Below are 115343 nucleotides of genomic sequence, written 5' to 3' on the forward strand. Positions count from 1 at the left end.
AAGCCTTCGCACAGAGCGCCCACCAGGGACATCCGGGAAGCACCAGCTTCGATATCATCATCGTGAGGAAACCGCGCGTGATGATACAGATGCACCACCTGATAGGCGTGCCCGCTCCGCAACGAAATCGCTTCAATCAACATCAGGAACAGGTCGTTGGTTTTCCGCTTCAAACCCAGGTTCTGATGCACGAGATCATGTGAAACAGAGCCGTAGGTCAAAAAGCTCATGACCATCAGCGACAGGACAGCCAGGACCCAGTAACCCTGACAGGCGCAGATCCAATAAGCGGCGCAGGCCAGAAACGGAGACGAGAGTGCTCTCCTCCGCTGACAGCCTGTCAGCTGCAGCAGATCGGTCCCCAACTCTGAAATCCGGGGAATCGATTTAGAAATGACGCTCTGATTCATGACGCTTGCCAGCTGAAAGAGACAAAAATGCCACAGCAGCTATCTTAGCATAGATCGTAGTAAAAGAAATCAGAGAACAGGAGATTAACCCGTTTATTAACAGTCGTGAAAACAAAACGACTCTGCCCGGCTCTGTGATTTCCCACAGCCGGGCAGACACTCGTTGGACAATAGAATCAGCGGATGACGCTTACAGACTGGCCTTTTTGATCGGCTTGGCCTGCTTGAGCGTCGTCAGATATTCGACGATGTTAATCAGCTCTTCTTCCGTCAGTACCTTCTGCAGATCAGCCGGCATCAGCGAGACTTTCTGTTGAATCACTTCTTCGACGTCATCCATTTTAAAGGTACGGGCAATGGCTTCGGCATCCTTGATCGTGATGGCGTCGTCGGTTTTATTGACCAGCAGACCATTCACCACGTTACCCGAGACCAGAATCACCGTGTACGCTTCGAAGTTATGACTGATCCCGGCACTGGGGTACAGGATCGATTCAAACAACGCCTCGCGGCTCAGCTTCTTGCCGATCTCGGAGAGATCCGGGCCGACCTCTTTCCCCATGCCATTCACCACGTGGCACTTGGCACAGGTCCCCTTGGTGTTGAACATCACCCGACCATCGACTACATCCCCCTTCATGCCCGCCAGCACATTGATCGGTGGCAAAGGCTTGTTATTCCGGGTGGGAGGTGCGGGGAACAGCTTCGCAGCCCGTTCCTTGACGTCCTTCATGATCGTGGAAGACATGGCAGCAGCAGCCGTCTGTTCCAGCTGGGGATCCACTTTGCCCTTCTCAGCCAGATCCAGTAACGCGTGCGCTCCCGGACGGGATTTCGCAACCGCCCTCACGGCTTCGCGTCGATCGACCAGTGGTTCCTCTGGGTCCTGGATGATTGAGAGCAGAATCTTATTGGCACCATTATGGGCGGCATTTCCCAGCGCCCAGATCAGGTCCAGTTTCTGATTCTGTTCTTTTTCGTTATCCCGCTTGCTGTTCAGCGCTTTTTGAATCAGGGCATTCTGCTTCAGAGTCAGAGCCGCACGAATCGCATCGACGGCGGTCTGTGACTTGCCGGAATGGCTGCCCAGCTTTACCAGTTCGGGATAGTATTCCTTCGCTTTGAACTTTTCGACCAGCTTGATGAACTCGGGAGTCCCCCGGCTGCTGTCGATCACCTGGTTCAATGCCTGCTGATATTTTTTATCGCTGGTGACGACATTCGCTGACATCCGCGATAAAGCTTCCGCGATGATGTAGGTTTCCCGTTTTTGATTCCCGTCTTCCTTGAACAGAGACAGTTCGGCGACGGCTGCGTTCTTTTCTTTACCGGGGATGAAATCCAGAGCACGGAAGTAGCGCGGCAGCGCCGCCTGCTGCGTCTGGGGATCTTCAATGATTTTCACCAGGTACGGAATCGCCAGCGGAATTTTAGATCGCCAGAGCAGATCTCGACCGACCGGGGTATTCCAGTTGTCACCCGCCTGCTTGAGCCAGGCAGTCATGAACTTCTTTTCCTGCCCGTCCATGCCGATCCCGAGTGCTTCCAGATACCAGCGATCTTTACCATTGTACTGATCGACGAGCGTCGCCCAGAGTTCCGGTGCTGCGGGCGATTTACTGTGATGCAGGGCAATCGCACATTCGCGGCGTACCTGGGGTGAGTCATCGTGAGCCAGCTGTTTCACGAAGGGAATCACATCCAGCTTGTAACGACGTGCCACCCGCAATCCGGTGATGCGGATATCGGGATTCTTATCTTTGATCGCCAGAGAAACATAGTCTCCGGCTTTTCCATCAATACCAGCTAACAGCCAGAGGGCGCGAGCGCGGAACCTCTGGTTGTCAGACTGATAGAGTTCTTCCAGTTGTGGCTGTGCTTCTGCCTGCAGTTCGTGCAGCTTGTTCCAGGCAAGATAACGGGTCGCGACATTGGGACTCTTGATGCCGGCAATCGCGCCTTCGATAGTACTCAGATCCAGTTTTTGAAACTGATATTTTGCATCCGGAGGAGCAATGCGGAAGATTCGACCCCGTTCCTGGTCGCCAATCCGGTGTCCGCCGACGCCCGGATCGTACCAGTCTGCGACAAACAGAGAACCATCGGGGGCGATACACACATCGGAGGGACGAAACCATTTGTCCTTTTCACTGGTAATAATATTGGCGATCTCGGCTTCATAACCGGCGCCTTCTTTTTTCACCGGATACGCACGGACCACATTCGGACCGGCGTCAGAATGAATGATTTCATTCCGGTACTTCTCCGGCAGTAGAGCACCTTCATAGACACAGATCCCGGTCGGGGATCCCGCACCGGTCTGCAGCAGGTTGGGAACGACACCCGGATCGCGGAGATGCCAGTGACGTAGAGGAATTTCTTCGTGCATGCCGGTTCGCGGCGTTTTCCAGCGGGCCCCGGTCAGCTGATCGAGATAACCGTAGTTTCCGAATTCCATCACGTAGTTAATGCGGACACCACGGTTACCATCATCGTCATTGTCTGACTGCCAGAGGGTACCGAAGGAATCGACGGTCACTTCGTAGTTATTACGGAAGTTATGGGCGAGTACTTCGAAGTCGCTGCCGTCCAGGTTACAGCGAAAGACCATCCCACCCCAGTAAGGTTTTCCGTTATCCAGCACGGGGCGACCATCGCGTTCCAGAATCGGTTTGCCTGCCGCATCGAAGACCTGCTTCCCTGAGTTCCCGAAGTTCCAGTAGAGCCGACCATCCGGACCGAAGACCGACGCATGCGCCGAGTGATCATGTTCGCCCCCCGCCACTTTGAAGAGCAGCTCTTTTTTATCAGCCTTACCGTCGTTATCTTCGTCAGTAAACAGGAAAACATTCGGAGAGGCAGCCACGATGACCTTATTCCCCAGCACACAGATTCCCTGTGAACCGTTGATGTCATTTCCCTGGTAGAACACTTTCGACTCATCGGCTTTGCCGTCGCCATTCGTATCTTCGAGAATGACAATCCGGTCCCCGGCTTCGCGTGTGGGGATGTTTCGGATCCCGGCACGGTAATTGACGACTTCACAGATCCAGATGCGGCCCTGTGCATCGACGTCCATGCTGGAGGGACTGCTGATGCGGGGTTCGGAGGCAAACAGTGTCGCCTTCAGCCCCGGTGCCACGGTCAAATTGGGCACGGCCTGGTCGGCGTCGTGCTCCGACTGCGCGAACAGTGAGGAACCTGTCAGAGAGGTTGAGAAAAACAGAGCCGGAATAATGGCAAGCCAACGGTAGTTCATGGAGTCAGTTTCCTTATGTTATTTCAGTAGCTGTCTCAAATCGGTGTTCTGTTGCAGAAAAACTCGCCTATTGATTCCACTGAGCGAGCAGGGCTTTGATGCGTGCGGGGTTAAAGTTATCCGGCTGTGGATAATCCTGGTTGGCTTCCAGTTGCTCCAGGGTTACCGGAGCCGAAGCCACCCCATCGGCTGGCACATCCACCTGGGCAGACCAGGCGATGGCATTCAGCACCAGTTTGCGAAAATCATCGTTGCCCCAGTTCCAGTGAAAGTGACCGCCGGTAAAACCAAAACCGCGACCACCGTCCGGACGCTCATAGGCCCAGGCCATGTGCTGAGGCTGTCCGATGGTTTTCCGCACAGCCGGATTACCGCTGTGAGCCCCATCGGGACGTTTGAGTGTTTCTTTGGGAGGCACTGCGGTCAGGATCGGATCGACGTTTTTCATCTCCGGCTGAAACCGCATGTGGTAGTACCATTCATCGTTGATGGAAAATGGTTTGACGCCATTCGCGATCGGATGTGCGGGCAGACTTTTATAGTCGGCGGTCCAGTGCGGATTGACCGACCACCACTCTTCAAAATAACCGCCGATCCAGCGCAGGAAGGCGTCCCCGGATTTCCCCTTGGGAACTTCCACCCCATAGTGAATGTTAACCATCCCCACGCCCTGCTTTGCCAGTTCGTCGAGTTCGTCCAGGTGCTCGTTGTAAGGATGACGGCCACCCCCATCGCAGTAAATGACGATGGAATCAGCGTCATCCAGAATCGAAGCGTCTTTCGGCCAGCCTTCGGTGACCACGGTGGCTTCGATATTCAAACCACTGTTGTTCAATGCCTCAGCCAGCAGCATGCAGCCGGCACGATGTTCGTGTGCCCCGTAACCGTGACTTTTTTTACCGGCGATAAGGACGACTTTTTTTTTAGCGCCATCAGTGGATGACGTCTCCTTAGAGGCCGGCAGTTCTTTGAGTTGAATATCGCGGAACTGAACTTCCATCGGAGGACCGGCGTGCAACTGCAGTGCAATCAGCCCTTTGTCGCGTCGCATGTCGACATCGTTGTCGGTCACGTCGACCGTGGTAATGCCGTTGATCTTGTGAATGAAATGATTACCGCGGGCGATGATGTGATAGTCATTCCAGTCTTCTTTTTTGATGTGCTTCTGAATCTCATCAGTATCACCGACAGAACCGACCACCTTGGGTTTGTGATTCTTGCCGATCACAGTCTTCTCGCCCCGCAGCGCGAGAATGCCGCGAAACTTTTCGCCATAGAGAATTCCCGAATACTTATCGCCGGCTTCCATGTCGGCCTGGTAACCGCCGATCCGCCACTTGTCTGCACCTTTGACGGGGAAGCTGCGATACTGGATTCCTGAATTATGTCCGATGATTTTGTACTGCAGTTTCAGTTCAAAATCGCCAGGCTCGCCTCCACGCCAGATGATGAAGGTATTCCCCTGTGTCGGATTGTCCTTGGTGGTGATTCCCGTGATCGCCCCATCTTTAACAGACCAGAAACGGGGATCGCCGTCCCAGTTCTTCAAAGTCTTGCCATCAAAGATTGGTTGAAACCCTTTGTCCTCCGCCTGCAGCAACTGGGGCGTTGCCAGTATCAGACAAATCAGAGAGCAGAAAAGTGAGGTGTGAATACGAAACAAGCGCTGTGACGTCATTTGTCCCTCCGGGAAGATGATTCGAAGTCGTTATGTGCCGTGGATTGTGATGTTGGCAGGCGCAGCTGAAACAGCCGGTATGAATTTATCTTCCTATCTTAAACAGCCGGGGGGATGGGAAGCTAGCGTGAAAGACCGGAATAGCCAATAGATAAGATTGTTAAGTAATTCGCCCCTGATCAGTAGTGTGAGCGGCGGAATGCCCGACTCACGTTCTGTGCATAAAAAAAGGCGCTGTTGCCAGCGCCTTGACTCTTGTGACTTTGATCCTATTGATCGACTATTGCAGGAAGACTTCTGCTTCTTCGAGGAAGTTCTTCTCGAGTGCCCGCATCTCGCCCACAGCGTCAGCCAGAGCAACGGGAACGATGGAAGTACCCCGCAGAGCCACCATGTAACCGAAGTGATGCTTCAATGCGAGCCAGCCGGCGTGAACGCCGCAACGGGTTCCGAGTACGCGGTCTGCTGCACTGGGAGAACCACCACGCTGCAGGTGACCGAGGGTCACGTGACGGGTTTCGAAACCGGTCCGGTCTTCGATCATCTTGGCAACGGTTTCACCAATGCCGCCCAGCTTGACGTGACCGAAGTCGTCGACTTCACCATCCTGGGTGACCACGCCTTCTTCTTCGTTGAACTGTGCACCTTCGCTGACGATGATGATGCCGTACATCTTGCCGTTAGCGCGACGCTTTTTCAGAACTTCGACCATGCGATCCATTTCGATGGGCACTTCGGGAACCAGCGTGTAATCGGCGGCGGTTGCCAATCCGGAGAACAGCGCGATCCAGCCTGCATGACGGCCCATGGTTTCGACAACCATGATCCGGCGGTGCGATTCGGCTGTGGTCCGCAGACGGTCAACGGCTTCCATCACGATGTTGATGGAAGTGTCAAAACCGAAGGTCACATCGGTGGAGCTCAGGTCGTTGTCGATTGTCTTGGGACAGCCGATCACGGGCAGCTTGTAATCGTTCCACAGTTTGTTCGCGACACCGAGGGTGTCATCACCACCGATGGCGATCAGGCAGTCGAGGCCCAGACGCTCGAAGGTTTCGCGTACTTTAGGAACATCTTCTGCTTCGTTCTTGTAGGGGTTCGTACGGGAAGAACCGAGGATGGTTCCCCCTTTGAAAATGATGTCGTCAGTGTTTTCCGAATTCAGTTCGATGTAGTTGCCTTCGATGGCTCCCCGCCAGCCTTCCAGCAGGCCGTAGACTTCGCCACCAGCATTGCAGATCACGCGGACGGCACCGCGGATTACCGGGTTCAAACCAGGACAGTCACCACCACCAGTTAAAATACCAACTCTCATTATTCTTCCTGTTATCTGTTCGTAAAAGTAAGGCCTCCGGTCAGTGACTGAGGCTCAAAAATGTACCATACCACAACTAGAGATGAGCGAACTTCGGTCTGATCTCCAGATTCGTTCTGACATCAGGGGACTCTCTCTGCGGAACCACGAACGCAGTTTCCACGAGCCTGTCACAATACAGAACCATCCGTGATCATCAACTTCAACCGGCCGGCGATTACCAGGTACGTTCAATGAACGTGGTATCGACTTTACCTTCAATAAAGGCCGAATGATTGAAGATCTTCTTCGCCAGAGGAATTGTCGTTTTAATCCCTTCAATGACGAACTCATCCAGACATCGACGCATACACGCCAGTGACTCCTCGCGTGTCGGCCGATGCACGATCAGCTTGCCAATCAGGGAGTCATAATAAGGGCCGACGGTATAGCCCTCATAGATATGCGAATCAAACCGCACTCCGGGACCTGAGGGAACGCGCAGTTTGGTGATCTTACCCGGCGAACCCCGGAAATCATTGTCGGGGTCTTCGGCATTGATACGCAGTTCAATTGCGGAGCCATTGCAGGGAACGTTCTTCTGCTTCAGTTCCAGTTTTTCGCCTGCCGCAACACGGATCTGCTGCTTGATCAGGTCGAGCCCCGTCACCTCTTCGCTCACGGGATGTTCCACCTGAATACGGGCATTGACTTCGATGAAGTAGAACTGGTTATCCGGCCCTACCAAGAACTCGACCGTACCGGCATTGGTATAACCGGCTTCTTCGATCAGGCGGCAGGCCGCTTTACAGATTTCTTCGCGAACCGACTGAGGCAGGTTCGGAGCCGGGCTCTCTTCCACCAGCTTCTGGTGACGACGCTGCAGACTGCAGTCCCGCTCCCAGAGGTGGAGTACGGTGCCATGATTGTCCGCGAGGATCTGGACTTCCACGTGCCGTGGATTCTCGATGTATTTCTCAATGTAAACGCCGGAATTTTTGAATGCGGCTTCCGCTTCGGCAGCGGCTGCTTTCAGACCGGCTTTCAGCGAAATGTCATTCCGGGCGACTCGCATCCCTTTACCACCACCGCCGGCGGTAGCCTTGATCAGTACGGGATAACCGATCTCCTGGGCCACCCGCAGGGCTTCGGCTTCGTCGGTAACCAGACCTTCGGTACCCGGCGAAACAGGTACGTTGGCATTTTTGGCAATTTCACGTGCCGAGACTTTATCGCCCAGCTGTGCCATTGCTTCGTGGGGAGGTCCGATGAATTCGATGTTACAGCTCCGACAGACTTCCGCAAAATGCGCGTTTTCTGCCAGGAACCCGTAGCCGGGGTGAATCGCCTGCACGTTACCGATTTCAGCAGCACTGATAATCCGGTTGATCATCAGGTAACTGTCGGTCGCTGCAGCAGGTCCGATACAGTAGGCTTCGTCAGCCAGTGAGAGGTAGTGAGCACCACGATCTGCTTCACTGAAGACCGCGACTGTCTCAATGCCCATTTCACGACAGGCACGAATCACTCGCAGTGCGATTTCTCCTCGGTTGGCAACCAGTATTCTCTGAAACATATGTTTTGACTTGGTAAAAGGATCCTACATCTGACATTCCGATCGCGACCGGCGACCATGGTACGACAACGGGTCTCAGCCCTGGCTGATTCTGAACAGGGGCTGGCCGAATTCGACCGCTTCACCATCTTTGACCAGAACCTCGCTGATGGTACCATTGAGCTCGGCGGGAATCTGATTGAAGACCTTCATCGCCTCGACAATGCAGACAATCGTATCAGCGCTGACTTTGGATCCTACACTGACGAACGGTGGATCATCGGGACTGGGTGAGGAATAAAAGGTCCCCACGGTCGGGCTCTTGATGGCAGGCCCCGAATCAGCAGCAGGAGTTGCTTCCTGAGGTGCCGGCGCCGGAGCGGCAGGAGCCGCTGCAACGGGTTGCGGAACCGCTTGAGGAACAGCATGCGTTGCGGGAACCATGGAAATGGTTTCCTGGGGACCGCGACGCAGCTTCCAGGTTTCTTCGCCCCGCTTCAGATTGACTTCCGTCAATCCGTGCTTTTCCATCATTTCAAACAGTGTCTGAAGTTTTTCCAAATCGAAAGGCTCGCCTTTCGGCACCTCGTTCTTTGCCATTGACCTACCTTATTTCATATTCTCAAGCTGCACGTGCTTTGCCTGCTGTAATGAGGGCATTCAACGCTCACTGCTGCCAGTGGTGCGTTCCGGTTTCTTGAAGAATCAAATTGATGCCGGGAAAGGATCGCATTCACTGATTGCGCGCACTATCTACCCTGTCTGACTTGTGTTGGGAGAGATTCTAAGCCAAAACCCCCGAGAATACCAAGCGCAACCGGGAAGTTTCTGCAATAAAATCAGGCAGAGCCCCAACATCCATAACCCTTTTAAATAAGAGACTTACGTCAGTTTTTCTTACTTATTACGATCAGAGAACTTCTGACGCCACTCGAAAATGGAGCGCAGGCCTGCCTGCCCATGTACATTGTAATAGGCTTCTCGCGAAATTAAACCAGCGCCGACTCATAATCCTTGGGAACGCTGGTCAAGACCTCATGTCCGCTCCGGGTCACCAGCACATCATCTTCAATGCGGACGCCCCCCCAGCCCGGCAGATAGATGCCCGGTTCCACCGTAACAATCATCCCCGGCTTGAGTTCGGTCTCGACATTGCCCCCCAGTCGAGGGCCTTCGTGAATGTCCAGGCCAATACCGTGGCCCAGGCTGTGGGTAAACTGTTTGCCGAAGCCGGCCTTGTTGATGACTTTCCGTGCGACCTGGTCGACGTCTTTGCAGAGAGCCCCGGGCTTAATGGCTTTAATCGCGGCCAGCTGCGCCTGCAGTACCGTATTGTAGACCTTCTTCAGTTTCGAGGGAGCCCGATCACGGATGATCATCCGAGTCAGGTCGCTGCGATACCCTTTCTGGGTCATCGCCCCCCAGTCCACCAGCATAAACGGGGATTCGCCAATCAGCTTTTCCGTGGGGATCGCATGCGGCAGAGCTGATCGCTCTCCTACAGCCACGATCGGATCGAAGGCCGCCTGTCGCGCACCAAACCGCCGCATCGCGTGTTCCAGTTCGTGCGCTCCCTGCAGTTCGGTCATCTCATTGGTCAACAGTGCACGAAAGACTTCAAAGCCGCGCTGCGCCTGATCGACGGCTTCGCGGATCTCCTGGATCTCGGAGGCATCTTTGACCATCCGCAGTTCTTCCACCACATTCGATACCGGGTTCCACTGAATAGCCGGTGTAATTCCAGTCAACGCATCAAGCAGATCGCAGGTCACGACATGGCTCTCCAGTCCCACTTTGGTGAGATGCGACTTTTTCAGGACCTGCTCCAGGGCCACGATCATCGATTCCGTCGGCTTGCGAATGTGGACATCCAGTCCCGGGCATTCCTCTTCCAGCTGCGTGGTATATCGTCCATCGCTGATCAGGACGGTCTGATCTTTGCCAATCAGCAGATAACTGGAATCACCGCTGAAACCGGTTAAATACGTAACATTCGTTTCACTGGTTACCAGCAAGGCCTCGGCCCCGATCCGTTTGATCTGTGAAATCAGTTTTTTCTGCCTGGCGCCCAGATAGTCTTTACTCATTGTCGTCATTCCCTTCAGCGGCTGTTTGAATCGGGGTCCTGTTATTCCTTATATCTGAGCAGGATCTTATCCCTTTTCAGGAATTTTGCGAAGAAAAAAAACCGAAGTTTTTGTTTGCATTCCTCAAGTGCTATGATTGAAACAACAGAATCAGATCTTCCCACATCCCTTCATTCTGAATGTCCCGCTGCATGAAACAGGAATCAACCGAGCTCATCTTCAAGATACAGGATATGGATTGCGCCGAGGAAGTCACGATCCTCAAGAGGGAACTCTCTCCCCTGGTGGGAGGCGAAGAGCACCTGTTTTTCGATATCCTCAATCGCAGGATGACGGTCACCCTCAATGCGGAACCCGTTACCGGTGAAGCCATCATCTCCGCCGTCCGTCAGACCGGTATGCAGGCAGAACCCTGGGAGCCTGACAAAAAAAAGGCTTCGGACTCCTTCTGGAAGCGTCACGGCAGAACCCTGCTGACCAGCGTGAGTGGCATCATGCTGGTCTCCGCATTCGTAACCCACGTCATCCTGGCGGGCAGCTTCGCTGCGGCCCTCGGCGCAGAAGAAGCCGCAGGAGGCTTCATGCCGTTGCCTGTGCGCATCCAGTATCTGGCAGCCATGCTGAGCGGCATCTGGTTCGTGTTACCCAAAGCCTGGTTTGCCTTAAAGCGTCTGCGTCCCGACATGAACCTGTTGATGTGCGTCGCCGTACTGGGAGCCTTGTTCATCGACGAATGGTTCGAAGCGGCCGCGGTTGCCTTTCTGTTTTCGTTCTCACAACTGCTGGAAGCCTGGAGCGTGGGTCGCGCCCGCAAAGCGGTCGCTGCTCTGATGGACCTGTCCGCGCCCATCGCCCGTGTCCGCGATGCGGAAGGGAATGAAATCACGGTTGCCGCAGAATCTGTTTCGGTCGGCACCGTGTTTCTGATTCGTCCCGGCGAAAAGATTCCGCTGGACGGCACCGTCATCAAGGGGATCAGCGACGTTAACCAGGCGCCGATCACCGGCGAATCGGTGCCCATCGGCAAACAGGCGGACGATGAAATTTACGCCGGCACGATCAACGGCGATGGTCTGCTGGAAGCGAAAAGCACTAAGCCGGCTGAGGACACCGTCCTTGCCCAGATCATTCGCATGGTGGGGGAAGCGCAGTCGAAGCGGTCTCCCTCCGAACTCTGGGTCGAGAAATTCGCCCGGATCTATACTCCCATCGTCATGGTGCTCGCTCTGCTGATGCTGGTGAGCCTGCCTCTGCTGCTGCAGGTCAGCTGGCACAATGCCATGTATCGTGCCCTGGTCCTGCTGGTCATCGCCTGCCCGTGTGCCCTGGTGATCTCGACGCCCGTCAGTATCGTCGCAGCGCTGGCTGCTGCTGCCCGTAACGGCGTACTCATCAAAGGGGGCGCGTTCGTGGAAACGCCTTCCCGGCTCCGCGCCCTGGCTCTGGACAAAACGGGAACACTCACGCAGGGGAAGCCGGTCGTCACGAGAATCGTTCCCCTGAACGGACACACCGAAGCCGAACTGCTCGAACGCGCCGCGGCCCTGGAAGCACACAGCAACCACCCCCTCGCACTGGCCATCCTCGAAGCAGCCACCGAGCGGAACGTCGCGTATCAGCCTGCGGACGACTATCAGATCATCCAGGGCAAAGGGGCTACCGCTACGCTGAACGGCAGAAATTTCTGGCTCGGCTCACATCGTTACCTGGAAGAACGCAAAGAGGAAACAGCCGAAGTGCATCAGCAGCTGGAGGAACTCTCGACCAGCGGACAGACCGTCGTCGTGGTCGGTAACGACACACACGTCTGTGGCTTCATCGCGCTGGCAGACCGCGTGCGCGACACCTCTGCGACCGTCATTCGCGATCTGCACGCCGCGGGGATCGAGCAATTGGTCATGCTGACGGGTGACAACCAGGGCACCGCGCAAGCCGTCGCCCGGGAGATCGGTCTGGATCAGGTACATGCAGAGCTGCTTCCGGCAGACAAGCTCACGGTCATTGAGTCCCTCGTCAATGAATACGAGCATGTCGCCATGGTTGGTGACGGCGTTAACGATGCACCTGCCATGGGACGTTCGAGCCTGGGGATCGCCATGGGCGCCGCGGGCAGTGACGTCGCCATTGAATCAGCTGACATCGCCTTGATGACTGACGACCTGACCCGAATCCCCTGGCTGATTCATCATTCACGCCGCACACTGAAGATCATCCGCCAGAACATCATCTTCGCGTTGAGCATTAAAGTTCTGTTCGTGATCCTGATGGCCGTCAATCACGCCTCCCTCTGGGCTGCGATCGCTGCCGACATGGGAGCTTCCCTGCTCGTCATTTTCAACGGCCTGCGTCTGCTCAAGCTCCCACCTGCCAAACGCAACCAGGCAAGCTAACGCGACGAGGCATCCCGCCTCACCGCGTGTATTCGCTCCGGCTGGTGAAAATCTCGTCCGGGATTTCCTGGCCGGTAATCGCCTTGAAAATCTGATTTAACTGCCGACGATACACTTCATCCACCGACACCACTTCACAGCCCCGGTTCTCCGCCTCACGGATCAACTCTGTCTCCTCGGGCAGATGGCTGATGTCCATCACCGTCATGGTCTCGCGGAGATAAGAGGGATTGAAATTCAACTTGCCGGGTCCCAACTGCAATTCAGGATCGGTTTGAATCACGATGTCACACAGCGTGTCATAGATCGTCGCAAACGGCACATACCGCACGTCAAACGTCTTCGCGATTCCCTGCGCTGCACGATCGTTGGGTGAAGTGACACTCACCACAGCACCGAGTTGCGTCAGGCTGTAGACGATGGCCTTCGTCAGCCCCCCTGTCCCAGTACCAGAATGTTCTTCCGCTGAAAGACAGAACTGTCTCCATCAGTGCCTGCCCCGAGCGTCGTCTCCAGACTCCGGATCGCACTCCGGCGGACGGTATCATAAGCGTGCCAGCCATCCGACTGATTCAGCTGCAGGTCACCATAGCCGGTCTTCTGTGAGGACTCCTCCAGATGTTCGGCCAGGGGCAAAATGAATTCTCCCATCCGCGGACTGACTACCAGCGAACGGATTTTGAGAATCCCCAGCATCTTGTGAACCTGCTTGAAGTCATTGATCACCAGCGGCAGACAGACATAATCCAGCCCCAGTGTTTCAGACGCTTTATTGATGACCTCAACTGTCCGCCGTTCTGTCACCCCCAGCCCTGCGACACCAATGAAACGGGTCTTGGCCGAGATGCGCTGACAGTGGAACACTTCGCTGAGCTCCGCGACCGTCGGCTGTCCCTCGAAAACTTCCATCCCCTTTTCCAGGGCCGCGTATATCCAGGGAGAACCGTATTTCGTGCCCAGCAGAGAAAACGTAATCCCCGCTGCCCCCAGTCCCAGCCCTACGACGGGAATCTCCCGCTTCTGACTGATCGCCGCCAGTAAAGGCCACGCGGTCTGCAGCGTCGGAGTCGGCCAGGTAAACTTGATCACGTCGGCTTTCGCGTCTTCCATTTCGTCGAAAATATCATCGACCTGTGACAGCGGCTTTTTCAGACTCGTGTAAGTGATGACCCGTTTGGTCTTGCCGAAGCGGGGAATCTGTCGCGCTGTTTCCAGGTCCAGCTCAATGTATTCCGGCTCTGCGATGATCGCCTGCTTGAGCAGCTGAACCCGCTCCGCTTCCGTGCCTTTGAACTGCCCCCTTCTTCGGGGTGCCGACAGGAAACCAGAATCGGCACTTCGAACCCTGAGATCAGATCGCCGATATCGGGTGTCTTAATCAACCGGTCCAGGCAGAGTTCTACCAGGTCGCACTGTGCGGCTGCATTCAGGATATCGACCTTGGCAAAGTTACGTGATTCGGGAGTTACAGAAATACAGATCATGCTGTCACTCAACAATCAGGAAGGGAAAGAACATCTGAGCGGTACCAGGCTGACGCTCTTTAATTATGCCAGAACTGGCCCTGATTGAAAGCATCAAACATTGTATGAACTCATTTTCCATCAAGCTGGTCCGCCAACAGATAAACGCCTCCTCGCGTACTGAGACCGAGGAGGCGTATTGATCTGACTTCATTGTCACAGGCCCTCGTCAAAAACGGAACCTGTTCACCCAATCAGCTTACCTTTTTCTGATAGAAGTCGCCGGTGCCAGCGGAGGCTGAGCCTGGGCTGACTTCGCAGGAGCGGGAGGCATGGCCTCGCAGGCACCGCTGTTGCAGTTCCCGCAGAGATCTTCCACCGTCCACTTGTATCCGCATTTATCACACTTGTATTCGTGCTTCTTCAGCACACGTACGGTCTTGACCTTCCCGCACTTCAGGTCGCAGCACTTCTGCCAGGGAAACCGCACGGGAGGAATACAGATGTCTTTGCATTCAAAGAAGTAGCAGTGCTTTTTCTCTTTCAGCGTTTCGACGTACAGCCGACAGGTCTTACAGCCCTGAGAACAACTGTTACAGCTGTTGCAGCTGCCGCACGCACCGTTTGCTTTGTCGCAACAGGGGGCGCCGTTTCCGGCTGAGCTCTGAGTTCCCCCCGACAGGCTGACCGTGACTGCCAGCACAACGATTGCTAAATATTTCATAATTCTCACTTCCTGAGATTTTAAATTTCAAATATTGATAGTCGCTGAGTTTGAACCTGGCTTAGAAGTCCACCATAAACCGGGCACCGAAGATGTCGGATCGACCGCCGGTATAGCCGTTGATCGGACCACGGTCATCAATCTGAGCATGGATGTAGTTGAACTGCACACGTGAGTGAGAGTTCCACAACCAGTTCATACCAAAGGTAAAGTTGGTCTCATCACCACCGGTGATATTTCCGTTCGACAGATCCAGATAGGAATAACGGGCAATCACCTGCCACGCACCCCATCCACCGCCGGTTTCACCGTCACAAGTACGAACCAGGAAGAAGTTCTCCAGCGGCTTGACGCGACCAATGGTTCCGGACTTACGATCGATCGGCTGATATTCGCCAGTCAGGAAGTAACCAGCCTCGACATAAGCACCTTCAAACGTCAGCTGAGATCCCTGTGAACCACGGCCCACATGAGTCACCTGGTATTCGCTGACGACCCCGAAAGATCCGATGTTCAACATCGCTTCGAAGCCCAGTGTGTTGAACCATTCGGCTCCTGCAATCGCACCGGTGTCAATCCAGCGGCTGCTGGTACGGGCTTCAGGACGGGTCCGGAAACGGGCTTCGTTATCATTGGAAGCGGTCGCACTCGGATCGCCATCCGGTTTCGCCCACATGTCGGCAACAGCCAGGTGCAGGTAACCGCGACCACCCGAGGTTTCATCGTACCAGGGAGTACCGGCAAAACGACCGTTGATCGAGTACTGACCCGCGTCACCAATGTAAGCCCCGTCTTTCGAGACATCTTCCAGGTTGAAGATACCGTAACGCCAGTTCCAGGTCTCATCATCCGAAACGCCGTAGGCACAGATACCCAGACGACGTGCATCCTGGTTGAAAGCTTCGATCACCAGCGGACGTTCCATGAACCAGTTGTATCGACTACTGTTAAGGTGGTCCATACCCAGCGGACGTTTCTGGTTACCAATCAACAGTGTCTGAAAGACCGGCAGGTCGTCCCATCCCATGTAAACGTCTTTGAACGCGGGATCACCAGGATCGGCGAAGTCATACTCGAATTTGTAGAGCATGTTGTCTTTGATTTTACCAGACACCCCGATACGCACGCGACGGAACCCAACACGGTTCTGTGGATCGGTCGGGTCGGTCGGGTCATTAAAGGACTCGATCCCCGGAGTGCTGTTAGAGAAGTTCCAGCCATCCAGGTGAATACGACCGAAGACTTTCAATGTGGTCGGCTTCGCAGCATCTTCGGCTTTCTTGGCCTGCTCTGATTCGGAGAACTTTTTCCAGTCCTCTTCCAGAGTCGACAGGCGGCTCTCCAGGGCGTTGTCGCCCGCTTCATCATAGAAGTTGTTGATCAGCAGCTGCTCGGAGTCGTCCAGTCCCCCACTCGCTGCTTCCAGTTGAGGTGGAGGGGCTATCCGCGAAGCCGGCGCGGGCGGCGGTGTCTGCTGCTTTGGCTCCTCTTTCTTCTGCTCCAGTTCCTGGATCCGTTGTTCTGCTGCTTCTAAACGGTCCAGCAGTCGCTCCAGTTGAGCAGAATCGATTCGAGCATCTTCAGCAAAGACACTGGTCGTACGAAACAGTGTCCCCAGTAAGAGCAGGAAACCTGCAGTCTTAATGAATGTGCGCATCTTCATCCCTGATGTTCATGGCCCGGTTTCCTTACCAGGCGGTTTTACTAATTAATCCGTATTTCCACTTGCCTGTAAAAATAACGTGATCCTGTATTCGCTTATCGGCGGATCTTTTTTGAAGCAAATATTAAGAAACGGTTAAGACCCTTCACAATTGGCCGCACCTCAGGAACACTCCGAACAGAACCCCTAACCGGAAGAGTTTAACAGGGTAAAGTGAGGCAATACCTGCACTTATCTTTAGTGGAGACACACATCCCTTTAATAAACCCACTTAAGGAAGCGCTGTTTCGAACCGGCAAATAGTGTCTCAAACCGGGGTAAAACCCTCCGTATCGCAGGATCTGCTCCGAATCGCCTCCCCCAACCCCCGAACCGCGGTGCAGAAGTTCAGAAACTTCCCCAATCAACACGGGACGGCTCTTGTCTTGATTCATAGTAAAAGCTAAATTCAATCGCAATTTATTTGCTATTACAATACTTGAACGCCGATAGAGGATTCCATTCCCGCTAAGTCCGCTTCAAGTTTACGCTCAATGCTGATAGTTCTGATTCCATGAAACCCCTGTCACACCTCAAAAACGACGTGCGGTTGACCTTTCTGCTGCTCACGATTCCCCTGGTCACCTTCCTGGTAGCGCCCGGCTTTTTCACCTCGCGCCCCACCCAGGCCGCGGCTGCCGAACACACTCACCCGCACCCGGAAAAAACAACCAGCACCGCCGCTGAGGAATCCACGACAGAACCGGCTTCCCACAACAGCACCGGCTGGTCATACACGCTGCTCGGCATCTATTGCGCGCTGATTGTCTTCTCGTCTTTACTGGGAGGCTGGCTCCCCTCGTTTGTCAAACTGACACATACCCGCATGGAAACGCTCATCAGTTTTGTCGGCGGACTCATGCTGGGCATCGGCGTCTTTCATCTTCTGCCACACGCGGTCGCCGAGATGGGATCGATTGACCGCGCCGTCTGGTGGATGATGACCGGCATCATCACGCTCTTCTTCCTGCTGAGAACCTTCCACTTTCACCAGCACGGTACCGTGGAACTCGAAGAAGAAGGACACACACATGACCACGACCATGACCACGATCACGACTGCGATCAGCATCACGCGCACGCGCCGGTCCATTCGCACACGCATGCCCACTCGCATCATTTGAGCTGGGTCGGCATCGCCCTGGGCCTGGCCCTGCACACCCTGATCGACGGGCTCGCTCTCGGCGCCAGTATCATAGCCGAGCAGCACCACGAAGTCTTTCTCTCTTTGTTCGGCCTCGGAACTTTTCTGGCGATCGCACTACACAAACCACTAGATGCCGTTTCGATCACATCACTGATGGCTGCGGGTGGCTGGTCCGCCGGCTGGAGAAACGCCGTCAACATCGGCTTCGCGTTGATGTGCCCCCTCGGTGCCCTGCTCTTCTTCCTCGGCGTGCAGCAGTTTTCCGATAACCAGCACATCATCATCGGCTGTGCCCTGGCCTTCGCCGCGGGCGTCTTCATCTGTATCTCGCTGGGTGACCTGCTGCCGGAAATGGAATTCCATTCGCATAACCGCTTCCGACTTTCGTTCGTGCTCCTGCTGGGCATCGCCCTCGCATATGGCATCGGTTTTATCGAACCCGATCACGTCCACAATCACGGCTCGCACGCGGAAGAATCAGACGACGGTCACTCGCATTCGCACGATCACTAACAGCGTTCACTCTTCCTCTTCACACTCGCTGCAGATTCCCTTAAGCAGGATCTCGGTCACTTTACCGACCGCCGCCCACTGCTTGTTTTTGGGCGTCTTGAACTCCACATCGTGCAGACACGAAACACTGCCGCATTCCGTACAGACAAAGTGCGGATGCTCTGCATCTTCCGGCTCATCCGGGTTCCGTAATTCGAACCGCCAGGCATGATCTCCCAGCTCGGTCCGTTTCACCAGACCTGCATCCGCCAGGTCAATCAGGTTGCGATACACGGTCGCTTTATCAAAGCCCATGGGGGTCAGATCTTCTGCAATCTCGGCGTGCGTCAGTGGAGACTTCGCCTTCCGCAAAAACTGGATCACGGTAATCCGGGCCGCCGTACTCCGCAGGCCGCTCTTCCGCACCAGCTGGCGGATTTCCTCAATTTCTTCTGCTTGAGACAGATGTTTCATAAATCAGATCCAGGCACCCCATAGTGCCGATATATGTCAGTTGTGAAGATTCAGACAGTTCTCGGTTCGAAGCGAATATCTTAGCCATTATATACCAGAAATACGAGATTGAGGAACTTATTTGTCGTTTCCCCTGACACGCGCCCCGTAATCGGGTGCTCATTTTCCCCGTATTTACTGCATAAACTCACCTTGATCCGCCCCTCCCGAATCGTATGCTGTTCCCCTCTGGCTCGCGCGCGAGGCAGGTCAGCGTGCACCGGAACACCCGACACCACTGACGCAACAGCACCTGAATCCACACCGCTTTTCACCAGGTTTTCACCGGAGCAAACAGAACTCATGCGAAATGTTCTCCCCCCGATGTTCACGGCAGACCAGGACAGACCCCGGTCACACAAGGACAAAAACCGGGACACACCAGGACAAAATCCGGCCACATCGGGACAAAATTTTGTCTTGACCCCCTCACGCCATTCAGCAAAATTCAACAACAAGAATACACTCCCACAAAAAAATAAACGGCCAGGCGCCAGTCTCCGGTCTTTAACAAAAACTCAGGGTGCCACTGTTGGCTTGCCCAACAGTGCTTGCAGAATTCACTACACCAACAACACAAGACAGAATTCCCGGGTGGTCCCGGATGCAATCCGGGATTGCCGCAGGCAACAGGAGGTCACAGAACAACCGCTCAACCCCAAACCAGCCCACCAACCCTGAGCGGCAAGGCGCTAGCCGCCGGTAAAAAGTTTGACGCTGATCCAAAGTCGGTGCCGAACGCTAATCCGCTCACAACGCAAACCTGCCTGCATTCTACACAGCCGCCCCCCTCACGCGAGATGCACACCGGACACTCACACCAGTCACCACTCGAATAAGCACTCTCCCTTATCAGCCATCAACCGCGCACACAAACATTTCGTGTATTTCGTGGTTCATAAAAATAACAGATCGAGCCCCGCCCCCATTCTCCCCCCATTCTCCCCCTTGACCTTCCCCCAGCGTTCCCCTGTAATAGAATGACACAAGACTTCACGGGTGGGCCCGAATGCAATTCGGGCCGAGCGCAGCGAGCAGGAAACTGACAGTGCGACTCCCGAACCAACCCAAACATCCCCTGATCTGATTGACGGTAAAATAACATGCACCTGCCAACTCCTGTTTCCTGTTTCAATACCTCCCACCAACAAACACTCACCCGCAGCCTGCTCGTCACCATCCTGACCAGCCTGCTGATCACCCCAACCACCGCAGCAGAACGCGACCCAGCCGAGAAACCATTTACCGTCACCGAAAGCTACCAGCAACTCGCCGACGCCATGGAACCGCTGCAGGCCTGGCAGGCCACAAACAAAGCTGAGCACGCAGCCTGGCGGAAACAGTTTCATCCGACCGTCACCCGCATTCTGGGTAAAATGCCCGAGCGCGTCCCCCTGGAAGTCAAGTGGGCCGAAAAGAAAGAGTTCGACACCTTCACCCGCCACAAAGTTTTTGTCCGCACCGAAGCCGCCTATTGGGCCCCCGTCTATTACTTCGTCCCGCACAACTTAAAGAAAAAAGTGCCCGCGATTGTCTGCATGCACGGACACAGCGGCATCATCCCCTACATCGATGAAGGCAAAACCAAAGCCGACAAAGAAAAGACCCGCCAGAGCGAACTCGACTACGCCGTCTACTTCGCGAAGCATGGCTATGTTACCGCCGCCATCGTCATGCGGGGCTGGAACGAAACCGCCGGCGACCAGGATCGCGGCGTCTCACACACCAAACGCAGTTGCCTGCAGATGACCATGAACGCCCTCCTCATCGGCAGTACCCCGCAGGGCCAGCGCAGCTGGGACGCCATGCGCGTCATCGACTTCCTGCAGACCCAGGACGAGGTCGACCCGGACCGCATCGCAGCCGCCGGCCTCTCCGGCGGCGGAGCCACCGCCATGTACCTCCCCGTCCTCGACGAGCGCGTCAAACTCACCATGATCGCTGGCGCCTTCTCAACCTACCGCGCGTCCTACTACGCCATGCCACACTGCCTGTGTCAGTGCATGCCCGAGATGATGCGGTTCGGCGAAATGTCCGACGTCGTCGCCCTGCACGCCCCCCGCCCGGTCCTGCTCATCAACGGCATCGAAGACAAAATCTTCCCCATCGACGCTGCCCGTGAAGGTTATGCCAAACTGCAACAGGTCTACAAAGTCCTCGGAGCAGAAGAAAACATTGACGCCGACTTCTTCCAAGGCGGCCACCGCTGGTCCAACAACAAAAGCCTCGCCTTCCTCAAACAACACTTCGGCGAGTGATCGCCCCAATCAGTGCCCACGGATGGTCCCGGATGCAATCCGGGATTGCCGACAGGCAACAAGAAACTGTCAGAGCAACAGCTCAATTCATCACAAGGAACCCAACCCTTGAGTTGTAGGGGCGAACCCATGTGTTCGCCCGCCTGGCGACATGCCATCCGTATCAACGACCAAAGGGAATCACGGTCCGCCCACCAACCCTGAGCGGCAAGGCGCTAGCCGCCGGTAAACAGAACGACGGGTGGGCTCGGATAAAATCCGAGCCGAGCGCAGCGAGCAGGAGGTCCCAGAGAGATCGCCCCCTGCAGAACAAAGCCCCGATATGCTGAGGTTCGTTTCCCTAAAACAGAACGCGTGCTCCACAACCTCCTGTTGTCTCACGACAACCTCGGATTACATCCGAGGCCACCCAACAATAGAATGAACCACAGCAAATGCTCTCAGAAAATGAGTCGCAGGGCGTAAGCCCCGGTTGAAACGACTTTGGTATAGACCATCCGAAATAAGAAACGCTACCTGGCCGCCGGTAAAAAAGGTCGACGCCGATCCCAGAACCGGTGGCGAACGCCATTCCGCCCACAACTTTTCATGCCTTCCGTGGTTCCACAAAACCCCCATTCAACGGTATTACAGAAAAATACTTAACCACTGCGTGGAAAATCGTTAATCTGTTAAAAAGCAGTTGTTAAGTCATCAGAACTCGGGGATGATAAAAGGAACAGGACCTTTGAGACCTGCCGCTTTTCATGTGGCGCACTTTCATAACTGGCTCCATGTCGGCTTCCTCCTTCCAGGACAATGCACATGTTTTTCTTTGGTACAGTGAAAGAATGGGAGCGTCACGCCCTGTTTTTCCTCGGGAAGTTTTACCGGATGGTTGAGCCCGGTTTATACTTTTACATCCCCTTCGTCACGCGTGTTCTCTACCGGATCGACTTGCGAATTATCACCTACACGGTCCCCATGCAGGTAGGACTGACGAAAGACAACATTCCGGTAGAAGTGGATGCGATCCTCTTCTACCAGGTGATGGATCCCAAGGCGTGCGTTTTGAACGTCGATAACTACCACAAAGCCACACAGCTTAGCGCGCGATCCTCGATCCGGGACATGGTAGGGAAATCCAATCTTGACGAGCTCCTCGCCGAACGGGACAAAATCGGAAAGCGGCTGAAAGAGCACATTGATGGATTCGTTTCCAAATGGGGAGTGACCGTGATTTCTGTAGAAATCAAGGACGTCATTGTTGCCAAAGAGCTGGAAGATGCCATTGCGCGCGAAGCGGCCGCCGAACGCGAAAAACGCGCACGTGTGATCCTGGCTGATGCGGAACAACTGGCTGCCGATGCCATTATCGCTGCATCCAAAAAATACGCAGACAATCCCATTGCCCTTCAACTGCGATCTATGAATATGCTCTATGAAATCTGCCTCGAGGGGAAGTCTTCTGTCGTATTTATTCCTACCGACAAATCAATGGGCGCGATGCCCGCTTTTATGGGAATCACAAGCCTCGAAGAACTCATGAAAAAACGTTTGCAAGAGGACTCCAACGAGTTCGAAGAGACAGATAATGAAGACTAACCAACAGGACTTTTGAACCTGCCTCAATCCAGTTGAGCACTGTTTATACCCCTTTTGATTCACTGCAAACAGATTTTTTTCGTGTTTTTGTGGTTCTTAAATCAGATCACTCGAGTCTCCCGAATCACTCCACCACCCGATACCCCTTCCATCGCGGCACCCAGCACCGCACCTCCCGGCGATACGCCACAAACGCCTCCCCGAACCGCTTCTCCAGGTCCTGCTCTTCCACCGGCCGCACACAAATATTCCACAGCACCATGCCGACTACCACGTACGCCAGAACCAGACCGCTGCCGAAATACAAACCCACGGCGGCCCCCTGCACCAGCCCCGCAATCGCCATCGGGTTCCGTACAAACCGATACGGTCCCGCCACCACCAGCTGCCGCGCCGTATCGAAAGGGACCGGCGTCCCGCGACCATAAATGCCCATCGTCGCCCCGCTGGTCAGCCCCAGGCTCCCCCCCAGCACAAACAGGATCACTCCCAGCACCCGCTGCCCGTCGAACCGAAACGCCGGCCATCCCAGAACACCTTCCAGCCAGATCAGCCCCGCCGGGAGCACCAGCAGAAACAGCGTCCAGAACACGACCGTCTGCAGCACAATCTTCAGCAGCAGCCACCACAGTGGCGTCTCAGCCCGCGTCGGTCGAAATGTGATCTTGAACATCCCCGGCTTTCCCGCAACATCGGCCCGTATGAATCAGACAAACCAGCAGCATCAGTCCCAGACACACCAGCATCAGACAGGTTCCCAGCCAGCCCCCTTGCGTCGTCAGGCTCAGCGACAGACAGTACAGGCTCACATAAGCAATGCCGCCCGTCAGAAAATACAACACCGGCCCCGCCCAGCAGCGCTGCCGCCAGAGACCATACGCCAGCACAAAAGAACCGCCCACAAACACCACCCCGTCCGGCAGCCAGAACGCCAGCAGCACCCGCTCCGACAGTGTCTCCGACAGAAACAGCGCCCGACTCTCCGGCACCGCCAGCAACAGACACCACCACCCCACGCCGCCCAGCCCCTGCAGCAGCGGATAAAGAAACAACCAGCTTTTCCAATCCGATTCTGATTTCATATTGCTAATCCTCGCGGAATACGACACGATTACCAACAGGAAATGTCACAAAGTGTAAGGGAAATCACGAATTTCAATCCACCAGAGAACCATGCAAACCAGACTCAAGCCGCGATATCTGATTCCAGCGACGCTCGTTGTCATCCTCATCTCAACAGTGTGGCACTTTCGAGATGAGCTGACTCTCTACTGGCATACCGCCCCCGAGTTCCACGCCCGGTTTGAGAAAATTGAACGAGGACAAACCAGGTCAGAAGTCGAGGAAATCCTGGGCAAGCCGGCGCATCACTTCGCCTTTGAGGACAGCCTGGAATATTATCTTGGCTGGCCACGCGATCAACACACCACTTATGCAGTGAAGTTTCGCGACGGTCATGTCATCGCCAGTTACGATCGATTTGGTTCATTCTAAACCAGCTGCTACACGAGTCCCGACTCGAAGCATTTTTTCGTGTCTTTTTTGTTTACTCAAAGGGTAACCCCGAATGCAATTCGGGGCGAGCACAGCGAGCTGGAGGTCCCAGCGAAAATGATCAATTCAGTGCAATGACTCCGACATCCCTCAGTAAGTGAGGTACATTCCCCCCTCAACAAAACGCGAACTCCGCAACCTCCTGTTGTCTCACGACAACCTCGGATTACATCCGAGGCCACCCGAATCGTAACAAAACCGTCAAAAATCCTTTTCAGTCACCTAACAAAAATTTTCGTGTTTTTCGTGCCTTTCGTGGTTTATAAAAAAATCCATTACGACCATGGTTCATAAAATTTCGTATCTTTCGTGGTCCACCCACGGTTTCATATTGCCAATCCTTGCGGAAACCGGCACGATTGAGAATAGTAACCTCAGTACTTACAAAAGATCTCCCACCAGAATATAAAGGCCGCCTCACCATGAAACGTCTGCTGTTCCTGCTCAGCCTTACGCTGCTGTTGACTCCCGCTGCCCACGCCCAGCGTCCCAAACCCAATTACGATGAAAGCCAGGTCCCGAAATTCAAACTCCCCGACCCGCTCGTCACCAATAAAGGGAAAAAGGTCGATTCAGCAGAGGAGTGGCAGAACGTTCGCCGCCCCGAAATTCTGGAGCTCTTCGAAAACGAAGTCTACGGCAAAAGCCCTGCAGCCCCTAAAGACATGCTGTTCGAAGTCACCTCTGTCAAGAACGACGCCCTCGGCGGCAAGGCCATCCGTAAGGAAGTCTCGGTCTATTTCTCGGGCAAGAAAGAAGAACCGCGGATGGATCTGTTGATCTATCTCCCCGCGAAAGCCACCAAGCCGGTCCCTGTCTTCATGGGTCTCAACTTTTACGGCAACCACACCATCACCGATGAGACAGACGTCAAACTCAACGACCACTGGATGCGGTCCAACAAAGACAAAGGCATCGTCGACCATAAAGCGACCGAAGCCTCACGGGGCAAGTCATCGTCCCGCTGGCCCATCGAAAAGATTATCGATCGCGGCTACGGACTCGTCGCCATCTACTGCGGCGACATCGACCCCGACTATGACGACGGCTTCAAGAACGGCGTGCACGCCCTCTATAATTCCAAACAGAAACCTGCGCCCGATGAATGGGGCACGATCGCTGCCTGGGCCTGGGGACTCAGCCGCGCCCTGGATTACCTCGAAACCGACAAACAGATCGACGCGAACAAAGTCGCCGTCATGGGACACTCCCGTCTCGGGAAAACCTCCCTCTGGGCCGGCGCACAGGATCCACGGTTCGCCCTCGTCATTTCTAACGACTCCGGTTGTGGCGGTGCCGCCCTCAGCCGTCGTCGCTTCGGCGAAACCCTGCACGTCATCAACAATGCCTTCCCCCACTGGTTCTGTGACAACTTCAACAAGTATATCGACAAGGAAAACGAGCTCCCCGTCGATCAACATATGCTGATCTCACTGATCGCCCCCCGCCCCGTCTACGTCGCCAGTGCCGTCGAAGACCGCTGGGCCGATCCCAAGGGAGAATTCCTCTCGGTCAAATATGCGGAGCCCGTTTACAAACTGCTCGGCACCTCCGGCTTCGGTGCAGACAAGATGCCCGGCATCAACGAACCCGTGCAGAAGCAGATGGGCTATCACATCCGCACCGGCAAACACGATGTGACCGACTTCGACTGGGAACAGTACCTCAACTTCGCCGACCAGCATTTCCGGGGCAGCTGATCCCGGTTCATCCGCCCGCCGATTCCCCGTAGTCTGAACACCAGTCGATAACCAACGATCGACAGTTGGGTTACGGGGACTTTTCTGCGCAGAATGCAGCCTTGAAAGCGGGTTTTCGTCGGGGAAAAAGCAGTTTTCGCGATGCCCGCTTGCCTCTACCTGAACTCCCACGATAAGATGGGAGCGTGTTCACGATTCCTTAATTAAGACCGATCAGACGATTTCAATATGATGAATCAACGTTTCCGGCTCCCTTCCTTTGATGCCTCTTCCCTCCGCAGGTTCGCCCTGATTTTACTCTGTCTCTGCCTGCTCCCGACCACCCTGGTCCGGGCCGACAAAGCCAGTGATGAATTTCAGCTGGCCATCGGCCTCTACAAGCAGAACCGCTGGGAACTGGCGACCGAGACGTTTCAGAAGTACCTCAAGGATTACCCCAACCACGAAAACGTGCCGCTGGCGAAATTCTACCTGGGGCTCACGCTCGTCAATCAGCAGAAGTATAAAGAGGCCCGCGACATTCTGCGGGAGTTCGTGAAGCAGTATCCCCAGAATAAAAATCTCCCCGACGCCCTGTATCGCGTCGCCGAGTGCAGTTACCTGCTCGATGATCTGAAAGCAGCCGAGTCCGAGTTCACCGACTTCCTCAAACGCTACCCCAATCACGCCCTCGAAGAATGGGCCTATGCCTATTTCGGAGATGCACTACTCCGGCAGGGGAAAGCTGACCTGGCGATCAAGAGTTTCCAGCGTTCCCTCGATCGGCACCCGGAAGGCGCCATGTCGCAGGATGCCCAGTTCGGTCTCGCGTCCGCTTACCTGCAGAACAAACAACCCAAAGAAGCAGAGAAACGCTTCCTGCAGATCGCCAGTCAGAAAACCCATTCCCGGGCCAGCGACGCCCAGATGGCACTGGCCACATCACTCTTTGATCGCGGACAATTCCAACAGGCCGCGGATGCCTTTCTGGCACTGCCCACCAAATTCCCCGAAAGTCCCCTGGGCATCACGGCTCGCCTGAATGCCGGCTATGCCTTTTACGATCTGAAACAGTACGACAAGGCCGTGGAACAGTTCGACATCGTCGCCAAAGATCCCGCGCAGGCCGCCAATGCCCTCTACTGGAAAGGGGTCAGCCTCAAGGCCGCCGGTCAGCTCTCGGAAGCCATTACTGCGCTGGAACAGTCCCAGAAAGCCAAACCCTCGTCCGCTCAGCAGCCCTTGATAAACTACCAGCTGGCCGACGCCCTGCTCCGCAGCGGTAAACAGGCTCAGGCCAAAACCCTGTTCCTGGACCTGGTCAAGCAGTCGCCTCAGAGTGAGCTGGCTGACGACAGCCTGCACTTCGCCATCGAAGCCGCCCTGCTCAGCGACCAACTCGAAGAAGCCGCTCAGCTCGCTGCCCGGTTTGAAAAAGAGTATCCCCAGAGTGGACTTCGCCTGCACCAGGAACTGCTCAAAGGACGCATCAGCGATGCCCAGGGCAAGCCCGAAGATCTACAGGCCGCCGTCAAACACTTTCAAAACGTACTCGACCAGAGCAAGCTCGAGAACACACAACTGCTGGCCCGTCTGTACCTCGCGCGGACTTATCAGAAGCTGAAAGAATACCAGAAGTCGATCGACGTTCTGAAGCCGTACCTCGATGACGCGAACACCGACAAAACGACCAGCGAATACGCGGACGCCCTGATCCTGCAGAGCAACAACTTCAACTCGCTGCAGAAATTCCCGGAAGCGGAGTCGCTGGCCAAAACGTATCTCAAGCAGTTCCCCAATGAACCCCGCTACGATCAGATCCTCGCGAACCTGACCATCCTCACTTCCAAAAACGACAAGCCCGCGGAAGTTGATCAGTATCTCGCAGAACTGGAAAAACGCAAACCGAATCTCGACCTCCTGATCCAGACCTATCGACAACTGGCCGAACGCAATTACGAAAACCAGCAGTGGAGCCGTGCGAAGAAGTTCTTCGCTGAAATCGTCGAGCGCGGTGCGACCTCCCCCGAATTCCCGGCCGGCCTGTCGGGCCTCGCCTGGAGTGAGTTTCAGCTGAATGAATTCCCCGCAGCGGCAACGCACTTTGAACAGTTCACCAAAGAGTTCCCCAAGAACCCGCTGGCCGCGGAAGCCTCTTACATGCAGGGACGCAGTCTGGAAAGCGACCAGAAGCTCCAGCCCGCAGTCGACGTCTATCAGCAGACCCTCAAACAGTTCGCCCCCTCGCGTTATGCGATGCTCTCGGGACTGCAGGCCGCTCGCACACTGTTCCAGCTGAAGAAAATCGATGAAGTCAACAAGGCCTACGAAGCCCTGCTGGCCAAGTTCCCCAAGCCCGACAACTTGGATAAGATCCTCGATGAATGGGCACTCATCAATTACGAAGCCGAAATGTTCGACGAGTCAGATGCGATCTTCCGCCGACTCGTCAAAGAGACCCCGGACAGCGAGCTGGCTGACAATGCCCGCCTGAGCCTCGCCGAAAGCGATCTCATTGCCGGCAAACTCGATGCCGCCGCGAAAGAATTCGACGCCCTGCAGGCTTCCGAGAAATCCGATCAGAAGGTACAGGAAGTCTCCCTCTACCGGTTAATCGAAATCAATCTGGAACAGCAGAAATGGAAAGAGGTCGAGAAGTTCAGCCAGGATCTGCTCAAGCGGTTCCCCCAGAATGAATACGCGGCCTTCGCTCGTTTCCACCAGGCGGAAGCCGCCCTGTATCTGAACCAGGTCGAAGCGGCTCAGAAAGAACTGCTGACCCTCACAACCAAAGAACAGACCGAACAGCTGGGCGACCGTCCCTGGTATCCACGGGTCTGGGTGCTGCTCGCTGAGACTTACTTCCGGCAGAAAAAATATGCCGAAGTCCAGAAAACCGTCGACCAGTTCCGCAGCTGGGATCCGGAGAGCCCCTTCCTTTATCAGGCGGAAGAGGTCCTGGGACGCAGCCTGAAGAATCAGGCCAAATTCGACGAAGCCCGCAAAGTCTTCCAGAAAATTATCGACTCGGAAAACAGCCGCCGCACCGAAACCGCGGCCAAGTGCCAGTTCCTGCTCGCTGAAACCCTGATGATCCAGGAGAAATTCAAGGAAGCCCTGCTCGCCTATCTGCAGGTCGATATTCAATATAAATTCCCCGAATGGCAGGCCCCGGCCCTGTTTCAGGCCGGCATGTGCCACGAAGCTTTGAAGGAATGGAAACAGGCGTTGAAAACATATCAGGACTTTTTGAAGCGTTTCCCGGAACACGAACTGGCCGCCCGCGTCAAAGAACGCATCCAGCAGGTCCAGCCCCGGGCCGGCACCTGACGGACACTGTCTGCCTGTTCCCAAAGTTCGTGCATCAGGAAATCCAACCGCGGGAAATCCCAATCCAGACTCGACGCCATATTCCATCTCGCGTAAACTAGAGCACGAACTGAATTCCCCATTCCGGGTAAGTCAGGCTCATCCAATCCCGCGCCTCTCTTCCGGTTGATCCGGCTAAGCTCCGGGCCGGTTTATTAGTCATTACACAGCGATACCCCTGGTTCATGATCAAACTCTTCCACAGTCCACAGGAATTCTCTACTCCCGATCTCGCGGTCCAGAGTCCCTCTCGACGACTGGTCAGTCTGGTCATGACACTCCTGGTAACGCTGGTCCTCTTCGCCCCGTTCGCCTCCGCTCAGGAGCGACTGCCCAAAGTCGTCGAACAGCGGGGCGACAAACTCGTGGAAGCAGCGGATCCCGACGGTCCCCTGCCCGAATCGGTGGCCGCCGTCAAACAACGGCAGGTGATCCCTTCCACGCCCGAAGATATCATCGAAGAGATGGGCTACTTCCTGCTCCCCTTCGTGATCGCTTCCATCATCTCCATGTGGTTCATCATCGAACGCCTGGTGATTCTCCGCTCCGGCCGCGTCATACCCAAACACTTTGTCAGCCGCTTTCTCAAGCTGCTTAGGGACGGCAAACTCAACGCACGCTCCGCCCTGAAACTGTGTGAGGAAAACCCGAGCCCGATTGCTTCGGTCTTCGCGCACGGCGTCCGAAAATGGGGCAAGCCGAGTGTCGAAGTGGAACAGGCCATCATCGACGGCGGCGAACGTCAGCTGTCACAACTTCGGAAACACCTCCGCGTGATCAACGGCGTCGCTACAGTCGCCCCCCTGATGGGTCTGCTGGGAACCGTGATCGGCATGATCCAGGCCTTCAACGAAATCGCCAACAGCAGCGCGATGGGCAAAGCGGAAGAACTCGCCGTCGGCATCGCGATGGCCCTGCTCACCACCGCCTTCGGTCTGGGCATCGCCATCCCCTCGCTGATCATGTACATGTACCTGGCCGGCCGCGTGGATGGACTCGTGATGGAGATGGACCAGAATGCACAGGACCTCGTCCACCTGATTTCCGCCGAAGGGCTCGCCGCCAGTGCCGCCAGCCGCAAAACGACCACAACCACCACCACGACGGCCAAAGCCAAAACGGATAAAGCAGCCAGTAAGTCGTAGGCACGTGCAACAACCCTCGCGACTGCGCGGCAATTCAAAATTAGCCGCAGAACGTTAGCCCCGGTTCTTCCCGTTTGCAAAGACACATTCTACCCAGCAGCACCAACCGCTCCATCCAAGCTTCCAATAGAATGGGTGGGCTCGGATGTAATCCGAGCCGAGCGCAGCGAGCAGGAGGTCTCAGAAAAATCGATCGGTTCAGAGCGAATCCACCAACCTGCATCCCTGAGATGAGGTGCACTCCCCCACAGCAGAACGCGTACACCGCAACCTCCTGTTGTCTCCGACAACCTCGAATTCCATTCGAGGCCACCCGACCTGATGGACGACTAAATACATCCCCCGTTACCCAACGATGATACCCCGTTCGCACCCGCATCGTCTCGATCCTCGCGAACTTCCACTTCTAAGTTGTTCCCCGACCTGTTCCGATTTACAATGAATTCTGATCTCTCCCGTGGGAGAACCGGCATTTCCGCCAGCTGAAACAGCGACTCATTCATTCTCTTGAAACACGACGAGAACCGGTATGGCTGACTCCAAAGAATTCAAGGCAGTCCCCCTCGAAGAAGAACTGTCTCAACTTGAGCGCGATCTCAAGTTCTATCCTTCCACCACTGCTGATCCACAACTGCTGACGGTCGCACAGATCGAAGACTTCAACCGCGACGGCTTCCTCCGTGGCATTCGCATCTTTGACGACCAGGAAGTCATCGCCAACCGCGAATACTTTGATCAGCTGCTGGAGCAGGTCATCGCCGCGGGTGGTAACAGCTACTCGATCAGCACTGCCCACATGAAGTACGGCAAAGTCTACGATCTGCTCACCCATCCCAGGATCGTCGCCCATGTCAAAGATCTGCTCGGCGAAAACGTGATTGCCTGGGGATCGCATTTCTTCTGCAAAATGCCCCATGACGGGAAGGCCGTCTCCTGGCATCAGGACGCCAGTTACTGGCCGCTATCCCCCTCCAAGGCGGTCACGGTCTGGTTGGCCATCGATGACGCCGACCCGGAAAACGCCAACATGCGATTCATCGCCGGCAGTCATCACTACGGACACATGACCTACCGCCCCAGCGGTTCCCACGAAGACAACGTACTCAATCAGACCATCGACAATCCCGAACAGTACGGCGCTCCCGTTGACGATACTCTGAAAGCCGGCGAGATTTCGATTCACTCCGACCTGCTCCTGCACGGTTCCGAAGCCAACCAGTCCGACCGCCGCCGCTGTGGACTCACTCTCCGCTACTGTGCCGCAGATGTCCGCGCCGGGATGGACTGGAACGCCAAAGGTGTGATTGTCGCCGGTTCCGATCCTTCCGGACACTGGCTCAATCCACCTCGGCCGGAAAACGATTAAACTCCCAACCTCCATTTGAGTTTCATGCTCGGGAAGTCATCAGAGATGCAAAAATACTACGCGGAGATCTTCGGTACTTTTATTCTGCTGTTCTGCGGCGCCGGCGCCATTGTCACTAACCAGGTTTCCGAGGGAACCGTGACGCACGTCGGCATCGCCCTGGTCTTCGGCCTGGTTGTCACCGCGATTATTTACGCCATCGGCGAAATCTCCGGCGCACATATTAACCCTGCCGTGACAATCGCCTTCTGGGTCGGCAAACGCTTCCCGGGCAATCAGGTGCTCCCCTACATCATCTGCCAGATCATCGGCGCCCTCGCCGCCTGCCTGCTGCTGAAAATCACGTTCCCGGGCCTGACCAACTACGGCATGACCCTGCCTGCAGGTACGGAGATCCAGTCGCTGATTCTGGAAGCGGTCCTCACCTGGATCCTGATGTTTGTCGTTTTATGCGTGAGTACCGGCGCGAAAGAGACCGGTATTCTCGCCGGTGTCGCCATCGGCGCCGTGATCGCTTTGGAAGCGATGTTCGCCGGCCCCATCTGCGGCGCCTCCATGAATCCGGCCCGTTCCCTGGCTCCGGCCCTGGTCAGCGGTCACCTGGAATCACTCTGGCTCTATCTCATCGGTCCGACCGCCGGCGCCGTCCTTGCGGTGCCTTCGCTCTGGCTGGTCCGCAACAATACACATGAGACCGAAACTGATACTGAATTTGATGCCGAAATCGAACCTGCGGAGGCATCCTGATGGCGCTCGCACCTTGAGATATCTTAAATCGCTCGTTTTGCATTCACAGCAACAGAAGAGGAACAAACCATGGTTCACTGGCAACACGTTCTTGTACTGGGAATCGTCATCTCCGGACTGACCGGCTCCCGGGTCTCTGCTGAAACCGCCGCCCCCAGCGGCGACGCGTCGATCGTCTCCCCGGATGCCAAAGTCGAAACCCTCTGGGTCGACAAAGGCTTCACCGAAGGGGCCTGCGTCGATGTTGACGGGCTGATCTACTTCAGCGATATCAACTTCGCCGGCGGTAAAGGCAAAATCATGACCTTCGATCCCACGACCGGTAAGACCAGCGTCTTCAGTGCGGACAGCGGTCAGAGCAACGGACTGATGATCGACCAGAAAGGACGACTGCTGGCAGCCTGTGGTGCCAACAACGGTAAACAGTGCCTGGCGCGGATCTCCAAAACAGGCAAACCCGTGTGCCTGGTCGACAAATTCGAAGGCAAGAAATTCAACGCACCGAACGACCTGGTAATCCACCCCAAAGGCTGGGTCTATTTCACCGATCCCCGCTACGTCGGATTCGAGCCACTCGAACTCGATCACATGAGCGTCTTCCGCTATGATCCGAAAAAGAAAACCGTCCACCGGGCCACGACCGACATCACCAAACCCAACGGCGTCGTCGTCTCCCCGGATGGCAAAACTCTCTACGTCGCGGAAACCAACAATGGTCTCTCCGGACTCGAGAAAGATCCTCCGAAAAACCCCAAAAAACGGATGACCCTCAACGCCTTCCCGATCAAGGCCGATGGTTCTCTGGGTAAGAAAAAAGTCCTGGTCGACTTCGGTCCACAACAGACCGGCATCGACGGCATGACCGTGGATCAGAAAGGAAACGTCTACGCCGCCTACCGCGCCGAGAATCGGTTCGGCATTCTTGTCTTCTCTCCCGAAGGCAAAGAGCTGGCTTACATCCCCACGCCGGAAATGCCTACCAACTGCACATTCGGCATCGGCAAGGATGCATCTACACTCTACATTACCGCAGGCAGCGGTCTGTATCGCATCCCCTGCAAGATCCCGGGCTTCCACCCTTCACTGCCCCTGGATCAATAAGACCTCAGCGGGGCGGATTGAGTCTCACCAGTCGTGCTAAAGGCACCTGCTTTCGCACGACGGCAATCTCGGTCTGCCACGCAGCTGACTCGCGTGGCTGCAGTTCTTCCGGCAGGTAAGGTTTCCGCTGGAAGTACAACACGTATTCAGAAACGCCCTGACGTTCGGAATCGAAGGGGATCAGCTTGATCCCCTTCCGTTTCACTTCCGGCGTCTCCTGCAACATCTGTATGTAAGCCGGATGCAGAATCGGTGCCAGCTGGAGATACGAATTCTCGGGCACCCGCTCGACCACATCGTGCAGCATCTCAGCGGTGATGGAATCGCCCCAGTACGTTACTTCCATTCCCAGTGCGTTCGCTCCCTGCAGACCGCCGGTCAGCAGGCTGTAATAACTGAGCCAGCAGGGACTGAATGCGAATGCAGCATACGCCTGCGTCAGGATCAGCACTCCCACCGCAGTGCGGGCCACACGCATGGAAAAGCGCTGCTGCAGCCAGTCACAGATCTGTGCTGCCCCCACGCCGATCAGAATCGCCGCCATGGGAAAGACCATCAGAAACAACCGCACGCCGTCGTAGACCGTAATCCCCGGCCAGGAAAACAGCATGAGTGGCCAGAGCAGCGAACCGATCAGCAGCACACCACCGCTGGATCGCTGCTCACGTTCTGCCTCTAAACGGCGTCCCGTCTTCCAGCCACCAATCAACGCCAGTACCAGCAAACCCAGTGGGATCGTCACCAGCAGCATCACCCAGGGATAATGCCAGGGAACATCGCGGTCGGCGTATTTCGTTCCAAAGTAATCGATATAGATCGCAGCCCGGCCCGTGGTTCGTCCCAGGTATTCACTGAGATGCCCGACCGGATCAAACCAGAGCCACGGCCAGCCCGCAAAGAAGACGAGCACTCCCACGCCTCCCCAGCAGAGAAGTGGCTTGATCGCCTTGAGACGCCACTTCCACAGCGCCCAGATGATCACGGGAATCGGAATCAGTACCGCCTGAATCTTGGTCAGCAGCGCCAGTCCGAGCAGAATACCGGTCAGGCAGGCCCGCTTAGCGGTCGGCGGTTCCGTAGTATCCCAGAATCGGATCACCGCAAGCACCGCGGTCACATAGAAGAGTGCCGTCACCGTCTCCAGTGCCGCCAGATGCGCATGTCCGAACACACGGGGCAATGTAATCAACGCGACAGCAGCCACTACGCCCGCGAAATGACCGGATCGCTGAGAGGTAAACCAGCCCACCACGAACACCAGGCAGGCGAAACAGAGTGCCGACGCGTAACGACCATAGGTCACGACGAACGGTCGCTCTCCCTCTCCCGCCAGTCCCGCTACTGTTTCATGGGCGATGCCAATCAGCAGACGCCCCAGCGGCGGATGATCGGGCAGATAGTTCTCATGCTCGAAGATCTCCCGCAGGCTCTCCGGGGCAATGATACCCAACCCATAGACGCGAATCGCACGTACCAGGAACACCCCCTGCCCCACGTTAAACGGTTCGTCGACCGTCATCCCGGGTCCCGGACCGGTGAGCGACAGATCCTGGGCACAGTCCAGGCGGGCCGCCACCAGCAGAAATGCCAGGCAGGCCAGCAGCGCATACCAGGCAGCGGGCTTCAGTTTCTCGCGGGGGGTCAGCGGTGCTTGTGTTGTGGATTGATTCATGGTGACATTACTTCCGGGGCGCAATAAAAAAACCCGACCAAGAGTGTTACCTCTTGGCCGGGTTTAGTCGTTCACGCAAACCAGCAAATCCCTTTGCGATTGTTCTGGTTGGCCAGCGGGCCGTTCTCTCGACACCGTCCATAATATCGAGAACTACACGTCCCTGGCAATCTCACCTTAAGGCATTCCTGCCCGGTCTATTAGGCGATCTGCTTTTTACGTCCAACCAAGGTCCGAATCCGTTCGGCCAGCAATGCAGCGTCAAATGGTTTCCGGAAAGTTTCGTTAAACAGTGTTCTGTCGAAACCGCTGGCGTTGTCTTCATCGCTCAGCAGGGCAATCAGAACAGAGTCGGTGTAGTCTTTGTTGCGTCGCAGGTTTTGTGCGATCATCAGAGCTTCGTTGCGACCCATGGCGAAATCAACGATTACGCAGTCGGGGTGCAGTGATTCTGCCTGGATACCGGCTTCAAAACCGCTCACGGCATATTCAATTTTGAAGTCTTCTGTTGCCATCAGATCGTCAAGGCTGGCTCGAACCTGGGTATCGGCACCGACGAGCAGCAGTTTGCCCATCGCTTCGTCTTCCAGTTCGCCTAATGGCATGCCGTGTTCTTTAAGAAATCGAATAAGGTGCTCACGTGGGATTCGGCGGTCCTGAGAACCGGGGATCCGGTAGCCTCTCAGGCGTCCAGAGTCGAACCACTTACTAACCGTGCGGGGTGCAACCTTACAGATCTTTGCTACTTGGCCAGTAGTGAAGATCGTTTTCATTGCGGGCTCTCCAATCACATGCTTGGCAAATCTCGTCGAAGAAAGGTTACTTTTCTTCTGCTTTAACCCCTACTACAGTTTGCGGCTATCCTGGCCAGTCAGTTCACGTTGTAACCTGTGTAGTCTTGGGTCGGGGTTTGTCTCTGGAGACAGCATCTCCAGAAACTGTTTCAAAATGCCAATCTTTAATTTTAAGGAAATTTGGGATCTGGTACGTAATACTTTTGGGGTCGGACTGAATGACAATCGCAATACCATTCAGATCAGTTCGTCAGACTAGATCCGTCTTGTCCTCTCCCCCCTTACAGACTGTTGATCGGATTGAACCATTCAAACTGGTGTTGACTGGCTCGACGTGGTTTTTACGTCTTTCCGGTTTCAACCGTCTGCCCTAATTGCATCGACGAAACTGCCGTGAGGACTTTAAGTTCTTTGACAAGAGAGAGTGCAGTAGTGACAGAGACACTCGGAATAGCTGGTACGGAAGAATCAGCTGTGAGGGATATTATGCTCTAATGCCCTGTAAAACAGGCACTTAATACGTCCCGGGGAAATGCTTAAGATGTGAACCTTATTTCTGAGGTGACTTGAGTTTTCGTATCAGATTCCGCTGATTTTCCCCGGGGTAAGCCTGCTCCGAGCGGATAACCGTTATGACAACAGCAACCCGTCTCAGGTTCAAAGTATTGGAACTGTCGTCTCTATTACGACGGATATAGCGATCCGTGTTGGTTCTTTTTTTCCTGCGGCCTTATAGCCTGTTCACCGGGGAAGCCGTCCGATTTTTGCCTTTTCGCTTGCCCTGTCCATATCCACCCGTCTAAGATCACATTGAATTCCGGTTGTCTGTCTGTCAAAATTCATCTCTCAGGCAGAGTTTACAACCGCATTCACTGAATCGTTCATCACATTCCCGACAGACCCGTTCTGGTTTCTGAATGTCAGCTGCTTCCAGCGACAGCTGACTCGATATACGATCTGAAATACGACCCTTATGCCGAAGACTCTTCAAGAATACGCTGACTGGTTATCCAACCGGGATGATCTGATCTGGCCCACGGCTCCCGCGCTGGAAACGCCCAAAGCGACGCCCTTTCTCAAACCGCTGAAACGCATCTCCGCGATCACCTTCAGTATCTACGGCACCCTGCTGCACATCACCGACGGCGAACTTCTGTTCGACCATCAACAACAGCTCCGCATGCAGATCGCCCTCGATAAGACAATTAAAGAGTTCAATATGTGGAACAGCATGTCCCGCAAACCGGGGGCCCCCTGGGAATACATGCTCTCCCAATACCGCTCGCTGCTCGAAGACCAGCAACTCGGCGGAAAGGTCGCCAAAGGGGAAAAGCCGGAAATCAACTCCGCCGACCTCTGGAAACTGCTCATCGAACGCCTGCAGAAAAACGAATACACGTTCGACGAATCCTTTTACGGGAACCTTGATGACTTCAGCCTGAAGGTCGCCTACTTCTTCCACTCCAGCCTGCAGGGAATCTCTCCCATGCCCGACGCCCTGGAGTCACTCTGCCAGCTCAGTCAGTACGGCAAGAAAGTCGCTCTGTTTGCGGATGCTCAGCCGTTCACTCTGGTGCAACTCCTGCGGGCATTAGGCACTCAGGGAACACTCCCCCCCCTGTCCGAGCTGTTCACTCAGGAATGTTTCTGTTTCTCTTATCGCGAAACCGTCCGCAAACCCTCGGTGTCCCTCTACGAAAAACTGCTCGATCGATTCGATCAGCAGGGCATCCCCCCTGAGGAAATTCTGCACGTCGGTTCCCGCATCCCCGATGACCTGGCGATCGCCCGGAGTTTCGGCATGAAAACCGCCCTGTTTGCCGGCGATTCACTCAGCATTCACGCCAGCAAAGCAGAAGTCAGAAGCCCCGATACCAAACCTGACAGGTTGATCACCAATTTGAGCCAAATAGCTGAAATCCTCGATTAACATATTCCACCGATTCTGCTAATATTTCTGGCTTATCAGATACCGGGCTCGCATTTCCACCTGGATGAACTAACCCATCTGATACCTAAACCCATAGAATATATACACTTCCTGCACCTGATGGCCCTGAAAGGGAACCAGGGTCGTACCTCAGATATTGACGCCCTTATTGGAGAAGAGAGACCATGCCTCCCAAATTGCTTTACGAAGGAATTGACTTCGATTTTGAAAACCCGATCTACGGAATCGAAGACATCAGAGAAATCAATCCTCAGCGATTTGAAATGGAGCAGCTGACGGGGATTGTCCATGTAGATAATGAAAAGCATGGCATCGTCGGCTTCAAAGATGTCACCGAAGACGAATTCTGGGTTCGTGGCCACATGCCCGACTTCCCCCTGATGCCCGGCGTCATCCTCTGTGAATGTTCCGCTCAGCTGGCCGGCTTCTATGCCCGCAAGTTCAAACTGCTGGGAGGCGACTTCCTCGGCTTCGGCGGTATGAACGATGTTCGCTTCCGCAGCCCCGTTTTCCCCAATCAACGACTGGTGATTATGGCTCAGCTGGCCCGCATCCGTGCCGGCAAACGGGCGGAATTCAACTTCCAGGGACTCGTCGACAACAGCATGGTCTTCAGCGGCCAGATGATCGGCGTCCCCATCGACAAGAATCAGGAAGTCCCCAGCTAAGCGGCCCCTGAAATCGAAACTGAACAAAAAAACGCCCCGGACCAGCGTCTGCCTGATCCGGGGCGTTCTCTATATTACTGCTGCTCTGATTGTCGCCTCAGCGGCTCAATACTTCCTGCATGTTCTTCTTATAGGCTTCCACACCCGGCTGCCCATAGGGATTGATATTGATCAACCGGCCTTCGAGTACCGTCGCCAGCATCAGCATCTGCAGGGTCTGGCCGACCGTATAGGCATCCAGGTTCGGCAGGATCAGATCCGCCGTCGGGCGATGCACGTCGGCATAAGCCTGGTTGGTCCCTTCGATCGCCGCAGAGAGCACATCGGGAACCGTTTTGCCTTTCAACTTATTCAGCTGATCCTGATTTTCCTCTTCAGGTACGACAGGCACGGAGATTGGCTCGCTGTCCGGACGCTCGACAATCACGTTGGTGATCAGCTTGTCACGCACACCTTCCTGGTGCTGCTGTCCCCGGCTGTGCAGGTCGCGGGTGTTGACCACGGTCAGCGGCGTCGCGCCCTTTTCTTCTTTGCCGAGACTTTCGGCCAGCAGCTGATCGTACCACAGTCCCAGCGCTTCCAGACGCTTGCCCCAGGTCGAAAGGATCCGCATCGATACGTTCTTCTCCCGCTCAAACAGGTGACAGGTCGCCGTGTAATCCAGCACCGGGTTGTCCCCCATCGGCTGTGTGTTGAACAGGCGGGTCATATCCGCGGCCCCCTGCAGCAATTCTTTCAAATCAACGCCCAGCACGGCAGCCGGGAACAGCCCGACCGACGTGAAAACCGAAAACCGGCCGCCCACATTGTCGGGAATCGGAAAGACTTCCGGATACCCTTTATGATTGGAGAAGTTCCGCAGCTTTCCTTCCAGCCCGGTGATCGGCACCACCAGTGATCGGCTCTCTTCGGAATCGGCTCCGTAATACTCCTCCAGTGATTCGCGGAACAGGCGGAAGCCGAGAGCGGTTTCCAGCGTTCCCCCGGATTTACTGATGACGGTCATACTCCACCGCTGCAGTACATCCTTGGGATCCAGGCAACTCGTCTTTAACAGTTCCTGCAATGCCGTAATCGAATCGTTATCGACATTGTTCCCTTCAAAATACAGGCGCGGCACGCCTCCTCGTTGATCGCGGGTCAGTTCATTGTGCAGCGGATGGCACAACGCTTCGAACAGCGCCCGCATCCCCATGTAAGAACCGCCGATCCCCAGCACGACAAACCGGTCCGATTGCTCACGCAGTTCCTGTGCTTTCGCTTCGATGCGTCCCAGCAGGCTCCCGCTTCCCTGGGACTCGTATTCGTCCAGCAACTGTTGAGGCAGGTTCTGAAAACCCGCATCCAGAGGCTGCTTGTCCGCAGGGATCGCATCGCTGCCCAGCAGTTCAATGTCTTTCAACATTTCTTCCCGGGCCGCCATCAGGGCCGGCTGCAGTTCTTCATACCACTTCTCATCAATGAGCTTGCGGGCGGCGGAATCGTCGTAGCGAATGAAGTTTGTCATGAGAGATCACGCTTTCGTCAGAGTGAATAAATTGAGAGGGAGATCACTGATCTTCCGCAGGCGGCTCGATACCGAAGTCGCGAATCGAGAGCAGCGCTTTGAAGGGGATGTTGCGCTTCTCAAAGTTGGCAGCGCCCCCCTGCAGACGATCGACAACTCCCAGGGCCTGCACAACTTTGCAACCAAACTCTTCGGCCCGGTCGACGGACAGCAGTGCACTGCCGGCAGTCGTGATGACATCATCCACGATCACCACTTTGTCGCCAGGCTGCACGGGGCCTTCGACATATTTATTGGTGCCGTGCCCCTTGGGCTCTTTGCGGACCATAAACCCGTTCAGCGATCGGCCCTGCTCTGCAGCGACTGCGAGCACACCCGCGACAATCGGATCAGCGCCGATCGACATGCCGCCGATCGCGTCGAATTCGACATCTTCCAGCATTTCCAGCAGGCCGGCACTCACCAGACGCAGACCGTGTGAATGCAGGACCACCTGTTTGCCGTCGAGGTAATAGGTGCTCTTCTTACCTGAAGCCAGCGTGAAATCGCCGAATTTCAACGCCCGCTCCCGAAACAACTCGATCAGCTTTTCGCGATCAAACATGAATGCTCTCTTCTCTACCCTGAATGTGTGATGTGCTCAAATCAGAAGCCGCCACGGTCCGTTCGCATAAACAATGTTTAATAAAAACACCGCGGACTGGCTCAAACACACGTATTCTACAGGGTCGAATTCAACATTCAAACGGACTGCAGGTAAAGAATTCTCAGCTGGTGCGAATCTCTCTGAAATCAGGGGCGAATCACGACTTCCGAGCCAACACCCAGCAGATCGTACACCTCGGCCACATCGTCATTCTGCATCCGCACGCAACCTTTGGACTCCGCTTTGCCGATCGATGTCGGATCGATGGTGCCGTGAATTCCGTAGCTGTCGCCGATATCAATCCAGCGTTCGCCCAGGGGATTGGTCGGATCATCATTGGCAATCACACCATCCGGACCGTAATACGTCGGATCGACCAGCTTGTCCTTTACGACAAATTTGCCAGTCGGCGTCGAATGATCCTTGCCGGTACCAATCGTATAGCGTTTGACGAAGTAACCGTGTGAATGCACCGTGAGTGTGAAGTCGCTCAAATCAACGAACACATGAAAGGGTCCTTTAATGACTTTGAGCTTCTGCCCCGGACGAATCCGCTTGGGATCGATCTGGTTCAGCTTCGCCAGGTATTCCCAGGTGATGCCGTACTGCTGCGCGACTTTCCGCAGTTGATCGCCGGGCTCAATCTCGTAGGGTTTCATGAAATGCGGCTGCGGTGCGAAGTAGATCATCCGCGCCGTCTCTTCAATGCGTGATTTAATGACTGGATAGACCTCGGGCTGATCCCAGTAGATTTTGGACAACCGCTTGTGAGCCTCGATAATTTTCCGTTGTGAAATCAGTTCGTCAATCGCAATCAGATCGGGTACGGCCTGTTTGGCGGACTCAACACCAATCTCTTCTTTAAAGCTGGCATGCTTCGCGGTCTTGATCACCGGATTGCTGGCCCGCTTGATCCCCTCGGGGGGATTCAGCTTCGCGGGTGCGTTGGGCTCAGGCATGGCAGCCGTCGGTTCGGGCAGTGGTTCAACAGGACGAGCGGCCCCTTTGAATTGGGCGGGAGGCTCGGTTTCTTCGAACAGCGGATCGACGGAGGTCTCCGCTTCCACGATCGCCCCATTCAACGTACGCGTGTAAACCCGGGGCATTTCCACTTCGCTTTTGCGGAACAGACGCTGGTTGTCATCCCCGTCTGAGAGTTCCTCCGCAGGCGGCTCCGACTGTGCCAGAATCGTGGCTTCTTCCAGGACGGGCTCTTTGTATGCTTCCAGCGGTACAGTCGTCTTGCCAGACGACTTACCTGCAGTCTCCTGTTCGTGCAGCGCACCTGTGGGAGCACTGCTCACCTGGAACGGCAGCAGATCCATTTTCCAGGCGACCGCCCCCAGAATTCCCAGTCCAGTTACCATGATGAAACGAAAAGGAGTAATCCATCGACCCCGGTTACGACTTCGCATCTTGCCATCATCCTTGATTCACAATACGGATACGCTTCGGTTAAAATCAGAGAGTCGGGACTATAGCAAATCATCCTGATTAAGCCTACGGCGATTCTGTGAAAACCGACTTGCCACCGGGGAGACGTAAGTCATATATTAATAATTGTTTAAGATCCGACCCGCGGCTCACTGTGTTCCGCAGGAATCAGGAAGATTTGACAGAACAACCCTAGGCAACACCCGGCTAATTACATAACATTTGCAAAAACAAACTATACGGCCCGACGCCGGAACCACGGTTTGCGGCGTTGCCAGATTCCCACCAGACGAGGTCAGCATGTCCCTGCTATTGGAAAATGTCAAAAAGAGCTACCGCGAACCGGATGGCTCGACACTCCCCATCCTGGATATCGAACGCTTTGAAGTCAAAGAACAGGAACAGGTGGTTCTCATCGGCGAGAGTGGCTCGGGGAAATCGACACTGCTCAACGTCATTTCCGGCATCACCACCACCGACAGCGGGAAAGTCACCATCGCGGGAACCGAAATCGCCTCCATGCCCGAAGTCGTTCGCGACCGCTTTCGCGCCGAACGCATCGGCTTCGTCTTCCAGACCTTTAATCTGCTCCCCGCCTTCTCAGCTCTGGAAAACGTCCTGCTCGGCATGAGCTTCTCACGAAAAAAAGCGAGCCGCGACCGGGCGAAAGAACTGCTGGCCCTCGTGGGACTCGAGCATCGCCTGAATCACCGCCCCAAACAGATGTCCGTCGGGGAACAGCAAAGGGTCGCCGTCGCGCGGGCCCTGGCCAATCAACCCAAACTGCTGCTGGCCGACGAACCGACGGCGAACGTCGATGTCGGCAATCAGGAAACCATTCTCAAACTGCTCCGCGACGCCTGCACTCAGCACCAGATCGCCATGCTGCTGGTCACCCACTCTCAGGAAGTCGCCAGCCAGTTTGAGCGGGTTGAAACACTGACTGACTTCAACAAGGTCCACGCACAGGCTTGATTCGTTCTATCTTTTCCGTTTCTTATTTTCTTCTCAGCGAACCGACTACAAAGTAGATTCTCATTATGAATACACTGACCATCGCCTGGAAAAGCATCAAACAACGTCGCCTCGCCTCTGCACTGACGGCCCTTAGCGTGGCCCTGGGTGTGACGCTGATGATCTCCGTTCTGGTCATCAACGGCGTCATCGACAAGATGTTCAACCAGACCGCCAGCGGCTACGACCTCATCGTCGGTCCCAAGGGCAGCCCGCTGCAGCTGGTGTTGAATACCGTCTTCCGCGTCGGTGCCCCGATTGAGAATCTCCCCTACCGCTACTATGAAGAACTGAAAAAAGATCCCCGTATCGAAGAAGCCATCCCTTTCGCGATCGGCGATGTCACCGAGGAAGGCGGCTTTCCGATTGTCGGCACCATTCCCCGTTACTTCGCTCTGGAGTACATCCCGGGGCGGCACTTCCGCATCAATAAGGATGGCAAGTTCCTGCCCGGGACCTGGGATGCCGTCATCGGTTCTGCTGTCGCGAAACAGAACAACTGGAAAATGGGAGATGAATTTCAGTTGATTCACGGCTCCGCGGAGAGTGGTCACGTCCACGATGAAAAATTCAAGATTGTCGGTATTCTCGCACCAACGGGCACGCCGAACGACCGTACCGTCTTCGTCAACCTGCGCGGGTTCTACCAGGTTTCCGGTCACGAGAAACCACTGGAAGAAGCACTCCGCCGCGAAGCCGAATTCTTCGGTGAAAAAATCGACGAAGCCGAACTGCAGAAAATCCTCAAGGAAAACGCCGGCCACGATCATCATGATCACAGCGGCCATGACCATGGACACGATCACGGGCACGAAGTTCCCGACGCGCAGAAAGAGGTGACTGCGATTCTGGTCCAGATGAAAGGCGATCGCCTCCGCGGCTTTTCCACTATCAAACTGCAGTCCGAACTCAAGGAAGGCAACAAGGCCCAGGCCGTCAATCCGATTCAGCAAATCAGCTGGCTGATGATCAACATCGTGGGCAACGTACGCACGATGCTCATCATTCTGACGAGCCTGATCATCGTCGTCTCCGGCGTCAGTATTTTTGTCAGCATCTACAACTCGATGGCCGACCGCAAACGGGAGATCGCCATCATGCGGGCCCTGGGTGCCGGCCGCACCGCAGTCTTCACCATCATTCTCAGCGAGTCCGTTCTGCTCTGTCTGGGAGGGGGTATCCTGGGTATCCTGCTCGGACACGGACTGGTCTTCGCCGCCGCCCCGATCATCGAAGCCCGCAGCGGACTGCTGATCAATCCGTTCGCTTTCAGCTCAGTCGAACTGATTCTGCTGCCGGTATTGGTCGTTCTGGCATCATTGGTCGGCTTCATCCCCGCGATGACCGCTTACCGCACCGACGTCGCCAGTACTTTGAGTGATACCTGATCGTCCGCTTGAACCGGTCTCCTTCTCGGTAGTTTTACGAAAAGGGAATGGCAACAAGCGTGCCGTCATAAACCATTTTGGTATAGGCACTTGCGATGCACATTATCCAGAGGGGACCCGCTTTAAGTTAAGATTGATAAAAATTCAACGAAAATCGACACGATCCCGTATATACTATTATAAAGGACTGGTTTCAGGGAGCATTCGGCCTGTAGCTCAGCAAGGGATCTACAGAGTCAGGCTCACTTTACCCGGAACTTCAGAATTTTCTGACCGGTTCTGGATGATTTCAGGGATGTTCTCATCCCCCCTCCCTGATATGATAGTAAAAAATCCAGACCCCGTTCTGAACTTCAGCCAGTTGTTCTGGCCGGGTCACCTGTGATTCTGCGATAATTAACTATATTCCCTGTTTATTTCTGCTGAATTTTGAAAGGCCTTGCAAGATGTCGCAAGTTCTTGATGGCTCCAATCATTCGCTGCAAAATTCCTTCGAAGGTCAGGATGAGTTTTCCTACAAGCCGGTTCCCCCGACTGCTGTCGTGGGCCTGGTACTGGGACTGCTCTCCTTTATCGCCCTGTTCGGGATCATCGGACTGGGTGTGGCCGTGTTCGGTATCGTGGTCTCGCTGATCAGTATGTTCAATATCCGCCGGGCAGGCGGTGAACTGGGCGGCAAAATGGTGGCCCGTGCCGGCCTCATGCTGTCGACCTTCTTCCTGGTCACCGGCGTCAGCTATCAGTCCTTCGTCTATGCACACGAAGTTCCCGAAGGCTACCAGCGAATCAACTTCGCCACCGACATTTCGTCCAAAGAATTCGTCCAGAAAGATGGCGTGACCAGCGTCAATCCCGATGTACTCAAAATGGACAAGCAGAAAGTCTTCGTCAAAGGTTACATGTACCCCACACGCCAGACCGAAGACCTGCAGTCTTTCATTCTGGTTAAAGATAACGGCCAGTGCTGCTTCGGCGGCCAGCCCGACGTGAAAGATATGATCCTGGTCGAAATGCAGGGCAAGAATCGGGCCGACTTCTATTCCGGTCTCGTTTCCGTTGCCGGTGAATTCGTCGCAGAAGCCCCGACCCAGGCCGGTGAATTACGTCCGGTCTACCAGCTGAAGGGGACCCACTTCGAGCAGGCTCGAACTTCCTACAGATAATTGAACAGACAACCACACAGAGACACCCACCTGAAAACACCGGAGACCCAGACCAACGCGTTCATTACATCGTTACGAATTTGAATGGCTCAGGTTGATTCACAGTCTGAGCCATTATCAACTTTATCCAGAAGTTGGTGCAACCACCCGATCATCAGGAGTTTGATCACGTGCAGGCCCACCACAATCCCACCCGATACTCACCAGTCAGTCTGATAATCCTCACCCTCTGCAGCCTCACCTTCTGGGGAGCCGGCTGCAATTCATCAGACCAGACCGAGTACCGTCAGTACAGCGAACAGATCGATGCCAAATCGCCCGAGCAGAAAGACGCCGCTGACAACCAGCCGGAACAGGTCGCCGCAGAGGTTCCAGAGCAGTCGGAGCCGGTAGAACCCGAACCGGAAACCATTACCCAGACCTCCGCAGTCAAATCGGCTGAACCGATGCCGCTGGAGACCGGAACCAAAGCCAAACCGGCCCCCACGGACACCACTGCCGCCGTCGATGCCACCGACGACTTCCTCCCCCTGATCGCGCAGCGTCCCGATCCGAGCCTCCGGGCACTCACTCCGGAAGAAGAAAAACAGCAGTCTGTCAAAATGGAACCGCGGGAAGTCAAGATCCTGGTCAAAAACAAATCCTTCCGACACGTCGCGCCCAACGATGCCCTGCAGGTCAGCTACGATGACATCGACCTGCTCAAAGTCATGAATATGGAACCGGTCACTCCCGAAGCCCCCGAGCTCATGCCTCAGTGGCTGAAGGATCTGAACGGCAAACGAATTCGCATTCGCGGTTTCATGTATCCCCCGTTCCAGCAGACCGGCAATGAGTATTTCCTCCTCGCCCGGGACAACCAGATCTGCTGCTTCGGCAAGAACCCGAAAATCTACGACCTGTTCCCTGTGCTCCTCAAGGACGGCGTCACAACAGACTACATTCTGAACCGCCCCTTCGACGTGGTCGGCGTCTTCCACATCAAGGCTGAAACCATCGACGGAGAGCTGGAGCGGATCTACTTGATTGACGACGCCATCGTCATCGATCAATAATAAATGTTTACGGAAACAAAACGCGTTTTACAAAATTGTTAACTACCGCCACGAGGTCTGGCTCATGAATCGTCTGACAAATTTCTTCCAACATCGCATCCTCAAACAACGCACCGTCATGGGATTGCTCTGCGGGCTGGTCCTGCTGGCCCAGGTACCTGTGGCCCAGGCCTGTCCCTTCTGCTCCGCTCCCTCCCTGACCCTGACCGAACAGCTGTCTCAGTCGGACGTCGCCGTGCTCGTCCAGTGGATCGAAGCCGAGAAAGGAGACCTCGAAAAAGCGGGTAAAACCGTCTTCGAAGTCAAAGAGATCATCCGCCAGTCAGACAAGGACAAGCTCAAAGTCGGCGATAAAATTACCATCAACCGCCATCGCCCCGGCAAGAAAGGCAACCTGTTCATGCTGCTGGGCACCAAAGGCGCAGAAGTCGACTGGGGCGATCCGATCGAAGTCACCGAAACCAGCTACCACTACGTCTCCCAGGCACCACCGCCAGAAGAAAAAACATCCAAGCGTCTGCGTTACTTCCTGAAGTTCCTGGAATTCCCGGACCAGATGATCTCGAACGACGCCTATGCCGAATTCGCCAACGCCCCTTACGAAGATATCGCCACGCTGTCCAAAGACATGCCCCGCGAAAAGATCCGCAAGTGGCTCTCCGATCCCGAAACCCCCGTCACCCGCATCGGTCTCTACGGACTGCTGATGGGACTCTGCGGTCAGGGTGAAGATGTTGAGTTCATGGAAAAGAAAATCAATGAACCCACCAAAGACTTCCGCCTGGGGATCGACGGCGTCATCTCCGGCTACCTGCTGCTCACCGGATCGGACGGACTCGACAAAATCGATGAATCCAAGTTCGTCCCCAAGGATGTCGCCTTCAGTGAAACCTACGCCGCCATGCAGGCTCTGCGTTTCATGTGGACCTACGGCGACGGACGCATCGACAAGGCACGTCTGCGGAAATCCATGCGTCTGCTCCTCGATCGTCCCGAACTGACCGACCTGGTTGTCGCGGACCTCGCTCGCTGGGATGACTGGAGCGTCATGAACCGCCTGATGGAAATGTACGGCGCAGAAGACTACAACATTCCCTCCATCAAACGGGCCATCGTGCGTTACCTGCTCGTCGCCTCCAAAGGGAAAAACAAAAATGGCGGTGGCCCCGATGCCGCCACGACGGAAAAAGCCAAGGAACTACTTGCCAAACTCCGCGAAGAAGATCCCAAGACCGTCAAAAGTGCCGAACGCTTCTTCTTTCTGAAGTAATTCGCACTGAGAAGCTGACGACGTTCCTGCAGTCGCGCTCAACAGCAGGAATTGACCGAGACTAACTGACATTTTTACCAGAAGGAACTGGTATGACTGACCGGAATCGAATCCGACCCTGGCACGGATGGCCTGGGCTGTACTGCTGCCTGCTGATCACAGTACTGACAACGAAACTCGCAGCCTGTCCGTTCTGCCCCGGGGCTTCTGTCCCGTTGACCGAAAAACTCACACACGCCCACACCGCCTGTCTGGTCCGCTGGGTCGAAGGCGATACCGGCACCATCGAGAAGCCGGGACACACGGTCTTCAAAGTATTGAAGGTCATTAAACAGTCGCAGAGTACCCAGTACGAAAAAGGTTCGCTGATCACGGTCAACCACTATCACTTCAGTAAGCCCGGCGGTCCGTTCCTGCTCACCGGCACTCACGGACCCAAGCCCCTCTGGGAAAACCCGACGGCCATCACCCCTGCCAGCTATGCGTACGTCATGCAGGCGCCCTCGCTGCAGAAACCAACCACCGAAAGGCTGCAGTACTTTCTGAAGTTCCTCGAACACCAGGATATGATCATCGCCAACGATGCCTTTGCGGAATTCGCTAACGCCCCCTTTGAAGACATCGTGCCGTTGACTCCACAACTCCCTCGTGAAAAGCTGCACCACTGGCTGAGCAGCAAATCCACGCCCGCCCCCCGCCTCGGCTTATACGGACTCATGCTGGGACTCTGCGGAAATGAAGATGACATCGACTTCATGGAAGATAAAATCAACGTCCAGGCACAAGGGCTCCGCTCAGGCATCGGCGGTTTGATGTCCGGCTACCTGATGCTCACCGGCGGCGAAGGACTCGACCACCTGGAGCGCTCCAAGTTCCAGCAGAAGAACACATCGCCCAACGAACTCTTCGCTGCCCGCGAAGCGGTTTCGTTCATGTGGACGTACGGTAAAGGACGTTATCAGATCCCCCCCGAACGCCTGCGACAGTCCATGCGGATGCTGCTCAATCGCCCGGAACTGGCTGACCTCGTCATTGCCGACCTCGCACGCTGGCAGGACTGGACCGTCATGGATCGACTCGTCTCCCTCTATGATGCCGAAGGGTACGACTACAAAGGTATCCGCCAGGCCATCATCCGCTACCTGTTGGTCGCATCCCGTTATTCCGATCCCTCGGACGGCGGTCCCGACGCAACAACCGCCGCCCGGGCCCGGAAATACCTGACTCTCATCCGCGATCGGGACCCCCAACTCGTCAAACGGGCCGAACGCTTTTATTAAATGCCGACTCTTCGCGGGCCTTCCGTTTTTTCCTTCCGGCTGACTGTCAGCCAACCCCGGGATTCGCTAGAGTAACAGTACGGTTACTCATCCCCGAAACCTGTATTAGAAGAAGAAACGGAAACATGCCTCGCGTCATCTGTACTGCCAAAATGTGTGAATTCGGTCCGCACTTTGAAATCCTGCAGGCAGCAGGTTTCGAGGTGGACACCGTCCCGACTGACGTGGATCTCCGCAAGGAACCCCACCGCGTCGTCGAACAGGTTCAGGGCTATGATGCCATTCTGGCCGGTGCAGAAATCTATTCCCGCGAAGTACTCGCGCAACTGCCCGACCTGAGAATCGTCTCCCGCTACGGAGTCGGCTTCGACGCCGTCGATCTGGCAGCCGCTGATGATCTGGACATCGCAGTCACCATCACTCCGGGAGTGAATCATCACTCGGTCGCCGAACAGGCTTTCGCGCTGCTGATGGGCGTCGCCCGACTCACCCGCTCCCAGGACCAGGCAGTCCGCCGCGGTGAATGGGAACGGGCTCTGACTCCCCGCGTCTGGGGCAGCACCATCGGGATCGTCGGCCTCGGTCGCATCGGTCAGGCAGTCGCAACCCGTGCGATCGGCATGGGCATGCACGTTCTCGCCTACGACCCCTTCGCCAATCAGGAGTTCGTCGACCAGCATGGCATCAAACTGGTCAGCCTCGACGATCTGCTGGCCCAGTCAGACTACGTCACGCTGCACCTCCCCGTCACTCCCGAAACTGTCGACCTGATCAACAAGGACTCGCTGGCCAAAATGAAACAGGGCTCGGTCCTAATCAACACTGCCCGCGGTGGCCTCGTCGACGAAGACGCCCTGATCGAAGCCCTGCAGTCGGGACATCTCCGCGCCGCCGGTCTCGATGTCTTCAAAAAAGAACCTTTGCCTGTTGAAAGTCCCCTGATCAAGTTGGACAATGTACTGTTGAGCTGTCACATCGGCGGACTGGACCAGGAATCGCACCGCGATGCTTACGCGATGGCGGCTCACAACATTGTGAAACTGTATCAGGGCGAGTGGCCGGAAGAGTGTGTGGTCAACCTGAAACAGACCCCCGACTGGAAATGGACCCGCTGATCCCGTCAAGGATCCCAGCGAACTGACTCCGGTCCCTTGAGAAACTGGACGATTGCAACATGACAGCCCCTCATTCCAGTTTTTTGAAGATCAGCCCACGCATCTCCGTGCTGCCCCTGATCCACGGCAGCGGCGACTTCGCGATCGAAGTCCGTCGAGTGATGCTCAACAACGATTTTGACTGCCTCGCCGTTCCGCTGCCCGCCTCGTTTCAGGACGATGTCGAGCGGGCTATCACCTTTCTCCCCAGCATCACTGCGGTCCTGCAGGAAGAGCCCCTATCTCCGGAGCACCACCCTGGGAGCAGGACGAGGACGACGAAGACAACCAGAAGATGTACAGCTACGTGCCCATTGATCCCTGCCAAGGGGTCATCGCCGCACTCCGCATCGCGATGATGGAACACATCGACCGGCACTTCATCGATCTGGAAACGCAGCGTTTCGAGAGTATGTCCGCCGTCCTCCCGGATCCCTATGCCCTGAAGAAGGTACCCCTCGAAAAGTTTTCCGCCGCCGTCCTGCCCGCGCTCAGCAAACTGCCCGCAGGACAGCCCCTCGACCGCTGCACAATGATGGCACACCGCCTGCGGGAACTGGAGAAAAAATACAAATCGATCCTGCTGGTCTGCTCGCTGTCAGACTGGCCCTGGATTCACGATGCCTACATCGATCAACTGCCCCTCGAAGTCGAGGACGAAGAGGTCAACGAGACCTCCATTTATACCGCCGACACCGAAACGCTGCTGTTCATGCTGGGAGAACTCCCTTACATCACGGGACTCTATGAAGCCGCCCGTTCTGAACTGGAAGATGATGAAAACCTCTCGGTCGACGGCATCAAGGAACTCGCACTCACCGCCCGGGACCGTTACAAAGTCGAACTCAAATCCCGGGGTCGCAAGATTACCCCCAAGCTGCTCTCGGTCTATTTTCGCTACGTGCGGAATCTCTCGCTCATCGAACGTCGCATGACTCCCGACCTGTATACGCTGGTCAAAGCCGCTCAACAGGTCGCCGGCGATCAGTACGCAATCCAGATTGCAGAGACCGCCCGCGAATACCCGTTCGTGCACTTACTCCCGTTCGAAACACTCCGTTTCGGCATCGAACAGGCTCAGCTCCCTGACGGCACCACTGTCGAACTCAGCAACCGCCTGCCCGGCAATCCCATATCCTGGCGCAGTTGTCAGCTGGTTCCCCGGCCTCCCAAACCGCAGCAGAACGAATGGGAAATGAAATGGAATCCCTATAAGCAGTGCAGCTGGCCACCCGAAGATGTCGCCATCGAAAAGTTCCGCACCAGCGTCAAAGACCACGCGTTGAACCTGCTCGGCGTCGACCTGGCCCGGACCGAAAAATTCACGACCAGTATGAAAGACGGGCTCGATCTCCGCGAAACCCTCCGTAACTGGCACACGGGTGAGATCCACGTCAAAGTGCTGCCCCCCAGTCGCGGTCGGCTCGATTGCGTGATCATGCTCTTTGACTCTCCGGCGGACCCGCGCGATTATCCCTATCGCCTCACCTGGCATGCAGAGCACCAGGATGAATCGACGCTGGCCTTCTTCGCCACCGACTACCGTCAGGAAATGGTCGGACCGGGAATCGGCGTCTCCACCTACGGAGGCGCGATGTTCCTCTTTCCACCCCGACCGGTGTATGACATCTGGAATGAAGTCAATTTCGATTTCGTCGACACCCTCGAAGAACGACTGCTCGTCGCTGCCTGCCATTACAGCGAAGAATCGCATATCGCCCTGCTCAGCGAATCGCCGCCAGGCATCGGCTGGAAGCGCCTCGCAAAACGCTATCAGAAAAAACTGATCCACGTTCCCCTGGGCCGCTTCAGCCAGGAAACTATCCAGCAGCTCCGTATGTTCCATGTCCTCAACGGGCAGGAAGTTCGCAGTTACGCCGCTCATTACATCCGCAAAGCCTGATGCGTTCCACCGCACTCTGACGGTAAACCGGGACAGTACAAGAGATTGTTAGCTTTTTTAAGAAATAGGCCGCTGCACGGTTTTTACTGTGTTATTTGGCCTGAAAAGCGACTAGAATACGGTTTGTCATACTAACATTCCGCCTTCAGCATACCGCTTTAAGTCTATTCTACGGAGAAAGAGATTATGTCCGATTCCGTCAATCGTCGTACTTTCCTGGGACAGACTGCCGCAGCTGCCACCGCTGCCGGCATCACCGCCCCGGCGATTCTGTCCGCCGCCAACAAAGCCCCCAGTGAGAAAGTTACCATCGGCATCATGGGGATGCAGCGTGGTCTGGCCCTGGCGAAAACCTTTGGTGCCCTGGATGGGGTCGAAATCAAGTACGTCTGTGATACGGATGACACCCGTGCCGGCAAAGCAGCCCAGACCGTGGAAAAAGCCACGAAAAAGAAACCACAGGCCATCGGCGATTTCCGCAAAATCCTCGACGACAAAGACGTGGACGCTCTGATCGTCGCAGCCCCCAACCACTGGCATGCTCCCGGTACCATTCTCGGCTGTTCAGCCGGCAAACACGTCTACGTTGAAAAGCCCTGCTGCCACAACCCCAAAGAAGGGGAAATGATGGTCGAGGCTGCTCGCAAAAACAAACGAGCCGTCCAGATGGGAAGCCAGCGTCGCAGCAGTGAATCCATTCAGGAAGGGATTCAGCAGCTCAAAGAAGGCATCATCGGCGATGTCCATCTGGCCCGCGCCTACTACTGGAGTGCCCGTGGTTCCATCGGCAAAGGGAAACCGGCTGCTGTGCCTCCCGAACTGAACTACGACCTCTGGCAGGGACCAGCGCCCCGTCAGAAGTACGTGGACAACCTGATTCACTACAACTGGCACTGGTTCTGGAAATACGGTAACGGCGAACTGGGGAACAACGGCGTGCATTCGCTCGACCTCTGTCGCTGGGGTCTGGGTGCAGAAATTCCCAACCGCGTGGTTTCCAGCGGTGGTCGTTACTTCTACAACGACGATCAGCAGACTCCCGACACGCATGTCGTCGCTTTTGAATTCGATGGCGGGAAGCAGATCACCTGGCAGGGAACCAGCTGTAACCGTCACAAGAATGATTTCGTGATCTTCTTCGGCAGCAAAGGAAACCTGATCCTCGGTACCTCCGGCGGTTACACGGTTCTGGATGCCAAAGATAAAGAAGTCAAGAAAGTTGACGGCAACCAGGGCATGAGCGAACATGCTCAGAACTTTGTGGATGCCATCCGCAACAATGAGCCGCTGAACCTCAACGCTGAAATCGAAATCGGCAACAAGAGTACCCTGCTCTGCCATCTCGGTAACATCGCCCACCGCACCGGACGTACCCTGCAGTGCGATACTTCCAACGGGCACATCATTGATGATAAAGATGCCATGACCTTCTGGGGACGTGAATACGAACCCGGTTGGGAACCCAAAGTTTAGTCTGATTTAGTCAGATAGTTCATACCCGGGGAGTCGACAACTAGTCGGCTCCCTTTTTTTATGGACGGATTCAAGAAACTGCGTACGTAAAAAAACCTTCGCCCCATTGAGCCGAAGGTTTTTCTATGTCTTAGATCTGAAGCGACTGGCGTTTAAAGCTTGTCTGCCAGTTTTTTCGCGGCAGATTTGATCTGGCTCGGACTCTTCAGGGATCCCAGCTTCTCTGCTTCTTCTGCCAGTTCCGGTTTGCCAGCTTCTTTAAGACTTTCCGGAATGCCATAAAAGGCGCTATTGATTTCACCTGATTGCGCGATATCGTTCAACGTCGATTTCACAGCAGACAGATCATGTGTGGGTGGCGTTTCCTGATTTGCGGGAGAGGTTTCACCCGTCCCCTCGCCTCCGCCACAGCCCGTAAAAAGTAAACTCAGCGCAAGACAGAGTGGCGCCAACTTAGACATGGTGAGTACCTTTCTATAAATGATTAATTTCTGATGACAGGTCACGCCTGATTATACTGAAAAAAAACAGCCCGGCAACAAACATTGCCGGGCTGAGGACTTGTTATCGCAAAGCGATGTCAGAAATCAGACTACTCGTTGATGCTGACAGCGGCACCATCGGCAATCGCGCCCAGTTGCTGCCATTTCTGCAAGTCGATGTTCTCAGATACAAAGTGTACTGAGCCATCGGCCATCAGAGCATGCACACCACCCGTGTGACGACTGCGTGCTGCCTGGGCAGAAGGTGCATCACCACCAGCATGACCACCGTTGCCGGTACTACAGTCATTGTTGGGTGAGTTGGGGGTATTCCAGGTATTAAACCAGCATTCATCCGCCCGCATCCACCGTGAGCCACGGTGTGTATAGAAGGCAGTAGCTCCGGCACAGGAAGTTCCATGAGAGTCCAGATCGGCCTTGCTCGGAAATGTGGAACTGTTTCCTCCCGGAAAATCAGCAGCATCACGACGAACATCGCCGAGAGCAAAGTTTCCGCTGTTGTTCGTTCCTACAATCCGCTCACTCATGGCAACAACATTCGAAGTCCCATCCAGAATATCGGATACACGGGTTACTAGCGAGTAACGAGAGAAACCGAGCTGACTGCCGACACTGACACTCCAGCCCATACACGGTCCTGCGGACATGTAGTAATTCAGGTGTCCTTCACCATAGTTGGTGTACCGTGGATCGGAAGGACAACGGAAAACGCCAATTCCCGCATTGCGGTTGTTGGTATTGGGGGACTCTTCACAAGACTGGCTGAAATCGAACTGATTGTAGATGTTAGCCTGATCCAGGAAGGGCAGCAGCATCGCCTGCTGGCTGAAACCGGTCCAGGTTCGGATAGCCCCACCACTGCCTGCGTGGTACGAAGCCAAGGTCAGCTGTCCAAAACAGCCATGGGTTTCATGGTAATTGTGTAGAGCCAGCCCGAACTGTTTCAGGTTGTTCTTACACTGAGACCGACGGGCGGCCTCACGCGCCTGCTGCACCGCTGGAAGCAGCAAGGCAATTAAAATGGCAATAATCGCGATCACGACGAGCAACTCAATCAGCGTGAATGCGCGTCTTCTCTGGAAGACTCTCATCAACACTCTCCTGCAGAAAATAGAAAAAATGAGCACTTTAAAAAACAATAACTGGCAACATGAGCTATCCAGACGTAAGACAGAGGTCTGGTGTGCCAGGGACATCAAGTCCGGGAGCCCTCAAGGCTCTCCTGGACCCTCTATTCTATATTTTCTTCAATATAAAACAATCTCTTCATACTGATGTATCGACCAAACACTCTGTTTTTGTACGAAGTTTGATTTACTTAACTTATTTAAAATTACTGACTTGCGTACATACCGTTCAGTGTGTACCAGCCTGTTGCTGACAGCGGAGAGTCGAGCCGATACGAGCTATTCTGGACTTTAAGATCCAGTTTAACGCCTCAGGGAGTCGGCTCAAGAATGAGGTTAACCTCGCGCTGATTCACGGTTTTCAGCGTCTGTTGAATCCCTGAAGGCCAGTAAACATTTAAACTGTCAATACTTACGCCCTCAGGCACTCCCCAGTGCACCAGCAGGTCATTAGCAGACAGATAACTGCCTCCCCCCTTAACCTGTCTGACCTGATCGCCGGCTGAAGTATGCAGCACCAGCCGTGCTCCTACCGCGTCTCGATTGCTCTGTATACCAACCAGACGCACAGCAACCCAGGAACCTGCACTCTCTGTCTCATTTTTGAGAATTGCCGGCGGATCATAAAAATTCGAAATCACCACATCGAGTTTTCCGTCTTGATTTAAATCGGAAACTGCCAGGCCCCGGCCGGTGTGTGCCTGACCCAGATACGAGTCGCCTGAGAACTCCCGTTGCAGAAAACGTCCGTCCCGATTTTCCAGGTAAAGTGGCTTCTGCCGAAATGGTGAGTGAGTCGAATAGTACGCCACATGTCCGTTGGCCACCATCACGTCTTCATCCCCATCCAGATCGAAGTCCGCACAGGCGGTCCCGAAACCAACAAACAGGGTCCCGATCGAGGTCACCCCCGTATCGTTGCTCACGTGCAGAAACTGGGCATCACCGTCATTCCGATACAGGGCAAACGCCTCTTTCTCATAATTCGCCACCCACAGATCGGGCAGACCATCCTGGTTATAGTCCATGATGTCCACCCCCATGCTTCCATTCGGCGTGGCCCCATCATCGACGGCGGCACCATTGATAATGCCCACCTCTTCCAACTTCCCTTTCCCGTCATTGAGGTACAGATAATTTTCGACGGTATCGTTACAAACATAGACATCCAGATCCGCATCATTATCCAGATCCGCCAGCAGCACGCCCAGTCCTTTTCCCTCGGGTACCAGCCCCGCTTCCTCTGTCGCATCGTAAAAGGTACCGTCTCCTTTACTGAAAAAAACCCTGTCTTTCATTCCCGTGAAAGAATGAGGCGAGCAGACATCGGGGACGCCTGGAGTCAGCTCACACGGGGGATGATTCTCGAACGACCAGTCCGCGTATTGCGTCAGATAGAGATCCAGCAGACCGTCCCCATTCAAGTCCCCCCAGCCGGCACTCGTACCCATGAAACAGTCTCGTACGCCTGCATCGACAGAGACCTCTTCAAAAGTTCCGTCTCCCAGATTCTTCCAGAGCACCGAACCACCATAGCCGGTCACCAGCAGATCGGGAAAGCCATCGTTGTCATAGTCGCCCACAGCACAGCCGTTGCTGTAAAACGCCGCCAGATCCATTCCCGCTGGAACAGTTCGATCTTCATACTGAAAGTCTCCCCTATGTCTCAGCAGCACGGATGGATAACCCCTGGTGCTCTTGTTTTCAAACGTTCCACCACCGGGAAAGAACAGATCCTGCTCACCGTCGCGATCATAGTCGAAGATTGCGGTACCGCCCCCGATGGTTTCCAGAATCGCCAGTTCCCCCGCTTCACGTCCATTACGATAAGTAAAATCCAGCTTCTGCTCCGGCCAGACATCCTGAAACACGGGTGCCACTCCTTCTTCAGAACTCGACACCTGCGTTCCCTCTTTGGCGTTATTCGGGCTCGACTTGACTGACTCCGTCTCAGACTGACAACCGGTAAAGAGCATCAGTAGAATCAGCGTCAGACAGCAGTATTGAATACTGGTAACTGGTATCCTCAGGCACTTGTCGGGGAACGACTGTCCGTTTTGAAACGGGGTTATAGGCGGCTGGACATTCATGGCTGACTTGCCTTTTCAGGCTCTTCGACAGGCGTCGCCTGCGCTTTGTTTTCATTGTGGTTTACAGGCACGCCCTGATTCTCTTCCTGTTCAGCCAAAGCCTCTGCCTGCGCACGATGCTGTCTGGCCAGCCGTTCGAAGCTGGGACCGCGGGAGACATTCTGCTCATAATAGTGAGCCAGTTCTGCATGGGCCGCACGATGAGTGGGCTTCAACCGGATGACCGAATTAAGCCAGACCACTCCCTGCTCCTCGGAAACATAATTCAGGTATTTCTTACCGACCTGAAATCGTAAGTCCGCATCGCCCGGACTCTCTTCCACGACTTTCAACAGATCTGAGATCTCCGCCAGCACTTCGTTAGTCCGCTTGACTTCTTTCCCGAGTGCCCTGGCTTTCTCTTTCTGTCCCATCCGGCTGTAAACCTGAAGCAACGTATTTTTAATGCGCAGATTTAACGGATCCGCTTCCGCTGCAGGTTCGAGCCAGTTGAGTGCCGCTTCATAGTTCTTGTCAGCCAGTTCCAGGTGAGCCATTTCCAGCTGAGCGGAGGTGCTGGCAGCGACTTTGTGGTCTCCCATCGCCTGAAACTCTTTGCGGAGCTGTTCCACCTCCTCAGACAATACCTCTTTCAGCAGAAATTTCGCTTCCTGATTCTGTCCCAACAGCCTCAGGCAGCGTGCCAGCCCGATCTTGACCGGCCCCGGGTTTGACGTATTCTCCAAAGCCTGCTGGAAGTAGTCTCGGGCTTCCTCGGTTTTTTTAAGTGTCAGGTGGATCCGCCCCAGGCTGTAAGCGGCAGGAGCATATCCGGGGGCCTTATCCAAAGCACGCTGATATTCAGCAATGGCTTCATCCCAGGTGAGATTATGCTCATACATCTTCCCCCGCATAAAATGGGGCAGCGGATCAGCGGGGAAATCTGCTTCCCAGAGCTCCAGAATTTTAAGCGCATCATTGAACTGATAATTCAACAGACAGCTGTTGACGTAGGTCTCACAGATGTCCTGCAGATCCCCCTCAGGAGCCATCAGAACGTCACTGAGATGCATCTGCAGATCAGCATTATCTCCCACCTGTGCTTTCAGCAGCCACTGCTCCTGTTCGAGTGCCGGGGTGAGTCCTGCCAGCTCAAAGTACTTCTGCAGCTCAGCATAAGCAGCTTGAACATCATGCGACTTCCGCAGCGCCCGTGCTTTCAGCAGAATCAGCTCCGGGTTGTCCACAGCATACCGCTCCGCAGAGGCAATCCATTCCAGGGCCCTTTCCGGATCGCGTGCAAGCAGATTTGCTTCCGCCCGCTGCTGACAGAAATCAACCCACAATCCCTGCCCCCAGAAAGGCGCACTGCCCACGATGCCCAGCAGGATCAGACCGACAACCAGCAGACGCTTCTTTCGCGCCGTTGTCTTTGTGTTTGTCTCAGTTGAATCAGTCGCCTGGGAACGCAATCGAGCACCGCATCTATCGCTTCATCAAAAAAATCGAGGCACTGCCGGGCCTCTACTGCCTCCGGGAACGTAATTTTAGACCGCATGCCCCTGCATTTCCTGTCTAAAAGCGGCATTCATCCTTAAAAATGCTAATTCTTCAGCAGGATTTAAGGGCTCTTTACTCTTACGCGAACCGCATCCGCGTCGTTGGATCTCGCGACCGCGATAAATAAACAACTTTAACACCGCCAACACAAAAGATCAGTATTCGCACGTTACAATCAAAGCCAACGTGGCATCCAGCTGGATCTCAGCCTACACTGACTTCTAATCCATACTGAAACGATCGACCTCCCACACGCGAGACTTCCATGAGATTATCCACATTCCTGCTCAGCCTCTTCCTGGTTCCCCTCACGGTCAACGCAGCAGACATCGAACGCATCTGGCTCACCTGCAATAACCATCGCCCCGATCGAATTGTGGTCAACTGGTACAGCGACCAGCCCGGCGACTCCGTGGTACACTTCGGCACCGCCCCTGATTCCCTGCAGACCATCAGTCAACCGGGTAACGCAAGACTGCATCATGTCGAGATCCCGCTGCCTCAGCGCGACACGGTCTACCATTACTCGGTCCAGACCGGAACCCAAAAGTCGTCACTCGCGACATTCAATGCGTTTCCCACCGATGTCCTGCGCATCGCAGTCGCCGCGGACTGGCAGTCACAGCCCGATCTGTCACAGCTGCAAAAAGACGATGTGCATCTGCTGCTCACCGCCGGCGACAACATCCGCAATCTCTGGCAGACCTGCGGCCCCGGGAAACCGGAATGCATTGAGCCCTACCTGCAGCTCATCGGCAAATACCCGCAACTGTTCCGCTCGACTCCCTTCATGCCGGTACTCGGCAATCATGACCGCGAAGCCCATCCCCGTGGTCAACAGCCCCCGGCACACGCCGTCTACGATGTCGAAGCAACCGCGTTCCGCCGCGTCTTCGCGTTACCCGACGAAGAATGGAAGTGGCACTTCGATCTCCCGGACTTCGATCTGCGGTTGATCGCCCTCGACTTCAACCACACGTCCGATTTCGGCACCACCTGGCAGACCTGTCATCCGTTTGGTCATGACTCAGAACAGTATCGCTGGTATGAGCAGCTCACGCAGAGCAATCCCGGTCTCACCGTGACCCTGTATAACGAGCGCAACGCCACCATGCGGGGCAAGCTCAAGGGAGACTGGCACAAGCTCTTTCAACGGGGAACGCTCTGCGTCACCGGCTTCGGCTATTTCGCCGAGCGGGCCGAGGTGGACGGTCTGACCTGTTACAACACCTCACTCAGTGGCACAGGAACAAAGTACCCGGACCCGCATTCAAAATTCCTCGCCGGACAAGACAGCTATCTGCTGCTCACCTGTGACCGCGCAGCAGGAACCATGACGGCTGAGCTGAAAAACCTCAAAGGTGATGTGCTCGACCGTCAAATGTTTTCAGCAGCGAAGTCTCACTAAGCCCGATCAGGCTTCCGTATCTGTCGCTGCCTTCAGCACGCTGACATGGTTTTTATTTGTCGTTCTCTGTCTGATGAGGAAAGTCCCGCTCCGGAATATGGTCAGGGACAGAGAAGTAGGTATCCTGCCGTGGTGCCGGCTGCCGATTCAGTTTATGCCACTGACTGGGATGAAACGCGTGCGGTAACAGATCGCACCCGGTGGCAAACAGAGACAGGCTCGGAAGAATCACGATGAGGAGTGCTTTTGAGAGAACTTTCATTGAGAGAATCCCGTTTCTGATAAAGGAAGTGTCAAAGACAGACGCGCATGCAAATACAGGCGAACGCCCGGTCCGTCTTTGAAAACTGACGTAGTCTTTTGGAAATAGTTTGAGATTTGAGAGATGAGGGGCGGATTCTAGCCCGGAGCTCGCAGTCTGCCAACCCCGTTTTTACAGGCAAAATCTGCCGCTTTCCCGGTCAGACAGAGGCTTTCCGACTGCGGATTTCCTGCAGCTGCGACCGCAGTTGGCTGATCTGCTCCTGCAGCGACTCATTTTCCGGCATAAACCGGCTGCTGGCATAGGTTTGATACCAGTGGGAGATCTCCTGATTCTGAATCCGACGGGAAAACTGCATCAATGTTTCCCCAGGCTCACGAACCAGACGTTTACGGGCCAGTAGACGATCCATCTGAGACAGCAGGCGATGTAACTCCTGAATATGTAACGGATTTTCGCGAGATTCCGCACGCGTTTTCAGCTGACGCAGGACCAGATGCAACCCCCATCGCACCAGGAGCCACAGTGCCACCCCGCCCACCAGCAGCAGTAGAGGCAACTGAGCTTCCGACATCGCCAGGATCCACTGCCCCTGTTGCAGGGCCATCTTGAGCCGGGAGAACTGGCCCATTACCGACTCCCAGTACTGACGCGCCGAACCGGGGGTCTCAAACTCCGGCTGCCCGGCGAACGGCGTCGATTCGACAGTCACCCAGCCCCGATTATCATCCCAGGCTTCCACCCACGCATGCGCATGACGGCTGCGAGCGACCCAGAACTGATCGTAGGCATTCCGTTCGCGAACCACATACCCCGTAATGTAACGACAGGGTACGCCCGCAAGTCTGAGCAACAGAGCCGTCCCCGAAGCGAAGTATTCACAATGGGCCGCCGGCTTCTCTCGCAGGAAGTAGGTCAGCGGGTCTTCTCCATACGGTACGTTAATTCCCAGTTCATACTCATAGTTGTTCTGGAAGTAGGCCTGCACCCGCTGGATCTTCGCCTCAGAAGTTTCACAGCCCGCGAACACGTCTTCCGCCAGTTGCTTGATCGCGGGGTCGATCTCATCCGGCACCTGCAACAACCGCTGCAGCGCTGCATCGTGTTCGGGACGCTGTGGCAGCAGCTGACGGGGATAAAAGACCGAATAAGGAAAGCCACTGGCCATCGTCCGCGAAGTCAGCACTTCCTGGCTGTCGAACTGAATACTGTCAGCGAAGGCATACACGAGCGGTGTATTCAGCGGTGCAAAGATATGACCCGGATCCTGGGACCAGACCTGATACTCAATCCAGTTGGGCGACTTCGCCTGCCCCAGTAGAAACCAGGTCCCATCATCGGGAACACTGGCCTGCACCCCCGCCGGAGGCATCGCGATGATCGGGACATTATGACTCCCCACTTCCGAATGCCATTCCGAATTCAGAAACTGGACGAATGCCCGACCGCGGAAATAGCCCGGCTCATCGGTCGACTTGACCCGTAACCGGATCTGATCGGCTCCCTGGTCAAAGTGAGACGTCATGCTTCCCAGCCGGGAAATGGTCGAGAACCCGGCCCGCGAAGCGAGACCCGCCGTGCGGGGCTCAATCAGACGATAATACAGCTGATCCAGTTCCCGTTCGTAGCGGTCCATGCCCGTGGCTGTCAGCCAGCCCAGCAGCCAGATCGTCGCAAAGAATCCGGCTCGAATGACATAGACGGACCAGAGAGAGCGTTCGGTTTCTCGAGGTTTACGCGCCGCATGTCCGATCTGGAAATAAACGCCCGTCAGCAGTGCATAGCTGAAAACCAGAACCTGGTAGTAGAGCCCCTTCGATCCATACACGAGGATATCGCCGGTCAGAATGAAAACGATCACTCCCAGCAGTGGAAATGAGGCTGGCAGAAACGGTTCGAAGTGACTGTCAAACAGCTGCCGTAACTGCACCGTCATCACGAACTGTGCCGCCGCGTAGGCCAGCGGTGTGCGAATCGCCAGCCGGTCGAGAGTAAAATCATGCTGATAGAGCATGTACTTCACAATAAACAGCACCGCCAGCACACTGGTAACCCAGAATACCTGCCGTTTGGAAAATGAGTAACGCAATACGGAGAAATACGACAGCGCCGCCAGCACGATGATGCTGAACGAGAAAAACAGCGTCTCCGAGAGAATCGAAAACGTCGCACATTCCAGGCTGAGCATCGTAAAAGCAATCGTCCGTTGCGCATTCATATCGTTTCCACCTTTCCGCGGGCGATCTCTTCAGGTGTGAAATGATATGCTTCGCCGAATTCGTCTGCGTTGTAAGGTACCGTTGTCGGACCGTCATGAATGATAATCGTCTTCAGACTCGCGCCGGAATCGAGTACCGCCCGCGCCATCTTTTCCCGCTGATGATCCCAGTCCAGGAACAGGCAGACCGCCGTCGAGACATTCGACAGCTCCTCAAATACCGCAGGCCCGATCGTCTCGAATGGATCGTCGGGACAGCGATCGACGCAGGAGAGAATCTCCAGCACGTTATCAAAATGGGCCGTATGCCGACCGGCTCGAAACACATACAACTCCGGTCCCGCCGCAAACAGGTCGATCAGATACTCACCCCGCGCCAGTGCATCCGCAATCGACGCCGTCAGGCTGATCCCCGCTTCCAGCACATTCGTCGTCTCCGCGGTGGGAGTTCCCAACCCGGTCCGCTGTCCCAGTGATTTCCACTTCCGCTTCAGCCAGGGTTCCGTCGGCATATAGGTATCCAGAATCAGCGCGATGCGACAGTAATATTCTTCCTGGTATTCGCGAACCACCGGTTTACCAAGTCGCGCCCAGGAGCGGAAGTCGAGTCGCCGCGCCGGTTCACCCGGCACATATTCGCGGTTGCCCACATACTCGGGCGATTCCCCCACGTTGGACGTCAACGCAATTCCGCCCGGCTGAAACTTGCTCCCCACCGGTAAATCCACACTGGTCAGCTTATGAAACGCAGGCAGCACCAGTAGCGATTTCCCCGGCAGTGCAGCACTCCCCGACCGGTTCAGGTGAAAAGGAAACAGCGTGTGTACGCCCAGCTTGGGTAATGCATAAAAGCCCCGCTGCGGTGCGTCGATGGTAACAGTCACCTCGGCCGATTCGCCTTTGGGCAGGTAATTCAAAGTATCATCCCGGTCGATCTGGGCCAGTGGCTTCTCCAGCCAGCGGAAGGCGACCGCCATATCATACACGGGCAGCCAGCCCCGATTCGTCACCGTGAAGTGTCCCACCGCTGGCTGTCCGGCTGTCGTCTGTGATGGGAAGTCCCCCTCAAGTTCACAGCGGGGACGAAAAAACCAGGAAGCGAGCCCGTCCACCAGGATCAACGCCATCAGGATACTGAAGAGATTATAAATCGGCACCGATACCGAAATCGTACCAATGCCCGACAGGAAGAAACCAAACAGTAACACCTTCCCGGGATATGTCACCCGGTAATACCAGTAATGCTTGTGCATCCGCACCAGCAGCAGCCGGTTGGTGAACGAGTCTTTCTTGCGAATCGTGGGCGAATAAGGATCGTATTCCGAAACGTGCATAACGGATTCAACATGACTGGACTGCCATCGCAGGAATCAGCAACACTCCCGCTCCGGCAGAGGAATACTCTGGTAGCGTATTTCCCGGTTAGTTTGGAACTTTCACTTTGCTGACAATATCGGACACCACATCCATTTTGGTGATACTGCTGTATTTTGCTTTCGATGTCAGAATCAGACGATGCGCCAGCACATAGTCTGCCATCTGCTGCACATCATCCGGCAGCACGTAGGTTCTCGATTTCAGATAGGCAATCGCCTGGGACGCCCGAAACAGCATCAGAGAACCACGGGGGCTCACGCCCAGCTTCAACCGCGGATCGTTTCTCGTCGCCTGGACCAGATCAATCATGTAGCGGGCAACACTCTGTTCGACATGCACCGTTTTGACCTGCTCCTGCATCTGAACCACCTCTTCGTGGTTCAACACCCGCTCCAGATGATCGACCGGGTGCTCTGTCGACTGGGCAAACAGGATCTCCATTTCATTTTCCGCATCCGGGTATCCGAGTTGCAGATGAATCAGAAAGCGGTCCAGCTGCGCTTCCGGCAACGGATAGGTCCCGTGGAAATCGACCGGGTTCTGTGTCGCCAATACAAAGAACGGGGAAGGCAGTTCATACCGGACGCCTTCGATCGTCGCCTGCGATTCGCTCATCGCTTCCAGCAGCGCAGACTGCGTACGGGGCGATGCCCGGTTAATTTCATCAGCGAGTAGAATATTACAGAAGATCGGTCCCTGCCGAAAATGAAAGGTGCCGTCTACCGGGTTATAGATTGAGGATCCCAGGATATCGGTCGGCAGTAGGTCGGGCGTAAACTGCACACGATTGAAGGGAACATCCAGCGAACGGGCCAGTGCTTTGGCCAGCGTTGTCTTTCCGGTCCCGGGCACATCTTCCATCAGCACAGAACCGTTGGAAAGCAGCGCGACCATCATCATGTCGATGCTCTCAGATTTGCCCCGGATCACGCCGCTCAGATTGTCTCTCAACAGGTTTAGCTTCTGAACGTATTTTTCGCTCTGTTCCGGCAGCGTGGACTGTGCCATACGACTATCTCAATCATCATTAGAGTTTGATCGGGGAAATGCAGAATTCAACGGAGACATCGAAAAGTAGATGCGATATCACTGACGTCGGGTGACAGCTCGATTATAGCAGATCCGAGGGAAATAAAAGGACTACATATCAAGAATTCCCAACCAGTTCGGTCAAATTTGAATTTTTCATGAACCCCTTATCAAACAGTTACAATACAGGATACCGCGCCTCACTGTGGCCCCGCTCAGGAACGGCTCCCTCTCCAACGTTTTTATTTTTCGGGACGCCAGGGCTCCGGTCCCCCGGGCTTGGCCTGTAGAAACTTCGCATCGGTTTCGGTGTACCACTGGTGCAATCGACGACGCATCTGTTTCACGCGTTCCGGCTCCGCCGCTGCCAGGTCCTGCTTCTCTCCCACATCGGTTTTCAGATTGTAAAGGTGGGCCTGTCCATCTTCAAAACGCTCGATCAGTTTCCAGTCATCCATCCGGATTGCACCACCGGGAATCCCGCCCTGATTGGAATAATGCGGGTAATGCCAGAACAACGCTTCCCGCTTCAGAGGTTCTTCGCCCTGCAGGAATGGTTTCAGACTCACGCCATCCAGATGCTGTTCCGGCTTCAAAGGCAACCCGGCCAGATCCAGAATTGTCGGGTAGAAGTCGGTAGTAATGACGGGTTCGTCACAGACACTTCCCGGCTGCCCCCCTCCCGGCCAGCGAATCAGAAAGACCTCGCGGATCCCTCCTTCATACAGCCAGCCCTTGCCACCCCGCAGAGGCAGATTGGAAGTCGGCGATCCTTCGGAGGTACTCAGCCCCCCGTTATCGGCCGTCAGCATCACCACGGTATTGTCTGCCACGCCGGATGCTTCCAGCTGCTGCAGCACTTTCCCCACGGCCCGGTCCATCGATTCCACCATCGCCGCATACACGGCATGCTTCTGCAGAATCCGCACCTTTCGCTTCTCATCTGTGGGGAAGACCTGTTCCTCGTCGGCAAATTCGACTTTGCCTTCCAGCCCCAGTCGCTCTGCCTTCTCTTTGTATTTCTTGACCAGTGCATTGGGTCCCATCAACGGGGTATGCACCGAATAAAAAGCGAGGTACGCAAAGAACGGCTGCTCGCGATGCGCGTCGATAAACTCCGCTGTCTCCGTCGCCAGGCGATCGGGCAGATGCTCGCCATCCGGCCCGTCACTCAACCGCGGATTACCATAAGGCGAGAAGTATCGCTTGCCTCCATAAGGCCCCCCACGCGACCAGCCCCCCTTGTTAATATCAAAACCCTGTTTCTCCGGCCAGAATTCTTCACTCGGTCCCAGATGCCACTTCCCTGCAAAGAAGGTAGAGTAAGCGTGCTCCTTGAGTGCTTCGGCAATCGTCACTTCATCCAGAGGCATCCGGTCATTGAGGGGAGCCGGCAGAAACTTACCCGCACGTTTCCCGGAAAAGAAATTCGTCGCATCCACACGGGTCGGATATTTACCCGTCATGATGCTGTATCGCGTCGGACTGCAGACCGGGTTCGCAGCATAACCATTGGTGAACCGCATGCCGGACTTCGCGAGCCGGTTAATATGTGGCGTTTCGTAAAAGGTATCCGGGTTATTGCAGCCCACATCCATGTAGCCCAGATCGTCCACCAGAATAAAGACGAAGTTGAGCGGTTTGGATTTCTTGGCAGCCCTCAGATGCAAACCGGGACCAGCCACTAAGATCAAAGCCAGCAGAATCAGGGAGCGCGTCATCAGTCTCATGCAGGTTCACCTCAGGATTTCAGTGTCAGCTGTTTTCAATGTCGTACTGTTTCAGTTTCTTACTCAAGGTAGTCCGATGCAAGCCCAGACAGCGGGCCGCGGGCGCACATTGCCCATGAAATTTTTCCAAAGCCACTTCCATCACCGGCGGCTCAACCAGGGTGAGCAGTTTCTCATAAATCCCGGCCGCAGATTTCGGATCTCGCAACTGCTGTTCGGCCCACTGCTTGAGCAGCTCGTTGATCTCCGCATCCGAACCGGCTTGAGACTCTTCCAGACCCAGAAAGGACTGCGATACCGGCGCAGGCAGATCTTCGGAAAGTATTGTTCCGCCCCGCGCCCGTAAGGCTGCGTGTTCGATCGCATTGCGTAACTCGCGCACATTGCCATACCAGGGCCGACGCTCCAGTTCGGTAATCGCCTCTGCTGTGAGTCGATGCTGCATCCCCGTCTGCCGATCCACAAAGCGTTCCAGAAAGAACTCGGCCAGCAGACGAATATCTCCCACCCGCTTCCGCAGGGGGGGAATGTCGATCTCAAACGTACACAGGCGGAAATAAAGATCGTGGCGGAACTTGCCCCGCTTGATCAGCGATTCCAGGTTCCGATGCGAAGCGGTGATCACGCGGAAATTCGTCTTCACGCGCTGCGTCGAACCCACGGGCAGTACTTCGCCTTCTTCCAGAGCCCGCAGCAGTTTGATCTGAATCGACAGCGGAATGTCAGCCACTTCATCCAGAAAGAGCGTACCGCCGTTGGCCTGTTCCAGAAAACCCATCCGCCCCGACTCCGCGCCGGTAAACGCCCCCGGCACATGACCGAACAGTTCGCTCTCCGCCAGGCTCTCACTGAGCGAAGCAATGTTCACGGCGACAAACGGTCCCGAAGCACGATCGCTGAAACGGTGAATCGCCTGCGCCGCCACTTCCTTACCGGTCCCGCTTTCTCCCGTGAGCATCACACTCGCATCCGAAGCCGCCACCAGCGCGATTGACTTGAAGACCTGCTGCATCTCAGGCGTTGAACCCACAAGCCCTTCCAGCTGCCGCGGTTCACCCGGTTGCAGCTCTTCGCGTCCCGCCTCCTTGACCGCCTTCTCCAGTACCTGCTCCATCTGAGCCAGATCGAAAGGCTTGACAATATAATCAAACGCCCCGTTTCGCACCGCTTCCACAGCGGTCTGCAGATCACCATAGGCGGTAATCACAATCACCGGCACTGGACCAATCCGCTCGTAAAGTCCCTGCATCGCCGTCAGCCCATCCATCCCGGGCAGGCGCACATCCATCACCACCACATCGGGGCGGTCTTTCTCTGCCAGGCTCAATGCCTGCTCGGCAGTTGAAGCCATCATCACTTCGTGGCCGTGGCTTTCACCCAACTGGCTCAGCCCCCAGCAGATGGATTCTTCATCATCAACGATCAATAGTTTCGACACACGCTTTCTCCGTCTGCACCAGAGGCAACTCGACCATGAAACAGGTACGCTCCTCACGCCGTTCCCAGTGGATCTCGCCGCCGTGATTCTGCACGATCTCTCTGGCCACAAATAAACCCAGGCCGGTCCCGTCACGTTTGGCGGTCACCAGCGGTTCAAACATTTTATTCACGATCGACGACTCCGGTCCGGGGCCCGTATCAGACACTTCCAAAGTAACAGACTCTTCCCCCGTTGGGAATAACCTGACGCAAACCTCTCCCGAGATGCCCTGCGCTTCCTGCACAGCGACCGCAGCTTCAATCGCATTGAGCGCCAGATTGGAAATCAGCTGCTCCAGCGATTCCGCATCTCCTTCCACCACGAGAGGCTCGGAGCTGGTTTCGTCCTTCAAAGCGATGCCCACATGCCGGGCCGTTGGTTCCACCAGACTGACGACCCGCGCCACCAGATCATTCAGACAGACCGGCTCAAAACTGGAGAAGTGCCCCCCCTTGTTCTCCAGAAAGCTCTGCAGGTATTGCTCGATCATACACAGCTGACGGTTCGCAACCTGCAGCGTTTCGTCCTCCTGGTAATCGGGGGATTTACGGAGATACAGATCCAGCGCAATCCGGCACCCGGTCACCGCATTCCGCAGCTGGTGAGCAATCGCCCCCCGCAACTGCCCCAGCGTTTTCAGCCGCTCACTCCGTTTGACTTCGTCTTCGTAATCCCCCAGCAGTTCCGCCATTTGATTGATCGAGGTACTCAAGTCACGAATTTCATCATCGCGTTCCGGCAGAACCATCGGCTGGAAATCTCCCCGGGCAATCTGTACCACCTTGCGGTCCAGGCGCTGCAACGGTCGTGTCACACGGGCAGCAATCACCGTTGCCAGAATCGCGACCACAATCAGCGCAAGACTTCCAGCGATCAACGACGGATAAACGGCATTCGCAATCGCCTCACGATACTGCCGAACCGGATAGTAAATATGCAGGTAACGCACGCCCTCCCCTGGTATCCGGGGTTGCAGTTTCACCACGGAATGAAAAAAAGGGGAATCCCCTGCTTCGATCACATCCGAAATCTGTAACTCATCCCAGCTGGGAGGCGTCCCCTGTATGGGAGCGGGAGTAAAGTCGGGACGCGTGGACGACAGCACCTGGTCTTCCGCACCCACCAGTACAAAGTCGGCTCCCGACAATCCTTTCGTCTGGTTTAACACCGCCACGGTCAGTGGAAACGTCGCGTCGTTCAACGTATGGGCAATCTGCCGGAACTGATCCCGCACCTGTACCTTGATCTGATGCGTCGCCAGCCAGACATGCAATAAAGTCACACCCACAATCGCGCACACCATGATGCCGACCATCGGAATCAAAATCTGGTACCGTAACGGCCAGCGCATAACGGGAACTTTCCTGCACATGTAAAATCAGAGTTGAGAGTTTCCTCCCATTTTAGGAGAAACAGGGACCATAAAATACTTTGAAACCACTCTGACAACCTCGTTTTTTGGAACCGGGCCCCCACCAAGGGCAAGAATTCAACACTTGCGATGTCGCTTTATTCGACCCCCATGTCGCTCAATACGACACCACATTTTAACCCAGCCATTCAACTCAGTCTGAAACGTCTGGACTTGCAGCAAACTCAGTGAAATTCAAGGCTTTGGTATATTCTTTGCCTGCAGTTCATCCATAGAATCGTGCTTCTCAATACCCGCCGTACAAAGTAAGCTGGAAACACCGTTATGCGTCCCCGCCGTGGATTTACCCTGATCGAACTTCTAGTGGTGATCGCCATCATCGCGATCCTGATCGCCCTTCTCTTACCCGCCGTTCAACAGGCCCGGGAAGCCGCACGTCGCACCCAATGCAAAAATCACCTGAAACAACTGGGGCTCGCGATCCACAATTATGTCAGCAGCTATCGCTATCTGCCTCCCGGTGCCAGCGTCGATCTGGCCGTCACTTCCACAGGCAACAACGGATCCTGGGGCGTGCATGGTCGCATCCTTCCCATGCTGGAACAGGGCAACCTCTACGACAACGTCGACCTTTCCGTGGCCTGGGACTACCAGACCACCATAGACGGACTGAAAATCCCGGTCTACGCCTGCCCCAGTGATCCCAACAGTGACAAGGTCCGCGATCCGGGTAGCGGCAGAGCCAAACTCTATCCCACCAATTATGGATTCAACTACGGAACCTGGTTCGTCTTTGACCCCACTAACGGCAGCAGCGGCAACGGCGCCTTTTATCCAAACGCCAGCCTGACCATGGCTAACTTCACCGACGGCACCAGCAATACACTGCTCGCTGCCGAAGTCAAAGGCTGGCAGCCCTACACCCGTAACGGCGGTCCGTCGACGACAACCATTCCCGGCACAGCCTCCGAAGCGGCCACCATCGTGGCTTCAGGAGCCGACTTTAAAACCAATACCGGGCACACCGAATGGCCCGATGGTCGAGTACATCACACCGGGTTTACCGTAACCATGAACCCCAACACCTACGTTCCTTACACCAGTGGCGGCACCGAGTACGACGCTGATTTCAACTCCTGGCAGGAAGGGAAGAACGGATCCGCCGGCTCCCCCACCTACGCGATTATCACCTCCCGCAGTTTCCATACAGGGGTTGTGAACGCGGTGCTCGTCGATGGATCCGTCCGCACGATTAGTGAAAACATCTCGCTGGAAATCTGGAGGGCACTCGGTACCCGGATGAACGGCGAAGTCATCGGCGAATTCTAGCCGGCAATCGTTCGACCCCCGCTTTCTTTTTCCCGCTGGCTCCTGTTAAGATGGTGAAACAACAACCATCTTTTCCGCATCCAAGAGCATAAACAGGAACAGCAATGAGAGTGAATCAACGAACCATCTGGCTGCGCGTCTTTTCTCTGGTCTGTCTGCTGGCATCGGCAACGATCCTGCAGGCCGCCGATCAGCCGTTAACTGATTTCACCACGGACGAAAAAGACAAAACCCACTGGTTTGATATCCAGAACCTGGATGTGGAAGGCAAAGGCTGGACCGACACGGAAAGCTTTTACGATCGCCTGCCCAAAAAAGCCAAAGGCGTTGTCCGTCCTCCGGTCTGGTCACTCTCCAAACACTCCGCCGGCATGGCCGTTCGCTTCGTCACCGATGCCACCACGATCAAAGCCAGATGGACGCTCACTTCCGCCTCACTGGCCATGAACCACATGGCAGCCACCGGCGTCAGCGGCCTGGACCTTTATGTCAAAACCGAATCGGGTAAATGGCGCTGGCTCGGCGTTGGTCGTCCTGCCCAGCAGACAACGACTGCTACGCTGGTGTCAGGCATCATCCCCGGCAAACGCGAATATATGCTCTACCTGCCCCTGTATAACGGTGTCAAATCGGTGGAGATCGGCATTCCCGAATCCAGTCAGCTCTGGAAAGCACCCGCTCGCGAGACTGGTAAAGATAAACCGCTGGTCTTCTGGGGAACGTCCATTACCCAGGGAGGCTGTGCCTCACGCACCGGAATGGTCCACACCGCGATCCTCGGTCGCCGTCTCGATCGCCCGGTGATCAATCTCGGCTTCTCGGGGAACGGCCGCATGGAACCGGAAGTCGCTAAACTCATAGCCGAACTCGATGCCAGCGTCTTCATCATGGACTGCCTCCCCAACGTCACCGCTGACACCGTCAAAAAAGAGACGGTCCCTCTCGTCAAAACGCTGCGGGCCGCGCATCCCGAAACGCCAATCCTGCTGGTCGAAGACCGGACCTACACCAACGCTTATCTCAAACCGAGCAGTCAGGAACGTCACCGTACCAGCCGCGCAGCCCTCAAAGCGGGCTACGAACAGCTCAAAAAAGAAGGCGTCAAAAACCTCTATTATCTGGAAGGGGATAATCTGCTCGGCGATGATTACGAAGGTACCGTCGACAGTTCTCACCCCACCGATCTGGGCTTCTTCCGTCAGGCCGACGCTTTTGAAGAAGCACTGCGACCGATTCTGGAACAGCAGGAGCAGGCACAGTAATGCCGACCCGCAGTTGTTGTATTCTGTTTCTCGCACTGCTCACGGCGTGCGGGAAACAGGAATCGTCCTCGCTTCCCGAGGACACCTTCACGACAGAGACACGGCACACGGAATTTGAAACGGAAATCCAAAACTTCTGTGGCCACTGTCACACCTGTCCCGATCCGGGTGTGCTGACCAAAGCTGCCTGGCGGATGCAGATTCCCCGCGAATACGCGCACTACGAACAGTCCCCCGATCAGAGCCTGCGCGTCCCCCCCATGCCCGAAGTCATCCGTTACTTTGAGGCGCAGGCTCCCGAAAAACATGAGCTGCCTTCACAAATCGAGAACATCCCCTCCAGCCCGGTCGATTTTCAGCGGCAACCCGTTCCCCGTCTCGACGGCGATCCCCTGCCCGGCGTTTCGAACCTCAACTGGGTCGCTGGCAAGACACCTCACGAACTGCTGCTCACCGATCTGGGTTCCGGACGTGTCGGCCGCATCCGCTTTTCACAGAAACAACCCGAATTCGAACCGCTGGCCAAACTGCATCATCCGGCTCACATTGAACGCATCGACCTCAACGCAGACCAGCACGACGATTATCTCATCGCCGACCTGGGCAGTTTCGGGCCGGAAGACCACGACCGGGGCTCAGTCGAAGCCCTGCTCTTCGATCCGCAATCAGACAGTTATCAACAGCAGACACTCCAGGCAGGACTGGGACGGGTTGCCGACGCTAAAGCAGCCGACTTCGATGCCGACGGGGATCTCGATCTGATTGTCGCCGAGTTCGGCTGGCACAAAACCGGGCGCCTGCTCTACCTGGAAAATGTCTCGTCAGCAACAGACGATCTGAAATATCGGTTGCAGGTACTCGATCCCCGCCACGGCGCCAGCCATCTGCTGATCACCGACTGGAACCAGGACGGCCTGCCCGACTTTGTCGCCCTCTTCTCGCAGGAACATGAAACCATCGTCGCTTTTCTCAACCAGGGACAAGGTCAGTTTCGCACCGAGACCATCTTCCAGGCCCCCGACCCTGCCTACGGCTCGTCGTGTATCGACCTGGTGGACCTCGATCAGGACGGGGATCTGGATCTGCTCTATACTAATGGCGACACGATGGACAGCTTCGAACTGCGTCCCAGTCACTCCGTGCAATGGCTGGAAAACCAGGGGCGTTTCCCGTTCAAGCCACATCACCTCGCCCCACTCACAGGCGCGTATGGCGTCACCCATGGCGACTTTGACCAGGACGGCGACATCGATCTCGCCGCCTGCACCATGACCTGGAACTACGATCAACGTCGCAACACAATCGTCTGGTACGAACAGACGAAACCGGGGCAGTTTGTGCCACACCCGCTCGACTATTCCCAGGGACAGCATCCAGTGATCACCGCAGGCGACTTTAACGGCGACGGCAAGCCCGACCTGGCCGTGGGTAACTTCGAAGCCCGCGAAACAGACCAGGCCGATCAGGGCGAATGGTTTTCAATCTGGTGGAATAAAGGCACCAGGTCAGCTCAATCAGAGTGAGCTCAGTCCTGTTTCTTCACCAGGTCCGTGACCTGCTTTTCCGGATCCACAGAGAATACGGTTTTCGCATGCGGGTCAGCGACCAGAACATTCTTTCCCTGCAACGCCATCCCGACTGGATTCTTGAAAGGTTCCCCGGAAACCCATTTCTCGGTCTTGCCATCGGGCGTCACTTTCCAGAGCGCCTTTTCATAACCATCGCTGACAACGGCACTGCCATCATCCAGTACGACGACATCGTGAGGAAAATTGAACGGACGACCTTTCACGACGACGCTGACTTTCCCATCCGGAGTCACTTTCAGCAGCTGGTCTGCTGTTCCTGAAACAACCCACAGGTTTTCCTGCTGATCCAGAGCCAGTCCTCGCGGTGCACTCACTTCCGCAAACAAGGTCGGCTTACCACCGGCTGCGGGCACCTTCCAGATCCGATGCAGTTCCAGGTCGGAGACCAGCAGATCGCCGGCTTTGGTCACCACCACATCCATCGGGATTCCAATCCCCCCTTTAGTGAGGGCTTCGGGTTTCGCACCGGCTTTAGCAAACCGGTAGACTTCGCGCGTCGAGGAATCTCCTGCCAGCACCCGTCCCTGGTCATCCAGGGTCACGCACCGCACCGCATTCAGCGGCGTCCGGAACACCTTGGAGCCTTTGTAAAATTCACTGACTTTTCCGTCCTGAATACTCCAGATTCCAGGCAGCTTGCGATCCGCGACATAAACGGGACCTTTCTCAGCCGCAACAACGGAGAGTGGATATGACATCTCTGCTGCGAGACCAGCGCGAGTGGATACCAGTAACAGCAGTAGTAAGGAAAACATCTGAACGAAAATCTGCATCGTGGTCCAATACCTGTATGAATAGAAAAGAAGTTCAGTACGTATCTTACCGCAGGCCGCGGGCAAATGCACTTGTGAAAACATCAGGGACGGGACAAGTGTTTCCAGAAAGCGGCACTGTCCTGCCGACGGGTATGGTACTGCTCCCGATCAGACTTGAGTACAGATCCCTCCGGATATTCCTCGGTCGGATACGGATAGCTCCGCATCTCCCGGAACGGCAGCGGTTCTACCGCCTGGCCCAGAATCGTGTGCAGGTTCGCATCCTTGTCCCAACCCACATTATGCAGAATGAAGTCCCGCTTCCAGCCCGGACGCGTGGGACCAGCGGGAACGCGAAATCGCAGCCGCATCTCATCCCCGGCACCGAGAATCACCAACCGGTTGTCAGCATTTTCCACAAGCGGTTTCACATCCCCATAACGGGTAAAGCCCCCCTGCATCGGCGGCCACTGGATCTGCTGAGTGAGCTTCTGGTAATCGTACCGCTCCGGTCCATTCCCCGGGTGGATGATCGGCGTTGAAAAACCCCGGTGCTGTAAGTCCGCAGTTTCGAGGGGACAGACGCGCGTCATGAACTCAGCCGGGCTCTCATCGACCGTGAAAAAGATCTGGTCCCAGTAGAACTCCATGTTGGTTTCAATCCGCACGCGATAATCATCTGTCAGAAACTGGTCTGCCAGATCCACAACGATCGTTTTTGTCTTGCCTCCGGGAAAGCCCATAAACGGCTGGATCGTTTTCCAGCCACCATTTTTATCCGGCACTGCCAGTGATGGAGGTCGTGGTGAAGGCAGCGCGGGATTCTCATCGAGCGCCAGGTTAATCCCTGTATCCGTTGGATACAGCCAGCCTGTCAGGAACAGCTTGATGCGTGGCGTTTTCGCTTGCTTCACCGCCGCGTTATTCAAATCCAGTTCGAGCGTATGTACCTCGGTTAAACCCTGGCGGTACTTTTCGTCGAACGTCTTCGCATACACGTCATCTACCTCTCGTATCTCCGGCAGGACATCCCGTCCGCGATGATTGACGGCCCCGCCCGGTGTTTGTGTTTCGCGCGCCATATGAATCTTGAATGCAGCCAGATCGGGTGGCCCCACCTTTTCATTGGAAAAGATCTCCACCTCCGCCGGATGATCGACGGCCGTCAGTTCAACCAGGTCGAAGTAACCTGCCTCCCAGAGCTCTTCCGTAATCCGCAGTTCATAGTAACCCTCTTTCTCCCGGAGTCGGTCGCCGTCAATCTTGAGAAATTCCCAGTCACGACTCGGAGCCACAATCCCTTTTCCGAACTGCAGCCCGATCGGAGCCGCCCATAACAGATCTGTATAAAACGTGAACTGCTCTCCGTCCCAGGTATAAAGATAGGGACAGGATCCCATCAGGGTCTGCTTCTCGTAAATCCGCTGATCGGTTTTCGCATTGATAATGTTGACCGGAATCCCATTCGTCCACAGTACGCGAATCGCCTCCGCGACCGTCTGTTTCCCCAGTCCGAAATGTGTTGACTGTCCCGCCACAATCTGCGGCTGATAAATCGCACCGCTGCGGAGTTCCACCAGGCTGCCCACACCATAATGATTAACGCGACCACTGGCGGACTTCACTTCCCCTTTGACCTGCTCCGCGCGGAGTGAGACATCGACCCAGTGATGATCGTTCCCCTGATTCTGCAGGAACATCACTTTCCCTGCTTCAACCGTGATCACATCCAGGCTGCCATCCTGGTCCAGATCCGCCAGTCGGAACAGTTGGATCGGATTCGCACTGGTAACCTCCTCGTCGGTCACATAAGCGGTCTGTTCGGTTCGATGTTCGGCCGTGCCTAACAACAACTGTAAGCCGTTCCCGCCTGACGCCAGCACATCCAGCACGCCATCATTATTCAGATCTCCTGTTTGTAACAGGGTGCCCTGAATATCAGCCAGTTTTGTCTCCCGGATCTGCTGCACCGAGTCAACCTGCACTTCTCCTGTCCCCAGCAACCGGGTTCCCGCCAGCACCAGTGCCTGACGCTGCACGCCCACCAGATCCCAGGAACCGTTACGGTCATAGTCGGTGAGTACGCACTCTTCAAACTGATTGGCCGTGGGGCCGTTCTCTGATTCAACTTTGGAAAATGTCCGCCAGCGAAAGCGACCATGTCGCAGGTTTTCGAGGTAACCTGCCTGCCGGGTCGTTCTGCTGCAGAGAATCAGATCCAGATCGACATCGCGGTCCCAGTCCACGCGCACAATCGAAGTCGCCGCCAGATCCGCGGGCGGCAGCTGGGAATTGGCACTGATGTCCTGAAACGACAGATTCCCCCGATTCGACCAGAGCGAAACCCCCTTCCCGGTCGAAGCAGCCAGGTCCAGATCACCATCATGATCCAGGTCAGAAAAATTCACCGTCAGCACATCAGACAACGCATCCAGGGAATCGGCCTGCGGTCGGTGAACCAGTTTTCGTGTTCCCTGCTGATCATCTACCTGATTTTCCAGGACGCGAATCCCGGCTTTCCCTGCCAGCACCAGATCGAGATCGGCATCCCGGGCCGGTGAGATGGCAGCGATTGTCTGGGGTTCCTCTTTGTTCTCACCAGCCGGCGATGGAGCGAGCTGCTGCACATCCCCATCCAGATCGACGGCATGAATTTCACGGAAGTCCCCCTCCGCTGCTACAGAGGTCATCACTGACCAGCGACGGTCCTCCCCCTGTTGAAATACCTGTACCCGCTCCGCCGTCAGTAGAATCAGATCGGGTTTACCATCGAGGTCGAAATCCGCGATCTTGAGATCCCTGATATCAGCCGACACGTCTTTATTGAACTCAAGTACCCGGGCTTCGGCAAACTTCACCGACAGCGGTTTCTCCTGAGCGGGCCACTCGACCGCCGCATAAAAAGCAGGCGGAAAATCGGGGATCACAAATTCAAGTGGGTTCTGTTCAACCCGACGGCGATCGCTTTTGACCAGATCCTCAGCGATTAACACATTTCTGAGCACGCGGGCATTTCGGGTGACGAGATTCCATTTCCCATCTGTGATCGCCTGCAGAGACGCCTTGATGACTTCATTCAAATCCAGCCGGGTATGATCTTTCACGCTTTCTGCCAGTGGCGCAGCCAGCTGTTTGACCTGTTCGAAGACGGCTTTCGTCTGCTCGGACTTCTCCACAACGGCAACCTGCAGATAATCGATCGCCAGAAACAGGTTGTCCGGCTGCAGTTCCCACGCACGCTTCAAAGACGCATTCGCCAGCGCCTGTTGCTCGGGCTTCACGTTCTGTTTCTGTAACTGGGACAACTCAAACCAGATCGCTGCAGACTCGGGACTTTTTTCCAGCGCCTGTTGCAATGCCTCTTCCGCCTTGGGCTCATTTCCCAGCGCCAGTTGAATGCGGGCTGAAAGGACATAGCTGGCACTCGATTCAGGAGCAATCTTGATCAACTGTGCTACCGTCGCTTGCGCCTGGTCAGCCAGCTGTTTCCCCGACTGATGATCGACCAGTTTTTCGGGAGTCAGTTGTAACAACCGACAGATCGTCAGATTCTGAAAGCCGATCACATCGCCGGGCAGTTCTTCGGTTAACCGCTCCAACAGGGGATCACTCTCGGCGTAACGCTCGTTTTCCAGGTAAGCGATCCCCTCATTTTTGAGCCGCAAGAGTTGCTGCGCTTCGTCGTATGAAATGGGTCCACCCCCCACCGGACCACCTCCCGGCTGGAGGGTCAGAAACAGAGCCAGGATTCCGATAAACAGAATCACAGCCGCGACGATCAGGTAATGGTGAGTGGGCCGGGTAGACATGCAATAGACCTTCTATGGAATTCCAGCGGTAAATGCTCCTGCCCCAAGGATACACTTCTAGTTCATGAATTCCAGTCTGTCTCGAAAGACTTTGCTGTACACCGGCGCAAAAAAAGCGAGTTGCCATCCCTTGGGTGACAACTCGCTGTTACTGTTTTCAAGCCGGCTGACGCTTAACCGAACAGCTCGCGAACAGGATCGCCCATGTCGGTGATCGGCACCGGACGGTCGCCTGCATAGAGCTCTTCAGAAGGATCAATGCCCAGGCTGGCGTAAATTGTCGCGTGCAGATCGGGTACGGAGACCGGGCGGGAAACGATTTCTTCCCCCAGTTCGTTGGTTTCACCAATGGTCATCCCGTTCTTCAGACCACCGCCGGCCAGCACAACACTGAAAGCTTTCGACTGGTGACCGCGTCCTCCGCCCGAATCGAAGCGAGCCGGACGACCGAACTCGGAAGCCACGACAATCAGGGTTTTGTCGAGCAGCTTGTGCTGTTCGAGGTCCAGCACCAGGGCTGACAGTGCGGAATCGAGTTCCTTGATCAGCAGATGCTGATTCAGCTGCCCGTCATTGTGTGTATCCCAGCCGGTCCCGTTCACAAAGTTCAGGTTGTGAGAGACTTCGATGAAACGCACGCCGGACTGAATCAGACGACGCGAGAGCAGACACCGCTGACCAAATTCGCCGCCGTACGAATTCCGCAGGTCGCTCTTTTCGTTGTCCAGCTGGAAGACCTTCATGAATTCAGGACCGGACAGGCGAAGTGCTTCTGCCACAGATTGGTCGTAGTCCTGAATCGTCTGTCCACCAATGCTCCTCTTACGGTAATCGGCTCGCATCTTAGTCAGGAGCCGTTCACGACGATCCTGGCGACTCTGGTTCACACGTGAAGAACGGGTGAAACCGCTGGGGCCTGCGTTGGTGTCAGTCAGATAGACATAACCGGCCTTGCTGCCCAGGAAGCCGGGGCCGCGGGTCACGTTGGGGTAACCGATGAGCACATAAGCGGGAGCGATATCACTGACGGCACCGCGCTGATGAGCGACGACAGACCCGACAGACGGATAGGTAATTGTTCCGGTTGTGGGACGCCCCGTGTGCATCCGGTTGGTGGCAGCAGCGTGCTCGTCGATCACTTCATGGTGCACACTGCGGACGATGTTAAACCGGTCCAGAATGGGAGCACATTTGGAAAGATGCTCACAGACCTCGGTCCCTTTGATGGCGGTCGGAATCGGGTCGTAATAGGAACCCGCTTTCTTGGCCTTTGGATCGCCTTTGCGTTTGGGATCCCAGGTATCGATATGGCAGGAACCGCCGCCCAGCCAGATCATGATGCAGTGTTCCGCTTTACCGACGGGCATCGCCAGTTTTTTGGAACCGTGTGGTTTCGTACCATGTTTTTCCGAGGCCAGTAACTGCTGCCAGGAAGTTCCCAGAGCGGAAGCCGCCAGACCGGTGGCGGAAGCCTGTCTTAAGAAATCGCGACGTGTTGACTGAAATTCGTTCATGATTCACTCTTTATAGAAAAGATCAAAGCGTGTTATTCGTTTATCGTTCTAATCAGCAGTAGTCGTTAAGGGACAAAGATAAATTCGGGCGAATTCAATAGTGACCAGAGCATATCTTCGTAACGGTTCCGCCAGTCGTCATTCAGACGCTGTGTTGGCGGATCACCTTTCTTCACCGCGGCTTCCAGCTCCACCTTGATTTCATTCGCCCGCGGGCTCAGGTGGTTTGACCAGCCTACCAGGTTACGTGGCAGACGTTCGCGGCTCACAATTTCGGCACTGGAATTCACCCGCTCTGCATAACCGGGTTCCAACAGCTCTGTAAATAGTTTGAGCTCTTCAGCTGTCGGCTTGCGTGTGAGTGTTTTCATTACCGTTTCGTTGATCAGAGTTTCCAGCGACTGCTCCTGCAGCGCCAGTTCCGTGAAGGAACTGTCATCCGACAGACGCGTAAACCGCTGCCCCAGTACGCCGTTCGCCAGGATAGCTGGCTGCAGCGCTGTGGAGGCATATTCGCGAACCGTCAGCGGACTCTGTCGCGTATCCCGCCAGCCAAACGTTTTCATCAGTGTAATGAAAGGTTGACCGAAAGGCAGTGCCAGACTGGGCCGGTCACGCTCGTTTGAGGGAGACGTAAACTGCCAGGCCCGACGCGGCGTACCCAAGTCGAGCGAACTGTGGTAATCGCGGGAACCGTCGATGTCGATACACATCCGGCCGGCGTCCAGTGGCTTACCACACACCGCGAACAATGAGTCCACAATCTGTTCTGCTTCCATTCGTCGCAGTACCGGTGATGAGAAATTATAGGTGGTATCAAACAGCCCCTGTACCGTGGTCAGATCAGTAGACGCTTCGCGCTGGTAGAGGTCCGATTCGAAGATCATCCGCGCCAGCTGCTTCATGTCATAACCGTTCAGCACAAACTGCTGGGACAGGTATTTCAACAGCTCAGGATGCGACGGCTCCTGACCGTCCCAGTCATCAACGGGTTCTACCAGGCCATGTCCCAGGTACCGTTTCCAGACCCGGTTGACAAGCACATTGGCGAACCGTTCATTTTGAGGAGACGTGATAATCGCCGCCAGTTTTTCACGTGTGTCTTTTTCGGATCGCAGGTAGTTCGCGGGGAATTTACCGGGCTTCACCAGTTCTTCAAATGTCCATTCCGGAGTTACATTCTCGCCCGGCAGCAGTGTTACCGAAACGAGCATCGAGTTCGACTTGGGATCGAAGCCGGGAATCGAACTGGTCTTAGGCACGCCCTGCGGAGACCGCTTGAGCATTGCCGCCAGGCTGAACAAATCCCGTTGTTTGAAGTCGTGGAACGGGGCATCGTGACAGCGGGCACACTTCATGTTCAAGCCGAGAAAGGCTTGACCGATAATATGTGCTTTGGCTGCCATAGGGGCATCGTTCTGCGAAGCCATTTCAAAGCCCGCAGGACCGCCGAAGTACTTACTGCCTTCCATCATCACCAGTTCGGTCAGGAAACGATCGAAGGGCTTGTTGTCATAGAAAGATTCGTGAATCCACCAGCGGAATGGTCCCGTATTGTTCAATGTCGGGTTAACGATATTCGGGTTTTCTGCCAGCACATCCTGCCAGTATCCGACCCAGTTATCAGCCCAGGCGGGATCGTTGAGCAGTCGCTCGATCGCGAAACTGCGACGATTCTCCGGCTTCTTTGCCAGGTACTCTTTCACCAGTGCAGGCGAAGGGACGGTCCCCGTCGTATCGAGTGACAGTCGACGCAGGAAAGCCAGATCGCTCAGCTGTGCAGACTGTTTGGCATTTTCCTTAGCCAGACGCTGGTTAATAAAATGATCGATGGCGTTGTTGGCCCGCAGACCTTTCGCTGCTGCAGGAACTTTGATCTGAGGCTGCTTGAGTACTTCCTCTTTCGCCAGCTTGTGCCGCCAGTCCCAGTACTCGGCTTCTTTTTTCGAGGCCGCCTGACGACGCTCTGCGTTGATGGCAATCTGATCGTAACGGTACTGACGTGCGAAAGGCAGCCAGTCTGCATCGGTCAGCATGACAACTTTGTCAGAGGGAGTCAGCAGTTGGAAGTCTTTACCGGGATCGCCAATGAAGACAGCCGTTTCACCGAAGTCGGGACGATGACGCGAACCACCCACAATCATTTCGAACCGTACGCGATGCGGCTTGCCGTCTCCCGTGTACTCGATCACCTTTTCATGATCTCCACGGTGCAGCGGACGAATATTCGGGGCCAGACTCAGATCAACATCAAAGACAGTACCATGAGCACTGCCGGAAATGTTGTGGAAAGCGGTCTCTGCAACCAGCTTGCCATCAATATACAACCGCGACCCATTACGGGCCCGTACCAGGATTCGTTTCTTGCCTTTGGGCAGCGTCAGGTTGCACATCGCCCGTACCAGGAAAGGATCAGGACGATCCACTTTCACACCCTTTTCCGAATACCGGTTGGGGATTTCAATCAGGGTGAAGTGGGGCTGAGTGAAAGTCTCCGCGAGACGAGGCGGACGGAACTGCCAGGACTTCTTGTTCGGAATCCCTTCGTAAATATCGACCTGCACGCGATCGCTGGGAACCGAAGTCCAGTCGATGGTTGGCTTGGGAGTGACATATTTAAAGTGTGCGGTAATTTCTTTCGCGGGCAGCACCTTGCGATACACGGCCAGTTCATCCATCAGACCATCAAACGAACTGCGGGCCGATCCTCCCATAGAGGAACCGATCCAGACTTCGTCATTGTCGACGACGGGAGCGTAGGTGGTATCGCCACCCATGTCCCATTTACCTTTGACCGACTGACCGTCGACATACGCATTCAGACTTTTCTTCTTGCCGAAGGTATAAGTCACCGCGACATGATGCCAGTTGTGAGCACTGATCCCCGCACCGGTGGAAGTCCAGCGATGATAGTCGGGCTTCACATCCTTTTTGTCGGGCTTGCCACGGAACAGGAAGCTGATCTCTGAACCGGTCACCCGCAGGGCATAGTTCTGATTGTCCCGAGCGACCCCTTCGCGGTTGGTGCGACCTTTACCAATGATATAGTAGTGACGACCAGCGTCTGTTGAATTCAGATTGATCCAGGCTTCCACAGTGATGGAGTCGCCGGCGGTGAAATCCAGCGGACTCTTTTCCCCCGGGTCGACAACCCGCAGGTAACCCGCGCCGGCTTTAAACTGAGCGGCGTTATTTTTGTTGTCAAACAGTGGGAACTCAGAAGGACGAGGCCCTGCAACCGACTTGGGAGCCTGACCATGGACCAGGGCTTTCAAGGGCTGCTTTTTATCAGCCACAACACTGGGATAACCTTCCGGCGTGGAGGCTTCAAAGTCCCAGTAGAGGGTCGGCTGATTCGACAGAATCATTTCCCGGTAACTGGCCGGTTTGGCTTGGGCTGGTTTTTCTTTTTCAGCGTGAGCGGGGCTCGCAGACAGAGGCAGGACGAGCGAAAGACTCAGCAGGCACAGGGAACGCTTAACGTATGCCAGATGGTTCATAGCGGGCAATTCCAGAATATCAGGTTCTCAATTGAGACGTCACAGCAGGCGAGATTCATCAGAAACCGGAGGAGCCGGCACTGACAAACGTACTGTACACAAGCATGCCACGAGGATTTAACTCGTGATCCAGATTACTATACCGGACATCATGTCGATCTCACGCTTAATTATATATTGATTGTCCAATTTATAAAATTTTTGAGGGAAACCCCTGAATAACAGGGATATCTCGCCCACCAGACCACATGTACACATGCCTGTCAGGGTAGAAACAGAAACTCGGGCGAATTCAACAGCGACCAGAGCAGATCCTCGTAACGGTTCCGCCAGTCGTCCTTCAGACGCTGTGTCGGCGGGTCGCCTTTCTTGACGGCAACCTCCAGCTCGACCTTCACTTCATTGGCCCGCGGGCTGACGTGATTCGACCAGCTCACCAGATTGCGTGGCAGACGCTCGCGGGTCACGATCTCGGCCCCCGGGTTCACCCGCTCTGCATATCCGGGCTGTAACAGATCCGTGAAGAGCTTGAGTTCTTCCGCCGTCGGTTCACGCGTGAGAGTCTTCATGAATGTTTTCTGAATCAAAGCTTCCAGCGACTGCTCCTGCAGCGCCAGTTCCGTAAAGTCACTGTCATCCGACAAACGTGTGAACCGCTGCCCCAGCAATCCATTCGCCAGGATCGCCGGTTGCAGCGCCGTCGAAGCATATTCGCGGACGGTAACCGGATGCTGACGCGTGTCCCGCCAGCCGAATGTTTTCATCAGCGTGATGAAGGGCTGACCAAAGGGGAGTGCCAGGCTGGGCCGGTCACGCTCATTCGAAGGAGACGTAAACTGCCAGGCCCGTCGCGGCGTGCCCAAATCAAGCGAGTTGTGATAGTGACGCGCCCCGTCGATGTCGATACACATCGGACCGGCGTCCAGAGGCTTACCACAAATCGCGAACAATGAGTCCACAATCTGTTCCGCTTCCATTCGCCGCAATACCGGCGATGAGAAATTGTAAGTCGTATCCAAGAGTGCCTGAACCGTGGCGCGATCCGTTGATGCCTGTCGCTGATAGAGGTCCGATTCGAAAATCATCCGGGCCAGCTGCTTCATGTCGTAACCGTGCAGCACAAACTGCTGGGACAGGTATTTCAGCAGCTCTGGATGCGACGGCTCCTGACCATCCCAGTCATCAACGGGTTCCACCAGGCCATGGCCCAGGTACCGTTTCCAGACCCGGTTGACAAGCACGTTGGCGAACCGCTCGTTCTGAGGAGACGTAATAATCGCCGCCAGTTTCTCACGCGTATCTTTCTCGGATCGCAGATAGCTCTCCGGGAACTTGCCCGGCTTGACCAGTTCTTCAAATGTCCATTCCGGTGTCACGTTCTCGCCCGGCAGTAGTGTTACCGAAACGAGCATGGAGTTCGACTTGGGATCGAAGCCGGGAATCGAACTGGTCTTAGGCACACCCTGCGGTGACCGCTTGAGCATGGCCGCCAGACTGAACAGATCCCGTTGTTTGAAATCATGGAACGGGGCGTCGTGACAGCGGGCACACTTCATGTTCAAGCCGAGAAAGGCTTGACCGATAATATGTGCTTTGGCTGCCATAGGGGCATCGTTCTGCGATGCCATTTCGAACCCAGCGGGACCACCGAAGTATTTGCTACCTTCCATCATCACCAGTTCGGTCAGGAAACGGTCGAAGGGCTTGTTGTCATAGAAAGATTCGTGAATCCACCAGCGGAATGGCCCGGTGTTATTGAGCGTTGGATTAACAATGTTCGGGTTTTCTGCCAGCACATCCTGCCAGTATCCAACCCAGCTGTCTGCCCAGGCGGGATCGTTGAGCAGTCGTTCAATCGCGAAACTGCGACGATTCTCTGGCTTCAGTGCCAGGTACTCTTTCACCAGTGCAGGTGAGGGAACAGTCCCCGTCGTATCCAGTGACAGTCGTCTCAGGAAGGCCAGATCACTCAGCGGTGCAGACTGTTTTGCATTTTCTTTCGACAGTCGCTGGTTAATGAATTGGTCGATGGCATTGCTGGCCCGCAGACCTTCCGCAGCCGCAGGTACTTTGACCTGAGGCTGTTTGAGTACTTCCTCTTTCGCCAGCTTGTGTCGCCAGTCCCAGTACTGGTCCTCTTTGTTTGAAACGCTTCGGCGACGCTCTGCATTCACGGCGATAAGGTCATACCGATACTGTTGTTCGAACGCAGTCCAGTCTGCATCGGTCAGCATCACCACCTGATCAGAAGGAGTCAGCAGTTGGAAGTCCTGGCCGGGATCACCGATGAAGACCGCCGTCTCGCCGAAGTCGGGCCGATGACGCGAACCACCCACAATCATTTCGAATCGCACGCGATGCGGCTTACCGTCTCCTGTGAATTCAATCACCTTTTCCTGATCGCCCCGGTGCAGCGGTCGAATGTTGGGTGCCAGGCTCAGGTCGACATCATAAACTTTGTCGTGCCCACTATTGGTAATCTTATGAAAGCCCGTTTCTGCGACCAGCTTCTCGTCAATATACAATCGCGATCCATTGCGGGCCCGCACCAGGATCCGCTTCTTCCCCGCGGGGATCACCAGGTTTGACATCGCGCGTACCAGGAAGGGATCAGGGCGATCAACTTTGACACCTTTCTGAGAATAGCGGTTGGGAATCTCAATCAAAGCGAAGTGAGGCACCGTGAAAGTTTCCGCGAGCCGGGGCGGACGGAACTGCCACGACTTCTTATTGGGGATGCCTTCGTGAATCTCGACCTGCACGCGATCACTGGGAACCGCGGTCCAGTCGATCTTTACTTCCGGTGCGACGTATTTGAAGTGCGCTGCAATCTGTTTGGCAGTAAGCACTTTACGATAGACGGCCAGTTCATCCAGCAGACCATCAAACGAACTGTAAACGGAGCCGCCCATCGAAGAGCCGATCCAGACTTCGTCGTTATCAACCACGGGGGGCCGACTGGTATCGCCGCCCACATCCCACTTCCCTTTCACAGGCTGACCATTGATGTAAGCCTGCAGACTCTGTTTTTTGCTGAACTGGTAGGTCAGCGCGATATGATGCCAGCCAAGTGCACTGAGGCCCGCGCCGGTGGAAGTCCAGCGGTGATAAGTCGGTTTCTCTCCCTGTTTTTCAGGTTGAGTGCAAAACAGAAAACTGATTTCCGAACCCGTCAGACGCAGACTATAGTTCTGATTGTCCGCTGCAACCCCTTTGCGATTCGTTCGCCCTTTTCCAATGATATAGAGAAAGCGGCCCGCTTTGATCGACGTGGGATTCACCCAGGCCTCAATCGTCATCTCATCCCCGGCTGCAAAGTCCAGTGGACTCTGTTCGCCCGGATCGACGACCCGCAGAAAACCGTCTCCCGCCTTGAACCGGGCAGACTGGTTCTGTTTGTCAAACAATGGAAACTCGGAAGGACGGGGGCCGGCTGCAGCCTGTGGGGCCTGCCCGCGAACCAGCGCCGATAACGGTTTAGACTGTTTGTCGTCAGCCGTCACACTGACATAACCGCCTTCCGGTGCAGGCTTTGTGAAATCCCAGTAGAGCGCCGGCTGATCGGCGAGAATCAGTTCCCGATAGCTGCTGGGGGTAGACGTTCCACCGTTCTGCTTGTCAGCGAACGAAAAATCCGCCGCCAGGGGCAGCGCGAGCGTGAGACTCAACAGGCACAGAGAGCGCTTAACGTATGCCAGGTAGTTCATTGCGGGCAATTCCTGATTATCAGTTCTCAAGGTGAGAAGTCACAGCGTTTTAAAACGTGATCTGGTCTAATATACCGGTCGCCCCGTCGATCTTATGCGGAATAAAACATATATGCTTCAATTTATGAAATTTTTGAGGGAATGGTCCTCTTTTGGTGAGATTCTCTGCAATCTGGTATATTAATGCAGAAACACTAAGAATCACGACGTTACCGATAGCATTGATCCTGAAAGCGCCCGACTTGAAGCCGGAAGAGACGGAAAATTTTGTTCAACTGCTCACAGCGCATCAGAGCAAACTATACGCCTATATCCGTTCGCTGCTGCCCGACACTCAAGCGGTCCAGGATGTCCTGCAGGAAACCAACCTGGTGCTCTGGCGGCGCAGTGAAGAATTCGAACCGGGTTCCAACTTCGTCGCCTGGGCCTGCAAAGTAGCGTACTTTCAGGTTCTGGCCTATTATCGCGATAACAAACGGGATTCGATGGTGTTTAACGTAGAGCTGGTATCCATGCTGGCCAAACAGAATGAAGAAAAACTGGCAGGTTCCAAAGACATGCAGCGGGTACTCTCCCGATGTCTGGCCAAGCTGCCGGAACAAAGTCGCCGCCTGATTCAGCAGCGCTATGCTGCAGGCGGGTCAGTCCAGGCCATCGCCGAGGAACAGGGCCGCTCCGTGGGCGCTGTTTCTCAGATGCTGTACCGGATTCGACAACTTTTACAAGAGTGCGTTCAGAAATCACTTGCCAGTGAGCAGGGAGAATAGTCTGTCATGAATCAAAATCCACAACATCCTGACGGGGATCGGAAAGACCCCGAAGAAATCATTTCTGCCTTCCTCGACGGTCTGCTCACCGAGGAAGAAAGTCAGGAGTTTCTGAAACGACTCAAGTCCGATGAGGCGTCACGCGAGCTCTACCTGGAGATGATGAATCTCGATTCCATGCTGCAGTGGGAACAGGGACAGACGGAACCCCTGCCCGAGGAATTCTGTACTCCCGAAATCATCACCCAGACCGAGCCTGCACAGGATCTCAAAGTCGCTTCGACGCGCAAACAGCTGGCCTTCACCCGGTATGCACTCGCTGCCACCCTGGCCGTCTGTGTCTGCCTGGCCATGCTGCTGCTCATGGAGAGCCAGCCCGCGCAGGCCATCGCGCGAATCGATTCCAGCGATGGTGTTCCCGCTGCCATGATCATTGAAGAACACGATGCTGTCTGGGAACGGACTGAGTGGACTCAGGATGTCAGCAAGCCCCTGGTTCCCGGCTGGCTCAAGCTGAAATCGGGGCGTGCCCTGATTGACTTTCTGGGAGGCACTACGATTGCGCTGGAAGGTCCTGCTGAACTGGGCCTCAATTCAGACAGCCGTGCTTATCTGAAATCGGGTCGACTGGCTGTCGTCGGGACATCACGCAACCATGACTTCACTCTCACCACGGCCAACCTGACGATCCTTTCGCAGTCCGCCAACTTCGGCCTGGCCGTCAACCCGGACAACGAATCCGAACTGCACGTCTTCGACGGAAGCGTGCAGGTGACCCGCTCCCTCTCCCGCCCCGATGAAGACATCGACCAGGAACAGGTGCCTGATCAGCCGATCCTCGTCGAAGCCGGTCAGGCCATTGTGTTCAACAACCAGGGACGGGAACAGAATCGGCTGGTCGCAGACCAGGAAACCTTTCCGGCCCGCAGCCAGTTCTCTGTCGCCGATCCTCCCGGTGATATCCCCGCGATTGACTTCGCTTCCACGAAGATTGAGCCTTACAGTTTTCAGGATGGCCAGTACGAGCTGCCCACCGACTATCAGCTGATTGAAAACGGCAAAGGCATTCGGCTGTGGGGCAACGCCTGGAAGAGTGTGGAAGTAAACCAGGAAATCACTCCCGATACGGTCATCGAGTTCGATTTCCGTTCCTCTCACCAGGGACAGATTCACGGGTTTGGTTTCGATATCGACCGGGAATACAACCGGGAAAACCACACGTTCCAGATCTACGGCTACGAAGCCTGGTCACACATCGGCCAGCAGTTCAATACCTATTCGGGAACGGGCTGGAAACGGTTCCGGATTCGCGTAGGCCGCTATCTGACCGGGAAATACCGTTACCTGCACTTCATCGCCGATGAAGATGTGATCGCCCGGGCCGAAAGCCAGTTCCGCAACGTGCGCATCTACGAAGCCCCGACACAGCCTTAATCCGCCCAACAACAGGCCGCAGAACAACCACAGAATAAGGGAGCTTCCGCGCGCCCGTCAGTGCCCCGGTTCTATCCGGGGATTGGGTTCTTCTTCCGTTTCGATGGTTGGCTCTGCGTCGCGAGTCCCGCCCAGAACCAGGAAGGTCGCCGCGAACAACAGGTAGCCCACACCAATGCCCGTGGCACTGAAAGTGAGTGCCTCTTTGGTCCCTTCGGTAAACGCCAGGCGGAAGTGGATGTCGTTCCCCACAACTTCGTAAGCGCTCGTTAAACCGAGAAACGCGAAGATCGCCGCGATGACGGACCAGATGGCCGCCGATCGATATTTGCCATCAATCAGGCAGGCACAGATCGCCGCCAGAATCATACAGGTGAAGATGAAGCCCCGCTCCATCACCACCATGCCGTTCATCAGAAATCCATTCACCTCGGTAAACGGATTCGCAGTCAAAATCTCCTGTAGATTTTTTCCTCCGCCCACGAGCAGTGTTCCCTGCATCACCGTCATGCCCCAGGCTGCGATCGCTGGAAACAGCCCCAGCGCCACGGCGGGAGCGTGCCGCGACGGAGACGCATTAAACGCCTGAGCCGTGATGACCATTCCGATCCAGAGCACAATCGCGATCCCGGCTTCCAGCGGAATGATGTTGCTGATCACGCCGGTCGTCCCTGTCAGACAGATCAGCATGAAAAAGATCCCGTTCAGCGTCGAATAGCCGGCCCGCGATCCCATCTCTTTCCACCCAGGATGACCGATATAAATCGTCGTCGGGAAACAGCTGCCCAGCAGTGAAGCCACAATCGTCCCGGCACCGTTGGCCAGCATCGAAGGCTTCGCAGGATAGCTGTCGCCGGCCGCTTCAGCGGATTCGATGTTCTGCATACTGCCGATGACATTGAACAGGCCCATCGGGAAAATCACCGACATGTAACCCACCCACTCACTCGGCTGTTTGAGCAGTTCCCAGAGGGCGCCACCCGCAAAATGGGGCGGATACCAGCCCCATTGATCCCAAGAGGTTTTAATCGCCTCGACACTCATCGGCGCGCCCTCCATCAACTGCGGGATCACTTCCGGTAGAACCCAGGCACAAATGGTTCCCACGATGATCGCCAGCAATCCGCCCGGCATGTGAAAAGGAAGCTTGGTCTTGGAAAAGAGCGTCAGCAGCACTACTGCCGCCGGCAGCATCGCGATCATGGGCCGTTGATAGATCTTCAGCATAAAGGTCATCGAGATGAACCCGATCGCGATTCCCGCGAGGGTCGACAGCAGGGCCGCCCGGGGTGTCACCTTGCGGACCCGGTCCGCCACGAAGGCCCCCAGGAATTCAATCACGCCACTCCCGAAGCAGGCCAGTAACCCCATCTGCCAGGCTGCTTCCGCGCTGCTGGTCCGCTGATAGACGGGCACCATCACGAAGAAGATATAGACCAGCAGCGACGGCGTGTTAATCCCATAAGGCAGCGCACACACATCGGTACGATTCTCATTTTTCGCCAGCTGATGTGCCTGCCAGGCGTAAAAGATATTACCCACCAGAATACTCAGGGCGGCACCAGGCAGAATGTATTGCAGCAGAATTTCCGAATCGGCACTGATGCCACACAACCCGCACAGCGCCACAATCAGCAGCAGCTGCACGAGGTTGTCGATCATCAGCGCGAAAAAACCGTCCAGATCGCGTCGTACGAAGAGGGGGTAATGGTTTTGCTTCATATCAACTGAGCAGTTCCTTGATTTCATCCTCGGTGAAAGGATTCTTCAGTCGCGCGCCCAGCTGCGAGACAATGCGGGCGGCAGCATGGGAGGCCAGGTGCCCGGCCTGGTGCCAGGTCAGACCGTTGGTAATGCCATACAGAATGCCGGCAGCGTACATGTCACCGGCACCGGTAGTATCGATGGCGTCTGTCTCGACTCCTTCGATGGGAATCACTTTGCCTTCGTGCATCAGGATTGAACCGTCGCCGCCCAGCGTCAGTGCCAGGTTCGGAACGTGGTGATGAATCACGTGAGCACAGTCGACGGCGTCATGTTCGCCGGTCAGGCTGCGGGCTTCTTCCAGATTGCAGAACAGCAGGTCGACAGGACCTTCAATCAGCTGCTGGAACTCGTCCCGGAACAGGTTAATCAGGAACGGGTCGGAGACGGTGAATGCCACCTTCACGTTATGCTTCTTGGCCAGTTCAATCGCGCGATAGGCGGCTTTTTTCTGGGTCTCTCCCGTGAACAGGTAGCCCTCGACATACACATATTTCGACTGCTTGATGTGTTCTTCGTTGATGTCTTCCACACTGAGTGTCGCAGAGACCCCCAGGTTGGTCAGCATCGTCCGCTGAGCGTCGTCTGTAATCAGCACCACGCAGGTTCCGGTCTGTCCTTCGGCGGCGGGAGGAACTTCGATCGTCACCCCGAGCTTCCGCATGTCTGCCAGGTCGAATTCGCCCAGCATGTCACTGCCCACTTTACCCGCATAGGCCGCTTTCCCACCGAAGTCGGCGATCCCCAGAATCGTATTCGCTGCAGAACCACCCGCACACTGTGAAAGCGGTGCTCCATCCAGTTCGCCCAGCACTTTCTGCTGTGCCTCTTCATCGACGAGGGTCATAATCCCTTTGGCATAACCCAGCTTTTCCAGGGTGGCATCGGAAATACGTGCCTGAATATCAACGAGAGCATTACCCACACCATAAACGTCGTACTGCATGTCGAACCTTAATTCATGGGACCCGGGTGCGGATCCTGATCTGTTTTTTCAAAGAGAAATGTGTTGTCTGGCGCTACTTTTCAACAGACCAGATGATAACCAATGCACGTTTCAATGGGAAACCACACAGACTTATCATCCAGTCAGTTTGAAAAAAGCCGTCAGGTCACTACTATATATCCAGAAACCAAGACGATTTCCCGTTCGAGGCAGTAGAACTGCTGGCAGATCTCGTTTCTGATCCGGATTCGCTCAGAATCTGACAGACTATCTAACAGACTCAATGACCGCATCAGATTTTGTAAGGATGCTAATAGTATGACCAACTCCTCCTCTTCTTATGACCTGCTGTACTCACTGCCACCCATTGGCGGAAACCCCTCAACACGGGGCCAGCAGACCAACCCGGGAAGTTTCGCTAATCCGCCCCAGATCGCCCCTGGAGTCAAAGGCGCCCTGACGTTCTCCTCTCCCGATACCCCGGGAATGCCGGAAGTATCGGACAAAACCGCCTGGGATTTCATGCCCGCCGGCTGGGAACTGAAACCGGGATTTGAAGAGAACTACGAAACCGCCGATGCCTGGACGCCGCCGGCTGACTTTCTGCCGGTCACCCAGCTCGAATTCGCCCGTTGTGGCACCATCACTCCGGAAATGGAACGGGTCGCTGAACGGGAACCGCACCTGACCGCAGAGCAGATTCGCGATGAAATCGCTGCCGGCCGGATGATCATTCCCGCCAACAAGGTACACCTGGGCTACCAGCTCGATCCCATGGCCATCGGTCGTGCATCCAAAACCAAGGTCAACGCCAACATGGGCGCTTCCCCCGTTTCCTCGGGGACCGATGAAGAAATCGAAAAGCTGAAATGGGCCCAGCAATGGGGCGCCGACACCGTGATGGACCTCTCCACCGGCGGCGATATTGACGGCTGCCGTCAGGCCATCATCCAGAACAGCACCGTCCCCATTGGAACCGTGCCGATCTACTCCATGATTATTGCCCGTCGTCTGGAAGATCTGGATCACGCCAGCATCCTGCAGATGCTGCAACACCAGGCCAAACAGGGTGTGGACTACTTCACCATCCATGCCGGCGTCCTGCGGGAACACCTCGAACTGGTGGCCCAGCGTCTGATCGGCATCGTCAGCCGCGGCGGATCACTGCTGGCCAAGTGGATGCTTCACAACAAACAACAGAACCCGATGTACGATCTCTGGGATGACATCTGCGACATCATGCGGGAATATGACGTCAGCTTCTCGATTGGTGACGGTCTGCGACCCGGTGGTCTCGCCGACGGATCCGACCGGGCTCAGCTGGCAGAACTCTGCGTCCTGGGTGAGCTGACCGAACGCGCCTGGCAAAAAGGGGTGCAGGTCATGATCGAAGGCCCCGGTCATATTTCCTTCGACCAGATCGAATTCAATATGAAAGTCCAGCGGAAACTCTGTCACGGAGCTCCGTTCTATGTACTGGGGCCCTTGGTTACTGATATCTTCCCCGGCTACGACCATATCACCAGCTGTATCGGTGCGACCGCCGCGGGTTACCACGGGGCCAGCATGCTCTGCTACGTGACTCCCAAAGAACACCTCGGTCTGCCCAAGAAAGATGACGTCAAACAGGGTTGTATCGCTTACAAGATCGCTGCCCACGCAGCCGACGTCGCCCTGGGAATTCCCGGTACCCGTAACCGTGACGACGAACTGACCGAAGCCCGCGCTGCCCTCAACTGGGAAAAGCACTTCGAACTCAGCTTCGATCCGGACACCGCCCGGGCTCTGCACGACGAAGACCTCGACGTTGACACCGACTTCTGTGCGATGTGCGGACACGACTGGTGCAGCGTGCGAATCTCCAAGGAAATTCAGGAGTTCATGTCGGGCAAATCGGAAGATTATGCCTGGGATAAAGCAAAGAAATCGCTGCCGCTGACTGCAGAACAGAAGGAAATTCTGGAAAAACGGGGCGTACTCAGCCCAGACCAGATTCACAAGCTGGCCTCCAAGGTCAAGAAAGAAATGACCGGCGACCAGGACAAAGCATCCTGCCACAGCGACTACGTCGATCCGGAATCGGCTCAACAGATGCAGACTTCCAAAGAGCTGCCTGTGCTAAATGAACGCCCCTGATTCCCAGGCAGAGACTCACAAAAAAAACGCGGACGCTTCTTTATGAGGCGTCCGCGTTTTTGTTTGTAATCAGGTCTGTCTGCTAGTTACGCATTTTCAAGGCACCACCAATAAAGCCGAGAAATGCCAGCCCCCAGAAAAACAGTTTACCCAGCGCCCGACCAGTCCGATATCCGGAAGTATAGTTGCTGGATCGTCTTCCTGAACTACTCGATTCACCACCGCCTGCATTTGCATCGGATGAGAAATTATTGTTCGCGGCCACCTCATTACGTCCCTGATTCGGATTACAGTAGGGACAGGGGGCCGTCAGTCCGGAACCTTCTGATTTGAACTTCTTGTTACAACGGCTGCACTGGTAGATCATGTCTCCCCGTTTCACACCACAGTGGGGACATTGTTCGAATAACGGGCTTTCCGAGGTATGAGTTTTACCGCACAGTTCACATTCGAAAGTATGCTCAATGACCATACGAGGAGGCCTCCCGGGATTCCGTGCGGAATTTTCCGCCATCATGTTCTCTGACATTTCCATGGCGGGATTGGGTTCCATCGCGGGATTCGCCATTGCCGGCTCTGCAGGCATCATCGAACCGGGTTCAGGCATCGCCGGGTTACGCATTCCCGGATTTTGCATACCGGGGAAATTCATTCCACCGGGCTCCTGCATCGCGGAACCAGGCATGGCAGCGCCGGGCATCGCAGCACCAGGAATACCAGGTATGCCCCCTTCGTTCATCGCCAGTTGATCCGGCTGTTGCTGTTTCCGGGGTTTGATCAGGCTTAAGTCGCCATCGCTGAAGAATTCCGTGATGAACAGTTCTTCTTTTGTTCCTGTATTCAATACAGCGACGGAATCGCCATAGGCGAGCCGCACAAATTTCCCTTTGAGCTGCCGATTCTTACGGTCCGTCCAGACTCGGAATTCTTTTTCCTGCTCTTCCGGGGTCAGCGTGGTTTCTGCATTTTCGGGAAAGAACTGACCTGCCACTTCTTTCTGCAGGCGTTCCTGAACGTATTGATGATCCTCTTCGGAAAACTTATCGTAAGGGAATTCCTGAACTGCGTTGCTTTGCGTGATCAAGAGAGAGATGTTGCCATTTTCCATTTTGATGTAGGAAGCGGCGACCGAATTGCCGGAAACGTCGGTCCATTTGCGGTGGAAGTTGACGCGCAACATCTGTTTCAGCTTGCGTGCTGAAAGACTGGAATCAAAGGGTTCGCGATAGGCCAGGGGAAGTTCGGACATCCGCCCATGCATCTTCAGTGCTTCGCGTAGTAACTCCAGATCTTCATCACTCAGGGTTCCCACGGGAATGCTGATAATTCCGATCCCCGCATTCGAGCCGGGACTTGGTGTAAAGCGGATTTCGCGGCCTTCCAGCCCTGCAAACCGGGCTTCAGACTTCTGTCCCTTCGTGTCGGACCAGAACCGATAATCAGATAATACGGCTACCAGTTCGGGATCAATTTCCGTATTCGCTTTAATCACATTTGGATCGTCATCCGCAGCCGCAGGTGTTCCCGGTTCGGTCATCGCGGCCGCCGGTGATTCCATTTCCGCAGGCAGCCCCAGTTGTGCCGCCAGTGCTTTGGCTTGCTCCTGCATCGCTGGAGGTAACAAACCCAGCAGTTTATTCCGGCGATGATATTCGAACAGCCACTTCATATCATTGATGGTTAACTGATCCAGAGGCACCATCGTCAGTTCGCCCGACTCTTTGATTAACTGAATCTGCTGGGGATTGATAGAGACAAATTTGGCTTTAAAGCTGCTGCCATCTTTGAAACTCCACTCGCGGAGTGTAAATGGTTTATATGACTCTCCGCCTGCCTCAGGCTCTGTTGCTGTTTTCTTGTCCGGCTCCATGGACGGCTTGTTTTCAACGGGGGCAGGCTCGGGCTCTGTCTTCGCGGGAGGTGCGCTCTTCGTTTCCGGGAGTGAGGACTCCGTGTGAATTTTGCGGTACTCTTCCGGCAGAAAACTCAACTGATTGCGGCGTTTATGATACTCATAGAGCCAGTTCAGATCTTTGACGCTCAACTTATCGAAGGAAACGCGCACGGTTCCCTGACCATCCAGACGCAGCGTGGCCTGGGGTCCTTTCACCACGATGAGCTTCCCTTTCGCCTCCGAACCATCCCGGAAATTCCAGGTGCGCACTGTGAAGCGCTCGTAGCTTTCTTCTTCTGCCTGCAGTGACTGTGAGAGAAACAGCGTACAGAGCAGACAGGCCAGCAGAGAGAGTTTTTGTTTCGTATTCATCGTGATAAAACCGCCCGCATCAGGAATACATAAAGTCAGCGCATTATTTGACAGATCAAACTCTACTTACAGGTTACCCTACATCTGTTCAAGTTGAAATACTGTTTTTATGAAAAATCTGCAAATGAGGGGCCTCCCCCACAGATCGGGGCATAATCTGCCTAACCCGCAGATTATTGCTGTGACACGGTAAGGGCGCTGGAGGGTCTCAAATCTAACTCTGTTTTTTCAGCTTTTGTCCAGATATAATGCTACCTGTTCACTCGAGGAGATTTTCCCGGACCGTCCGGAATTCAGTTCTGAACCAGAGGAGAAACATTCGCTTTATGCTGAAATCGTTAAAGGGACACTTTTTAATCGCCACCCGGAAACTTAATGATCAGAATTTTTACCGTTCCGTTGTGCTGATCGTAGAACATAACAATGAGGGTGCCACCGGTCTGATTGTGAACCGTCCATCCTCGTTCTCAATCACTAATGCGCTCTCCAGATACTTTGACATGCCCAAGCTGGAAGATCTGGTTTTTATGGGCGGTCCTGTAGAGCCCAACGGTATGTTTGCCCTGCATAATGCCGGCGATCTGGAAAAAGCCAAAGACGCCATCGTTCCCGGCCTGTTCATGGGCAGCAGTCCCGAGGTCTTCGAGCAGGTGGTCTGGCGGATCTCCGAAGGGGATCCCAATCTGGATTTCCGCATTTTCTTCGGCTGTGCCGGCTGGGCACCATCGCAACTGGAATCTGAACTCGATCGGATGGACTGGCTCACAACCCCCGCAACCGCGGAAGACATTTTCGAAATTGATCCCTACGATCTGTGGGACACGCTGCACGGCCGGGCGATGGAAGAACGACGTTTTCTTCCACAGGAAACCGCCCATCCCGAATGGAACTGAAACGAACTGCCAACCCAGTCGACACCACATATAACACCTGGAAACGAAACGACTCTGACACATGACGCCCCTGATAATTACCGATCCGGAAACCGGCTCCACCGCTCGCATCCTGCCCGAACTGGGATTTAACTGTTACCAGTTCCACGCAATGGTCGACGGCCAATGCATCGACGTGATCGACTCCCATCCCGAGTTCGAGACCGGAGAACAACGCCCCAGCAGCAGCGGGATTCCGATCCTGTTCCCCTTCCCGAACCGGATCGCCGGAGGTCGCTTCAAGTGGGAGGGAACCGCATATGAACTCCCCCCCGAAAAAACCTATCACGACAAAACAGGGAACGCCATTCATGGTTTCTGCCTGGACCTCCCCTGGCGAGTGATTGCCCACGAAGAAAACTTCGCCATCGCCCAGTTTCAGCTGAGCATTGATGGCAGACACCGCCTCCCCTGCTGGCCCGGCGATGCCTTTATTGAGGTCCGCTATGAAGTCAAAGGAGCCACCCTGCGGGCTGACTTCCGCATCGGGAATCCGGGCGACACCCCCATTCCCTGGGGACTGGGCACTCACCCCTACTTCAAGGTGCCGCTCTCCGCAGAGGGAAATCCGAAGAACTGCCTGATCGAGTCGCCGGCTACCGAAGAGTGGATTCTGTCTGACTGCCTGCCCACCGGAGACAAGCAGCCGATTCAGCCCGCACACGATTTACGTGAGGGTGCCTGGTTCGACCAGTTAAAAGCCGATGACATCCTCAGCGGCTTACCGGAAGACATCGATCAGTACGAATGTCTGATTATGGACGAGCAGGCGGGTCTGGTCCTCACCCAGGACTACGACAGTCTGTTCACCGAGCTTGTCGTATTCACCCCGCCCGAGCGGAACTGCATCTGCCTGGAACCTTACACCTGTGTGACCAACGCCCTCAACCTTACCGAAAAAGCGCTGGAAACCGGACTGCGGGTACTGCCCCCCGGGTCGGAAATCAAAACCTGGATCGAAATCCGGGCCGGCAAAGTGATCGTCTGATTAAGCGGAGTAACACAGTATGCCCATTCGATTCGATCTGTCCCGCACGGTGGTCTGCAGCCTGATTGCGTTCCTGCTCTGTTCGCCTCTGGTCAACGCACAGTCATCCCGGGCTCCTCAATCAGGCAGCCCACAGAAAGAATCGGAACGAACCAATGCCCGGGTCCGCCAGCAACTGGGGGAAATCGAGGCCCGCTTAAAAACCCGCAACCATAAACCGGCGCATCAGCCGCTGGTCTCTGAAAAAACGAAACTGTTCTTAACCCTGGATCAATCACTCAAAGGTTCCCGAAACAATCGGGGCCCGGACGAGTATCAATACTTATTGACCCAACTCACCCTGGTCAACGATTCGACGAAGCCGGTTAAACTGCAACGCGCGCAGGTGAAAGCATTCGTCGATGGCCAACCTCATCCGTTCGCCGGTCTGCCCTCAAATCTCAATAACCAAAGTGTCTTACTGGGGAAAAAGCGTCAGTTACTCAGACAATTGAAATTTGAAGATGAGGTCGTCGTCCCCCCCGGTAAAGTGGGTGGCCTCTGGATTCTACTGGGCGATTTGCCTGGAGGCGCCCAGACTCCGGAGATCGAATTTCGGACGACCATCGACCAGCAGCCACTGGCGTTGAACGTCAATCGCTTCGAACAGGGCAAACTGGATTACCAGGTCGAACTGTTGGGCCCCAGTCGCTGCCTGGCAGAACTGACCATCACCGGAGAGCTAAACAGCATCAACATCGGCGCCCTTGTCAAAGTCGTCGATGACCTGACTCTGAAAAACGTGAAACGCTTCGTACTCTACTTCCCCAAAGATAAGGTGGAAATTGAACACGACATCAGCCAATGGCTGCCCCGCATCGCCGCTTCTCTGGGGTCGAACGCCGTCCTGGGTGTTCCCTTCCCCCTGTTTCCGTCTGTCATCACGGAACTGCACCTCGCCGGCGAAGCGTTTAAAAATATCACAGTCCCCTACCTCGGCGGGACTGCTCCCCGGGTGACACATGCAACGGAAGAAGCAGCCATCCATGCCGCGCTGGATAGCGCCCTGGAAGTCCTCTCCCGCGACAAAATCGCCGAGCAGATCCGCACCGGTTCCCCAGCCATCAAAGCCGCAGCCCTCATCAGCGGCGGGCGACAGTTGACCAATGCAGAACTCCCCCTGGTGCTCGAGTTGACTTCCCACGAGAATCCCCGCGTCCAGGAAGCGGCATTGTATGCCCTGCGTTTTCTGGGTGATCCACGGGCATTCCAACGACTGGTGGAAGTCGCAAAGATGCCACCCGGCCCCCAGTTTGAGATGGCCATCGCCAGCCTGGCTGAGTCCCGTTATGCAGGCGGACAACAGGCGCTGCTGAAGATCCTGAAATCGCATCCGCCGGCGTCACAGAAAATCATCATCGAAGTCATTGCCCGTAATCCCCGTCCCGAGTGGGGCGCCGCGATTTACGAGTTCCTGGACAGCGACAACCGGGAGCTGCGTGAGGCAGCCATCCGGGCACTGGTTTTGAACGGGCACCCCCGCCTGTTTGAAGTCCTCAGCGATGCCCTTAAGTCCCCCGAAGAAGAAATTCGCAATGTCGCTTTCAGGGAATTAATCAAACGCAAAGACAATGCGAGTGAAGCCCTGGCCATGGAATATGTCCTGCAGCAGATGCAGCATTCCCTGCCCACGGGCGACATGCTCAGCTTCATCGACCGCATGAAAGATCCGCGGGCGATCCCCCTGTTATTTCAACACCTGGAAAAAGACAAGCTGGACGCCGGCCTGAAGGTCATGCTCATCAAAACGCTGGCTTCCATCGGTGATGAATCCGTCGAAGACCGGTTTGTAAAGTATTACCCCGGTGCCCAGCAGACCGAAAAACTGCTGATCCTCTCCACGCTCCAGAAACTGGAATCGCCCCAGTTCTTTGAACTCGCCAGGCAGGCACTGGACGACAGCAATCATTCGATCGTGAACGGCGCCGTCTCCGGCCTACGAAGTTCCGATTCCAATAAAGCGGTCGAGATTCTCGCAGAGGGTCTGACCAAAACAACCAAGTCATCGACCTGGGGTTCCATCTTCGGAGCCTTGGCCAATATCGGCACTCCCGAAGCCCGCCGCACTATTATGGATGCCCGAATCGCTGGAACCAATGCCGACAAAAAACGGGCCGCTCAATCTGCGCTGGAGAACATTTATCAGCGTTCCCCGGGAAATCACTATCTCAAAAAAGGCGAACAGGCACATCGTCGTAAAGAGTACAAGGAAGCCGTTGAGGACTATGATACCGCGATCAGCATCGACCCGCTGCTCGTACCAGCCTATCTGGCCAAAGCCAATACTCTGAACACCATGAAAGAGTACGACGCCGGTCTGAAAGTCGTAGAACAGGGCCTGGAAGTCGATAACATCTACGCCCGTCTGTACGTCACCCGGGGTTTACTTTACAGCAATCAAAACAAATTCGAGGCGGCCCTGGCAGAGCTGAAGAAGGCCATCGAAATTGCGCCTCAGGATCCCTACGGTTACACCGTGCTGGCTTCGCACTACTCCCGCATGAAACAGGATGACAAGGCGCTCGCGACCTACGACGCCTGCATCAAAGTGAATCCCAAACTAATGTCGATTTACGGCTTCAAAGCCGATCTGGAAATTGCCCTGAATCGTCCCGACGAAGCCATTAAAACGTTTGACCGGGCCATCGAAGCCAACCCCCGGCACATGATATCCTATTCTGAAAAAATCGCCCTGTTGCGCAAACTCAATCGGGAATACCAGGCCATCGCAACCTGCGACGATGTCCTGAAAGTCGACAAAAATTCGATCTACGCTTATATCACCAAGGCCTACATCTACCGGGACCTGAAACAGCTGGCCGATGCCATCGCTGCCTGTGACGCCGCGATCAATGTCGCCCCCAACAACATGGATCTCTACCTGATCAAGGCACAGACTTATAACAATGCCGAGCAGTGGGACCAGGCAATCCAGGTCTTCAATCGGGTCCTGCTAACGGAGAAAAAGGGTGATCAGTCGAATGAGAAAACAGAGAAAGTCCTGTTACAGGCCTATACGGGCCGCGGACATTCCCACCTGATGAAGCAGGACTGGAAGGCAGCCCAGGAAGATTTTCAGAATGCATTTGAACTGGATAAGCACGACTCACAGGCCATCACCGGACTGGCGATCTGCATGGTCTATAATCATCAGGAAGACAAAGCGATTCAGTTTGTCGAGAGTCAGTTGAATAAGTTCGAGAAGAACGACCTGTTTCATTATAACGTTGCCTGCGTGTTCGGCCGGGCGCTGGTCAACCTCAAAGACCAGCCTCAAACTCCCGCCGTCCAACAGCAGATCGCCGCTTATCAGAAAAAAGCGATCCACTACCTGGCTCTCTCTTCCCAACTCGGATTTGACGATGCCGAGTGGATGCAGAAAGACCCCGATCTGGCAGAATTGCAGAATCTGCCCGACTTTCGCAAGCTTGTTCAGCAGATTCAGAAGAAACCTGCCACCGTTAAACCGTGACACAACGGTCCCGCTAAGCCTCTATATCCGAACATCTTAGAGACACTGAGCGCATCGAGACTTTTTTGCCAGCGCCTGAACGCAGATTGCCGTTCCCGCAATTCCACCTTTGTGCTACATTTCGGCTCATCTCTGTCAGCACCTCTGATGTCCCCTGCCCTTCTCACAGTCTCATTTTCCCAGATTTTCTAAGAGTTCAGCGATGCATCGTCATCCCTTCTTTACGTACAGCCTCATCCTGCTGGTAGTCTCTTCTGCGCATGTTCGTGCCGCCGAGGAGCAGACTCCGGTAAACACCATTCTCACCCAATGGTCGGCCGCTTCGCGCTTTCTGTCTCCGGTCACACCGCAGTCCACGGTCGAGCAGTTCAAACAGCAGAACCAGGCTTATTTCAGCGGACACGAACTCGCACTGTTCTCCGAGTTTCAACAACCGGTTTCCCTCGATAAACTGAAAACCGAATACCGCTGGAAACTGATGAGTCAGTCTCAGAGCAGAATCGTCCTGCAGGGACAACCGCAGGACGCACTTACCCGCCGACTCTGTCGCCCTTTCGAACTCCAGATCAACGCCCGCTCCATGCTGCCGGAATCGCTGATGTTTCTGACACGAGAGTCAGCTCAGAAAGACCAGTTCGCTTCAATTGAGCTGACGGCGTTGAAAGTCACTCCAACCACTCGGATTCACACCAGCCCGGAACCGCAGTTCGTCAGACAGACAGTCGCGAAAGCGGTTTTCCCAGCTGCACAACTGGTACCAGCGGGTCAGTCTCCGATCAAACGGGTTGCTTTTACCAGTGATAATGACACCGAACGAAATCCAACAGAACGCCTGCAGATCGAGAAGCTGGTGACACGCTGGATTACAGAAACATCCCGTATCGATTCTGTACGGTTGGGTAACGGTATAACCATCTTCAAACGCAATCAGCGACAAACTGACGGGAAGCTGCTGTCGACTTACCGTAGTGCTTCAGACTCAACGGTCCGTGAAAAACAGGCATTGCAGGAAGTACTGCCCGGCTGGTTGATTGACGTCGATCAGAAGTCATTTCAGATCGAATCATTCACCATTGAGCTGGATGCAGAGTCCGCTGAAGCAGCGTCTCCCTGGTTTGTCACCTTGAAGCTCAAGCCTCATCCGGATGTCCCCCGGCCCGACTGGGAAAGTGTGGAACTGGAATTCAGCAGCAGACAGGCCCTGCCCATCCGCATCAGTGAGACCAGGAATGATCGTATCTCTGAATTCCTGCTGTCGGACGTCCAGGTGCACTACGCGAAATAAAATCGTATCCGCCTTTATTCCTCGGGGGCTCCCAGTCACCCCAGTGCTGCAGATAATGTTGATACGCTTTACTTTCGTTTTCCCCTGCCTCGCGTTCCAGATAACGGTAAGCCTCGGTAACGATGTCCTGTTCCTGTTCCAGGCTCAAGTGACCGGTCAACACCCGTGATCTGAGAAATACGAAGTAGGTGTCCAGGACATCACAACGACAATAGTCATTGATTTCATCTGCCTGCCCTGCATCGTACATCTCCTGCACCTTGGAACCGTCGATGCCGGTCTTGCCCGGCTTGCCGATCAGATTCGCCAGCAGATTCAGCCCGCCCGTCATGCGGGCAGCGCCGAAGTTGGTAAACATGTCCATCAGATCGATGTGCGCGTTCGTATTATAACGATTACGAGACTGATCGAAGCTGCGGGCATCGACGTTGAACCATTCCGGTAATGCAATCCCATAGCGATACGCGGCCAGTTCCAACACCGGCAGGTCGTAGCCCCTGCCGTTAAAGGTGACGAACGTCGGCTGTCCATAATGCCGCCAGCCCTGCCAGAACTTACCCGTAATCACATGCGGGCGATATTCGGGAGCATCCAGCACCGTCAAGTCCTGCAGACGATAGTCGGCTGTCAGTTTGGCTACCGCCACGGAAATCGGCAGCATAAATGTAGCCGGAATAAAGTTGCTGCCCGTTGCCTCAATCTGCTCTTCCTGATATTTCGCCAGTGCATCCCCGGGTGAGAGCCCTTCGCCCGGATAACGGACCCGGGAAATCAGGTCCCCATCGGCGATCGCTTCGACATCAAATACGAGATAAGCTACTTGAGACTGGGACACGTTTTTACTCGCTTTTTCGATCTAAATAAGGATAATAGCAGTACTTAACATACAAACCCGATCAGAACTGCCAGGTCTGATCTCGTCCGACTGGGCTGAGGTGACAAACGGCCCCTTCCAATCGGTTCTGCTGATAAGTATAAACAATAAACAGCGTTTATAGCAGTTTGGTTTTTTCTTGATAAGGCTGTGGTGGACATGACCAACCCTGATGAGCATCTGATGGTTCAGGAAGACGAAGACGCACAACGAGATCTGGAGACCCAGGCCATTCGCGGTCTGGCGAACGCTTACCTGTTAATGCGGGACGAAATCGGCAAAGTCATCATCGGCCAGACCGAAGTGGTCGACGAAATCCTGATTTCACTCTTCAGCCGTGGTCACTGTCTGCTGGTAGGCGTACCGGGACTCGCCAAAACCCTGCTCGTCAGCACCATCGCCAAAATTCTGCATCTTTCGTTCCGCCGCATCCAGTTTACTCCCGACCTGATGCCCTCCGACATCACGGGTACCGACGTGCTGCAGGACGACCCCGAAACCGGTCACCGCAGCTTCCAGTTCATGCAAGGCCCGCTGTTTACGAACGTCCTGCTGGCTGACGAAATCAACCGAACGCCTCCCAAAACACAGGCCGCCCTGCTCGAAGCGATGCAGGAACGCCATGTCACCGTAGGCTCCAATACCTACCGGCTGCCCGAGCCTTTCTTCGTACTGGCAACACAAAACCCGATCGAACAGGAAGGGACTTACCCCCTCCCCGAAGCACAGCTGGACCGCTTCATGTTCAACGTCGTGGTGAATTATCCCACCGCTGCCGAAGAACTGATGATCCTTAAGCAGACCACCGGCAATCAGAAACCCGAGTTAGAAGCGGCTCTCACCGGTCGCCAGATTCTGGCTTTGCAAGAGGTCGTCAGAAAAGTACCTGTCGCCGAGCATGTATTTGTCTATGCCCGCGATCTGGTACGAGCTACACGTCCCGGGGAAGATTCGGCTCCGAAATTCGTCAAAGAGTATCTGTCCTGGGGGGCCGGTCCGCGTGCGGGTCAGTTCCTGATTCTGGGAGCAAAAGCCCGGGCCATTCTGGAAGGCCGCTTCCATGTCTCCACCGAAGACATCAAATCGGTGGCACACGCTGTCCTGCGACACCGGATCGTGACCACTTTCCAGGCCGACAGCCAGGGACTGGGCACCGACGATATTATTGATATGTTGATCGAACATGTTCCCAATCAGCTGAAAGTCCAGGCCCAGGAAGCAGCCAAAGGCTGAGATCAGACAATCAGCGCGGCTCAACACCACTAAGTAAAACAATACAAGAGTACGTCTCCATTTTTGCCTGATGTTACAGGTAACCTGAATACAGGCCCGTCATGTCGATTCCCGCTGCACAACGGATTTTTCTGGATAACAATTCGACCACACCACCGCTGGATGAAGTCATTGACCTGGTGGCTACGGAATACCGGACTCACTATGCCAATCCGGGAAGCGCCCATGCAGACGGACGTCAGTCGCGCCGCGTCCTGGAAGATGCCCGCGAACTGCTGGCCTCACTGGTAGGCGCTCATCCCCAGGAAGTCATCTTTACCAGCGGAGGCTCCGAATCGATCAACCTCGCGATCCAGGGTTTCCTCCCCGGGACGGCGGGGGAAATCGCGCTCTCCGCGGGAGAGCATCCGGCAACCGTCAATACAATCCGCAGACTGGCGCCGCGGGGTATCAGGCAGAGAGTTATCCCCCTGGAATCCGATGGTCGGATTGATGTCGCAGCTCTGGAAGAGTTCGACTGGCAGCAGATTCAACTGGCGACACTGATCCTGGCTCATAATGAAACCGGCGTCATTCAGGATGTCGCTCCACTGGCAGCAATCTGCGAGAAATACCGGATTCCCCTGCACCTGGACGGCGTGCAGGCGATTGGAAAAATCCCGTTCCATTTCCACGATTCCGGCGCTACCGCAGTCAGTCTGGCAGCTCACAAATTTCATGGGCCGCGAGGCGTGGGTGCACTGATCGTGAAAGAGAATGCACGATTACTCCCCCAGATCACCGGCGGTCATCAGGAACGAGGCAAGCGGGCGGGTACGGAACCTGTTGCCCTGGCCGCGGGGATGGCATGGGCACTGGAGTGTGCCATCCGCGATCACAGACAGCGATCAGAACAGATGGCCGCCCTTCGCGATCGCCTGCAACAGGGCCTCCAGGAACATTGCCCGCCGGTCGTGATCAATGGTTCGCTGGAGCACCGGTTACCGAACACATTGAATATTTCGTTCCCTGGACTGGACGGGGAGGCGCTGCTGATCTCCCTGGACCTGGCGGGCATTTCCTGTTCCCTGGGCAGTGCCTGTGCCAGCGGTTCCCGGGATCCCGCTCCGGTTCTGCTGGCGATGGGCTGTCCCGAGCCGGTCTATCAGTCTGCTGTCAGGCTGAGTCTCTCGTTCCTGAATACAAATGAGGAAATCGAGGAAGCGATCCGCCGGATCAGCAGGGTCGTGCACCAGCTCAGAAGTGCATAGGCACAGGAAACAGTGCCCGGGGTTATTCCCCGGGATCGTCAAAAATGGTGAACTGGGGCATGGGCAGCTCAGATTCCGCCAGTTCTTTTAATTGGGCTTCAATAGTCTGGATGCGACTGGCAATCAGTTCGCGACGATGCATCCACTTCTGTTCCCAGGACTGGAACATGGATTTCAGATTTTCAGATTCGACTGCTGAGTCATGACGGGCTTTCTGAATTTTTACAAGTGATCCTCCTAATCGTGATTGGGCTTCCTTAACCTGCTGACTGATGTGTTGGGGACACAAAGGCATGCGATGCTGCTCCCTAAGGTATGCGATTTATGATTATGGTCTGCTGAGGATGATTTAATCCTGGCAAGCGAATGGACCGGTGCAGGTGAACTATGATTCTTCTTATTTATTCCATCAACCGTTGCGACATCATCTGTCTGACTATTCAACCACCTGCGGTTGCGGATTCGCTTTTGGTAAGATATGAAAAATGGATCGTCATTGCCGATCAGCGATCTTGAGCAATAAGCGAAGACTTTTTGCATGAACTGTTTCAGTGAGAGTGCGAACTAAGTTCATTTGTTACGACCTGCATTCATCAGAAGAATCAGCATTAACCCGTATAATCAATAACTCTGCGACAGCAGGCATAAAAAGTTGTCACCTTCGCCTGTGAACGTGATTCGTATTAACGCAAACGCAATCTGCCTGGAAACAGATTAATGATTCCTCTCTCGCCGTTATTTTATCACCAACGAACCACTGACAATTGTTGCGACCTGCGCGACCAGTAAGTGAGTCAATCCGCACTCCCCCAATGCGCGCGAGTCACTCCCTCAAACCAACAGGCTGAATCATCGAGACAACACCAGCCAGAGTCGCTCCAGGCCCTGAGTCTTTCCCGGCATCGCGCAGAGGATGCTTCCTGGTGTTTCATAACGACGACTTCGCCATCCACTTGTAGAGGAGATCCTCACGAGCCGGCAGCGCCTGTCACTCGCTGAACGACTGACTCTTTCCCCCCTCTGGAATTCTATTCAGATCAAGCTGAGCCGAGTCGGTTTTCGAGCAGCCTGTCAAAATATGACGGTTAGCCCGACCCTGCCCGTTTCATCGCCGAGGCAACGTCCTGTCAGGTAAAACGTAACGATCATGACGACTGACTCGGTCTTTCTGTCGCTTCGCCTGTCATGATCACCATTTTCCTCTCTCACGTTAAGGCAGGTGCAGCCGAACTTTTGATGAAGGATCGGATAACAGTTACAGGTCATCCCTTCCTGCATGGGAAAACGGAGAGATCGGTTTATTTTCAAAAAAACACCAGAGTCGCTTAATTTACCCAAAGTAACATTCCGATAGTTAAGGAGCGTGAATGCGCAGTTTCCCTCTGTACATTCATTGCATCATCTGAATCTGGAATGGTTTTGTTATGGAAAGATAAGCCACATCAGTTCGAGGCATCCTGTCACGACAGATGACATTGATCCACATTTCTCGGATATGACAGGAACGAAAACTAATGTTTGCGGGCGGTTTCAGCACTGCTCGAGAACCTGAATCATATAGTAGCTCTAACCTTGAAAACCCCTAGGGAGCTTTCATTACAAGTGAGAAAGGCTATTTGCCATGACACGAATTAATACTAACGTAGCCGCGCTGAGAGGCTTACGTAGTTTGAATAAGTCTACCAACCTGCTGGACACTTCATTGACCCGTCTGTCCACCGGTTTGAAAATTAACTCTGGTAAAGATAACCCCTCCGGTTTGATTGCCAGTGAAACCCTGCGTTCACAGGTTTCCGCGATTGAACAATCTATCAAAAACTCAAACCGTGCCAGCAACGTGATTGCCACCGCTGACTCGGCTCTGGGCGAAGTCACCAACCTGCTGAACCAGGTTCGTGGTCTGGTTCAGGAAGGTTTGAACAAAGGCGCTCTGTCTCAGGACGAAATCGAAGCGAATCAGCTCCAGATCGATACAGCGTTATCAGCCATCAACCGTATTTCAGCGAACACCTCATTCGCTGGCGACAAGCTGATCGATGGAAGCAAAGCTTTCCGTACTCAGGCTTCTGCCACCGATGCTGCTAAACTGTCTGACTACCAGGTCAACGAAGCCGTATTCGGAACCAGCAGCACCATCACTCTGGATGCAACCGTTGTAACCGCTGCCACTCAGGCCAGCCTGGATTACAGTGCTGTTGACGGCGGTCTGGCCAGCGCAACCACCATCGAAGTAGGTGGTAAGAGCGGTAGCCAGGTGCTGTTCCTGGGTGCTTCCAGCTCACTGGATAACGTCCGAGACGCTGTGAACGGCGTGAGTGACATTACCGGTGTGACTGCAACGAAAACCAACAAGGTTGCCAGCAACCTGTCCTTCAACAACGCCAACGCTACGAACTCCGGTCTGACCTTCACAGATGCCCGGACTTCAGACAGTGTTCTCGGCGATTCCGGACAGAACATCCGCGTTCAGTTTGTCGACCCGTCTGCCAACAGTGCCGCTGCTAACATCTCATTCAGTAATAACAATACCGATATTACGATTGTGGTTAGCCTGGGAACACTGGCAAACGGTGACATCTCATCAAACGCGACTTCCATCAAAACGCTGCTGGATGGTAACGCTGACGTGAACGCTCTGATCTCCACCGCCGCAGAAGGTGATGGTTCAGGTGTCGTCGAAGCAGAAGCTGCTGCTGCCCTGTCCGGCGGAACCAACGCATACCTGACTTTCAGTGCCTCCAACTACGGTGCTGATGAATTCGTCGATGTGAATGTACTCAACGGTAGCTTCGACACAGTGGACAACATCACCGACGGCAATGCCCTGAAGCGTGCCATTGGTTCGGACATCGTTACTCGGATCAACGGGCAGGTTGCCCAGGGTTCCGGTCTGACTGCCAACATCCGTTCGCAGCAGCTCGATGCTTCGTTCTCCTTCACCGCAGCTGCCAACGTTGCCGACAACACGGCCAGCCTCACCATCACCGGTGGTGGTTCGCTGTTCCAGATCGGTCAGGACGTCTCTGCCGCTGGTCAGATTGGTATCGGAATCGAAGCTGTTAACACAGCCCGTCTGGGTGGTGTTTCCGGTAAGCTGTTCGAAATCGGATCGGGCGGTGGTAAGAGCCTTCTGGACGTCGGTCCTTCTGTTCCTGGTTCCGACCTGGTGAACATCATCGAAGAATCGATCAACCGTGTATCGACTCTCCGTGGTCGTCTGGGTGCGGTTCAGAAGAACGTGATCGAAACCAACGTTTCATCACTGGGTGTGGCTCTGGAAAACATTTCCGAAGCCCGTAGTCAGATCGTGGATACCGACTTCGCTGTCGAAACCGCAAACATGACCAAAGCTCAGATTCTGAACCAGGCTGGTATTTCGGTTCTCTCGATTGCCAACCAGAACCCACAGCAGGTATTGAGTCTGCTCAGATAACCCCTGAGTAAGTCGATTGCCGACTGAAAACAATCTGATACGAAACAGAAAAGCACTATCCATCGCAAGGCGGATAGTGCTTTTCTCATTTACCCATCCTGCCTGTTCTCCAGTCAATTGCGGAGTGTTTTCCCCTGTTTCAGGCGGATTTGCTTCCGGTTCTAGAAACTGCTTATCTTGCCACCCGGCTTAGCCGATACAGACAGAATAACCGGAAAACTCAGCCTGCCCATCCAGATCAGGCTGCCAGTCTCAGCTCAGATTGAAAACCGTTTCAATCAGCTTCATGATTGAAAGAAGAAGTCATGCCTTCACCTCAGGAATTACTGACTACTGCAGTCAAGCAGCATCAGGCGGGGAATTTGCCTCTGGCAGAGCAACTCTACCGCGAAGTGCTGCAGCATGACCCGGGACAGGTCGACGCATTGCACCTGCTGGGTGTGGTTTATCTGCATCTGCAACAGTTCGAGAAAGCCATCGATTTCATCACCCGAGCCATCTGCCAGAATGATGGAATCGGCTCGTTCTTTTCCAACCGGGGCGCGGCCTGCAAAGGACTGGGCAAATTAGACGACGCCATTACAAACTACGAACGTGCACTGGAGCTGGAACCGAAAAATGCCGCGTTTGTTTACAATCTGGCCATCACCCTGGCTCTGGCAGGGGATCAGGAACAGGCAATCCAGGCATACCGGCGTGCACTGGAACTCAAGCCCCTCTATCGGGAAGCATTGATCAACCTGGGCAATCTGCTTGCAGAAACGGATCAGCTTGAAGAGGCTATTTCGATCTGCCGTCTGGTTGTGGAACAGGCACCGCAACTGCATCTCTCGCATTTCAATCTGGCTAACACCTTGGCGAAAGCCGAAGATCCAGAAGCAGAAGACGAATATCAGGCGGCTCTGGAACTCGCCCCCGGACATCTGGATACACTCAAAAACTATGCGGTCTTTCTCTCTGCACGCAATCGAAATGAGCAGGCGATCGAGATCCTGCGAGAAGCAGCAGCCCTGCAACCGGACTCCTGGGAGATCCTTAATAACCTGGGCATTCTGTTCGCGGAACAGGAAAATTTTGAGAAGGCACTCTCCTGCCTGCGCGAAGCACAGCGTCTGACCCCGGAGAATGTGGATATTCAGTTCCACATCGGAAAAGCCCTGGAAGAATCAAAACAGATTCACGAAGCCATGGTCGCATACCGGGAAGTGCTCAACAGACATCCTAACCATCCCGGTGCGGCGTTTCATCTGGGCTCTCTGGTCGCCTCGGTTGGTGACTACGATTATGCGTATGACATTTTTCAAAGTCTCTACCAGAGCGATCCCACCAATACGGCTTCATTGTTCGGCATGGGTTCCGTCCGTATGCGACAGAACAAAATCGGTTCTGCCGTTGGTTACTTTGAATCGCTGGTCGCCCTGGAACCGGAACACCTGCAATCACGCCTGAACCTGCTTGAGCTCTATTCGCGACAGTTAAGAAATAATGAAATCGAAAAACATGTCGCCGCAGGCCTGGAGCATCATCCGGAAAATGCCGTGCTCTGGAACTACCAGGGACATATCCAGAACCAGAACAGACAGGTGAAGAAAGCACTGAAGAGCTTTCTTAAAGCGGTTAAATTTGACGACACCTATGTGCCCTCCTACTGTAATCTGGCATCCATTTATCAGACGATGGGCATGTTCCAGGAAGCCCGACAGGCTTTGGAAAAGGCATACGAGCTGAATCAATTGCCCGAATATCGTCTCGCGCTGGCCAGCTTGCTGCCACCCATCTCCGCTTCTCTGGAAGCGATTCAGGAAGTGCGTAAATCCTTCGTAAATAAAATCGAAGAGATGCATGCCGACCAGGTCCAGATCGACGCCTCAATCAAACTCACACCGGGTACGTTTTATCTCGCCTACCAGGGATTTAACGACCGTCCGGTGATTGAACGCATGGCCGAGCTGTATCAGATTAAAAACAATCTAAGCTGGAATCCTGCAGAATCAAACGTCCACAGAGACGGTCGTATCCGGATCGGATTCATCTCCAGCCTGTTCTACAATCACACGATCGGCTCCCTGATGAAAGGGATCATCCGCAATTTCGATCGTGAAAAATTTCATGTAATCACGATCTCTCCTACGAAATATTCGGACGACACAGCCAAAGAAATCCGTAATCACTCTGATGAGTATGTCTTTCTCGGCGTCGATCTGCAGCAGGCAAATGAGACTCTCAAAAGCCTGGAACTGGACGTCCTGTTCTATGCCGACATCGGGATGGACCCGTTCATCTTCTCACTGGCAACCACCCGCCATGCGCCAGTGCAATGCGTCACCTGGGGGCACCCGGTCACTACCGGCCTGAAGACGATCGACTATTTCATTTCAAGTGAACTCGTCGAAGCGGAAGACGCAGACGACCATTACACCGAACAACTGGTCAGACTGAAAGACCTGCCCGCTTACTATTACCGCCCTGCCCTCCCCGAGGAAATCAAACCCCGGGCTGCCTTTGGTCTGTCTGACGATGATCACATCTATGCCTGCCCCCAAACGCTGTTCAAATTTCATCCGGAATTCGATCAGGTACTGGCCGGGATCCTGCGAAAAGACCCACAGGCACGCATTGTGATGATTCGGGACCAGACCTCCCGGTGGAAGGATCTGCTCGTCGAACGGTTCCAGAAATCCTTCCCCGACGTGGTAGACCGGATTCTCTTCCTGCGTGGCATGTCGACACCCGACTTTTTGAATCTGATTTATATCTCCGATGTCATGCTCGACCCGTTGCACTTCGGAGGCGGGAATACATCGTACCAGTCTATGGCAATCGGCACACCAATTGTGACACTCCCCTCCAGCTATATGCGAGGTCGCGTCACCCTGGCGATGTATAAGAAAATGGGGCTCACGGACTGTATCGTCTCTTCGGTTGAAGAGTATATCGATCTGGCTTGCCGGATCGGTTCGGATGAAAACTTCCGCGATCAACTCCGCCTCAAAATACTTGCTAAAAGTCAGCTTATTTTTGAAGACATCAGTGCGGTGCGGGAACTGGGAAGTTTTTTCGAGACTGCACTGCAAAACCACATTACAGATCGTTCAAACTCACATACTCTGACCTGTTCGGATACTGAAAAGGACCATGGCATGGATGCTGAATCACAGCCGTCAGAAAACTTAGATCGTTCTAACATTTACGATACGGCTATGCGAAACTATACCTGCCCGGCCTGCAGTTATCACATCGCAGTTCAGTTCTACGATGGTGGACTGCTGCCTTTAACCACACTGGCCTGGCCTCAAAGCACGGAAGAAGCACAGGCCATGGAACGCCTGCCACATGATTTTATGCGGTGTGTGGACTGTGGCCATATCTCGAATGCGGCCTTCGATTATGCGAAGGTCCCCTACTCCGACAAACCCAACCTGATGTTCAATAAAGGAGCCATCTGGTCTGAGCACCTGCAGAAAGTCTGTGATCTGATCGCTGCCAGCCTCCCCGAGAACCCGACAGTCGTCGAAATCGGTTGCGGGGAAGGACACCTCATCCGTTCGCTGGCTAGGAAAATCCCTTCCGGAAAATTCATCGGCTTCGATCCCAACGCGGAAATCGAAACCGAGGGGGGACTGATTGAAGCACGCACCATGCTGTTTGAACCCGGACAGCACCTGGCTGAACTCCAGCCCGATCTGATTATCAGTCGGCATGTCTTCGAACACCTGATGAACCCACTGGGCTTCGCTCAGGAAGTGGCTTTCGCCGCCAATGTCGCGGGTTGTGCAACGCGTCTGTTTATCGAAGTTCCCTGTATCGACGGCGTTTTGGCAGCCGGTCGTACCGTGGACTTCTTCTACGAACACAATTCTCACTTCACTTCACAGTCGCTGGAACGGTTGTTGACCCGTTGTGCCACTCATGTGGATCTGATCGAAACCAGCTACAATGGTGAAGTCATTTATGGCATGGCCAGTTTCGAACCACAGAAGCACCAGGTCGAACTGGCACGTCAGGCGATCGCCTTCCAGAAGAAGGCCCGACAGTCAGCTGCTCAACTGGCAGTCCAATTCGAAGAGCTGGCCAATACCGGTAAACGGACTGCCATCTGGGGAGGGACCGGTAAAGCAGCCGCCTTTATCAACCAGCACCAGTTGGATATGCAACGTTTCCCCACCGTCATCGATTCTGACATGAATAAAGCTGGCACATTCGTGCCGGGTACGGGACAGGAAATTCACTTCCGCGACTGGTTACTGGATCACCCGGTCGATGTCATTCTGATCGCCACACAGTGGCGGGCCGCGGACATCGTTCTCGAAATTCAGCGTAATCAGATTCCCTGTGAGACGATTCTGATCGAGTATCAGGGACAACTGATCAACTATTTCGATGATAACCATCCCTACCGTCGTGAAGAAACCCGCGGTGGCTCACAGATTCCCCGCCCTCAGTTTCTCTCACAAAAAGAACGACGTCTCGACTCGATCGACGCAGATCAGAACCAGTAAGCAGGCATTTTCAAGACTCGCTCTGAAACAGGATTAGAACATGATTATCTTCAATTTCGGTATCCCCAACTCCGGTACGGACTGGTCACAGGCCGTCTTTAAAAAAATCTGGGAAAACCAGAATCATACTTTCCGGGTTGAGGAACCTGCGTGTATCGAAGAATTGAATCAGATTATCGGTACGCTGAACGTTCATGAGCGCATGATTCTAAAGTTTGATCTGTTAACAGAAGAGGCGATCCAGGCAGCACAACAGGGGGCTGTCCGTCCGTTTTACCACTATCGTGATCCACGGGATGTGGTCAGTACTTCGATGCAGTTGCATCAGACTTCTTTTTCAGATGCCGTAGAAGCCACCGTTTCCGCGTACCAGGAAATTCACCATGCACTGCCCCTGCCGGGCATTATGGTCATCCCTTATGAACATATCGCAACTCATTCAGAAGCCCTGATCTTCCAGATGGCGACCCAACTGGGAGTTCTCTTAAAGCTGGATGTTGTTGCCCGTATTGCGGAAGAAGTTCGCGAGCTGTCTA

General features: G+C 54.9%; 76 protein-coding genes and 2 pseudogenes (2 of these 78 running past the window's edge). 38 read left to right on the top strand and 40 right to left on the bottom strand.

The features are described from left to right. The 7 genes from F1728_RS12435 to F1728_RS12465 form a co-directional block, all read right to left on the bottom strand. On the bottom strand, positions 1–410 hold the 5' portion of the coding sequence (locus F1728_RS12435; protein WP_155364373.1) for a fatty acid desaturase family protein. It extends 406 nt beyond the left edge of the window; only the first 410 of its 816 coding nucleotides appear in the window; the start codon lies at positions 408–410; its stop codon lies beyond the left edge, outside the window. A 190-nt stretch (positions 411–600) separates the two neighbouring features. Further along, positions 601–3669 carry a PVC-type heme-binding CxxCH protein gene (locus F1728_RS12440; protein WP_155364374.1) on the bottom strand — a complete coding sequence of 1023 codons (3069 nt, stop codon included), beginning with the start codon at positions 3667–3669 and terminating at the stop codon, positions 601–603. 67 nt (positions 3670–3736) lie between these two features. Beyond that, positions 3737–5347, bottom strand: a complete 1611-nt coding sequence (locus F1728_RS12445) for a DUF1080 domain-containing protein (RefSeq protein WP_155364375.1) — start codon at positions 5345–5347, stop codon at positions 3737–3739. Positions 5348–5627: 280 nt separating this feature from the next. Then, entirely contained in the window at positions 5628–6662 is a 1035-nt protein-coding gene (locus tag F1728_RS12450; protein ID WP_155364376.1) for a 6-phosphofructokinase, read from the bottom strand. Between the two features lie 217 nt (positions 6663–6879). Then, the gene (gene accC, locus F1728_RS12455) at positions 6880–8217 is read right to left on the bottom strand and encodes an acetyl-CoA carboxylase biotin carboxylase subunit (protein ID WP_155364377.1); all 1338 of its coding nucleotides are present in this window, start codon (positions 8215–8217) and stop codon (positions 6880–6882) included. A 75-nt stretch (positions 8218–8292) separates the two neighbouring features. Further along, the gene (gene accB / locus F1728_RS12460; RefSeq protein WP_155364378.1) at positions 8293–8796 is read right to left on the bottom strand and encodes an acetyl-CoA carboxylase biotin carboxyl carrier protein; all 504 of its coding nucleotides are present in this window, start codon (positions 8794–8796) and stop codon (positions 8293–8295) included. A gap of 389 nt (positions 8797–9185) precedes the next feature. Next, entirely contained in the window at positions 9186–10283 is a 1098-nt protein-coding gene (locus F1728_RS12465; protein ID WP_155364379.1) for a M24 family metallopeptidase, read from the bottom strand. Between the two features lie 191 nt (positions 10284–10474). Between F1728_RS12465 and F1728_RS12470 the strand changes: the two genes are divergently transcribed. Further along, complete coding sequence (locus tag F1728_RS12470; RefSeq protein ID WP_155364380.1) at positions 10475–12673, top strand: heavy metal translocating P-type ATPase; 2199 nt, start codon at positions 10475–10477, stop codon at positions 12671–12673. Between the two features lie 19 nt (positions 12674–12692). Here F1728_RS12470 and F1728_RS31625 read toward each other — a convergent pair whose 3' ends face one another. The 4 genes and pseudogenes from F1728_RS31625 to F1728_RS12485 all read right to left on the bottom strand — a co-directional run bounded on the left by F1728_RS31625 (position 12693) and on the right by F1728_RS12485 (position 16517). Then, positions 12693–13061 carry a hypothetical protein gene (locus tag F1728_RS31625; RefSeq protein ID WP_228030705.1) on the bottom strand — a complete coding sequence of 123 codons (369 nt, stop codon included), beginning with the start codon at positions 13059–13061 and terminating at the stop codon, positions 12693–12695. Positions 13062–13102: 41 nt separating this feature from the next. Continuing rightward, positions 13103–14157 (bottom strand): annotated as a pseudogene (locus F1728_RS12475) (type I 3-dehydroquinate dehydratase). A gap of 238 nt (positions 14158–14395) precedes the next feature. Next, positions 14396–14860, bottom strand: a complete 465-nt coding sequence (locus F1728_RS12480; RefSeq protein ID WP_155364381.1) for a hypothetical protein — start codon at positions 14858–14860, stop codon at positions 14396–14398. A gap of 61 nt (positions 14861–14921) precedes the next feature. Continuing rightward, complete coding sequence (locus F1728_RS12485; RefSeq protein WP_194242795.1) at positions 14922–16517, bottom strand: porin; 1596 nt, start codon at positions 16515–16517, stop codon at positions 14922–14924. A 559-nt stretch (positions 16518–17076) separates the two neighbouring features. Here F1728_RS12485 and F1728_RS12490 point away from each other — a divergent pair. Beyond that, the gene (locus F1728_RS12490) at positions 17077–18222 is read left to right on the top strand and encodes a ZIP family metal transporter (RefSeq protein WP_155364383.1); all 1146 of its coding nucleotides are present in this window, start codon (positions 17077–17079) and stop codon (positions 18220–18222) included. 6 nt (positions 18223–18228) lie between these two features. Here F1728_RS12490 and F1728_RS12495 read toward each other — a convergent pair whose 3' ends face one another. Beyond that, entirely contained in the window at positions 18229–18675 is a 447-nt protein-coding gene (locus F1728_RS12495; protein WP_145438445.1) for a Fur family transcriptional regulator, read from the bottom strand. Between the two features lie 1142 nt (positions 18676–19817). Here F1728_RS12495 and F1728_RS12500 point away from each other — a divergent pair. Both F1728_RS12500 and F1728_RS12505 read left to right on the top strand, forming a co-directional pair. Next, entirely contained in the window at positions 19818–20972 is a 1155-nt protein-coding gene (locus tag F1728_RS12500) for an alpha/beta hydrolase family protein (protein ID WP_155364384.1), read from the top strand. Positions 20973–21776: 804 nt separating this feature from the next. Then, entirely contained in the window at positions 21777–22556 is a 780-nt protein-coding gene (locus F1728_RS12505) for an SPFH domain-containing protein (RefSeq protein ID WP_228030707.1), read from the top strand. Positions 22557–22680: 124 nt separating this feature from the next. Here F1728_RS12505 and F1728_RS12510 read toward each other — a convergent pair whose 3' ends face one another. Next, positions 22681–23229, bottom strand: a complete 549-nt coding sequence (locus F1728_RS12510; RefSeq protein ID WP_155364386.1) for a methyltransferase family protein — start codon at positions 23227–23229, stop codon at positions 22681–22683. Next, positions 23195–23638 (bottom strand): hypothetical protein, encoded by a 444-nt coding sequence (locus F1728_RS12515; protein WP_155364387.1) that lies wholly within the window; start codon positions 23636–23638, stop codon positions 23195–23197. Before F1728_RS12515 ends, F1728_RS12510 begins: the two co-directional genes overlap by 35 nt. A 91-nt stretch (positions 23639–23729) precedes the next feature. Between F1728_RS12515 and bamE the strand changes: the two genes are divergently transcribed. The 7 genes from bamE to F1728_RS12550 all read left to right on the top strand — a co-directional run bounded on the left by bamE (position 23730) and on the right by F1728_RS12550 (position 33517). Beyond that, entirely contained in the window at positions 23730–24050 is a 321-nt protein-coding gene (bamE, locus tag F1728_RS12520) for an outer membrane protein assembly factor BamE domain-containing protein (protein ID WP_155364388.1), read from the top strand. Positions 24051–24532: 482 nt separating this feature from the next. After that, positions 24533–25810: a glucuronyl esterase domain-containing protein gene (locus F1728_RS12525; protein ID WP_155364389.1), complete on the top strand. Its 1278-nt coding sequence runs from the start codon at positions 24533–24535 to the stop codon at positions 25808–25810. 228 nt (positions 25811–26038) lie between these two features. Then, entirely contained in the window at positions 26039–29119 is a 3081-nt protein-coding gene (locus tag F1728_RS12530) for a tetratricopeptide repeat protein (RefSeq protein WP_155364390.1), read from the top strand. Between the two features lie 224 nt (positions 29120–29343). Further along, positions 29344–30303: a MotA/TolQ/ExbB proton channel family protein gene (locus tag F1728_RS12535; protein WP_155364391.1), complete on the top strand. Its 960-nt coding sequence runs from the start codon at positions 29344–29346 to the stop codon at positions 30301–30303. A 529-nt stretch (positions 30304–30832) separates the two neighbouring features. Next, a complete protein-coding gene (locus F1728_RS12540; RefSeq protein ID WP_155364392.1) occupies positions 30833–31669 on the top strand; it encodes a phytanoyl-CoA dioxygenase family protein in 837 nt (278 codons plus the stop codon). Positions 31670–31714: 45 nt separating this feature from the next. Further along, a complete protein-coding gene (locus tag F1728_RS12545; RefSeq protein WP_228030709.1) occupies positions 31715–32416 on the top strand; it encodes an MIP/aquaporin family protein in 702 nt (233 codons plus the stop codon). Between the two features lie 69 nt (positions 32417–32485). After that, positions 32486–33517, top strand: a complete 1032-nt coding sequence (locus F1728_RS12550; protein ID WP_155364393.1) for an SMP-30/gluconolactonase/LRE family protein — start codon at positions 32486–32488, stop codon at positions 33515–33517. Between the two features lie 4 nt (positions 33518–33521). Here the strand turns inward: F1728_RS12550 and F1728_RS12555 are convergent, their stop codons facing one another. Beyond that, the gene (locus tag F1728_RS12555; protein ID WP_155364394.1) at positions 33522–35189 is read right to left on the bottom strand and encodes an ArnT family glycosyltransferase; all 1668 of its coding nucleotides are present in this window, start codon (positions 35187–35189) and stop codon (positions 33522–33524) included. 200 nt (positions 35190–35389) lie between these two features. Then, positions 35390–35962, bottom strand: coding sequence for a helix-turn-helix domain-containing protein (locus tag F1728_RS12560; RefSeq protein ID WP_044238118.1), 573 nt, complete (start codon positions 35960–35962; stop codon positions 35390–35392). A gap of 994 nt (positions 35963–36956) precedes the next feature. Here F1728_RS12560 and F1728_RS12565 point away from each other — a divergent pair. Then, the gene (locus tag F1728_RS12565) at positions 36957–37913 is read left to right on the top strand and encodes an HAD family hydrolase (protein WP_155364395.1); all 957 of its coding nucleotides are present in this window, start codon (positions 36957–36959) and stop codon (positions 37911–37913) included. A 185-nt stretch (positions 37914–38098) separates the two neighbouring features. Then, the gene (locus F1728_RS12570) at positions 38099–38602 is read left to right on the top strand and encodes a 3-hydroxyacyl-ACP dehydratase FabZ family protein (RefSeq protein ID WP_145035920.1); all 504 of its coding nucleotides are present in this window, start codon (positions 38099–38101) and stop codon (positions 38600–38602) included. Positions 38603–38699: 97 nt separating this feature from the next. Here F1728_RS12570 and F1728_RS12575 read toward each other — a convergent pair whose 3' ends face one another. From F1728_RS12575 to F1728_RS12585, 3 genes are all read right to left on the bottom strand, one after another. Then, on the bottom strand, positions 38700–40109 hold the full coding sequence (locus tag F1728_RS12575) for a glucose-6-phosphate isomerase (RefSeq protein WP_155364396.1): 1410 nt from the start codon (positions 40107–40109) through the stop codon (positions 38700–38702). Positions 40110–40152: 43 nt separating this feature from the next. After that, positions 40153–40713 (bottom strand): orotate phosphoribosyltransferase, encoded by a 561-nt coding sequence (gene pyrE, locus F1728_RS12580; RefSeq protein ID WP_155364397.1) that lies wholly within the window; start codon positions 40711–40713, stop codon positions 40153–40155. A gap of 188 nt (positions 40714–40901) precedes the next feature. After that, the gene (locus tag F1728_RS12585; RefSeq protein WP_155364398.1) at positions 40902–42170 is read right to left on the bottom strand and encodes a L,D-transpeptidase family protein; all 1269 of its coding nucleotides are present in this window, start codon (positions 42168–42170) and stop codon (positions 40902–40904) included. 319 nt (positions 42171–42489) lie between these two features. Here F1728_RS12585 and F1728_RS12590 point away from each other — a divergent pair, with 319 nt between their 5' ends. From F1728_RS12590 to F1728_RS12630, 9 genes and pseudogenes are all read left to right on the top strand, one after another. Continuing rightward, entirely contained in the window at positions 42490–43164 is a 675-nt protein-coding gene (locus tag F1728_RS12590) for an ABC transporter ATP-binding protein (protein ID WP_155364399.1), read from the top strand. Between the two features lie 65 nt (positions 43165–43229). Next, positions 43230–44591: an ABC transporter permease gene (locus tag F1728_RS12595; protein ID WP_149345011.1), complete on the top strand. Its 1362-nt coding sequence runs from the start codon at positions 43230–43232 to the stop codon at positions 44589–44591. A gap of 446 nt (positions 44592–45037) precedes the next feature. Next, positions 45038–45754 (top strand): DUF4190 domain-containing protein, encoded by a 717-nt coding sequence (locus tag F1728_RS12600; protein WP_149345007.1) that lies wholly within the window; start codon positions 45038–45040, stop codon positions 45752–45754. 137 nt (positions 45755–45891) lie between these two features. After that, positions 45892–46809: a ribonuclease E domain-containing protein gene (locus F1728_RS12605; protein WP_155364400.1), complete on the top strand. Its 918-nt coding sequence runs from the start codon at positions 45892–45894 to the stop codon at positions 46807–46809. 64 nt (positions 46810–46873) lie between these two features. Beyond that, entirely contained in the window at positions 46874–48079 is a 1206-nt protein-coding gene (locus F1728_RS12610) for a C2HC5-type zinc finger protein (RefSeq protein WP_155364401.1), read from the top strand. A gap of 92 nt (positions 48080–48171) precedes the next feature. Beyond that, positions 48172–49359, top strand: coding sequence for a hypothetical protein (locus F1728_RS12615; RefSeq protein WP_155364402.1), 1188 nt, complete (start codon positions 48172–48174; stop codon positions 49357–49359). A 125-nt stretch (positions 49360–49484) separates the two neighbouring features. After that, positions 49485–50474: a phosphoglycerate dehydrogenase gene (locus F1728_RS12620; protein ID WP_155364403.1), complete on the top strand. Its 990-nt coding sequence runs from the start codon at positions 49485–49487 to the stop codon at positions 50472–50474. A 59-nt stretch (positions 50475–50533) separates the two neighbouring features. Beyond that, a pseudogene (locus tag F1728_RS12625) lies at positions 50534–52416 on the top strand (hypothetical protein). A 186-nt stretch (positions 52417–52602) separates the two neighbouring features. After that, on the top strand, positions 52603–53889 hold the full coding sequence (locus F1728_RS12630) for a Gfo/Idh/MocA family protein (RefSeq protein WP_155364404.1): 1287 nt from the start codon (positions 52603–52605) through the stop codon (positions 53887–53889). A 152-nt stretch (positions 53890–54041) separates the two neighbouring features. On the opposite strand, the gene F1728_RS12635 is transcribed toward F1728_RS12630, so the two are convergent. The 4 genes from F1728_RS12635 to F1728_RS12650 all read right to left on the bottom strand — a co-directional run bounded on the left by F1728_RS12635 (position 54042) and on the right by F1728_RS12650 (position 59060). Further along, positions 54042–54350: a hypothetical protein gene (locus F1728_RS12635; protein ID WP_155364405.1), complete on the bottom strand. Its 309-nt coding sequence runs from the start codon at positions 54348–54350 to the stop codon at positions 54042–54044. Positions 54351–54481: 131 nt separating this feature from the next. Then, on the bottom strand, positions 54482–55483 hold the full coding sequence (locus F1728_RS12640; RefSeq protein ID WP_228030714.1) for a DUF1559 domain-containing protein: 1002 nt from the start codon (positions 55481–55483) through the stop codon (positions 54482–54484). Between the two features lie 347 nt (positions 55484–55830). Beyond that, positions 55831–57609, bottom strand: coding sequence for a CRTAC1 family protein (locus tag F1728_RS12645; RefSeq protein ID WP_155364407.1), 1779 nt, complete (start codon positions 57607–57609; stop codon positions 55831–55833). Then, positions 57606–59060 (bottom strand): tetratricopeptide repeat protein, encoded by a 1455-nt coding sequence (locus tag F1728_RS12650; RefSeq protein ID WP_155364408.1) that lies wholly within the window; start codon positions 59058–59060, stop codon positions 57606–57608. Before F1728_RS12650 ends, F1728_RS12645 begins: the two co-directional genes overlap by 4 nt. 353 nt (positions 59061–59413) lie before the next feature. Here F1728_RS12650 and F1728_RS12655 point away from each other — a divergent pair, with 353 nt between their 5' ends. After that, positions 59414–60556: a metallophosphoesterase gene (locus tag F1728_RS12655; protein ID WP_155364409.1), complete on the top strand. Its 1143-nt coding sequence runs from the start codon at positions 59414–59416 to the stop codon at positions 60554–60556. A 52-nt stretch (positions 60557–60608) separates the two neighbouring features. Here the strand turns inward: F1728_RS12655 and F1728_RS12660 are convergent, their stop codons facing one another. The 7 genes from F1728_RS12660 to F1728_RS12690 form a co-directional block, all read right to left on the bottom strand. Beyond that, on the bottom strand, positions 60609–60818 hold the full coding sequence (locus F1728_RS12660; protein ID WP_145035879.1) for a hypothetical protein: 210 nt from the start codon (positions 60816–60818) through the stop codon (positions 60609–60611). Between the two features lie 199 nt (positions 60819–61017). Continuing rightward, positions 61018–63036: a transglutaminase-like domain-containing protein gene (locus F1728_RS12665; protein WP_155364410.1), complete on the bottom strand. Its 2019-nt coding sequence runs from the start codon at positions 63034–63036 to the stop codon at positions 61018–61020. Beyond that, positions 63033–64370 (bottom strand): DUF58 domain-containing protein, encoded by a 1338-nt coding sequence (locus F1728_RS12670; protein WP_145180194.1) that lies wholly within the window; start codon positions 64368–64370, stop codon positions 63033–63035. Before F1728_RS12670 ends, F1728_RS12665 begins: the two co-directional genes overlap by 4 nt. A gap of 88 nt (positions 64371–64458) precedes the next feature. Continuing rightward, the gene (locus tag F1728_RS12675; RefSeq protein WP_145035871.1) at positions 64459–65421 is read right to left on the bottom strand and encodes an AAA family ATPase; all 963 of its coding nucleotides are present in this window, start codon (positions 65419–65421) and stop codon (positions 64459–64461) included. 263 nt (positions 65422–65684) lie between these two features. Then, positions 65685–67172: a sulfatase gene (locus F1728_RS12680; RefSeq protein WP_155364411.1), complete on the bottom strand. Its 1488-nt coding sequence runs from the start codon at positions 67170–67172 to the stop codon at positions 65685–65687. 25 nt (positions 67173–67197) lie between these two features. Continuing rightward, positions 67198–68610 (bottom strand): sigma-54-dependent transcriptional regulator, encoded by a 1413-nt coding sequence (locus tag F1728_RS12685; protein WP_155364412.1) that lies wholly within the window; start codon positions 68608–68610, stop codon positions 67198–67200. Continuing rightward, positions 68588–70003, bottom strand: a complete 1416-nt coding sequence (locus F1728_RS12690) for a sensor histidine kinase (RefSeq protein WP_194242796.1) — start codon at positions 70001–70003, stop codon at positions 68588–68590. Before F1728_RS12690 ends, F1728_RS12685 begins: the two co-directional genes overlap by 23 nt. Positions 70004–70348: 345 nt before the next feature. On the opposite strand from F1728_RS12690, the gene F1728_RS12695 reads away from it, so the two are divergent. The 3 genes from F1728_RS12695 to F1728_RS12705 all read left to right on the top strand — a co-directional run bounded on the left by F1728_RS12695 (position 70349) and on the right by F1728_RS12705 (position 74138). Next, the gene (locus tag F1728_RS12695; RefSeq protein ID WP_155364414.1) at positions 70349–71353 is read left to right on the top strand and encodes a DUF1559 domain-containing protein; all 1005 of its coding nucleotides are present in this window, start codon (positions 70349–70351) and stop codon (positions 71351–71353) included. Between the two features lie 104 nt (positions 71354–71457). After that, positions 71458–72615: an SGNH/GDSL hydrolase family protein gene (locus F1728_RS12700; protein ID WP_155364415.1), complete on the top strand. Its 1158-nt coding sequence runs from the start codon at positions 71458–71460 to the stop codon at positions 72613–72615. After that, positions 72615–74138 carry an FG-GAP-like repeat-containing protein gene (locus F1728_RS12705; protein WP_155364416.1) on the top strand — a complete coding sequence of 508 codons (1524 nt, stop codon included), beginning with the start codon at positions 72615–72617 and terminating at the stop codon, positions 74136–74138. Before F1728_RS12700 ends, F1728_RS12705 begins: the two co-directional genes overlap by 1 nt. 2 nt (positions 74139–74140) lie before the next feature. On the opposite strand, the gene F1728_RS12710 is transcribed toward F1728_RS12705, so the two are convergent. The 5 genes from F1728_RS12710 to F1728_RS12730 form a co-directional block, all read right to left on the bottom strand. Further along, positions 74141–74977, bottom strand: coding sequence for a Vgb family protein (locus F1728_RS12710; RefSeq protein WP_155364417.1), 837 nt, complete (start codon positions 74975–74977; stop codon positions 74141–74143). Positions 74978–75060: 83 nt separating this feature from the next. After that, positions 75061–78768 (bottom strand): CRTAC1 family protein, encoded by a 3708-nt coding sequence (locus F1728_RS12715; protein WP_155364418.1) that lies wholly within the window; start codon positions 78766–78768, stop codon positions 75061–75063. Between the two features lie 173 nt (positions 78769–78941). After that, a complete protein-coding gene (locus F1728_RS12720) occupies positions 78942–80282 on the bottom strand; it encodes a DUF1501 domain-containing protein (protein WP_155364419.1) in 1341 nt (446 codons plus the stop codon). A gap of 65 nt (positions 80283–80347) precedes the next feature. Further along, the gene (locus F1728_RS12725; RefSeq protein WP_155364420.1) at positions 80348–83782 is read right to left on the bottom strand and encodes a DUF1553 domain-containing protein; all 3435 of its coding nucleotides are present in this window, start codon (positions 83780–83782) and stop codon (positions 80348–80350) included. A 263-nt stretch (positions 83783–84045) separates the two neighbouring features. Continuing rightward, positions 84046–87489: a DUF1553 domain-containing protein gene (locus F1728_RS12730; RefSeq protein WP_155364421.1), complete on the bottom strand. Its 3444-nt coding sequence runs from the start codon at positions 87487–87489 to the stop codon at positions 84046–84048. A 155-nt stretch (positions 87490–87644) separates the two neighbouring features. Between F1728_RS12730 and F1728_RS12735 the strand changes: the two genes are divergently transcribed. Further along, entirely contained in the window at positions 87645–88256 is a 612-nt protein-coding gene (locus F1728_RS12735; protein WP_194242797.1) for a sigma-70 family RNA polymerase sigma factor, read from the top strand. Between the two features lie 6 nt (positions 88257–88262). Next, on the top strand, positions 88263–89690 hold the full coding sequence (locus F1728_RS12740; protein ID WP_155364423.1) for an anti-sigma factor: 1428 nt from the start codon (positions 88263–88265) through the stop codon (positions 89688–89690). A gap of 57 nt (positions 89691–89747) precedes the next feature. Here the strand turns inward: F1728_RS12740 and F1728_RS12745 are convergent, their stop codons facing one another. Both F1728_RS12745 and F1728_RS12750 read right to left on the bottom strand, forming a co-directional pair. Continuing rightward, on the bottom strand, positions 89748–91412 hold the full coding sequence (locus tag F1728_RS12745; RefSeq protein WP_155364424.1) for an NCS2 family permease: 1665 nt from the start codon (positions 91410–91412) through the stop codon (positions 89748–89750). 1 nt (position 91413) lies between these two features. Further along, positions 91414–92400, bottom strand: coding sequence for an adenosine kinase (locus F1728_RS12750; protein WP_145180162.1), 987 nt, complete (start codon positions 92398–92400; stop codon positions 91414–91416). A gap of 318 nt (positions 92401–92718) precedes the next feature. On the opposite strand from F1728_RS12750, the gene thiC reads away from it, so the two are divergent. Then, positions 92719–94536 carry a phosphomethylpyrimidine synthase ThiC gene (gene thiC / locus F1728_RS12755; protein WP_228030716.1) on the top strand — a complete coding sequence of 606 codons (1818 nt, stop codon included), beginning with the start codon at positions 92719–92721 and terminating at the stop codon, positions 94534–94536. Between the two features lie 82 nt (positions 94537–94618). Here the strand turns inward: thiC and F1728_RS12760 are convergent, their stop codons facing one another. Next, positions 94619–96802 carry an SHD1 domain-containing protein gene (locus F1728_RS12760; RefSeq protein ID WP_155364425.1) on the bottom strand — a complete coding sequence of 728 codons (2184 nt, stop codon included), beginning with the start codon at positions 96800–96802 and terminating at the stop codon, positions 94619–94621. Positions 96803–97128: 326 nt separating this feature from the next. Between F1728_RS12760 and F1728_RS12765 the strand changes: the two genes are divergently transcribed. The 4 genes from F1728_RS12765 to F1728_RS12780 all read left to right on the top strand — a co-directional run bounded on the left by F1728_RS12765 (position 97129) and on the right by F1728_RS12780 (position 103518). Beyond that, complete coding sequence (locus tag F1728_RS12765) at positions 97129–97695, top strand: YqgE/AlgH family protein (protein WP_145438402.1); 567 nt, start codon at positions 97129–97131, stop codon at positions 97693–97695. A 61-nt stretch (positions 97696–97756) separates the two neighbouring features. After that, the gene (locus F1728_RS12770; protein WP_155364426.1) at positions 97757–98722 is read left to right on the top strand and encodes an aldose 1-epimerase; all 966 of its coding nucleotides are present in this window, start codon (positions 97757–97759) and stop codon (positions 98720–98722) included. 19 nt (positions 98723–98741) lie between these two features. Further along, on the top strand, positions 98742–102233 hold the full coding sequence (locus F1728_RS12775) for a HEAT repeat domain-containing protein (protein ID WP_155364427.1): 3492 nt from the start codon (positions 98742–98744) through the stop codon (positions 102231–102233). 202 nt (positions 102234–102435) lie between these two features. Then, entirely contained in the window at positions 102436–103518 is a 1083-nt protein-coding gene (locus F1728_RS12780) for a hypothetical protein (protein WP_155364428.1), read from the top strand. On the opposite strand, the gene F1728_RS12785 is transcribed toward F1728_RS12780, so the two are convergent. Continuing rightward, on the bottom strand, positions 103448–104353 hold the full coding sequence (locus F1728_RS12785; protein WP_155364429.1) for a 3'-5' exonuclease: 906 nt from the start codon (positions 104351–104353) through the stop codon (positions 103448–103450). The two genes, F1728_RS12780 and F1728_RS12785, sit on opposite strands and share 71 nt — an antisense overlap. Before the next feature lie 198 nt (positions 104354–104551). Here F1728_RS12785 and F1728_RS12790 point away from each other — a divergent pair, with 198 nt between their 5' ends. Further along, the gene (locus tag F1728_RS12790; protein ID WP_145035820.1) at positions 104552–105625 is read left to right on the top strand and encodes an AAA family ATPase; all 1074 of its coding nucleotides are present in this window, start codon (positions 104552–104554) and stop codon (positions 105623–105625) included. A 101-nt stretch (positions 105626–105726) separates the two neighbouring features. Then, a complete protein-coding gene (locus F1728_RS12795; RefSeq protein ID WP_155364430.1) occupies positions 105727–106875 on the top strand; it encodes a cysteine desulfurase family protein in 1149 nt (382 codons plus the stop codon). A 22-nt stretch (positions 106876–106897) separates the two neighbouring features. Here the strand turns inward: F1728_RS12795 and F1728_RS12800 are convergent, their stop codons facing one another. Further along, on the bottom strand, positions 106898–107170 hold the full coding sequence (locus F1728_RS12800; protein WP_155364431.1) for a hypothetical protein: 273 nt from the start codon (positions 107168–107170) through the stop codon (positions 106898–106900). A gap of 1326 nt (positions 107171–108496) precedes the next feature. Between F1728_RS12800 and F1728_RS12805 the strand changes: the two genes are divergently transcribed. The 3 genes from F1728_RS12805 to F1728_RS12815 all read left to right on the top strand — a co-directional run. Further along, positions 108497–110308 (top strand): flagellin N-terminal helical domain-containing protein, encoded by a 1812-nt coding sequence (locus F1728_RS12805; RefSeq protein WP_155364432.1) that lies wholly within the window; start codon positions 108497–108499, stop codon positions 110306–110308. A gap of 305 nt (positions 110309–110613) precedes the next feature. After that, the gene (locus F1728_RS12810) at positions 110614–114807 is read left to right on the top strand and encodes a tetratricopeptide repeat protein (protein WP_155364433.1); all 4194 of its coding nucleotides are present in this window, start codon (positions 110614–110616) and stop codon (positions 114805–114807) included. Positions 114808–114847: 40 nt separating this feature from the next. Next, a protein-coding gene (locus tag F1728_RS12815) for a hypothetical protein (protein WP_155364434.1) crosses the window boundary here: on the top strand, positions 114848–115343 show its 5' portion. It continues 197 nt past the right edge of the window; the window shows 496 of its 693 coding nt (coding positions 1–496); it begins with the start codon at positions 114848–114850; the stop codon falls past the right edge of the window.

The sequence above is a fragment of the Gimesia benthica genome, from assembly GCF_009720525.1.
Taxonomy (GTDB): Bacteria; Planctomycetota; Planctomycetia; order Planctomycetales; family Planctomycetaceae; genus Gimesia; species Gimesia benthica.

Coding starts and splice junctions, on each gene's coding strand:
- F1728_RS12440 (WP_155364374.1), bottom strand. CDS start 3,669: ATGAACTACCGTTGGCTTGCCATTATTCCGGCTCTGTTTTTCTCAACC.
- F1728_RS12445 (WP_155364375.1), bottom strand. CDS start 5,347: ATGACGTCACAGCGCTTGTTTCGTATTCACACCTCACTTTTCTGCTCT.
- F1728_RS12450 (WP_155364376.1), bottom strand. CDS start 6,662: ATGAGAGTTGGTATTTTAACTGGTGGTGGTGACTGTCCTGGTTTGAAC.
- accC (WP_155364377.1), bottom strand. CDS start 8,217: ATGTTTCAGAGAATACTGGTTGCCAACCGAGGAGAAATCGCACTGCGA.
- accB (WP_155364378.1), bottom strand. CDS start 8,796: ATGGCAAAGAACGAGGTGCCGAAAGGCGAGCCTTTCGATTTGGAAAAA.
- F1728_RS12465 (WP_155364379.1), bottom strand. CDS start 10,283: ATGAGTAAAGACTATCTGGGCGCCAGGCAGAAAAAACTGATTTCACAG.
- F1728_RS12470 (WP_155364380.1), top strand. CDS start 10,475: ATGAAACAGGAATCAACCGAGCTCATCTTCAAGATACAGGATATGGAT.
- F1728_RS12480 (WP_155364381.1), bottom strand. CDS start 14,860: ATGAAATATTTAGCAATCGTTGTGCTGGCAGTCACGGTCAGCCTGTCG.
- F1728_RS12485 (WP_194242795.1), bottom strand. CDS start 16,517: ATGCGCACATTCATTAAGACTGCAGGTTTCCTGCTCTTACTGGGGACA.
- F1728_RS12490 (WP_155364383.1), top strand. CDS start 17,077: ATGAAACCCCTGTCACACCTCAAAAACGACGTGCGGTTGACCTTTCTG.
- F1728_RS12495 (WP_145438445.1), bottom strand. CDS start 18,675: ATGAAACATCTGTCTCAAGCAGAAGAAATTGAGGAAATCCGCCAGCTG.
- F1728_RS12500 (WP_155364384.1), top strand. CDS start 19,818: ATGCACCTGCCAACTCCTGTTTCCTGTTTCAATACCTCCCACCAACAA.
- F1728_RS12505 (WP_228030707.1), top strand. CDS start 21,777: ATGTTTTTCTTTGGTACAGTGAAAGAATGGGAGCGTCACGCCCTGTTT.
- F1728_RS12510 (WP_155364386.1), bottom strand. CDS start 23,229: ATGTTCAAGATCACATTTCGACCGACGCGGGCTGAGACGCCACTGTGG.
- F1728_RS12515 (WP_155364387.1), bottom strand. CDS start 23,638: ATGAAATCAGAATCGGATTGGAAAAGCTGGTTGTTTCTTTATCCGCTG.
- bamE (WP_155364388.1), top strand. CDS start 23,730: ATGCAAACCAGACTCAAGCCGCGATATCTGATTCCAGCGACGCTCGTT.
- F1728_RS12525 (WP_155364389.1), top strand. CDS start 24,533: ATGAAACGTCTGCTGTTCCTGCTCAGCCTTACGCTGCTGTTGACTCCC.
- F1728_RS12530 (WP_155364390.1), top strand. CDS start 26,039: ATGATGAATCAACGTTTCCGGCTCCCTTCCTTTGATGCCTCTTCCCTC.
- F1728_RS12535 (WP_155364391.1), top strand. CDS start 29,344: ATGATCAAACTCTTCCACAGTCCACAGGAATTCTCTACTCCCGATCTC.
- F1728_RS12540 (WP_155364392.1), top strand. CDS start 30,833: ATGGCTGACTCCAAAGAATTCAAGGCAGTCCCCCTCGAAGAAGAACTG.
- F1728_RS12545 (WP_228030709.1), top strand. CDS start 31,715: ATGCAAAAATACTACGCGGAGATCTTCGGTACTTTTATTCTGCTGTTC.
- F1728_RS12550 (WP_155364393.1), top strand. CDS start 32,486: ATGGTTCACTGGCAACACGTTCTTGTACTGGGAATCGTCATCTCCGGA.
- F1728_RS12555 (WP_155364394.1), bottom strand. CDS start 35,189: ATGAATCAATCCACAACACAAGCACCGCTGACCCCCCGCGAGAAACTG.
- F1728_RS12560 (WP_044238118.1), bottom strand. CDS start 35,962: ATGAAAACGATCTTCACTACTGGCCAAGTAGCAAAGATCTGTAAGGTT.
- F1728_RS12565 (WP_155364395.1), top strand. CDS start 36,957: ATGCCGAAGACTCTTCAAGAATACGCTGACTGGTTATCCAACCGGGAT.
- F1728_RS12570 (WP_145035920.1), top strand. CDS start 38,099: ATGCCTCCCAAATTGCTTTACGAAGGAATTGACTTCGATTTTGAAAAC.
- F1728_RS12575 (WP_155364396.1), bottom strand. CDS start 40,109: ATGACAAACTTCATTCGCTACGACGATTCCGCCGCCCGCAAGCTCATT.
- pyrE (WP_155364397.1), bottom strand. CDS start 40,713: ATGTTTGATCGCGAAAAGCTGATCGAGTTGTTTCGGGAGCGGGCGTTG.
- F1728_RS12585 (WP_155364398.1), bottom strand. CDS start 42,170: ATGCGAAGTCGTAACCGGGGTCGATGGATTACTCCTTTTCGTTTCATC.
- F1728_RS12590 (WP_155364399.1), top strand. CDS start 42,490: ATGTCCCTGCTATTGGAAAATGTCAAAAAGAGCTACCGCGAACCGGAT.
- F1728_RS12595 (WP_149345011.1), top strand. CDS start 43,230: ATGAATACACTGACCATCGCCTGGAAAAGCATCAAACAACGTCGCCTC.
- F1728_RS12600 (WP_149345007.1), top strand. CDS start 45,038: ATGTCGCAAGTTCTTGATGGCTCCAATCATTCGCTGCAAAATTCCTTC.
- F1728_RS12610 (WP_155364401.1), top strand. CDS start 46,874: ATGAATCGTCTGACAAATTTCTTCCAACATCGCATCCTCAAACAACGC.
- F1728_RS12615 (WP_155364402.1), top strand. CDS start 48,172: ATGACTGACCGGAATCGAATCCGACCCTGGCACGGATGGCCTGGGCTG.
- F1728_RS12620 (WP_155364403.1), top strand. CDS start 49,485: ATGCCTCGCGTCATCTGTACTGCCAAAATGTGTGAATTCGGTCCGCAC.
- F1728_RS12630 (WP_155364404.1), top strand. CDS start 52,603: ATGTCCGATTCCGTCAATCGTCGTACTTTCCTGGGACAGACTGCCGCA.
- F1728_RS12635 (WP_155364405.1), bottom strand. CDS start 54,350: ATGTCTAAGTTGGCGCCACTCTGTCTTGCGCTGAGTTTACTTTTTACG.
- F1728_RS12640 (WP_228030714.1), bottom strand. CDS start 55,483: ATGAGAGTCTTCCAGAGAAGACGCGCATTCACGCTGATTGAGTTGCTC.
- F1728_RS12645 (WP_155364407.1), bottom strand. CDS start 57,609: ATGAATGTCCAGCCGCCTATAACCCCGTTTCAAAACGGACAGTCGTTC.
- F1728_RS12655 (WP_155364409.1), top strand. CDS start 59,414: ATGAGATTATCCACATTCCTGCTCAGCCTCTTCCTGGTTCCCCTCACG.
- F1728_RS12660 (WP_145035879.1), bottom strand. CDS start 60,818: ATGAAAGTTCTCTCAAAAGCACTCCTCATCGTGATTCTTCCGAGCCTG.
- F1728_RS12665 (WP_155364410.1), bottom strand. CDS start 63,036: ATGAATGCGCAACGGACGATTGCTTTTACGATGCTCAGCCTGGAATGT.
- F1728_RS12670 (WP_145180194.1), bottom strand. CDS start 64,370: ATGCACGTTTCGGAATACGATCCTTATTCGCCCACGATTCGCAAGAAA.
- F1728_RS12675 (WP_145035871.1), bottom strand. CDS start 65,421: ATGGCACAGTCCACGCTGCCGGAACAGAGCGAAAAATACGTTCAGAAG.
- F1728_RS12680 (WP_155364411.1), bottom strand. CDS start 67,172: ATGAGACTGATGACGCGCTCCCTGATTCTGCTGGCTTTGATCTTAGTG.
- F1728_RS12690 (WP_194242796.1), bottom strand. CDS start 70,003: ATGCGCTGGCCGTTACGGTACCAGATTTTGATTCCGATGGTCGGCATC.
- F1728_RS12695 (WP_155364414.1), top strand. CDS start 70,349: ATGCGTCCCCGCCGTGGATTTACCCTGATCGAACTTCTAGTGGTGATC.
- F1728_RS12700 (WP_155364415.1), top strand. CDS start 71,458: ATGAGAGTGAATCAACGAACCATCTGGCTGCGCGTCTTTTCTCTGGTC.
- F1728_RS12705 (WP_155364416.1), top strand. CDS start 72,615: ATGCCGACCCGCAGTTGTTGTATTCTGTTTCTCGCACTGCTCACGGCG.
- F1728_RS12710 (WP_155364417.1), bottom strand. CDS start 74,977: ATGCAGATTTTCGTTCAGATGTTTTCCTTACTACTGCTGTTACTGGTA.
- F1728_RS12715 (WP_155364418.1), bottom strand. CDS start 78,768: ATGTCTACCCGGCCCACTCACCATTACCTGATCGTCGCGGCTGTGATT.
- F1728_RS12720 (WP_155364419.1), bottom strand. CDS start 80,282: ATGAACGAATTTCAGTCAACACGTCGCGATTTCTTAAGACAGGCTTCC.
- F1728_RS12725 (WP_155364420.1), bottom strand. CDS start 83,782: ATGAACCATCTGGCATACGTTAAGCGTTCCCTGTGCCTGCTGAGTCTT.
- F1728_RS12730 (WP_155364421.1), bottom strand. CDS start 87,489: ATGAACTACCTGGCATACGTTAAGCGCTCTCTGTGCCTGTTGAGTCTC.
- F1728_RS12740 (WP_155364423.1), top strand. CDS start 88,263: ATGAATCAAAATCCACAACATCCTGACGGGGATCGGAAAGACCCCGAA.
- F1728_RS12745 (WP_155364424.1), bottom strand. CDS start 91,412: ATGAAGCAAAACCATTACCCCCTCTTCGTACGACGCGATCTGGACGGT.
- F1728_RS12750 (WP_145180162.1), bottom strand. CDS start 92,400: ATGCAGTACGACGTTTATGGTGTGGGTAATGCTCTCGTTGATATTCAG.
- thiC (WP_228030716.1), top strand. CDS start 92,719: ATGACCAACTCCTCCTCTTCTTATGACCTGCTGTACTCACTGCCACCC.
- F1728_RS12760 (WP_155364425.1), bottom strand. CDS start 96,802: ATGAATACGAAACAAAAACTCTCTCTGCTGGCCTGTCTGCTCTGTACG.
- F1728_RS12765 (WP_145438402.1), top strand. CDS start 97,129: ATGCTGAAATCGTTAAAGGGACACTTTTTAATCGCCACCCGGAAACTT.
- F1728_RS12770 (WP_155364426.1), top strand. CDS start 97,757: ATGACGCCCCTGATAATTACCGATCCGGAAACCGGCTCCACCGCTCGC.
- F1728_RS12775 (WP_155364427.1), top strand. CDS start 98,742: ATGCCCATTCGATTCGATCTGTCCCGCACGGTGGTCTGCAGCCTGATT.
- F1728_RS12780 (WP_155364428.1), top strand. CDS start 102,436: ATGCATCGTCATCCCTTCTTTACGTACAGCCTCATCCTGCTGGTAGTC.
- F1728_RS12790 (WP_145035820.1), top strand. CDS start 104,552: ATGACCAACCCTGATGAGCATCTGATGGTTCAGGAAGACGAAGACGCA.
- F1728_RS12795 (WP_155364430.1), top strand. CDS start 105,727: ATGTCGATTCCCGCTGCACAACGGATTTTTCTGGATAACAATTCGACC.
- F1728_RS12800 (WP_155364431.1), bottom strand. CDS start 107,170: ATGCCTTTGTGTCCCCAACACATCAGTCAGCAGGTTAAGGAAGCCCAA.
- F1728_RS12805 (WP_155364432.1), top strand. CDS start 108,497: ATGACACGAATTAATACTAACGTAGCCGCGCTGAGAGGCTTACGTAGT.
- F1728_RS12810 (WP_155364433.1), top strand. CDS start 110,614: ATGCCTTCACCTCAGGAATTACTGACTACTGCAGTCAAGCAGCATCAG.